Below are 115,343 nucleotides of genomic sequence, written 5' to 3' on the forward strand. Positions count from 1 at the left end.
TAGGCAACCAGCTGGGCGTTGGTTCCCAACTGCAAACCGCTGTCATCGTGGTCCTGGGCATACGCATCTTCTCCAACGTTTCCGCTATACGCAGGTTCATCTTCAAAGGCTGACGAAGCATGGCAGGCAAGAAATCACACAACATACTCAACCGCATGCATTTGCAGCATGCGCAAGACAAGGAAAACGACCGTACAAATACCGGTACTTTCCCTGTTGTACGAAAGAAACCAATCCGTCAAATCGGCGGGAGTATCTATTCGAGACTAATGACCAGCTTGCTAATCATGTTGTTATGTGCATTACTCGGTTTTGGCTACGCCATCCAGCTCAACAACAAAACCTCAAGTTATGAGACAATGAGCGAAGAAGAACTTACTCGACTCATCAGCGAAACCAGTACTCAGGTCCAGAATCTCCAACAGCGAAAAACGGAACTCACAGGTCAGCTCGATTCTTTGAAAGCCGCGGCAAACAAGCAGCAGGAAGCCCAGCGTATAGCAAAGGAAAATGAAGAAACCAGCGGTTTGTTGTCCGGTAGACTCCCTGCAAAGGGCAAGGGCGTCGTCATCACCATTTCACAAGGAGCCAAGGAGCCTATCGACGCGGCGACAATGTTCCAGCTTCTTGAGGAATTACGAAATGCCGGTGTTGAAGTCATGGCTCTCGATAACGTGAGAGTGGTGACCTCAACCTATGTTACCGATATCCCGAAGGGGCTGGAATGCGATGGAAAGACGCTCAAAGCTCCTTACGTGGTCAAGGCTATCGGTGATCCTCAAAACCTTCAGAATGCCGTTAATATCGCGGGTGGCGTAGGATCTCGTTTTAAGGTTAAATTCGGTGCCGATGTTACTGTAATGCCTTCGGATAGTGTAGATATCAGTGAAACTCGTGAAGTTGGACAATATAAGTACGCGAAACCGGTAGAATAGTATCATGACTAATCCGATTCCTAGTGCGGGCGAGACGACCATCATTGGACTGCCTGCTGTGAATATTCCTGTCACCTCCACAGGAAACCGTCCTCTTACACAGGAGGATCTCGACACCATTGCAAGGCTTTCACCAGGCTCTGCGCTGCTGATTTCCACCAGAGGAGCCGCTTCCGGTTCTCGTTATTTGCTTGACGAGAGTGAAGTCAGCGTTGGACGAGATCCCCATGCAGATATTCTGCTTGATGATTCCACTGTTTCACGTGCACATGCCGTGTTCCGGCGCCTTGGCGAGACATTCGAAGTTGATGATGCGGGCAGTCTTAACGGCACATATGTCAATCGTGAGCGCGTCGATCATGCCACGTTGAGTAATGGCGACGAAATCATGATTGGCAAGTTCCGTCTGGTATTTTTCGCACCTAAGGCTATATCTGCTAAATAGCACATCCGATAGCAGTTAAAGCAATTGGTATCAGCAGGGGAGGGAGTTTTGATGAATGTCCGAGAAAAGACCTTGTCTGTATCTCCCTCAGTGACTGACAGAGTCACCAGACTCAATCGTGTCGATAGTGAAAACACTAAGCCGGTCGACTTGGTGCAAGGCGAACTGTTTTCCATGTCAGTCGATAGTGAAGAAACAAAAGGATACCGGGGGACTGTGGCATCGAAAGTTGCCGGCATTACATACCGTCAGCTTGATTACTGGGCGCGCAAGCAGATTGTTGTCCCTTCCATTACGCGTTCACATGGTTCTGGTTCACGTCGACTTTACTCATTCAGGGATGTGCTCATTCTCTCGGTTTCCAAAAAGTTGCTGGATACAGGCGTTAATCTGCAGAATGTTACTTCGACTATCGGCTTTCTCAGTTTGCGTAGCTGCGCTGAACTTGAGCACCTGACCGTCATTTGTGACGGACAGGATGTCAAGGAATGCGAAAGCGGCGATCAAGTTCTTGAATTCCTCGATCGGGGGACTGCCGTTTTTGCAGTTTCCGTGGGAAAGCTGTGGAAACAGGTCGAAAAGGAACTGGAAAAAGAACCATATTTTGATGTTCATTTCTCAGGTTCTTCACCCTTGATAGCACGTTCGTCACCGATAGAAGATATCGCTGTTGCGAGGATGCGCGACAAGCTTGAGGCTCAGCGTGTCGAACGCTCAGCTCAACAGTAATGAAAGAAAAGTTAGACAACTGTTTTCATTGTTAGTCTAAGTAAGTGCAACGATCTAGCTAAGTCGTATTATTCTTTGGGAAACCTATTTATGAAAACCGGAAACATGATATTCAACATTTTGCCAGGTGCACTATGGGTTGCCGCATTATTTTGGTCATTGGGGATTTGTGCCATCTGCATCGCAAATGGAGCACTTCGTAAACGAACAGATTCTCGCAAGGTTCCGACAGTTCAATGGTCGGTTGTTATTATGCAGGTGGTCTCACTGGTATTGTGCTGCGTTCCCTATGGCATATATAAAATCTGTCATGCCAAAATCTCGAACCAAATACGATACCTTTATGCCAGCTCCGGCATACCGTCCGCAGTTTTGCTCGGAGTGTTCTTTATTGGTGAACTGGTGCTGATGTATCTTCAAGCCAGGCGTGCCCAGTATGACATCATCGATGATGTGTTGGCCAAACGACATCAACGTTCTTAATATACCTAACCATGATTCATAATAATTTCTTCAATCGTTTACTTGATGGATAGGGGAATATCCTGATTTCACACACATGAAAAGCCTGTTTAACTTTAATGTAGTGAACTAAGCAATGTCCGTAATCTGACATAACGTACATTATCGGATAACTGTGCTGCAGTCTATACATTAATAAGTATTCAACAAGACACACAGATTCTCAGACTAACATCATTTATTAATAACAAGACGGTTTTATCAGGTTTATAACGAACCCGATAAAACCGTCTTGAAGTTCTTAAGATTTTATTCGTAGTCTGGAAACCAGCCGTCACGATGCATTTGCAAACGCTTATCGAGCAGCTCTTTGAGCTCATCTTCGGTACGGCGCTCCATGAGCATGTCCCAATGGGTACGCGTCGGTTTCTTGGTTTCGTCAGGTTCCTCGGAATTAGCATCCTCAAGCTTGGCGATCTCACCGCAACGGCATTCCCATTCTGCAGGAATCTCGGCTCCTTCGGCAAACGGAAGAATGGTACGATGTCCTTTTGGACATACATATGCCACATCCATACGTTCAGCAAAATCAACGTTGTCGTCCGATTCCAGGGATTTTGCACCGATACTCATACCACGCAGACTGCGTTCCGCCATAAATTCTCCTTAACGATATCTACTTCCAACCTACTGAACAGTTTGGACGATTCTATTATTCCGCTTTCTTGCCATAAACGAATACTACTCGACACCTGAATAGGCAACGATTCCACGATTGATGAGTTTATCTGCTTTTCGAGCAGTTTGCGCAAGATGTGGATTGTTATTTTGATAATATTGCGACGCTGAAGATATCTGCTGCAGAATGTCGGAAAGTCGTTTGGCGTTGCGAACAAAATCACCGCCTGTCAACTCACTTCGTCGCAGAATCTGTGATAGTTCCTCTCCCCTTGCCCAGTCGTAAATCGCATCTACAAGGCCAAAATCAAGAGTCTCCAAATCATCGAGATCAGCGTCCTCACGCATCATTTCCACATCCGCAAACACTTCACGTAGCGACTGGCATGCAGCAGCAACTGGTCCATTAATGCCTCCAGGATAACGACGCGGTTCACTTTCACCACCTCGTCGAGACTGATAAACCAGCGACGACAGTGTAGCGCACAGTTCATCTGGTTCAAGCAAATCTAGGAATCCATCGGCAATGGATTCGGAAAGCACCAAATCGTACTCGCTGTATATCTGTCGAAGTAATTGACCGCGGACCGTCAATTGACGATCGTGGCCGGCACACCTGGACTGAGGGCCGTCACTGCTAACAGAAACTTGCTCAAGATAGCCTAACTCGGAAAGGATATCGCAGATTCGGTCAAATTGACGCGCCACAGAACCTGTACGCGATTCATACCGGTCTTTGACATGCTTCAGTTCCTTGGTTTCACGCAGCCAGCGATGACCCCATTTGAGATGGTTCTGGAAGTCTGGGCATGATCGACAAGGATGCTCGTTTTCCTCGATCTTGAGTTGAGCAATTTGCTTGTCCAATGCAAGGAAGGACTTGGTTCGCTCCTCGGCGTTGTGGAAGTTAGTTCGCTTAAGATGCCGACGCTCATCTTTTTGCAGGTAAGAAAGTCGTTGACGTAGGGTCATGAATACCTTGAAGTCACCCCGAGAACAATGGAACGCTTGTTCGTATCCTTGTGCTGCCTGTTCCAGGACTTGGATACGCGATTCTAGATCTTCGGCGGATTCGTTGGCTTCCCACTGTGCGAATGAATGGTCAAGTGTGTCACGAGCCGTGTCATAACTGCTGGAATTGAGCAGATTAACAGCCATGTTGAATGTCGGTTTGAAACTTGAATGGAGCGGATAAACACGCTTGCTTGAGAGCGAGGCTGCCGCTGCGGGGACGAAATCGCGGTGATCGACGATTACCGCATGGCCTATGGTATCAATGCCGCGGCGGCCAGCTCGACCGGTCAACTGAGTGTATTCTCCGGGCGTAAGCGGAACATGGTGGACCCCATTGAATTTTTCAAGCTTTTCGATGACAACACATCGTGCTGGCATGTTTATGCCAAGCGCCAACGTTTCCGTAGCGAAAACCATTTTCACCAGGCCTTCTTCGAAAAGACGCTCGACGATTTGACGGAACAAGGCAATCATTCCTGCATGATGTGGTGCGAAGCCTTCTTCGAGCGCGTAACGGAAACGTGCGAAGCCGAGCGCTTTGAGATCGTCGTAGTCAAGTTCGCCTTCGACCATCTCATTGACAATAGCTCTGATTCGCCCAACTTCATCCTTAGTAGTCAGTTCTAGCCCTGCATTCAGGCACTGCTCGACTGCTTCGTCACAACCTTTTCGGGAAAAAATGAAGTAGATGCCCGGCAGCATTCCCATGAAGTCGAGTTCATCGACCGTTGCCCATCTACGCGGCGTGTAGCGACGGGCCTTGCCTACTCTCCTTCTTTCGCGTCCTCCCCCGCGATTACGTCGTTTGCCTCCTGTTCGGGATTGCGCATACGCTTCACGGGCTGCCATACGGTCGATTTGATCGATTCGCTCGACCAACCTGGCATTTAGCCTATCTGTTTGCGTTCCATCCTGGTTATGACGATAGAGATCAAACAACTCAGGCTCATGTCGATCGTCGTACTGCACCATCACATGTTGTTCGAGAGGAACAGGACGCTTCTCCGAAACCACGAGTTTGGTCGAGCCCCGAACCGATTCAAGCCAAGCGCAAAAATCCTCGACATTGGAAACTGTTGCCGACAACGCAACGATTTTCGCCTGTTCAGGCAAGTGAATAATGACTTCTTCCCAGACTGGGCCACGGAATTTGTCCGCGAGATAGTGCACCTCATCGAGAATTACATACCGCAAAGTGTTCAATGTAGCTGCTTTTTCATAGATCATATTGCGAAGAACTTCGGTGGTCATTACCACGAGATTCGCTTCTGAATTGATGGAGGTGTCCCCCGTCAACAAACCGACTTGATCGACACCATAAAGATTAACCAAATCGTGGTACTTCTGATTACTGAGCGCTTTGATCGGAGTAGTATAAAACGCCTTGACATTGTTCGCCTGCGCCAGATACATCGCAAAGTCAGCGACGATGGTTTTCCCTGCACCCGTGGGGGCGGCCACCAACACATTATTGCCGGCTTCCAACGCTTTGTTGGCCTCGATTTGAAAATCATCCAGCTCAAATGACAATGCTCCCGCGAAGCGAGCTGCATCGGTTTTTTCATAACTGCTTCGTGTCTTGAAGGCTGCGTATCGCTGTGAAGGCGAAAGATTCCCGTCATCGTTCAAAGGCGTGACATCTACTCCGGTATCTTTTGACTCCACACAGCGCTTATAGCGCTTGTGATGATGTGGGTGACTCATAACTAGGAACTGTCGATTCATGTAAAGCCGGCAAAACCTATTACAAGTTCAACCAGCAAAACTGTTTAGGCTACAACGTTTCTGTTGCGGCCTTATGATTTATAGTTGTTGTTGCAGCTGGCAATAGCAATTGTTGATTTAATGAGATTGATCCGTCGTCATCCTGTTTTGCTGAATGAGTGACAGTCGTCTTTGTGTCTTGATTGAACGGTGTTTGTGTGAGGTTACGCTTTTTCCAGTTACTCCAGCGCTTAGCGTGCCTATTGTGCCTGGAAATCCGTCGTTCTTCAACAACGGTCTGTGCAAGACTGTAGCGATGTGCGGCAGTTGAAAGTGGCTGGGTAAACAGCGGCGGCTCAACCCCGCTTTCATCTTCCAACGGTTCCGACATGGCCGAAAGATAGCTCTGGACCTTTTCACCGGCTGCAGCCACGACACGAGTAGCACGAATGGCATGAATACCTGCATATACCAAACCGGCAATAAGGCTCAAAAGCATTAGGACTGCCAGTATGATCCAACCCCACCAATGCATCTCATCCCTCCCGGCCGTCGTTAATTCGTACAGCTATATTCAGTTTCGGTCTGTCATCTTTCGATGGCTGACTCACTCCTGCTCTTCATTGTTTTCTAGACTCAGTTCACGATGGGCACGAGCCAAAACCATCGTCAACAAAGGTTCTGGTGCAACAGCTGTGATATGTCGTGCGTGGGAAATCGCGAACGCCACAAACCACGAATCTGAGGAAACCATGAGGTGCACCTTCTCGCCATCACCGTACGGTTCAACGGTTGCGCCAGACAAGGTCTTAACAAATGGGAGATCGCGCTTGTCTGTGATAAACACCGTTGGGGTGCCGTTGTCGAAACTCCACTTACGCAACTCAGAAACTGGAACGTCCGGGATATCGAGTTGAACAAGAGGCTTGACCAGTTCCGCCTTTTCGATGCGTGAAAGGCGAAGAACCTGCCATATACGAGGCAAACCATTAGCCTTATTGATCGTCGTATCCTTGGAGACGAACTCTTTCTTTTCTTTCGGAGCGGCCTTGGATACATCTGTCCAAACAGCTACATAATACACGCCTTCATCAACAAAGATTTTGGAAGGCGCCACAAGCTTACGACGGGTCCGTCCAGTGCCATCCGTGTATTCCATATCCAACAGCGAATCAGTTGAGATGGCCCTCTTAACCACGTCGAAACTGCGAGGCTCTACCTCATATCCTGTCAGACTCAACCAAGGTGTTTCTCCCGGCTTGACGTGCTGTCGCAGCTTGAAGTACAGGGATTCGGCCTGCTCGCGCTGTTTAGCCGGCAACAACGACGAGTGAGCTAGATAACTGACAGAAGCGGTCAACATGCTCAGATACTGCTGCGAGATACCGGCCAAGCGTTCAAGGCCCAGCGAATTGGTGGCCGAGACGATGCCGTCGGCATCCAGCAATGACCAATCAATGTCGAAAAACTGACTGCCTGCCATTTCACCGTCATCTGAAACAGTGGTCAACGTATTGATGTCCTTGCGGATTACTGCCACGCCCTTCTTGCGTTCATCATCGTTTTTCGGTTCGCCGATAAAACGCTGCGCCAGTTCCTCAAGCGAATATTCTTCACCAAGATGTGCGGAAAGGAAAAGCATAAGCCGCAGTCTGCGATCAACTTCACTTCCGGTCTGGAATGACGAGCTGCGCTTCGAGTGCGACTTGGAAGCTTCTTGATTTACGTCTCCGTTGACCGTTTGCTTACTAATCGCAGGAGTGACAATACTTTCGCGGGCATCGCCCAGGCTTGCATCGGCTAGCGTAAATTTGGAGGCGGCCTCTAGACGACGATTCCAAGCGTCAACTGCTTCCTGGGGGGAAACGACAGAAGAACCGGGATGTTCGAGCATGAACATGGCCAAATCGTCTGAATCCGTGTAGGCCACATTCATGTGTCCACCGTCAACATCAATCGTGGCTGCGAAACGACGCTGATCAACAACCTTCATCAGATTATCCGGAATCGGCTGTGTTCCAAGCCCCGGAGCAATGGAATCAAGTCCGAGCCCGGGAGTTGGGGTCTGCGGCACACGCGGGGCGGTACGAGAAGCATGTTGATCGTCCTGCTTCAACGAAGAAGAGGAAACGGACATGGAACGCGCCAAATAATTCGCTGCGGCCAAGACAGGCAAGTCCTCCTGCTTAAAACGCAGGCGCACTCTGGGCTCATCACCCAACTGCAGGCGGTATGATGCAAAATCCTGACCTTCGGACTTAGAGGAATATTCGGGTTGGCGTGACTCGATCGCAATACCCATTGCTGCAAGTTTGGCGCGATCTCGCTGGAACTGCTTCGCGAACGCTGCTTTAGCAGCCTGGTCGGCCAGTTCGCCATACGAATCGGCATATGCCTTGACTCGCTGAGCTATCTGACGGGAAGTCAGCCATTGAGGGAACGCAGATGATAAAACGGCGAGCACATCCAACTCATGTTTACCCCATTTGTCGGAGAAACGACGCCTCCCGTTGCTTCCTTCTGCCATTGGTCCTCACGTATCGTTAATGTTCACATACAAGCGCGCGTCTTATTACGCACACCACTGTCTATATTAGATGCTTTTCCGCGGAATTGCGAATTTTCACAAATTTAATGTTTTTTCTCACGATTTTTTGGTCTTTACGGCAGTTTGAGATCATTCTCAACCTCAACAACTTGCTCGATTACGTCAAATCAAGGTTGAGAATGAAGCTTTTAGCCGTCTCCCTTCAAGATATCTTTTGGGTTCGTCCTACCACATCCAGTCATCTGGCTCTATTCCCTGCGGGCCAACAAATTCCCCGTTAGGCACGTAGCTTGGTTTACCCTCGTCTTCAAGCACTGCGTCACCATAGAAGACGACATTGTGTCCAAAAGTCCAATCACCGCGGATAGTAACGGAATTAGCAGCCGCCAAGGAAGGGATGGAATATGGGAAACGCTCATTGAAGTCTTCCATATTGTGGTAATAACGCGGATCCAGTCGGACGTCCGGGAACAGATAGTTACCGTCCTCCATCTCGTAGCTGTCGGTCAGGTGGAACCTGTCAGAGCGCATGATGAAAAGGTCGTCCGTTGTTTTCACTGGTAGGAAGCGCATACGGTCGACCTGCACACAGATCGCTCCATCGAAATGTCCAATCGCCGCACCCATAGCTGTCTCCAGCTGAATGACCTTGGTTGAATCCGGATCCGTGGGATCAACGGTTTTGTAATTCTGAATGACCGGCAGCGGCAACACACCGTCGTATCGTGCAAGCATGTCTTTCAACGCGTCAACCCGTACCCAAATACTGTTCGTGTTGAAATAAGGATGGCGGCTGATGTCTTGGGCTGCGTCCTGATCGTTTTCGTGAACCTGCGTCATTTCCCTGAGGACAAGACGACCGGTCTTTTTATCACGTACGAAATGTCCACCTTTTCGATCTGCTTCTGTTCGATTGGCTACCTCAACCATAAACGGCGCGCCGGTATCTTCGAAATATTGCGCCAAAGTACGGGACGGACGAGCGCCAAGGTTGTCGGAGTTTGAAATGAACAAGTACTCAAAACCGTTGTCTTGAAGAGCATCCAAGAGCCCTGATTCCCAAATGGTGGAAAACAGGTCGCCGTGTCCCGGAGGGCACCATTCAAGCGTCGGGTCACTCGGGAATTCAACGGGTTTACCCGTACTGAGGTCAATTTTAGGTTCCTGGTGTTGCACGATTTCCAGAGGAATATCGTCCTGACGGAAATTCTTCGTGTGCTTGATCACCTTCATGGTGTCTTGAGAAGTACGAAAAGAATTCATCAGGGTGAGCGGCAATGGAACGTTAAGGCGCTCGCGTGCGGTCATTACCTGTCCGATGATGATATCGATAAAGCGCATCCTACGCGCCTTGTGGCGACGCACCGGAAGCAACGATTTTGCGGTGTCAAGGCCCATGGATGTGCCAAGGCCACCGTTGAGTTTCAGAAACGCCGTTTTGGCGAATGCATGCACCGCCTGATCGTGATCGATGGTTTTGTAAACGTCATGGAAGCTCGGCACATCCTGCAATGGCTCAACATCGTCCTCACGAATCCAGCTACTGGCATCGTCATGCTGCCATTGAGTGTACAGTCTTTTGAATTGTGCGATGGAAACATCGCTCATCCCTTGTTCGCGCATTTTTTGCGCCGATGCCTCAAATGCGTCTTCCACGCCGCACCTCTTTCCTACCCAATTTCTATTGCTTCGGCTGCTGGCCTCTGACGAGGCTGAAACCTACATAGTTGGCTAATCTTACTCGTTTTTCCGAAAGCTTGCTTAAGCAGGCAGAAAACCGGTGTTTCGTGCCAGCACAAAAAACACTAGAAAACCGATCCTGAAGAAGATATCACAAGAGCTCAAGACGTGTGAAACCTGGCCAATCGGCAGAGAGTTTACACCCAGCGCAGGGATGCGCCGAGACCTTCGATCTGCATTGGGTAGATTACTCAAAGAGGAAAAAGCGAATCTCCTTTGCCTGCCGCCCATTCCAATATTTATTTGAATCGGATCTTGGAGACCTTGTCTAGGTACCTGTGACGGCGCTTAGGTGTAGAACCGGTGATGCCGCCGAAATTGACCCACCTGCGCCCCTTCATCCCGAGCTGTTTGAGAGTGCTGTCGATGAACACCCGTTTCACGCCGTTACCGGCCATAAGCCTCAGCCAGATAGTCGGCGAGGTGGAGGTCGTGAACACGTAGGTGTGGCGTATGTTGCCCAGCTCACCGTGGATTCCGGTGGAGGTGACGGTGTGGCTCAACCCCTCGCCCTCTTTCATGACCTTGTCGATGAAGCCTTTAAGCATTCCTGGTACGCTGTTCCACCAGATCGGCGTGACGAACACGATGCTGTCGGCTGAGCGAACCATGTCGAGGTATTTCTCGGTCAGGGGGTCATGGGTTCCTCCAGTATGGAAGAGTCGTAGTTCCTCCTTGTCATAGACAGGGTTGAATCCTTCGGCGTAAAGGTCGATGAGCCGCGTCGAATGTCCTTGGTTTTCCAACGCCTCGAGGACTCGGCCAAGAATGGCGTGGTTGAAGCTCTTCTCGTAGGGATGGCAGTACACGACGCCATAGTTACCCATATGCGTTCCTTCCAGTTTATTGTTCGTAGATGGCGTTCGTATTCGAAGAGGGTGGCGAAAATCATAATCCGAAACGGATTCAATGACGTCGGGCACCCAGAAAATCCTGCAGCGTAATCCTGAGTGATTGCTCGTCGTATGCGACGGTTCCATGACGTACCAGCAGGCTGTAGCCTTGTATAAACGACCAGACTTGGATGAGCAGAAGGTCCGGGTCGCGGGCGTTCACGTACTGGCTGCTGGATTGTTCGACGATCGCACGCAACCGGGAGAGGAACACCGGTGGTGTGCCGCCATATCCACTTTTTGCCGCATTGGCGTACAACGGCCCATAGAAGAAGAAATCGACTAGATTCGGGTTTGTCCGTGCCAACGAGAGCAGCTCCACACCGACATGCAGAAGAGCGTCGAACGCATCCGTGCAACCTCCGTCCTCCGGAATCACGCGTCGGGCAAGATCCTCCGAGACCACGTAGCCCGCCCGGACCAACAAATCCTCCTTGTCGGGGAAATGACGATACAGGGAGCCTGTGGTCAGCCCAGCAGACGAGGCGATGTCGCGCAGGGAAATATTCGTGTACCCGTGGCGCTCGATGGCCTTGACTGTCTCCGTCAACAAGCGCCGTTCCGAATCACTCCCTGAATGCGCCATATCCCCCCCCTAAAATGAAGATAACGCTGTTATCTTACCACAGAAGATAACAGCGTTATCAATTGAGTTTCACCCATTTCGTTTGACCGTTCACGCAAAGACCGGGCTATTTAACGCAAGACCACGGCATACACCAACTCGGTTCATCTACCCGACTTGTCGGTCGTCAAATCCACTCGACTTCTTCCTGCAAGGAAAGTCAACGCGTCCCATCACGACAAGAGCGGCACCGATGGACAAGGCAACCCCTATGACATTGCCAGCGGTGGACATCATCGAGACCAGCGAAAGCAAAGGCATCAACGGTAGCCACTGCACCTCCATACGCAAGAACCAGCGCGCCCTCCTCGACCGCAACGAACTCGAACGCCTCCCCACCAACACCTGCATCTACCTGCTACGAGGAGTACGACCATTCATATCAAAGAAAAGTCTTTAGTCGTATTCCTTTTTTGAGTTCATTCCTATCAAAAACCGGACCACTGCCGGGTTACGGTTCCCAATCCTTCTGACAGACGTTTCCCTGCAAGCGGAAACTGCACGTCCGGTACGGGTTTCCGGTTCTTCTATACCTGTTGTCTGACTTGATGTGACACATGTCCATACTGGGTATGTTGTGATTGCTGCTATCATTTCGTGTCATGGGTGGATCAGGAGCAACGAGACGGCATCGGCCAGCCGGACTGGCACGTCGACATGGACGCCATCAATTTACCGATCGAGTCAGGAACAACCCCGGCGAAGATCCCATGAAAGTCGAACAGGACCACTAGGGGTGCAAAGGCATAAGCGAAGCCGCCCGAGCACGCGAGTTCTGCGGCAACTAGACCTCGAAGGCGAGGGCGACCCACAGCGCGGCCTGCAGTTCATCCGAGAGCACGGCATGCAGATAACCACCGGTTCGCCAGGAGGCGACTTCCTTGAAAGCACACGTCATATGACGATCAGAAACAAAAGCTCGACGAGTTCACTAAACTCCTGCAACAGAAAATCGGCTGATGCGAAAATCAACATCAAATAAGCTAAGCTGTGCCTCGCTGCGCTGGCCGTCTTGTTGGTGGTCGTGTTCGCGTTCGTCGGCAAGTCGTAGAGGTCCTGCTACGAGTCGTTCCCCCAGGTCCACAAGCGAGGCGTCGACATCGTCACCCAGACCAACGCCCTTTTCGAGACCAAGGCATGGACCAACTGGCACGGCAGTCGCGTGCAAGATGCCGTCAAATGCAGCGGCAGGAAAGACATCCGAGTCGATATGGACAACGACTCCGGAGCGGAGGAAATGATCACTAAGATCTCTGTCATCAAAGGCGACCTACTCGTCTCCCATATCGCTGCCAGTCATGCTTTTGTCGCGCTCGTCGTCCCCAGACCTGCTGGTGGAGCGCAGGGCGGACCGGCCGTCACGAGGAAGACGGATTGACCGAACCGTCGGCGTGGAGAGAACAATAACGAAAAATCGTGTCTGAATCGTGTATTGGAATGATTCGGACACGACCTTTATATTTTCTTCACCATCGCAACCGTCACCATCGTCCACAAAATCGAAATATTGAATCCGGTGTCCCGCGCTGGCGCGTCCATCGCCGTGAATCCACGGCGCGACAGCAAAACTGTCAAGCTCGGGACTATCATCAGCAGTCCAGTATCTTGAATTCGTTGGGAAATAAGGTATTCGAAACTACATAGCCGTCAGGGAAAGCATGCATCCCGGTATCCGGAAGGTACCTGTCATTAGTGCCAAAAACGACGGAGGCCTGCAGTCATCGTGTCTAATCGTGTCTGGAATCAAAAAAGCTTGAATCCACTGTTTCGAAACATCGGATTCAAGCTCATCCCGTCGGGTCGGCGGGATTTGAACCCGCGACCCCTTGACCCCCAGTCAAGTGCGCTACCAAACTGCGCTACGACCCGAACTGTGCAAAAGCACCAGTCAGAAAGTCTAGCACACCTTTAAGAAACTGGCCATTCGGCGTGGCGCGGGTTACATCAGGGTTGCGTCAAATACCACAATCCCTTCGTTAAAACAACAACGGACTAACTGTTGATACATGGTTACGTAACCAGTGATATCGGCCGATACGCCCTACTTCCTCTTTGCCTTGCGTTCACGGATGTGCACCGAAATTTGAATGGGCGTGCCTTCGAAACCGAACTCCTCACGAAGCTGATGCTCGATGTACCGGCGGTAGCCATGCTCAAGGAATCCGCTGGCGAAGATCACGAATCGCGGAGGTCTGGTCGAGGCCTGTGTCGCGAAGAGAATACGAGGCTGTTTCCCGCCACGCAGCGGGTGCGGATGTGCAGCCTGAATGCGGCCGAGGAACGAGTTGAGTTTGCCTGTCGGCACACGCTGATCCCAAGACTCCAGTGCCGTGCTCATGGCGCTCAACAAGCGGTTGGTGTGCCAACCGGTCTTAGCAGAAAGGTTGACACGCTGTGCCCATGTAACGCGTTCGAACTCGGTTTTCCACAAACGTTCGAGGCGCTGCCGGTCGAAGTCGTCCATCAGATCCCATTTGTTGAACACCAGAACGATGGCACGCCCGGCATCCACGGCCTGGCTCATCACTTTGAGATCTTGGTCGGAAATCGGTTGCGAAGCATCAAAGAGGACCAAAGCAAGTTCGGAACGTTCGATTGCTGCTTGTGTGCGAAGCGAGGAATAGTATTCAGCCCCTGACAGCTTGTGCAATCTGCGCTTGATGCCGGCAGTGTCGATGAATAACCAGTCCTCGTCACCGATGGTGATGACTTCATCTACAGGATCGCGTGTGGTTCCGGCGAGATCATTGACAACGCTGCGCTGCTCATGTGCCAGCTCATTGAGCAGTGAGGACTTGCCTACATTCGGCTTGCCGATGAGAGCAACACGCCGCAGACCCGTTGGGGTAAGAAAGCCGGAAGTCTTCTTGGCTTTCGACAAGGTGTCCAAAACGACATCGAGCAAATCGCCAACACCTCGACCGTGCATGGCCGAAATGCCGTATGGCTCCCCTAGCCCGAGTTTCCAGAAATCGGCAGCCAAGTATTCACTGTTTGTATCGTCGATTTTGTTCACGGCGAGTATCACCGGTTTGCCACTTTCACGCAGCATTTTGACGATACGTTCATCAGTCGAAGTGATGCCGACCTGACCGTCAACAACCAGAACAACCGCATCCGAAAGCCCTACCGCTATCTGTGCCTGCGAGGCTATGGCCGATTCAATGCCTTCGACATCAGCTTCCCAGCCGCCAGTATCGATCAACTTGAAATCGGTGCCAGTCCATTCGGCGTCGTAGCTGACACGATCGCGAGTAACACCGGGGGTATCTTCGACCACAGCTGCACGACGGCCGAGAATACGATTGACCAGCGTTGATTTGCCAACATTCGGTCGACCGACGACGGCAAGTACTCCTACCGGTTTTTGGCTATAGGCATGGTTCTTGTCAAGTGTTTCGCCACCAAGCAATGCTTGGTCTTCGTCGTCGAGCTCATAGTCATCGAGGTTGGCCGCGTATTGTTTGTATGCCTGTTCCTCGACGGCCATGTCGACAAGCTCAATCAACTTGTCAAGCGTTTGTTCGAAGTTCAGGTCCGAATTGTCAACAGCAGTCACACCTGGTGCGGCCTCGACGAAACTGGTTGCTTTGGAGTCCGCCTTGTCTCGAGCGACGACGTTCTCGGGACCCATACCGGCGGTTTGCGTCGCTTGCCCCGACCTGCGCGCCTGACGAACTTCCGGACGTGCGGTCAACAAGACACGAACTTCCGCGTCTGGAGCAACGACAGTAGTGATATCTCGACCTTCAACAACGATTCCCGCACCCTTGGAGAAGGAATCCTGGGCAGCTTCACGATTGATGTATGCACGTTGAGCCGCAATCATCACATGCCGAACCGGAAGGATGTTGGACACCTTCGAAACGTGTGAAGAAACCGATGTGTCCCTAATCAACGAACTGATGTCTTCACCGTCGACCAAGACTTCGGGGTGCTCAGGATCTACCCCCATGTCGAAATGATCGCCGGTAAACCACTCACCCACCATCTCGGTGATTTCTTGCTCGTCAAGACTCTCTGCATCAAGATTGACGCCGTTATGCATGCACATCCATGCGGCAGCACGATACATGGCTCCGGTATCGAGGTAGGCATAACCAAAATATTTGGCTAATGCCTTAGAAGTAGAGGATTTACCGACTCCGGCAGGACCATCAATGGCTACTCGTATCACAGTCCGACCTCCTTGGAAAGCGAACGAACTTCGGTCTGCGAAAGTACACGGTACGACCCGGATTTCAAATCACCCAGCTTGATGGGGCCGATCTGCGTACGTACAAGTCTGCGCACCGGGAAGCCGATCGCACCAAAAATACGGCGGACGATACGGTTCTTGCCGGAGTGAAGCACCACCTTAACGATGGTCGAGTCACGCGAGGAATCGATAATTGCGCAATGATCGAGGCGAATAAGTCCATCGTCAAGATTGACACCTTGAGTAATGAGGCGACGGCAGATATTGCCACCAATGCGGCCGTCCAACGTGGCAATGTACGTTTTTTGGACCTGGTAACGCGGATGCATAACATGCTGGCTGAGCTCTCCGTCGTTGGTCATCAGAATCAGACCTTCGGTTTCATAGTCCAAACGGCCCATATGGAAAATATGCTCGTACTTGTCACCGATTATATCGCTGAGTGTGTAGCGCCCTTTCGGGTCATCCATGGTCGAGAGCACCTTTTTGGGCTTGTTTAACGCCAAGGTGACCAAGCGGTTGTCAAGCTTGATTCGAGATCCGTCAACACGTATCTGCTGACTGTTCGGGTCGACCCTGGTGCCAAGCTCGGTAACCAGCTCTCCGTCGACTTCCACTCGACCTTCGGTAATAATTTGCTCACATTTGCGTCGTGAGCCAAAACCGGCTTGCGCCAGCAATTTTTGAAGACGTGTTCCTTCGTCATAACTGTCTTGATGCGCTTTTTCGGCGCGCGAATATGCGTGTGGCATCGTTCTCCCAACGTGGCCATGCAGGAAAAGCTAAAAGCTTGCCCTACCGCTTTCCTTCTTATATATGCAAAATCCTGCAGGGCATGTCCTCTACAGGCAAGGTGCATGTCAAGTATACAGTACTTACCGCCCCGTTGCTATCATGTTGAATCGTAACGTACTATACCTGAAGGAAAAGTGATGTCACAACTAGAAGTACAACCTGTAGAAGAAACAAGCAAAACGAAAACATTGGCAGCGATTGGAAGCGAACTTATCGGAAGCTTCCTGATTTTTCTCACAATTTATCTCGTATCCTCGTTGAGCCCGTCGATGTATGGCGCAAGCGTACTGCTGATTGCTATAGCCACCGGCTTGGTCTACGCCGCGATGATTGCTGTCTTTGGACAGTTCTCCGGCGGGCAGTTCAATCCAGCAGTGACTTTGGTAGCTATATTAACCGGTAGAACCACAGTCTTAAACGGGATTTTCTACATTATCATGCAGCTTTGTGGGGCAATCGCAGCCGGATCACTTGTCCGGTTCATTCTGCCTACATCGCAGACCGCCACTGCAAAGATGTGGCTCTCCGCTGCTGTGAACGGATTTGATGAAGGTTCTGTTTCTGCAACGCAGCTGCAATCAGCGGGCTTAAGTTTTGGTGTGTTGCCTGCAGTTATCGTCGAGATTGCTGCGGCCATTATCATTATTGCTACGGCTGTTTACCTCATGAATCGAGATGACGTATCCAGCGTTCAGTCGGCCGCCTCCATGGGCATTGCTTACACCGTTGGTGTGATTTTGACTTATCCGATTACTGGTTCATCCCTTAACCCGGCGCGTTCCACCGGTATCGCCATTGCTGCACAAAATATCAAGCTCACGGTTAATCCGCTACATCAGCTGTTCATCTTCTGGATTTGCCCGATTCTCACTGCAGCAATTGTGAGCATCATCGTTATTACATGCAAAAACTTTGGGCAGAAAACTCCGGTTGAGGTCGTGGAAGTTGAAGAGAACGCTGAAATCAAGGAGGAAGACTTCGCTGATCCGACGAACCTTTCTGAAACGAATCCGTCGGGAGATGCAAACTTCGCCGATACTGATGCTGATGTTGAAAATGACTCCGCAACGGAAAAAATTTGATTAGCTATCGACCCGCTCAAATGAGAATTTGAATGCTGAAATAAACGACAAGTAATCCGATTCCGAGGCCGACACCGATAAAGGTATCAAAACCAACCGAGCGGATTTTCCAAGGGCTTCGATCCTTAAGCAACAAACGAATCAAACCAGTTACAATGGCCGTCGCAGCGAATATCGCTGTGGCGGCCATTGTATGCCCTAAGCCTGCAAGCACGGCACCGCCCAGAACGGCAAACAATACAATCCATTCAAAAATAGGCTTGCCTTCATGTGATTCTGAAACGTAAGGGCGCTTGTTGTTCATCATCGCTCCTTGTTGCTTCGATCGTTAATGTTGATAAACAGTCAGTCTAGCTGGACTGCCGTATTTCAATCAATTCGATGCGTTTTGTTTTATGATTAAACCGATGAATGGATCACCACAAAAGTTGCATCCAGCGTAAGGGAATCTTACGTCTAGTGCCGCTCCAATCAGCTCCACGTTACCAAATACTGCACGGTCTGGTTATGAATATTGTCAGAATCAGTGCATAAAATGTCTGGTACCAGTCAGGTACATCGTAACGTCACGTCGCCGTGCCGCTTCAATCACTTCGTCATCCCGAATCGATCCGCCGGGCTGCACGATGGCTTTCACTCCAGCATCAATAAGGACTTCCACTCCATCTGCAAATGGAAAGAAGGCATCCGATGCTGCAACGGAACCTTCACTGCGGTTGATACCGTCAGCTAACGTATTAGCTCGTTGGACAGCTAAATGACACGTATCAACGCGGTTGACCTGTCCCATTCCAATTCCAACGGTAGCCCGGTCGTGAGCCAACAGCACTGCATTCGACTTGACACAACGAATGGCTTTCCATGCAAAAGCCAAATCATTAAGCATACTTGCATCGACCGCTTTGCCAGAAACCAGTTTCCAATTTAACGGACCATCCCCTGGGGCATCAATCTTGTCAAGAGACTGCATGAGAACACCACCTTCAATTTGCCGCAACTGCAAATCGCCTTGAGGCATATGCGACACCTTCAGAATTCGCAGGTTTTTCTTACATGTTTTCAACAATTGAAGTGCCGCTGGTTTATAGTCGGGAGCCACGATAACCTCAGTAAAAATGGGACTAATATTTTCAGCCATTTCCAAAGTGATAGTTGAATTGGCCGCGATAACACCGCCGTAGGCACTCATTGGATCACAGGCATGTGCTTTAAGATGAGCTTCGGCGACTGTCTTGCCGATGGCAAGGCCGCATGGGTTGTTATGTTTGCATATAGCAACAGCGATCTCTGGCGCAAAATCCCAAACAGCACGCCACGCCGAATCGGCATCCACATAGTTGTTGTAACTCATGGGCTTGCCGCCTAGCTGCTCTGCATGCGCCAAACCTTCCTGATTCAGTGGATTCGTATATAGAGCAGCCCGCTGATGAGGATTCTCACCGTAACTCAGTTGTTGTGCAAAATCCCATGAGCTGGTCAGGCAAGGCGGGAATTGAACATCAGGTCTTTGTTTACCGTTGTGAGAATCTGCTATGGAAACATTAATATCTGTTGACATGTCACCGTGTGCAGTAGGTATGCCGACATCTACTGCTGGTCTGTTGGTGCCGTTCGGCGTAGATATGTGATCTTTTGCGTCAGATAGGTTGCCGCAAGTCACAAAAACACCGTCATTCGCTATGGACAAGTTGGCATTGACCGTATATCGGCTTTTACTGAGACTTATTGGTTCAAACCAATAAGTGTTTGTCCATTCAGCGATTCTTGCATCATATGCAGCAGTAGCGGCGAAAGCTTTGGCGGCCAACCAACGACGTTCTTCTAAAGAGAAACCAGTGCCACTGACCACTCTTTCTGCCACTAGGCTGTATTGCGACGGATCACTGATGACTGTTACGCATGCGCTGTTTTTGGCAGCCCCACGAATCATCGAAGGTCCACCAATATCGATTTTTTCAATCATCTCAGCTTCGGAGGCACCAGATCGAACCGTATCTGCGAAAGGGTAGAGATTGCCAACTACAAGATCGAAAGGCTCGATATCCAACGATTTCAACTGACGTGCCTGCTCCTCATCATTCATATCAGCCAAAATGCCTGCGTGAATGTGAGGATCCAGAGTTTTCACGCGCCCGTTCAAGGATTCAGGGAAACCTGTGATTTCCTCGACTTCGGTGACATTGACGCCTAGTTCAGACAGTCGTTTAGCTGTAGAACCAGTGGAGACCACGGTAGTACCAGCTGAGATAAATGCCTCAGCCAGTTCATTTATTCCACTTTTGTCGTATACCGACACCAATGCTCTCCGAATAGGACGGGTTGTATCTTTCATGATGCAGCTCCTTGCATGATGCCGATATATTCGTTTTATTTTTGGTTTGAGTCTAAATCTATATCGACTTTGTTCTCGGAGTCAACTGGAGCTGCGATAGTTGGCAACGTAGCCGGATCAGAAGATTTTTCCGTGCTGTCGCTATCTGTTTTCAGCTCTTCTATTGCGGCATTGTATGTATGAAGATGATTGAATGTAATGCGCACGCCAAACACCAGTGCAATAAGCACGATTGCTGCGAACCAACCGCCCAAAAACCCCACTGAGCTAGAAAGGCAGACCACACGCGATGAGGCAATCGGATCAACTCCAACATGAGCCAGTCTATGCTGTCCAAGCGAGCCTGATGAGAGAACAAAAAGTATATTTACCACAAGAGCCATCAGTGCGCTGGTCAAGAAGAAGGACAGTAAAGGATAGATGAACTGACCAATAATCTTACCAGGGTTGAACGGTTCGTCCGGTTTTCCGGCGCTAATCGCAAAACATTTCGGGAGAAACAACTCAATAATCGCCAAGAGCAATCCGGAAATCATTGGAATGGCTACAAGACAAAGACGAAGTGTGTCATTACTCAAAGCTTGAGGAAATATTGCGAACACCGGTACTGCAGGAAGATCTGCCGCATGGTCGCTCCATAGCGAGAAACTTGCTAAATCACCAACAACGAACGTGCCACCAAACAACCAAGAAAGCGCCCACAAGCAGAGGTTTGGCAACCATGCCAACGTACATATCGTTGTTATAATTCTTGACCCCATTCCCATATTGGTCATATGGAAAAGGCGCACCGCTGCACTTTGGTTAGCGATGATCCAGACCAGAACGGTTACCAGCCCGGCGACGATATAACCCAGAATCAAAATAACGGCGTTACTCAGGCCCAACTTCAAGCTACTAATCAACTTCGGCGGAAGGTTGTTATTCACCCATTCCCCCGCTCGTGATATAAGCCGTGCTTGAGGCAACGAACCCAATAAGAATGCTATGGTAAACACCGCTCCAGCCTTGGCCAGTACGGTCCATAACGAATCTTCAAGCACTACCACGATGTTCTGAGTAAAAAGCCAGTTGACCACCAACCAGACAAACAGGCCAGACAGATAGGATTTCGGACTACGTGACAACCTGCGTGTCAGTGATGCAAGCAACCAAACAAGCAAGACCGTAAGCAGCAACGGAATGATCGAGAGTGTAATGGAACCTGCGTGAAAGCCTGCACCTTGAGTAAGTAACATGAGGGCAAGCGTCAATGGTAACGAAAAACGGGAAAGCGTTTCTCCGCCTTCCTCCATTGAAACCACCAGCAAGGTGAGCGATACCAATAGGCCTAATACGACAGTAAATATCACGGCTCCGCCAAGAGCTATGATCATGCCTTTCATCCAAGGACGCTCACTTTTATTCATTGCTGAGCATTTCCACCATTCATGATTTCAATAAGCAATTGTGCTGCCTGTGCAGGGCTTTTTCCTACCGGAATACCTGCAGCTTCCAATGCCTCTTTCTTGCCTTGGGCCGTACCGCTGCCACCTGAAACAATGGCTCCCGCGTGACCCATCTGTTTTCCTTCCGGAGCGGTGAAACCTGCGATGTAGGCCACAACCGGCTTAGTCATGTGCTCGTTGGCCCATTTAGCGGCATCCTGTTCAGCTTGTCCCCCAATTTCACCAATCATCATGACCGCTTTAGTATCGTCATCGGCTTCAAATTGCTCAAGCGCCTCTACCAATGTCGTGCCAACGATTGGGTCACCGCCGACACCAATGCACGCAGTAAAGCCGATTTGCGAAAGTTCACCCATCAACTGATAGGTAAGAGTTCCGGATTTCGACACCAAGCCCAAAGGTCCGGAAGAAACAATGCCGTCAGGAATGATACCCAAATTGACACCTGCGGAGGAATCGTCACCTTGCTTCGGTAGTTTGAGCAACCCAGGGCAATTGGGACCTACAATTCGAACACCCTTCTTCAATGCCAGCTCGACACAGTAAGCGGTGTCTGCAACAGGAATGCCTTCGGTAATCACCACAATCAAATCAATATCGGCATCAATAGCTTCAAGCATGGCACTTTTAGCAAACCGTGGTGGTACAAAAATCACGCTGACCTTCGCACCTGTGGCTTTTTTTGCTTCTTTACACGTGGCATACACGGGGACGTCGATTTGCTGATTTGATTTCTCCAGTTTGAAACTGACGTTTCTTCCGGCTTTTTTCGGGTTAACCCCCCCAACGATGTTGGTTCCCGCATTCAACATGCGTTCTGTGTGATTCATTCCTTGATGCCCGGTGATGCCTTGAACCATAACCGGGGCGTTGTCTTCGATAAACAGTGTCATCTGACCGCCTCCTTACCGGGCTTTGCGAGTCTTGCTGCCTCTTGCGCAGCTTGTTCCATGGTGACGCACACATGAATATTGGGATTACCGGCTTCATGAAGAATCTTATGGCCCTCCTGTGCAGCATTGCCGTCAAATCTGACAACAATCGACTTCGATGCGTTCAGTTTATCAAGCGCAGAAAGAATACCTTTTGCTACCTCATCACAGGCAGTGATACCGCCATAGACATTGACGAACACGGATTCCACCTGCGGATCTGATAGCACTATTGAAAGGCTGTTACTCATGACTTCAGTGGATGCACCGCCTCCAATGTCGAGGAAATTGGCTGGTTTGACGCCGGTGCCCTGTTCCTCTCCTGCAGCAGAAACCGCATCGAGAGAGCTCATGACGAGTCCTGCACCGTTACCGATCACACCTACTTCGCCTTTGAGATGAACATAATGAAGTCCATGCTGCTTGGCACGCTCTTCAAAAAGATCCGTGTGAGTTGTATCCGCGAAACGTGCCCAATCATCATGTCTGAATGCAGCGTTGTCATCTAGAGAAATCTTGGCATCCAATGCGCAAAGTCGCTTCGTTGACTCATCATCAGGATTGCCGATCTTAGCTAAGGGGTTAATTTCAACCAACGTTGCATCGTTTTGCTTGAAACACTGCCACATCTTCAACAATACATCTGCGGCCTGATCGAGATCAGCATGATAAAAGCCTATCGACTCCGCCATTTTACGGGCAGCTTCAATATCAAAATCCTCAAGAGCGCTGATATGCAGACGCTTAACCGATTCCGGGCACTCCTTTGCAATCAGTTCTACCTCTGTACCCCCATTCGCCGTGGCAAGCACATCGTAGTCTCTTGATGAACGGTCCAAAGAAATGGATACATAATATTCATGCAACACATTCTTTGCCTCAGCAACCAGCACACCACTTACTTTGTGACCGCTTATGGTCATCGGGAGAATTTGTTCAGAAGAAAGAATGGCCTCATCTTGGTCTTTAGTAAGTTTGACTCCGCCAGCCTGTCCACGATGTCCAGTGCGCACCTGTGCCTTAATCACACAGGGATAACCAATCGTATCAGCCGCAATTGCGACCTCATGAGAGTTTTGAGCGAATATTCCCCGGGGAATATCAATGCCCTGTTCCTCCAGAAGCTTTCGTGCCTGATATTCATAGAGATCCATATAACCCTCTTACTTCTTGATCCGCTTCTTCCTCATCCAAGAACCGATACCTACCGTAGGTCAGGCAGGCATGGTAACCAGAGAGCTTATGGGTGAATCCTCGAAATCGCTACGTCCGGAGAGACCAATGAGCTCCATCACAAAGCTAAATCCTACGACTTCACCTCCAGCTTTTGAGATAAGGTCAGCAGAGGCTTTGGCTGTACCGCCCGTAGCCATCAAATCATCAACCACCAGAACCCTGTCACCTGGCTTAACGGCGTCCTTTTCAATTTCAACCGTCGCTTCGCCGTATTCCAACGAATAGCTTTGATTCAACGTCTCCGGAGGAAGTTTTCCCGCCTTACGCACAGCCAAGAATCCTTTACCCAACTGTGCGGCCAGCGGAACACCTATCAAGAAACCACGAGCTTCGAGGCCGGCAACGTAATCGAATGAATCAACGGATACAGGCAATGCGAGTTCAAGTGCCTTCATCATGATGGACAGACCTCTCTGATCTGCCAAAACAGGAATGAAGTCACGGAACATTACATCTTTCTTGGGAAACCCGGGAACAGTGCGAATAAGAGAAACAAGATATTGCGCATCCTCTTCGCCGACTTTTGCAAGGTCCGTAATGGTGATATCCGAATGAGTCATGAGTCAAGCCTTACTGCCGAATAATGATTGAATGATTGAGCGCTTGACGTGTGGCAACCCACCACACACCTCGCAAACGCCATACGAAGTTGAAAGTTATCGCTACTTATTTTCCTTTACTTCGGAATCTTCAGTAGCGTCCACTGAATCGTCCTGATTTAGCTGCTCGTTTTCAGATTGGCCTTGCGTATCGGAAGCGGTATCGCTCTTTGCGGACTCTTGGGAAACCTCGTCATCCTGGACAACAGGATTGCCTTCTTCATCCACTTCGTCATCATCAATGAAAGCCGGCCGTTCATAAGAACTGCTGATGGCAGGGAACGTGAAGCGCAGCTTCGAGCCCTCACTATCGATGACAATCTCTTCATACTTGGTGTCTACTGACACAACAGTACCGATAACGCCACCGATTGTTTTTACCAATTGACCGGGTTGAAGCGAGGAACGAAAATCCTTAACTTTGGCCTGTTGTTGCTTTGATTTGCGCGATGACCAGAACATCATGGCTACCATGAACATTATAAGTACGATAAAAATAAATGAATTACCACCGGACACTTGGGACTCCCATCGAACGATTTCTCCGCCTGAACCATCTCGATGGCCGGCTTTTGATATGTCTAACTACTGAATTTTAGGATAGCTTGTTGACATCAACAGGAGGAATAAGCCCCAGATGTTGCCATGCTTTTTCGGTTGCCACCCTACCCTTTGGAGTACGCACCAAGAATCCTTCACGCACCAAATATGGTTCACAAACCGTCTCTACCGTTTCTGACTCCTCACCGACCATTGCAGACAGGTTGTTCAGTCCTACCGGACCACCGTCGAAGTTTTTGACGATAGCGTTCAGAACAGCCAAATCAAGCCGGTCAAGACCTTCCGAATCAATTTGGTAGAGTGACAGGGCATCCTGCACATCCTTTGGTTCAATCTCATCAAAGTCATGAACAATCGCCCAATCACGCACACGGCGCAACAACCTGTTGGCGATACGAGGTGTGCCTCGGCTTCTCAGCGAAAGCTGCTGCGCGCTCCCCTTGCCCAAATTGATGCCGAGCACACCTGCGCTACGCTCAATTAGCCGTTCCAATTCCTCATGAGGATAGAAATCCAAATGTGCCGTGAAGCCAAAACGTGCACGTAACGGCGACGGCAGCATACCTTCACGTGTAGTGGCGCCGATAACCGTGAACCTTGGAAGCGTAAGCGGAATGGACGATGCGCCAGGTCCTTTGCCGACCATGACATCGACTCGGAAATCCTCCATAGCAATGTATAGCAGTTCTTCGGCGGGCCTCGGCAGACGGTGAATTTCGTCGATGAATAGAACTTCGCCCTCACCAAGCGAGCTCAAAATCGATGCCAGATCACCTGCGTGCTGAATTGCAGGACCTGAAGTGACACGAATGGGGACCTGTAATTCGTTGGCTACAATCATCGCCAAAGTTGTCTTTCCCAGTCCGGGAGGGCCCGCCATAAGGATATGGTCCGGAGGAACTGAACGCTTCCGAGCTGCATCCAAAAAAAGCTGCAATTGGGCTTTGAGTGTCGGCTGGCCGATGAAACCATCTAGTGCCTGAGGACGGAGTTCCTCGTCACTTACGGGTTCGTTTCCTAATGGTTCCGAGGAAATCATACGCAATGATTCCTCGTTGGCGCCGAAATTGGGTTGAGACTGTATAAGCTCAGACATGGCTCACCTCCCTCTGTCCAGAGAAGTCAAAGCAAGCTTGAGGACATGCGGAATCTCTGTATCTTCAAGAGGTGTGTTAATGCCATTGGCTTTACATACCTCAGAAACGGCATGAGCGGCATCGTTCTCGCGCCACCCTAATGAGATGAGCCCTTCGATTACTTGCCTGATGCCATTGTCGTAATCAGGTTTGGACGACGTATTCCCTTGCTCGATTTCATCTATATTGATAGAACCCCGGAGTTCAAGAATAATCTTCTGCGCACCTTTTTTACCCAAACCCGGTGCTTTTGCCAAAGCGGCCGCATCGCCATCCCTGACAGTCCTGGCCAGCTCATCAGGCGGTAATGTTGAAAGTAATGACAACGCAACGCGTGGACCGATGCCGCTTACTTTCTGCAATTGAAGAAACATTCGTTTCGACGAAGGTGAAAGGAACCCGTATAAAGCAATGGCATCCTGTGAAACAGCAAGAGAAGTAAACACTTTGACATTTTGCCCAGCATGCAACGCGGACATCTCCGCAGCAGGCATGCGTACCTCAAAGCCCACCCCGTTCACCTCTATGAGCGCAGCATCAGAACCCACGAAGTCAACAGTGCCGCTAAGCATTCCTATCATTGCCACTCCCGCACCACTTAACTTAGACTGCAAACATATGCTCCTAAGAACCTATCGAATATCGTTCATCGATTATGACGCTCTAACTCTTTGAGCAAAACGATACAATCGATTCGAACATCTGTTCGATACTCTACATGCCCCTATCGACGCCGTGACGTTTCTTTGTCTGGTTCTGGGCCTGTGCCCACTGACGCTGAGCCAACGTCAGGTGCTGTTCGCGTTCTCCACCTTCGAGTGCACCGGAGGGGCGCAAAGCGTGGCATATCGCCTGCGCCAAGGCATCGGCGGCATCAGCCGGTTGTGGAATCTCACTCAGGCTTAATATACGTGCAACCATACGTTCCACCTGAATTTTTTCAGCACGACCATTACCTGTCACCGCCATTTTGGCCTCAGTGGGTGTATGCAGCGCAACAGGAATGCCACGTTGCGCCGCGGCAAGCATGGCAAGGCCAGCAGCCTGTGCAGTACCCAGGACAGTACTTCGGTTTTCTTGAGCGAAAACACGTTCGACTGAAACAACATCAGGCGAAAAACGATCGATCTTGGAGGTCAATCCGTTGTAGATCGCCAACAGTCTCAGATCCTGCGAAATCCGAGGATCGCTTCTAACGACATCAACATGAACAAAAGAAAGCCGACGCGATGCGTCGGCTTCTATTACGCCGACCCCGCAACGGGTAAGCCCAGGATCGACACCCAAAATTATCACAGCAAACTACTCACTATTCGTTGGCAAGCTGTTCCATCACCTCGTCGGAGGCGGTCCAGTTGCTGTAAATGTTCTGCACATCGTCGAGGTCGTCAAGATTGTCGATGAGCTTCGACACCTTCTTTGCATCCTCAAGGCTGAGTTCAACCTCATTCTTGGGAAGCATGACCAAATCAGCCGAATCGTAATCGATGCTGTTCTTCTGCAACGCCTGGCGCACCTCGATCATCTGCTCTGGAGAAGTGATGACCACATATACTTCATCCTCATCCTTTACATCCTCAGCGCCCGCTTCCGCAGCAATCTCAAAAAGCTTGTCATAGTCGATTCCCTCAGACGGAACCTCAATCTGCCCCATACGCTCAAAGTTAAAACTCACGGAGCCGGAAGTAGCCAACGAACCGTTACCTTTGCTAAGCGTGGAACGCACGTCAGCAGCAGCACGGTTGCGGTTGTCAGTCAGGCACTCGATAATCAGGCCGACACCTGCTGGAGCATAACCTTCATACGTGATGTTCTCATAGTTGGCGCCGCCAGCTTCCTCACCGGATCCGCGCTTGATAGCGCGCTTGATGTTGTCGGCCGGCATCGAAGACTTCTTAGCCTTGACGATGGCATCATACAATGTCGGATTACCGTCGGGATCACCACCGCCGAGACGAGCCGCGATTTCGATGTTCTTGATGAGCTTGGCAAACAACTTGCCACGCTTTGAATCGATAGCGGCCTTCTTGTTCTTGGTGGTCGCCCATTTTGAATGCCCTGACATATTGCTCCTACGAGGTATACGAATACGTTAAACAAGTTAATTTTAAAGCTGTTTCACGACAATGCGCGTGCATAAACTTCAAGCACACGGTCAACCACGGTTGGCCAATCATACTGCTTGGAGCGTGTAAAACTCGCTTGTCGAATACGTTCCCTATATTCTGAATCATTCAGCAACGAGAGAACTTTGATGGCACAGTCCTTAACGTCACCGTTGGCAAACAAAGCGGCATCCTTCCCGGATTGCGTTACTGCACGGAAAGCCTCAAGATCGCTGGAAACTACAGCGCAGGAAGCTGCCATGGCTTCAACCAAAACAATCCCGAAACTTTCGCCGCCTGTCTGCGGCGCGACATAAATATCAATTGACTTATAGAAACGCGCCTTATCTGCATCGCTGATTCTGCCGAGAAACTCGAAGTGCCGCGCCAGCTCCCCACTGCCGTCTACTTTGTCGAGTATCTTTATGGCGTCTTTTTCTCCGGTTCCCGCACAAAGGAAACGCGCACCGGGGTATTGCTGCAAAATCTGGCTGGCGGCTTGCACAAAAATAGAGAATCCTTTTCGCGATTCATTCATTCGGCCCAGAAAACCAATGGTTGGCCTCTCGCTTGTTCCCCTCCAAGCGCGATTTGTCTGTGCAGAGGCGAAGAAATTGCAATCGATTCCGTTGGGAATGACATCGTACTCGATGTCTCGAGGAGCATAATGAACCACCGACTGCTTGGCAGCGTCTGAAACGCAAATCCCTGCCGAAAGCGGCGAGAGATATTTGCGGAGATAGCCTTGCGTGAAACGTAACGCGAGCGGATACGGATCGAATGCCCCATGGAATGTGCCAACAAACGGAGGATGATGTATCATCATCAGCGGCTTATGGCTCAACGACGGGCATTCAGGCTCATGAAGATGAACAATGTCGAAATGGCCTTGCTTCACCCATCGTCGTGTTCGAAATCCGACAAATCCGAAATAGCTCAACCTGGCCACGGACCCGTTGTACGGAATCGAGAACGATGAATCATTCGTGGTAACCCAAGACGGCATATCCTTGGTTCTGCGACCCGGAGCAAGAACCTCAACCTTATGCCCACGTCTCATCAGCTCATTTGAAAAATCTCGAATATGGAGCTGAACGCCGCCAGGAGTCTCGAATGAGTATGGTGAAATGATTCCCACATTGAGTTTCCTGCCGTGTAGCGGATCAGATTGCACGCGGTTTTCATAGGCTTGTTCGTTAGACATGATTCTTTATTGTGCCACAGCAGCAGTATTTCTGAGTTCTGCACGAAATGTAAACGATAAGAACAATCAGGGTCAACGAGTTGGTTATTGCACCTGCTTGATACGCTCGAGTTCGGACATCACTTCGTCGGGAACATCTTTAAGACGTGAGAAATCGAGATCGTCGATGAAAATTGGCTGGAGCATATGCCAATCCTCTGGGTATGCCAGAATACCATGAGCCCAGACATCCACCCATGCCTGACTGATGGCATGAATGGCCTCTTCCCGCGGCAAATCGCGAAACCGATCAATATCGACCGGTGCACTGATGTCAACCACATAACCATAGCGAACCCCGGCTTTGCGCCGCGCCTCACCGTGAAGTTGTTCACGAAACATATTGACCACGAACAACGGTTTGCCTGTATCAAACGCCAATGCGGCCGGTCCTCGTGCAACCCGAATTGTCGATCCAAAGGCTTTCACAAACTCACCGTGTCGACTCAAATCCCGATCAGCCAGCAAAGCAACGAGACCATGGGGCTCATCCAACACTTTCGTCAGTTTTTCAATCAAATTCGGCTGGCCAGTAAGCAAAACCGTGATATCAAGGCGCTTACGAATCTTGATAAATGTGTCGAGCAATGCCTTGTTGGCAAGCCGCTCGGCGGTTACAGTTGGCGGAGCAAGCACATTTGCCGCAAGGAACCCTTCATAATCCCAGTTTCCTTGATGGCTGATAGCCAAAGGAAGACTTCCCGGCTCATCGTGCACCAAACGTCGGCAAATGGGCAATCCCGGTCCTATGGCTCTGGCTCGCGCCAACAATCGTTCATTCGACTGCCCGCCGACGGTCATGGCCTCAGCGAAATATGTAAAGTATGAACGCATACCACGGTGACTTGCCTTGCGCACGTCTTTTCTGGTAACTGCGCCGTCCCGTGCCACCAAGACATGGTGCAGGTTTCGCTCGAGCTGACTAACACCTCCAAGGCTGAACAGCCAGCAAACGTCTGCAGCAAACAAGAAGATCACGCGCAGGAGCGGTTCTGGGACGAGTCTAGGATGGTTTGCTAAAAAAACCAAGAAATTGTCGAACATGATGGTTGGAACGGCTTTCAGACGGTTATAAAGATATCGCTTGTTGGTGCATATATATGGAAACCTGCTCCTCATTCCATCTCAGCGACGGGGAAGAAGGACGAGTTGTCATTGAGATCAATCAGATGTTGCCGTCGGTTTTCATCTGACGATGCACCTCAAAGATACGCTGGAAAACCGTGATTGTTCCAAGAACTGCGAGAATGACCATAAATACCATCACCCATCGCGAATTGTCGAAAATACCGCTGAAAAGCATCCCTACTAAGATGATGACTAAACGGTCACTTCTTGTGGCAATTCCGTTCTTTGCCTCGTATCCCAACGATTCTGCACGCGCACGGACATATGAGGTCACGAAGGAAGTCATCATTGCATACATCGCGGCTCCGATGCCAATCCAGCCGATGACATCGTTGGAATCGATGGCACCTGCTGCGATTGACATGTGTCCATGCAAAAGGAAATACAGTACAATCGAGAACAGAACCGCCCAGTCGGCAATTCGATCGAGCGTCGAATCCAAAAAAGCCCCGAATTTGGTCTCTCCGGTGCTTAAGGCTGCCACTGACCCATCAAGCGAATCGAAAGCAGCGAGAATCGCCATAAGAATTGACCCCGCTACCAGCCAGCCGGTAATTCCTGTGGCAATGGCGACAGCAATCATGCCGATGGCTCCAATTACAGTCACCATATTCGCCGTGAACCCCAATGACACCAAAAGCTTGGCGATCGGTGCAATCAGACGTTTAAACGGAGGTCTTAGTTTCTCAAGCATGCTTAAGCATTCCTCAATACGTTAGTTACTTTGTTGCAGCGGCAAAATCGCTGGCGTTGTATACCTGGACCCTGGATTTGATGACCTTGAGGATATCGGCCTTGGCCTCCTCAACCGGAACACCGTTCAATTGACTGCCATCGCGGAAGCGGAAGCTGACGGCGTTCTTATTAACGTCATCCTCACCTACAATCAGCGTGAACGGGACCTTAGACTTGGAAGCATTACGAATCTTCTTGCCAAAGCGATCATCGGAAACATCCATCTCACAGCGAACGGTTTCCTCGTTCAAAGAATCGATGAACTCGCGAAGATGCGGTTCAAATTCGTCAGCCACAGGAATACCCATGACCTGCACTGGAGCAAGCCATACTGGGAACGCCCCTGCATAGTGCTCAAGCAGAATCGCAAAGAAACGCTCGATCGAGCCGAAGAGCGCACGATGAATCATTACCGGACGTTGGTGTGTACCGTCCTTGGCAATGTATTCAAGCTCAAAACGCTCAGGAAGGTTGAAGTCGAGCTGAATCGTCGAAATCTGCCAAGTACGGCCGATGGCATCGCGCGCCTGAACGGAAATCTTCGGGCCGTAGAAAGCAGCCCCACCCGGATCGGCAACCAGTTCCAGTCCGGATTCCTCGGCAACTTGCTGCAAGGTATCAGTGGCTTCGGTCCAAATCTCGTCATTACCTACAAACTTCTTCTCGTCCTTGGTGGACAACTCAAGATAGAAATCATTGAGGCCGTAATCTTTCAGCACCTTCAGTACGAAGTTCAGAATCGACTTGAGTTCGTCTTTCATCTGCTCGCGTGTGCAGTAGATGTGCGAATCATCCTGAGTCAAGCCGCGAACACGTGTCAGACCATGCACTTCACCGCTCTTTTCATAGCGATAGACAGTTCCGAACTCGAAGAGACGCAGCGGAAGCTCTTTATAGGAACGCTGGCGCGACTTGAAGATGAGGTTGTGCATCGGACAGTTCATCGGCTTAAGATAGTAATCAAAGCCCTGCTTGGTGACGTTGCCGTTCGCGTTTTTTTCCTCATCAAGATGCATCGGCGGGAACATGCCGTCCTTGTACCACTGCAGGTGCCCACTGGTCTCGTAGAGGCCGCCTTTGGTGATGTGCGGCGTCTGCACAAAGCTGTAGCCGTTCTTACGATGCATTTCACGCGAATAATCTTCCATCGCGTTGATAATCGCTCCACCCTTTGGATGGAAGACGGTCAACCCAGGTCCGATGGCCTCAGGGAAGGAGAAAAGATCCATTTCTGCGCCAAGCTTACGGTGATCGCGCTTGGCGGCTTCTTCCATACGAGTCTGGTAGGCTTTCAGATCTTCTTTCGATGCCCAAGCCGTGCCATAAATGCGCTGCATAGAGGGATTATGCTCATCACCCAGCCAGTAGGCCGCAGCTGCACGTTCCAGCTTAAATGCCTTGATATAGCGTGTATTGGGCAAATGAGGGCCTTGACAAAGGTCTTTCCAAACAATTTCACCTTCTCGGTCAAGATTGTCATACATGGTGATCTCACCGAAGTTTGGCATTTCCGTACCGACGGTCTCGTCGATATCTTCCTTCTTTTTACCAATGAGTTCAAGCTTGTATGGCTGATTCGTCTCTTCCGCACGCGCTTCATCCTCGCTGACCACGCGGCGTCGGAATGACTGCGAAGACTTGATGATGCGCTTCATGTGCTGTTCGATTTCCTTGAGGTCTTCAGGCGTGAAGGGCTTGTCAACATCGAAGTCATAGTAGAAACCGTTTGTGATGACAGGTCCGATGCCCAGTTTGGCATCCGGTCGAATCTCTTGGACCGCCTGTGCCATAACGTGAGTCGCGGAATGACGCATAATCGCCAAGCCGTCCTCGCTGTCAAGGGCAATTGATTCGACATTGTCGCCCTCGTGAAGCGGAGTGTAAAGATCTCGCGGCTTTCCGTTCAAACGAACCGCGATGATATTTTTGTCCCCGGAGAAGAGATCGGTGCCGGTCTGTATGGCTTCCACCTCCTTTAATTCGCCGTTGAGTATGATGGAGATGGTTTGTTCAGCCATGCTAGTTTGTCCTTTTCTTTCAGGGCCCGCGTTACTAGGGGCAGGCCTGGACGATAAATTAACATGGACAAGAATATGGGTCGATAGCGACATGGACACGACCGACGGTCAATTGGGATTGATATGAAGAAAAAAGAGCGGACAACGGGACTCGAACCCGCGGTCTCGACCTTGGCAAGGTCGCGCTTTACCAACTAAGCTATGTCCGCAAAGACAACAGAGAATATACCCGATACTCTGAATTGAAGCAAATTCGGCGGGTCGCATTTTCGTATGGAAAGATAGAAACAAACGCCCATCAAACACTCAAGTTGTCGCAGACCATCGATTGCCCTATAACCATAGACTGGAAATAAATTACAGTGAACAAGGGAGCATTAAAACAAAAACTGTTAAAGGATTCCATAGAACCCCACCTGTGGGTGATGCTGGAATCGAACCAGCGACCCCTTCCGTGTGAAGGAAGTGCGCTAACCCCTGCGCCAATCACCCAATTTCAAGTTATGAAACAAAAACCGGAGTTTCCTCCGGTCCTTGTGGGCGATACAAGATTCGAACTTGTGACCCCTTCCGTGTCAGGGAAGTGCGCTAGCCACTGCGCCAACCGCCCAGGTTGTAGAATACGAACTTTCGTTCATCTTCCGAGGTGGGTACGAGAGTCGAACTCGTCTATACGGCTTTGCAGGCCGCTGCCTAACCGCTTGGCTAACCCACCGTAAGGTCATTGCAACTCTTCGGACCTCGAGCGGACAACGGGACTCGAACCCGCGGTCTCGACCTTGGCAAGGTCGCGCTTTACCAACTAAGCTATGTCCGCAATGCTCTCGACTGGAAACCACACCGAAGCACGAGAAATAACTATATATGCTATTCCGTTTTTTTACAAATCTTGCGTGTCGCCGCACGATATCAACGTTTCAATGCGCTCCTCAAAAAGTATGACCTAATACCGTTCTCTTGATTGCCACTGGAAAGCTTCACCCATGGCTAAAGAACTGGGACCCAACGTTCTATCACGCTAGATTAGAATCCATGACATCGGAAGTGAAAGCAGAAAAGCCTCTCATGATTTGTGCATTCGAGGGTTGGAATGACGCAAGCCAGGCGGCAACCAACGTGATTTGGCACCTGGTAGCACGATACGATTCTCGAGAAATTCGGCATATACGCACCGATAGTTACTACGATTTGCAAGTTGCACGTCCGATGGTCTGCCATGTAACCGGACAGCCTCGTATTATCTGGCCACAGACGACGTTCTATGAAATAAACATCAATCCGGAAACGCAGGTTTATGCACAGATCGCCCCCGAACCCAATTATCGTTGGCTTGACTACTGCCATACTAGCCTTTCGATTGCAGATGAGCTTGATATCGGTGAAATCGTCACTCTTGGATCGATGTATGCCGACTGCCCACACACCAGGCCACTGCCAATCGAGGAAGAAGCTTTACGTCGCGGTAAGTCCAGCATCAACGGCGGTGCTGAAGAAGACCATGGAAAACGGCCAAAAAACAGCAATCCTTACGATGGACCGGTAGGGATCCCCTCCGTGCTCAACATGATTGCAGAAGAAGATGGTTTTGACACCGATTCAATGTGGGTGTCGGTTCCGAAATATCTTTCTGGCGATGAGTGCCCGCAAGGAACATTGGAAATTCTCGAACGCCTTTCCGACCTACTGTGCGTGAAACTGGACACTGGAACGCTGCCGCAGCAGGCTACAACATGGAAGGCGCAGGCAACAGTGCTGTCGAATTGCAATGACGATCTCAAACACTACATCCGACAGCTTGAAGCGCAATATGATGTAGATCAACAGCTCGATGCGTTGGAAAGCCGAGCCAACAATCATGGCGAACAAATTGCACTCGAGGCCGAAGAATTCCTCTCCCATATCGACGATTGAGAGTTTATCACTTCGGCAGTTTTTCCGAAGCTTATCGTAAGCAGTCATTTCGCACGAAGATACGCTGGAATAGCATAAATGGTGCCCGCCGGCTCACACCGACAGGCACCATCTTACTAATTTTCGCAGCTAAATGCCACGGTATGACGTCACGACACTTTCTCAGTTAATCATTACAACGTTACTGATTGAACCACACCAGACAAGGCCTCTACTGTAGCAGGTGAAGACTGGAGGACACCTGCAATCAAGAGGAATGCAACCAGAACGGCAAGCACAATACGGTAAATCGCGAAAGCTTTGTACGAGAATGTCGAGACAAACTTCAGGAATGCAATAATAACAATATAGCCGACGATAAAACTAACCGTCGTAGCCGCTATTGTTGCTCCCCATCCTGGGAAATTGGCTTCTGATTTGTAGTCCCCTATGGCTTTTACCGCTTCGAGAATCCCAGAACCGAAAACGGCTGGGATGGCCATGATGAAACTGACACGCACTGCATCCTCACGTGTGTAGCCCATGGCACGACCGAAGGTGATAGTACCACCTGAGCGCGAAACACCTGGTATAAGCGCCAGCATTTGTCCGACACCAAAAAGAAGAGCCTCTTTCCAGTTCATCTCCTGAACTGTTTTGCGTTCCGGAAATCGGGCATCCACGACCCACAGCAGAATGCCGAAAAGGACGAGCACAGTGACGGTGATCCACATGTTGCGCAACGTGGTCTCGATGACATTCTGGAACAGGACGCCGGCAATCAGGATGGGCATGGTTCCTATAATGATGTACCAACCGAACGTTGCATCACGGTCTCCCTTGCCGAGACGTGATTGCAGATCACTACCATTATGACCGAAAAGGCACGAAAACCAGTGTGAAAGGATGGAAAAGATATCACGACGGAAGTAAAGAATCACCGCGAGTTCAGTTCCCAGTTGAATAATGGCCGTGAACGCAGACCCAGGGTCTGACTTGAGCATCAACTCCCCGACAATGCGAATGTGCGCACTCGAAGATACTGGTAGATATTCTGTGAGTGCCTGGACCAGTCCCAGGATTATGGCTTGGAAGAAATTCATGATCCCTCTTTAAACATTCCTTCATCGTCACGTTGGTGGGCAATCGCCGGCCCTTCTGCATTGCCGACGATGAAGGTTCGTGTCTGACTCACTCAGAGTACTCACTATACGCGAACTTTGCTCGAATATTGTCAGGATTGTCGCATATCACTCACACAATTGAAACATCGGACACATTGCTGCCTGGTCGTTACACAAGCGAAGAGCACTGTACATATTGTTCTATGGCAGAAGCGAAAGAAGGTAGATCGTGGCAAAATACCGAAAAAGTCGGGCTTACGCACCTAAAGGATTTTTCGAGTGCGAAGGAAAAGGCCTGCAATGGCTGGGAGAGACACAAAAGCAGGGTGGACCGCGCGTCGTGGATGTTTACGGGTGGTCTGATGACTGGCTCGACATCGAACAAGTAAATTCCTGCTCTCCTACACCATTGGCCGCCTACGACTTCGGTGCAGCTTTGGCGCGTATGCACGACTCTGGAGCACAGTATTTCGGTTCATCACCTGACGGATACGACGGAATTTGTTATTTCGGGCCATTGCAGGATCCCGTGCCCATGGCTACCGGCGAGTGGACAAACGCAGTGGATTACCTTGCCGAAGGACGCTTGCTACCTATGGCCAGACTGGGTAGGCAACGTGGCATGCTGGACGACGATGATCTGACTTTAACACAGGAAGTCATCAATGCGCTTCCAGATTTATTGGGCCCTGCGGTGTCGGATAAGCCGGCTCGTGTGCATGGAGACCTGTGGAGCGGAAACGTCATGTGGACCAATGATTCCGGCGAAGCTCAAGCTGTCCTGATTGATCCTGCGGCCCACGGCGGGCATCGCGAAGAGGATCTGGCCATGCTCAACTTGTTCGGCATGTCGTATCTGGACCAAATCTTGGAAGGATATGAATCTGTTCACCCACTTAAAAAGGGATTTGAGAAGCGTACCACAATCTGGCAGCTCTACCCCATTGCCGGCCATTGTGTATTCTTCGGGGGCGGTTATGTCAGCGAATACCGTTCGATGTGCCGCTCTTTGCTGTCTTAGATAGTACCGAGGTCATGTAGAAATAGAAGTGGAAATAGAAACCGACTACCAATCACGCACGACATATCACCGCGATCAACGATCAACGTTGAGCCGACGACCAATACATCTCTCGTTGCGTTCTGAATTGAAAATGATATCAAAGCACAAATGCCGGTGCGGCGCTCTGGTTTCCAGTGAAATCCGAACACCGCACTGTTAGAGGAGTCATTTAGCGAAGAGCATCCTTGATTTTGTCAAAGAACCCTTTGTGCGCCGTGGTCGGCCGTCCGCTCTGTTGTATCGCGTCGTTAGATGCGTCATGCATTTGGCTGAATTGCTCCATAAGCTTCCGCTCGTCGTCATTAAGTTTGGTGGGAATGTGCACGCCGACATGTGCGATAAGGTTTCCCCGCTCCTCTGGATGCTTCAGTTTCGCAACGCCGAGCCCCTCCAGAGATATGGTTTCTTCTGGCTGGCAACCTTGGGGAATGATGATGTCCTGCTTTCCGTCAAAGGTATCTATGGAAAGATCATGACCTAGGACAGCCCAGCTCATGGGAACCTGAATCCAACAATGTAAATCGTCCCCGTCGCGCGTGAATTGCTTATCCTGCTTCACCCGCACATCGATATAAAGGTCGCCTGCAGATCCTCCGCCTTCGCCCACCTCGCCCTGATTGGCCAGACGAAGGCGAGTGTTATCGGTGATTCCAGCGGGAATCGTGATGCCAACATCGCGTGAAGTTCGAACACGCCCATGACCCTGACACGTAGGGCAAGGGTGCTCGATGATGGTTCCATGCCCTTCGCAACGCTGGCAGGTCGATGTGGTCATCATCTGCCCCAGAATGGTGTTCTTGACTTGCTGGCGCGATCCCTGACCATTGCAATCCGGGCAGGTAACCGGTTTCTCGTTGTCTGCAGTACCGGCGCCACCACATGTTTGACACACGCCAAATGTATTGATTTTCACGTGGACCGCGCCACCGAACACAGCGGTTTTCAGCGGAATGGAGGCGCTGGACAACACATCTCGACCAGGCTGTGTACGAGGAGTGGGGCCTTGTGTCGATCCACCAAAGGCGTTGCCGAAGAACTGACCGAAAATATCACCCACGTCACCGAAACCGGCTGAAGCAAAACCACCACCATTAGGGTCATTGGGGTCGACACCGGCATCGTACATGCGGCGCTTGTCGGCATCGGAAAGCACTTCGTAAGCGTTGTTCACTTCCTTGAACTTGTCTTCGAATTGCGGACCTGCAATATCCGGATGATACTTTCGGCTTAATTTACGGTAAGCTTTTTTGATTTCCTCATCGCTCGCCGTTCGTTCGACGCCCAAAACCTTGTAGTAATCTGTTTCTGCCACTGAAATCCCTCGAGTAAATAATTAGCAAGCTGCTACATTTTGTCAGTTATTGTCCCACATACCTTGGAACACCTTTATACCGTCTCACCGTGCGATATCAGATCCGTCAAATATCGCGCAACAGCACGTACTGCGGTAATCGTAGCGGCATAATCCATGTGTGTGGGGCCAATTGAACCAACGAACGCGACAGGTTGAGAAAAAGCCTGCGCCGGCTCGACACGAACGATTCGTTCATTCTCATCGGCGCCTTCACTTTCCTCTTCGCTGCGACCGTAGCCCGAGGAGACCACAGAAGAATGCATAAGCCCGGGCGTTTTCGTTTCGGAACCAATCGCTACTCCCACATCCTCATTCTCTTCACTCAAATCGCTCATCAAATGCATAATGACAACCTGTTCCTCAAGCGCATCAAACAACGGGAGAAGGTCGACTTTGGACTGCTGATGGGCAAGCTGAGACGTGCCCGCCATATACATCTGCCCGGTTCCCTCATCGCGTGCGATCGATTCCAAGGTTTCAGCCAACTTCTGACCAAGTATCCGTACGGATTGATAGGCAGGGTCCTTGAGTGTGGAACGAATGCACTGGGCGGCCTGAACCAAAGGAACATCCATGTATTGTCCATTGACCAGCTCCAGGAACGTTCTGAGCGTTTCCGCACTGGGGGTTTCCTGTACAGCGAACGTATGTTGCGCCACTGAACCTGAATCTGTAATAACCACTGCCAACATAGTTACAGCATTGAGAGGGACAATTTCCACATGACGCAGTTTTGATTTGGAAAGCGCAGGTGCCGCAACGACCGCAACCTGTCCGGTGATACTGGCCAGAAGCCGTGCCGCTCGTTGTAATGTGTCTTCCAGACTTGCAGATCCAGAAAGAACCTTGGCGATAGCACGACGCTGGGCTTGTGAGAGGTTGACGACAGTAGTCAATCGGTCAACGAAATATCGATATCCCTGCTCGGTTGGAATTCGTCCCGCCGAGGTATGAGGTTGGATAAGATATCCTTCCTCTTCCAAAGCCGACATATCATTGCGAATCGTCGCAGAGCTCACACCTAAATCATGAGCTTTGGCGAGTGTCGTCGACCCCACAGGCGCCTGAAAACGAATATAATCTTCGACTACGGCTCTAAGCACCAGCATGCGTCTTGATTGTGTCATCCGGCTCCTCTTTCCGTCGTCACCATATTGGCATCGCACGAATGCCATATGTATATTTTTTAGCACTCTTAATGATCGAGTGCTAATAGTTCCACTCTGAGAAAATTCCAATGAAAACTAAATTTACCGAGATGTTACCGATAACGTAACAAAAGAAATCACAGATGTTCAAAAAGTAACTTTTCGTCTGCTCGTATCGTTAGAATTAAAGGGCAATGTGAGGGTGTCAAGCGTCGCGGAATAAGCCGCGTTAGCAACACCCAGAATATTGGAAGGAAAGTAGAACCTATGACCGATTTCACTTGGTCGGATTTGGACGAGCGCGCAGTAAAGATGGCAAAGGTGCTCTCCGCGGATGCAGTCGAAAAGGCCGGCAGCGGCCACCCCGGCTCCCCCATTTCCCTGGCACCTATCGCGTACACGCTTTATCAGCATTACATTAAGCACGATCCGAACGATCCCAACTGGGACGGACGCGACCGCTTCATTCTTTCTGGCGGACACGCATCGCTGACACAGTACGTTCAGCTTTACCTCTCCGGTTACGGCCTGACCATCGACGACCTCAAGTACTTCCGCGGTGGCGCAGATACTCGAACCCCGGGTCATCCTGAGGTTGGTCTTACCCCCGGAATCGAAATGACCACAGGCCCTCTTGGACAAGGCCTCGCTTCCGCTGTCGGCTTCGCCTACGGCCAGCGCTTCGAGCGCGGTCTGCTCGATCCTGACGCACCTGCCGGCACTTCGCCTTTCGACCACAAGATCTGGGTTATCTGCGGCGAAGGCGACGTTGAGGAAGGCGTCTCTTCCGAGGCAAGCTCCTTGGCAGGCAACCAGCAGCTCGGCAACCTCACGGTTATCTTTGATGCCAACCATATCCAAATCGAGGGAGACACCAAGCTGACGCTTTCTGAGGATATCCTCAAGCGCTATGAGTCCTACGGATGGTACACCGACGAGGTCAGCTTCATTCAGCCCGACGGCTCTTACAAGGAAGATACGGCCGCCTTGGCTGCTGCACTCGACAGGGCCGAGAAGGTCACCGATCGCCCGAAGTTCATCAAGGTCGACACCCTGATGGCTTGGCCTACGCCCGGTAAGACCAACAATGAATCGGCACACGGTTCCAAACTTGGTCCGGAAGCAGTCGCAGGTCTCAAGGAGGTTCTGGGCTACGATCCGTCCGTCGACTTCTTTGTTGACGAGGAGGCTTTGGCTCACTCCCGCAAGGTTGCTGACCGCGGTCTGGAAGCCCACAAGGAATGGGACGATAAACTCGAAGCTTGGCGCAAGGCCAATCCCGAGCAGTCCAAACTGTATGACCGTATCAAGGCCCACAAGCTCCCAGAAGGCTTTGATGAAGCCATCGACGAACTCGAGAAGAGCTTCGCTGCAGGCGATAAGGCCGCAACACGTAAGTCCTCCGGTCTTGTTCTCAACGCCATCGCAAAGGTCATGCCAGAGCTTTGGGGCGGATCTGCAGATCTCGGCGGTTCCAACATGACCGATATCGCCGGAGCCAAGACCTTTGGCCCAAAGGCAGACGAGACGCACACCTGGCCCGAGTCCAGCGAGTATGGTCGGCAGCTGCACTTCGGCGTTCGCGAGTTCGCCATGGGAACGATTACCAACGGCATCCTTCTGGGCAGCCACACCCGTCCATTCGGCGGAACATTCTTCCAATTCGCTGACTACGAGCGTCCTGCCGTTCGCCTCGCCGCTCTGATGCAGCTTCCAAACCTCTTTGTCTGGACCCACGATTCCGTGGCTCTTGGTGAAGATGGCCCGACACATCAGCCGGTTGAGCACTTGTCGACCTTCCGGGCGATGCCCGACATTGATGTTGTGCGTCCTGCAGATGAATTCGAAACTGCAGAGGCGTACCGCTACTTCTTTGAGAAGAAGAACACGCTGCCTACTGCAATGATCCTAACTCGTCAGGGTGTGCCAACATTCGCAGAAACCGCTGAAAAGGCGCGCGAAGGCGTGCGCAAGGGCGCTTATGTTGTTGTCGAAACTGAGGGCGAGCCTGACGTCATTATCATGGCCAGCGGCTCCGAACTCCAGTGGGCTATCGAAGGGGCCAAGACTCTTAAGGACAAGGGCATCAAAGCTCGCGTTGTGTCCATGCCTTCCATGGAATGGTTCGAGGAGCAGGATACCGAGTACAAGGAAGCCGTTCTTCCTTCCTCGGTTAAGGCTCGAGTATCGATCGAAGCTGGTGTGGCAATGCCTTGGTACAAGTACCTCGGCGCCTACGGCAAGGCGATTTCAATCGAGCAGTTCGGCATTCAGGGTGACGGCGCACAGAACATGATTGACCTTGGCATCACCGCCGAGCATGTCGTAGAAGCGGCACAGGCATCCATCCAAGAAGCCCAAGTCTGAGACATCATTCTCAACAATCAATAGGTGATGCGTCCATCCGCATCTTGTATAAGCTACGGATGGACGCATCACCAACAACAACATTCCGATACCCAAATCGGAATAAGGAGATAACAATATGACAGAAGCAACGCAGCGTACCAGTGATGCCGGAGTTTCGATCTGGCTTGACGACCTTGATCGAAACCGCATCACTTCAGGCAACCTGAAAGAGCTCATCGACACCAAGAACGTTGTCGGAGTTACCACCAACCCCTCCATCTTCCAGAAGGCTCTTGCTCAGGTCGGACCTTACGATGAACAACTCAAGGAACTCGGCAAAATCAACGTCGAAGACGCCGTGCGCGAGCTGACGACCACTGACGTGCGTGACGCCTGCGACATCTTCAGCGATATCGCTAAGAAGACCGATTATGTTGATGGTCGTGTCTCCATCGAAGTCGATCCTCGCTTGGCTCATGATACTGAAAACACCGAAAAGCAGGGCGAGCTGCTATGGAACATGGTCAATCGACCCAACGCTTTGATCAAGATTCCGGCGACCCTTGAAGGCCTGCCAGCAATTACCGCCACCCTGGCCAAGGGCATTTCCGTTAACGTGACCCTGATCTTCTCACTTGAACGTTATGAGCAGGTCATGGATGCATACATCGCAGGTATGGTGCAGGCTGCTGAAAATGGACACGACCTGTCCCGCATGGCTTCCGTGGCTTCGTTCTTCGTGTCCCGCGTGGACAACGCCGTCGATAAGCTGCTCGAAGAGAACGGTTCCGATGAAGCGAAGGCACTCGAAGGCAAGGCCGCTGTGGCCAACGCCCGTCTCGCCTATAAGCTGTGGCAGGATAAGTTTGATTCCGATCCTCGTTGGCCTGCGCTTGAGGCCAAGGGTGCCAAGAGGCAGCGTCCGCTGTGGGCTTCCACCGGCACCAAGAACCCGGCTTACTCCGACTGCAAGTATGTCGACGAGCTCATTGCTCCAGAAATCGTCAACACCATGCCTGAGAAGACACTCAACGCTCTTGCCGATCACGGCGTTGGCAAGCCCAGCATCGAAGGCACCTACGAGGAGAGCCAGGCTGTCATGGACAAGCTCGCCGAGCTGAATATCAACATCAAGGATGTCACCGACGAACTCGAAGCCGACGGGGTTGCGAAGTTCATCGCGTCCTGGGATTCGGTCCTAGCTGACACTCAGGCTGGCATCGACCGTGTGAACGCCTGATTTCAGCCTTATCCCAGGTCTAATACAGAGATAAGCTAGAGGGTTGCGAATGCGCGCTGTATATGCGCATTCGCAACCCTCTACTTACTATACGTGTCATAGAAAACACATAGGAAATCAAAACGCTGGACCAGACATCGCCTTTACCGTAAATACGCTAAAACTACCTTTGTGCAATCGACACAGACTGTCCATCACTTTGCAGATGCACTTCCAGAAACAGACACGATCATCATATACGAAATGATAATGCACCAAACTCTGTTCCTGTTCTTGAATCGCATGACATTCCAATAGCTATGCGGCAAAGAATCTCATAATTGCATTCGCAATGGCCTTTGGAGAAGCTCAGCTGGAGATCGTCATCAGGATGTTGTTGCTTGTTGATATCAAAGTCCTGTTACCAAAATAATCATTTCCCAATTTTTTCAGCCAATCGACATCATCCAGTGTTTTTGCTCTTGTGTATACTTGTTCGTACGCATGTACCGAAATTTCACCGATTGTAGCCGCCACTATCCCCGCTATAAGGCATTGACCGATGCGGCTACAAGATTCAGGCCAGGAATGGCTTTGACCGCATCAGCAACCTCCTTTGCCAACAAGCCTGCCGTTCCCATCTCAACTATAGTTTTTTTGAATTCTCCAGCAACAGCGTCATTTCCAATATCGTAAAGCTTGGCAATGGCTGCCACTTCTGCCGCCTCTGTACCCGACAAAATCACAGAATCTGGAATAGGAATCGGAATGGCACCGACAGTAGCCCCTGCAGCGGTTGCTGCTGCAACAATGCTGTGAGAGTGAGCACACGCTCGTTGTGTAGCTTAAAATCTTCGACACCTTTGTGAGAGGATTCGATTGCTTCTGGCATTGCGTTCATGGTGGCATCGACGAGATTGGTTATGCCGTACGGTGCTGCATAGAATTCATCATTCAAACGGAAAATTGAAGCAACAACCGGTATAACCGCTTTAACATGTTGCGTCATCTTTTGGTCAGCGAGTATCTGGTTCACCATATATAAATTTTCAGAGCGATCCGATTCGGAAAATGACTTGGTAATCACCACGATAACAGGAATTGAAGGCCAAGGCTTAATTGCTTCTGCGATGTTTTTAATCGTAACCGGCAACAACTTGCCTGCGGTTCCATCGACGCAGAACCACACTTCGTCGATTCGCCGCTTTTTGTCTTTGATACCCTTTCTGGTCCATTTCCTCACTGACTCGACAGCCCGATGCCGCATGAAATAGATGTTCGAACCCGACGCTGTCAATAAGCTTGAAAGGAAGTGCATCGGTTTCATAAATCTTCAGTTCCGTTGTGGTCCCATTACCACCAAAACCAGTCTCACTAAGTTCTTGTCCAAGAACCGCATTAATTAATGTCGTCTTGCCGACTCCATCATTGCCCAGTACCAGCACATTCCTTTTTCCATCACGAACTTCTTTGCGTCTATAGTGTTTTGAGCGTTATTCGTTTCTTGAGATTTTAGAGTGCACAGTCCTATGGTTACCACTTACAACACCGGCGAATTTCATTTATTGCAGGATTTGGTTTTCCGCTAAATTGAAGTTTTCAGCATTCATACAGTAAAAGCTTAAAGGTACTGATTACGACACAAATTATTTATCGAAGCAACGTTTCAGACCAAGTAGACAGAAGGGATTTGACAGTTTCCGGCTGATCGATATGAATGTTATGTCCAGCAGGATCAATGACTTCGAAAATACTGTTGGGATAGTGGGACAGCAGAGCTCGCTGATCTTCGTAACCGACGACTTGATCCTGTTTACCGGTCATGATAAGCGTCGGCCCTGCATAGGTTCCCAAGCGCTGTTCAGGATTACCGTCGAGCCAGTACCGTTTGCCAAGTTTCGTGTTTGCCTCAAGGTTGCAAAGTCTGGTACCAGGAAAGATATACCGCTGATAACGTCGCCACGCATCAAACGACTGATTGACCCCCATGGTCACAAAATCAGTCACTTTATCCTGTGGCAAATGATGTGTGAGTTCCGGGTTGGGCTGACTAATGATATGTTCGGCCAAATGACGATGCGCCATCACGGGATCAACGACGGGGGCCAACAATGCCAATCCGGCCACGCATTTGGGTTCGCGAGAAAGTGTATCGCGCACCAAAGCTCCGCCCATCGAATTGCCGAACAATGCAAAACGTTGACCCTCACCGACCAATTCATTCACCGTACTAGTAAACCATTCGGCCAATTCCGACAATCCGCCATCGCCAGACAGCGGCTCAGTCTGCCCATAACCAGGCAAATCGATATAGATGCGTCGTGTACCTAGCGCAAAGGCATCATCCAGCATCATCAATGAGCGATGATCGACACCCATCCCGTGGACGATGATGATCGGCAGACCTTCTCCCCTGACAACTGTATACGCTTCAGGATGCATATCTTTATCCCTTTAATTACTTACGCCGCAACAGTCACGCATGGTTATCACGTACATGCACTATCCAACAATCGGGCAGCCATTCTATAAAAATGCGCTTCACACAAACGTGTGAAACGCATGTAAAGCAAAACTCAGAGGTTAGAAAAGATTAAATTTCGTCATCAATCCCAACGCAATAATGATGGCGACCCACAACAACGCGATAATGATGGTCCAGCGGTTTAGATTCTTTTCCGCCACACCCGACGTACCAGCATTCTGAGTCAGACCACCGCCGAACATATCGGAAAGGCCGCCGCCCTTGCCCTTGTGCATGAGAATAAGCAGCGTCAACAGAATGCTGAAAATAACAAGGATAATTTGCAAAACCAGCTTGACGATAGCCATTGTCGACACAGTTGAACCTCCCGTTAAGAAATACTAACTCAAGATTGTACCCCAAGGTAAGGAACAAAAGGAACAGTAATATTATCGAACCGCCGTTACGGTTTTCAGTGTAAGTCGACAGATATTCGATAGTTCTTCCGGATCGAGCGAGGCACCACCAATAAGGAATCCGTCAACGTCGGGCTGGCTGATCAGCTCCACCGCATTTTTTGAAGTAACCGAACCACCGTAAAGGATTCTAGACACATCTGCGACTTTGGCGCCGAACGTCTCGTAAAGATCAGTTCGAATGGCCTTCGCGGCATCCTGCGCGCTCTCGGGTGTGGCGACAAGACCGGTGCCTATAGCCCAGACTGGTTCGTAGGCGATAATCAGCTTGGAAGCTTCCTCATCCGAAAGATCGCGGGTTACATCATGAACCTGGCCGACAGCGAAGTCGAGCTCTATGCCCTGTCTGCGTTCTTCCATACTTTCACCAACACAGAGAATGGGCTGCATCCCCGCAGTCAAAACCGCTCTGACCTGATCGACGATGTTGGCATCGTCCTCTGGATGATATTTGCGTCGTTCTGAATGTCCAACAATGACGTATTTGCATTTGAGCTGAGCCAGCATGTCCGCGGAAACATCACCGGTGAAAGCCCCTTGATTGGTGACCGAAACCGATTGTGCGCCATAGCCAATCTTAAGTCGATCAGCCTCCACAAGTACCTGGACATTGCGAATAGAAGTAAACGAGGGCATCAGGGCCACTTCGCATCGGTTATAGTCAAAATGAGCGTCCCGCAGAAGCCAAGCAAGCTTTTGCACGAAATATGTGGCCTCAAGATGATCAAAATTCATCTTCCAGTTACCGACCACCAACGGCATACGTGCAGAAGGCATTGCTTCCCTTTCCCTACCGATACAAACAGTACATCCAATGATTGACACCGAAACAACACCTTGAAGACACTGTTGCAACAGTAATCAAAACGCGGACATACCAGACGGCATGTCCGCGAACATTCCAATCACTAGTTTAGCGCACTTTGACTACACTCGGTACACCATACTGGAACGGACTACTCAAGCACCTTGAGACCAGGAAGAATCTTACCCTCAAGGAACTCGAGGGAAGCGCCGCCACCGGTGGAGATATGGGAGAAACCATCCTCTGGGAAGTGCAGGTTACGAACAGCAGAAGCGGAATCGCCACCACCGACAATCGTGAATGCGCCGTTGGCCGTGGCTTCCACCATGCCCTGGGCGACAGCCTTGGTGCCAGCCTCGAAACCGGGAACCTCGAACACGCCTGCGGGGCCGTTCCAAACAACAGTCTTCGAATCGACAATCTTGTCGTGGAAGATCTGCTGCGTCTTGGGGCCGATGTCAAGTCCCATCATGTCGGACGGAATTTTGTCAGCATCAACCACTTCGGGGTTAACAGGAGTGTCTCCAGCCGGGAAGCCCTTATTGACCACAACATCAACCGGGAGAACAAGTTCGACACCGTTTTTCTCGGCGGTCTTCATGTAGCCCTTAACCTTCTCGATCTGATCTTCTTCAAGCAGTGAGATACCAACCTGGTAACCTTTGGCAGCAAGGAAAGTAAAGACCATACCGCCGCCGATGAGCAGGCGGTCAGCCTTCTTCAGGAGATTCTCGATGACGCCGAGCTTGTCGGAAACCTTGGAACCTCCGAGCACAACCGTGAACGGACGCTCCGGATTTTCGGTGGCACGAGACAACGCCTTGACTTCCTTTTCAATGAGCTTACCCGCTGCACTCGGCAGATCGGAAGCCACATCGTAATCGGAGCCCTGCGCACGATGCACAACGCCGAAACCATCGGAAACAAACACATCACCAAGGGAGGCAATCTTCTTTGCATAAGCAGCACGCTCAGCATCGTCCTTGCTGGTCTCTTCAGGGTTAAAACGAACGTTTTGCAGCAGCACGACATCGCCATCGTTCATAGCGGCCACCTTTGCCTGCGCATCGGGACCATAGGTGTCTTCAGCAAGCTTCACATCAACGCCGAGCAATTCACCCAAACGCTTGGCCACTGGTGCCAGAGAAAGTTCCGGCACAACCTTACCCTTCGGACGTCCAAGGTGAGCCATGAGAATAACCTTGGCTCCATCTGCACGAAGTTCCTCAATTGTAGGCAAAGCAGCACGGATACGACCGTCGTCGGTGATAGTGGTTTCTTTCAGCGGCACGTTGAAATCAGCACGGACAAGAACCCTCTTGCCTTTTAGATCCCCTAAATCTTTCAGTGTCCTCATTGCTATCCTTTCTGTAAGATCACTCCGCCGACAGCAGTAGCTACCGACCGAGAACAAGCACAAGTCTTGTGACCTCTGTCACCGTCTATGGTACATTCCTCGCCAAACAAGAAACTGTGCAAGAAAACTCATTCGAGCATTCCGAAGGTCCACGTTGTTAACGTTCACATGAATATTTGACCTACCTATGCATGAGCATATAAACACATCTGCTTCTCCATATGTGGACCTGAGAGCGGACAAAACCCTATCAATCGGACTGTTGATCTGACTGGGTCCGTTCTACCTTGGCCGCAAGCTGCAACAATCTCCTTATGCGTCCTGCGATGGCATCCTTGGTAATAGGCGGATCAGCGAGACGCCCGAGCTCCTCAAGACTCGCATCGGTGTGCTCAAGACGCAGATCACCCGCCGCCTTGAGGTTCTCAGGAATATCATCACCGAGGATCTCGAACGCCTGCCTGACCTTTTGTGTGGCTTCGGCCGCGGCTTTCGCACTACGACGCATATTGGCATCGTCGAAGTTTGCCAAACGATTGGCTTTACCCCGCGCCTCACCATCCGTTCGCTTGCCGGTCCATTCGCGTGCGGAACGTGGGGCACCCATGAGCATCAGCATGCGCTCGATGGAATCGGAATCACGCAAGGTGATGCGTTCCGAGCTGCGAACCATACGTGCCTGTGCGGTTATACCCAACCTATGGGCCGCGGCCTGCAAAGCGATGACTGTTTCATGCGAAGGACAAATGATCTCAAGATAGCTGGCCTTGCCCGGATCTGAAATCATGCCCCGTGCGAGAAACGCACCGCGCCATGCAGCTTTGATTTGAGCGATATTACCATCGATGATGTCAGAAGGCAGACCTTTGACAATGTGCATGCGTCTATCAAGCAGACCGGTCTGAAGAGCCAAAGCGGTGGCTCCTCGATCAACCAAGAAATCGTAACGCTGAACGATGCCGTTGGGAGTTTGACGAGAAATTCTAGTTACTTTAGCTTCACGCTGGAAAAACTGGGAAACGATCTTGCGTAGCCATTCCGTTGCTTCCAGCGAATCGAATTGCGCACGGATTACCGCCTTGTTGTCCACTGGTCGCAACCCTCCGCCGAACCGCATCATTGTTGCGGCCTGCGCCATTTTTGCGGGCGACAAATCAGTTTCGATGCTTGCCAACTCGCTTTTGACCTCGTTCAGAAGAGCCAAAGCCCAACCTCCTACTTCCCATTCCTCAATTCAAGTGTAATTGGAACATTAAACACGATGATCTCGCACAGTGCCACGGCTATCTGTGATAGCGAACAACTTGGACAAGAATGGATCGTTTTACTCTCCATTGCCTATTTTTAGTCAATCAGTGGTTCAACGAAATAACTGGTATAATCGTCGGCTATTTGCGCATATGACGATGCAGTTCACGCGCTGACAACGTTACGCTCAGGCCGTGCCCACGAAGTCGTTGAGCCAAATTGCGGCTGATAGCGACCGAACGGTGCTGTCCACCGGTGCAACCGACAGCAATGGACACATAATGCTTGTCTTCCTGCGCGTAACCCTTAATTGCGACCATAATCGCCTTCTCATACGCGTCAAGAAACTCTTGGGCCCGTTCATTGGAGAGGACATAATCGCTGACAGATTTATCTTCGCCCGTAAGTTCACGAAGGCTGGGAACCCAATACGGATTGGGTAGAAAACGCACGTCTGCTACAAAATCCGCATCGAGAGGAATTCCGTATTTGAAACCAAAACTGAAGATGTGGACCGAAACCGTTTTCGCACCAGTTCCTATAAGGGCTTCATAGAGTTGCGTAGACAGCTCATGGATGCTCAGGTTCGACGTGTCGATGACGGTGTCTGCATGATCTTTTAGATGTGAAAGGAGGTCACGTTCCTCATGTATGCCGTCGATGAGTCGATTGCCATGCTGAAGAGGATGCGGCCGGCGCACTGATTCATAGCGCTGAACAAGAATCTGATCATTGGCATCGAGAAAAAGGACTCGAGTGCGGACACCGAGATCATCCAAATGACTGAGCACTGCCGAAAGATCGTCGAAATAGCTGCGAGAACGTACATCAATAACGGCTGCCAGACGATGGACCTTCGAACCGGAAGATGTCATCATGTCAACCAGAGGAATCAAAAGTTTGGGAGGCAAGTTGTCGATCACATACCAGCCCATATCCTCAACGCAATCAGCAGCATGTGAACGACCGGCACCACTCATGCCGGTGATCAACAAAACTTCAAATTCATCTGCAGGCTTCGGCACGCCTTCAAAGGACGCCGCTGCATGACCTGCATTTGCCGCCGATCCCGTGCCTTCAACCTCTACACCAGCGTCATGTTGTCCCTGCATCTCTGAACTCACAGTGCCTCCTGTAAGGCGCTTCGCATCGCCTGCTCAAAATCTGTCTTCTTTATTTTAAGCTCCCCTACCGTCATCAATCGCACCTGAGCTATTGCCTGATAAAGCAGCATCTCCTCACCACCTATGGCGATTCCTGAACCAGCTCGCCAAGCTTGCATCAGTGTTGTGGGACGAGGATCATAAACCACATCCAACAAGGTTTTTCCTAACAACAACTGACGTGTCTGCGTGGTTAGTTCTGTCAATTGCTCTGCTATGACATCTGCACCATGAGACGGTATTGTGTTGACAACGATATCCGCTTCAAGTAACTCTTCAGCGGCTCGCGCCAACCCCACCTGCCGGTATGTGAGACCGGCCTGCAATTTAGCTATTTGCTGTAAAGGATCCTTTTCATGGGGCCTGCGGGCACAAACCGTCAGTTGAGTTACTGAACCGGCATCTGGAACGCTGATTTCAGTGCAGGCCGCCACAGCGGCAAGGGCGGTATTACCATTGCCTAAAATAACTGCTTTCGCACCATTTTCCCGTGAGCAGTCAGCAGGAAGCGCATATTTTTCCCTTTGCGCGGTTCTGTTGAGCCGATTCGATTGCCAGCAATGATCGAACGCTTGCTCAATACCTTCAACGTCGGTGTTATACAAGGCGATATACGGCTGTGTCTTCGCCTTATACCAAGAAAGAACTGCGGTATTCGCCACGTTTAACACTTTGGACCAATAATCTGATGGCATACCGTATGGTTGGATGCTACGTTTTAACGGCATGGTAATGCTGAGACCGGCCCAAGAAGGGTCAAGACCTGAAAGGAACGCGTCAAGACCCCCCTCGTCGACCTCCGCACGTGTATACTCCCAATCATCCAAACCGAGAGTGCCGTATGCCGCATTATGCAGAACTGGGGAGAGGGAATGGGCAATAGGCTTGCCCAAAACCGCGCAATGATGTTTTATAATGTTAGGCATAAATAATCGTCCTCCCGTACTTCGCGCATCATATCAACCGTGCTGTTGCCGGACACGACTTGTCGTATTTTCTGAAGGTCGTTCCGATTCTTCGTCATTGATATGAAGCGCGCGATACACGGCCTGAGCCTTGGCCGAGCCAATTCCTTTGACACTCTCAAGCTCATCAACAGTGGCGTTGCGTATTCCTTTCACCGACCCGAAGGCATTCAATAATTTTTTCTGATAGCTTGCCCCGATACCGGGAATATCGTCAAGTGCGGAGCGAAGTGCTCCTTTGCGCCTCGAAGAACGGTGATAGGTAATCGCGAAACGATGTGATTCGTCACGCACCCGTTGCAACAGATACATACCTTCCGATTGGCGTTTGAGAATGAGCGGATAATCTTCCCCTGGTATCCAAATCTCCTCGAGCCTTTTCGCAAGACCACATACCGCGACGTCGCTGACACCGCAGTCATGTAATGCCTTGGCGGCGATTTCAACTTGCTGTTTGCCTCCATCGACAACGATGAGATTCGGTTTATAGGCAAAATGACGTGGATGTACATCCTGCTGAACCACGGCATCACTGCTGGTCAATGCATCGGGCGCGGAAGCGGGTTGTTTATCATTCAAGTCTTTTTGAAGATTATCGCTGGACTGTTCGGCCGATGCCAACTCAGACTTTGCCTCTTCTAAGAACGACACGGCATCATCGGCGCCACACTTGCCTGTCAGTTGCCCATCATTGACCTGTTCAACCGCCACCCGAGAGGTCACTATTGCTTGTTCGTCAGCACTGATGCCATCTGTGCCGCCTTGGCTTTGATGTTCACGCGGGCGTTCACACGTCGCTTGTTCGGCCTGTTTAATGCGTTGCTCGTTATCGACGCTTTCGCCGGTGTCGCCCGCGATATTGCCGTGTCGAAATCTGCGGGTAAGCGTTTCGTACAAGGCACTCAGATCGTCAATCGCACCTTTACCATCGTCGCCGCGAATCGCAAAACGTCTGTATTCGGACTTCTTGGCCGTGGCATCCTCAAACACTACCATCGATGCAACCTGATAGATACCCCCGATGGTATTCGAGATATCGTAGCCCTCAATACGCAACGGGGCATCATCCAATCCCAACGCTTTAGCCACGTCGTTCATGGCTTGTGTACGGGCACCGATATCACTGATACGACTCATCTTGCTCCGCTGCAATGCCTGCTTCGCATTGCTGTCGGCGCGATCCATCAGTACTTTTTTATCGCCCCTGCTGGGCACGCGAATGGTGACTGACGCACCACGAAGTCCGGCAAGCCATCCTTCGAGCTCCTCTTGGCGAGCTGGCACAACCGGCACAAGCACTTCACGCGGAATAGGTGAAATCGGCGCAAGCAAATCGCTACGACCCGTCTGCATCTGACGTTCGTGGCGCGTGTGGGTTGCCTGTGCCCTGGATGCGCTGTCGGTCGCAGTGAGATTTTGGGTCGCCCCCAACGCATCTCGACTTTTGACGATATTGACGCCTTTTGCTGCAGATGCAACGGTATGGACGAAGACCCCGTCTCCCTTTGGACCGTCATGCTCTTTGGATCCCTCTACACCTTCAGACTGTTTTTGCATCTCAGTGTCAGCTGCAGTTTCAAACTGATCTTGGGCTTTATCGACAGTTTGACCTCGGCTCGCGAAATCGTCATACGCGAAATTACCGTTGCGCTCCAACAATTTCTCGCCATTGCTGGGCAAATTGAGCGGGGTGCGCACTTGGTTCTCCGCCTCTCCCAACAAGTCGGAGTACACCTGCGTAATCAAATCGGCTATCAGATCGGGATCGTCGATGTCTTCGACTCGCTTAACACTCCAGTTGCGTTCGCCTCGGATTGAACCGGAACGAACGAAGAAGGCATGCACAGAAGCTTCCAGTTCGTCCGATTCCATACCGAAAACATCGACGTCTACATCCTGATCCAAAACGACGGCATTCTGCTCCGATACGGTTTTGAGCATGGAAATCTGGTCGCGAAGCCGTGCAGCTTTCTCGAATTCCATATCATCGCTGGCTTGCTTCATCTCCTGTGTCAGCCCAGCTATGAACGACGATCCATATCTACCGGTTAGAACACCAACAAGCCGCTCACACATACGACGGTGTTCTTTTTCATTGATACGACTGACACAGGGCGCCGAACATTTACCAATAGATGCAAGAAGACATGGCCTATCGGTCATTCTGGCACGATTGAACACGCTTTTGGTACAGGTTCGCACAGGAAATGCCTTCAACAGCTTGTCGAGACTCTGCCGAAGTTCCCATGCCTTTGCGTATGGCCCGAAATAACGGGTGTTTCGACTTTTGCGATTTCGGGTAATCCATACACGCGGATATTGTTCACCGAACGATGCCGCCAAATACGGGTATGTTTTATCATCGCGAAATACAACGTTAAACCTTGGGTCGAATTCCTTAATCCACGTGTATTCGAGCGTTAACGCTTCGAGCTCGGTACCGACCACCGTCCACTCAAGGCTACGCGCGGTGAGCACCATATTCTGAGTCCTGGGATGCAGTTCCTTCAGCGGTTGGAAATAAGAGGTAAGGCGATTGCGCAGATTCTTGGCTTTGCCGACGTAAATGACTCGTCCATTGCCATCACGCCACTTATAGACACCAGGATCCGTCGGTATGTCGCCGGTGGCAGGACGAAACAGATCACGGGTATCCCCCAGCTGACCTGTTGTCTTGCGCCAACCCGCTGCGTCACCGTTCTTCCAAGCATCCATCGTTACCGCGCTACCCACCTTTCATGTTTTGCTGCCGGTTACCGCCGTGTCCGATATACACCGAGACAGAATTTACAAAGAACCGCGAAATCTGCCCATAAACGAAGCGTCGTAATATTTCAACACATAAAGCGCAATAACGAAATCATTTGAGCATAGATGCCAGGTATCGGCCGGTCCAGCTTTGTTCGCACTTGGCCACATGCTCAGGTGTTCCCTCCGCGACAACCGTACCGCCACCGTCTCCGCCTTCAGGCCCAAGGTCAATGATCCAGTCAGCAGACTTAACGACGTCAAGATTATGTTCGATGACAATAACAGTGTTGCCTTTGTCTACCAATCCCTGTAGCACAAGCAACAACTTTCGTACATCTTCAAAATGCAGTCCAGTAGTGGGCTCATCAAGAATGTAGACGGTACGTCCCGTGGAACGTCGCTGCAGTTCGGTGGCGAGCTTGACACGCTGTGATTCACCTCCGGAAAGAGTGGTTGCCGGTTGCCCCAGGCGAATGTACCCAAGCCCTACATCAACCAACGTATCGAGATAACGCGAGATGCCTGTATATGCCTTGAAGAAATTGGCTGCTTCCGAAATGGGCATATCAAGCACATCGGCTACCGATTTGCCGTTATATTTTACTTCCAGCGTCTCGCGGTTGTAACGCTGACCCTGGCATTCCTCACATTGCACGTACACATCAGGAAGGAAGTTCATCTCGATTTTGATGGTCCCGTCACCGTGGCAGGCTTCACAGCGGCCGCCCTTGACATTGAATGAAAAGCGCCCAGGTCCATAACCACGAACCTGTGCTTCTGGCGTCTTGGCGAATAGCTGACGAATCTTGTCCCAAACGCCTGTGTATGTGGCAGGGTTACTGCGAGGAGTACGACCAATGGGGTTCTGGTCGACATGGATAACCTTATCGCATTGTTCGATGCCTTCGACCCGAGTATGCTTACCCGGTACGATTCGAGCCCCGTTGAGTTTGTCCGCTAGCGACGGATAGAGAATCGAATTGATCAATGTCGATTTACCTGACCCCGAAACGCCCGTGATGCAGGTCATAACGCCCAACGGGATTGAAACATCGATATTCTTGAGATTGTTTTCTCGGGCTCCGACGATCTTGAGCTGTTGTTTCTTATCGGTTTTACGTCGTTTGCCGGGCACTTCGATCTGCCGACGCCCGGCGATGTAATCGCCGGTAATCGAACGAGGTGCCTCGATGACATGAGCTGCGGGTCCCGAATAGACCACCTCGCCGCCCCGTTCTCCGGCACCAGGACCGATATCCACCAACCAGTCGGCCTTTTCGATGGTCTCTTGATCATGTTCGACCACAATCAACGTATTGCCCAAGTCTCGCAAGTGGTGAAGCGTCTTAATGAGACGGTCATTGTCGCGCTGATGCAAACCAATGGAAGGTTCATCCAGCACATACATCACACCGACAAGTCCGCTGCCTATCTGCGTGGCCAAGCGGATACGCTGGGCCTCTCCGCCAGAAAGCGTCTTCGCGGCACGCGACAGCGTCAGATAATTCAAACCGACATCGTTCATGAACCCAAGGCGCGCACGAATCTCCTTCAAGACCTCGCCCGCAATCAATGCAGCAGAACCTTCGAGATTCAAAGAACGGACCCATGCAAGACTCCGATCGACAGGCATATCACAGACATCGGCAATGGACTTGCCGTCAATGGTGACAGCAAGTACTTCCGGACGCAGACGCCGTCCCTGACACGTCTGGCATGGGACTTCACGCATATAGGACTCATAATACAGCTTCATCTGGTCGGAATCGGTCTCATCATGACGACGCATAAGCGTACGAACGACACCCTCGAAACCAGTGCTGTATTCGCGCAACCTACCCCAACGGTTGCGATACGATACCTTGACCTTAAAATCATGGCCGTACATGATGGCCTTCTGGACACCCTTCGGCAAATCCTTCCAGGGGGTATCAAGACTGAAGTTCATTTCCTCGGCTAGACCCTCAAGCACATGATGATAGTATTCACCGGTGCCTTTGGTCATGCCCCAAGGTTCGATTGCATTGTCATTGAGTGATTTGTCCGAATCTGGAATAACAAGCTCTGGGTCAATTTCCAGCTTATATCCGATACCGTCACAATCGGGGCATGCACCGTACGGTGCATTGAAAGAAAACGTTCGCGGCTCGATTTCATCCAGTTGAAGCTGATGTCCGTTCGGGCAGGAACGCTTCTCACTGAACGGCTCACGCCTGTTTGGATCTTTCTCGTCCAAATCAACATAATCGATAACCACAATGCCTTTTGCAAGCTTCAAAGCCGTTTCGATGGAATCGGTGAGACGTTGGCGAATGCCGTCTTTGATAACCAGTCGGTCGACCACTACCTCAATGGTGTGCTTCTTCTGTTTAGTCAGTTTGATGTCATCGGACAGTTGGGACACTTTACCGTCGATCAACGCTCGAGAATAGCCGTCGCCACGCAAGAGTTCCAGCAAATCCTCAAACTCACCTTTGCGGCCCCTGACAACGGGTGCAAGGATTTGGAAACGGGTTTTATCCGGCTTTTTCATCAGCATATCGACCATTTGCTGAGGGGTCTGCGCACTGACGACTTCACCACATACCGGGCAGTGTGGCACACCGGTACGAGAAAACAGCAAACGCAGATAATCGTAGATCTCGGTAATCGTACCGACGGTCGAACGCGGATTGCGATTTGTGGTTTTCTGATCGATGGAAACAGCTGGGCTCAGCCCCTCGATGAAATCGACATCTGGCTTGTCCATTTGGCCGAGGAATTGACGAGCGTAAGCACTAAGTGACTCAACATATCGCCTTTGCCCTTCGGCAAACAGGGTGTCAAACGCAAGCGAAGATTTTCCGGAACCCGAAAGGCCTGTAAATACCACCATTCGATTACGCGGAACCGCGAGATCGACATTTTTCAGGTTATGCTCACGAGCGCCTTGAATGGTGATTTTTAAGTCACTGGGAATGTGGGAGATGTCAGCAACTAAAGAATTGTTTTTTGCTCGAAGTGGAGCCTTGGAGATCTGCTGTGACAGGAATGAGTCACCGTCCATAAGCTTTTTCGCCACCACTTCCGCCGGCGACCCATCGGCTTCGCCGGAACTGCGCTTCATTGATGCTGTTGCCAATGCCTACCTCCGATTGATGGCGACTAATTTAGATTAGATTAACTCATCATACTCGACGTTTCGAACATGTGTTCGACAATTTCCGCTTAAACCATAAAAGCGGCAAGCATCATCAAGATGCTGAATCGCCATCCAGCACTTGCCTATGCCAACGCACTCGTTAATTTGCAGGCAGTCATCGTATACAAGTACATTCACAGTCACCTAAAGCAGACGTGTCGCTATGATGGCTTGTTGGTGTATTTGCTGGAATTCGCAACACAAACAGGACGGGTAACAAAGCATGGCTATTGAGGCGCAGAGACTGGAAATTCAGATCGGAGCGAGGACACTGCTCAATCCTACTGATTTTCATGTGAGCAAAGGCGATAAGATCGGTCTGGTCGGCCGTAATGGTGCCGGCAAGACGACGCTCACCCGCGTCATCACCGGCGATTTACTGCCCACGGGAGGAAAGGTTCGCATTTCCGGGAAACTCGGATATCTGCCTCAAGACACTCACGCGGATGATCCAGAGCAGACCGCTTTGGATCGAATGATGAGCGCCCGCGATATCGCCAGCATCATCAAGCGCATGCGCAACGCCGAAAAGGACATGACCAACGAGAACCCAAAGATCATGGAAAAGGGCATGGATAAATACGACAAGGCCATGCAGGCCTTCGACAAGGCCGGTGGGTACGCCGCGCAGGCTGAGGCCATCTCAATGGCGTCAAGCCTCGGGCTCCCCAATGAGGTCATGGAACAACCCATCGGCACGCTTTCCGGAGGGCAGCGCCGTCGTATCGAACTGGCACGCATTCTCTACTCGGACGCCGATACGCTGATTCTGGACGAACCCACCAACCACTTGGATGCGGATTCGATCGAATGGCTGCGTGGGTATCTCAAACATTTCGAAGGCGGCTTCCTGGTCATTTCCCACTCCACCGAACTTCTCGATGAAGTAGTCAACAAGGTATGGCATCTAGACGCGCAAAGCGGTCAGATCGACATGTATTCCCTGAGCTGGAAAGCCTATCTCAAGCAACGCGTGCTGGATGAGGAACGACGACGGCGCGAACGAGAAGTGGCAGAGAAAAAAGCGGCGCGACTGATGAAGCAGGGCATCCGCCTGCACGCGAAGGCGACCAAGGCCGTGGCCGCCCAGAACATGATGAGACGCGCAGAACGACTACTCAGCGAGACCAGTGAGGCGGAACAGCAGGAAAAGGTGGCCGACATCCGGTTCCCGGAACCTGCGGCATGCGGCAAAACACCGATTATGGCTAAAGGCATTTCCAAGGCTTTTGGATCGAACATCATTTTCAGCGGCATCAACCTTGCCATTGACAAGGGTTCCCGCGTGGTAATCCTCGGATACAACGGTGCCGGTAAAACCACCACATTGCGCATTCTTGCCGGCGAGGAGCAACCGGACACCGGCGAGGTCATTTACGGACACGGGTGCAAGATCGGTTATTTTGCACAGGAGCACGACACGTTGGAACTTGATGCCACTGTGCTTGAAAACCTGCAACATGTCGCCCCGGATCTCGACGATACCCAGGCCCGCTCGATCCTGGGCAGCTTCCTCTTCTCCGGTGATGATGCGTTTAAACCAGCCAAGGTGCTTTCCGGCGGCGAACAGACAAGACTTGCGCTCGCCACGTTGGTGACTTCACGCGCGAACGTACTGCTGCTTGACGAGCCTACAAACAACCTTGACCCTGCATCAAGGGACGAGATTCTTAAAGCCATCGCCAAGTATGAAGGCGCAATTATTCTGGTCACCCACGACGAGGGTGCCGTCAAAGCCCTGAATCCCGAACGTGTGTTGCTGATGCCCGATGGAGACGAGGATCTGTGGAGCGACACTTATCTCGATCTTGTAGCCGAGGAATAGTAGTTCAAGTCCGTGCATAACCCCGCAAAACTCGATGCGCTAGGATGGTTGCAAGACAGCGTGGCGATTCCCGAATCGGATATTGCCGGCGTCTGCGACGCGAGAGGCGGAAGGTACGCAATGGACGAAATGATGATGACTAAACAGATGCGTCGATCGGCGTTGCAACGAAACGCTTACGACGTCGAAACCGTTCGCGCGATGGAACGCCCGTTGCTGAACCGCGGAGTTCCACTGATGCGGATGGCAGCATCAGCTGCCGCCCAAGTAACCGACGAACTTCTTGATGAACATGACATTGACGTCGCCGATGCAAATATCGTATTGTTGGCCGGTGCCGGAGACAACGGTGGAGACGGCTTGTATGCAGCGGCGCAACTTGCCCGAGCCGGCGCGCAGGTTACGACCATAGCCGTTGGCGAATCCCTTCACATTCAAGGTCTGCTTGCTTTCACTCACAGCGGAGGACGACTGCTGGTGCTCAACCCCGAAGCCTCTATCCCCGGCGTCTCAAACGGTTTCGGCGCCGGGGAAGCAGGTGAACGGCTACAAGCGGCGATGGAATTGGTCCAGCATGCCGATGTGGTACTTGACGCGATGACCGGCATCGGGGTGCATGGCCCACTTCAAGGCCCTGCAGCAACAATGGCGCAGATGCTTCATCCGGCCGGTGAAAGCGCGAAAGGTTCGCACACCACACCCTGCACCAATGGCGAGAAACCCTTTGTTGTGGCCATAGACACACCTTCAGGCATCGGAGTGAATGACGGCACCTTACCCGGCAGCTACATTCCAGCCGACGTCACAGTGATGTTCGGAGCCATGAAGCCTTGCGCAATGCTTCCCCCGGCGACCTTTACCTGCGGACGCGTGGTTTTGATTGATTTCGGATTCGATATCACGCACATCGTACCGGCAGTCTCTTCTATCGACAACAAGGCCGGTACGATGCTGCGCCGGCCAAAACCCACCGATTCCAAATATTCGCGAGGTGTTGTCGGACTGATTACCGGTTCGGTGAAGTACCCCGGTGCGGCCGTCCTGAGCTCTACCGCGGCCAATCATTGCAACATCGGCATGGTCCGCTATCTCGGACCGGCCAACGCTGCCGACATGGTACTGCGCAACGCTCCGGAAATCGTAACCGGCAAGGGGCGTGTGCAAGCCTGGGCTGTCGGATCGGGTGTTCCGACAGCTGACGCCTTGTATGTCATTGAAGACCACACCTCCGGAAGACACAGCACACACACTCCCGATGCACAGCGGGAAGCCATCGCCGCGTTGCTTAACCATTACGCATTGTCCGATGAAAACACCGGCGAATCTGTCGGCAATGCAGGAATTGCTCCTAACCGTAGAGGATCAGACCTTGATTGCAGCAACGGGCCTTGGGCAATGCCACCGATTTGCGTTGACGCAGGAGCGCTGGACTTGTTGCCTAAACGAGTGCCGCAACATGTGGTGATAACGCCACATGCCGGTGAGCTGGCAGCACTACTTCGTCTTCACGGAGAGCAAGTGGACACCTCTGCCGTAACGGCCGAACCTTGGCGCTGGGCCAAACGAGCTCATGAACTTACCGGCGCGACGGTATTGCTCAAAGGCGCTGTGACCATCATCGTCGGAGATAGCGAAATGGCGGGCATGGCTCCGCAAGAGAACGACGACGAAACCGAACATCACATCGTCGCACACAAGGCGACCACAACCTACATTTCGGGAAGCGGACCGGCTTGGCTGGCAACAGCCGGAGCCGGTGACGTGTTGGCCGGAATAATGGCCGCAATGTTGGCCCAACAGAACGAAGGGCAAATACAGCAACATCCGTCCCTCAGTGCCACAACAGCCGCGAGTGCAAGCTATATTCACGGTTACGCAGCCGGTCTTGCCTCGCAAAGCAATGAGCAAGGCTGGGAGCCACCGGAAATTTTCGGCGCGAAAGGAATTCGCCAATCCGGCGAAAACCCGGGACATCCGATTGTGGCAGGAGACGTAGTCGCGGCACTCCCCCAAGCCATCGAGAATTTGCTCGGCAACAGTCACGAATTGACCCGATGAGAACCAGTGAAGGGACAGAAAATGACAATGGTCCGACAGGCAACGAACGATGTTGCCGGAACCAATGGAATACGTGATGTCGTATTTGACTTTTGCGGAGTGCTGCTCGAGTTGAACTATCGTGCATGTCTTGAAGGTCATTTTCCACAAGAAACCGTTGATACGCTGTGCGCTGACGAAAAGGACGTCTACGGTTTTTTCGCAGCCGAAGGTCGCATGGACGCCGGTGAGGATTTCACGGACGTCATAGAGGATTATCGAAACAGGTACGGTGACGACATGGCCGCGATGTTCAGCTTCTATATCGACCATTACGACGATGCGTTGCCGAAAATGGTTGACGGGATGGAACAGCTGCTTATCGACCTGCGTAAAGCCAGCTGCAGAGTGTGGGGTCTGACGAATTGGTCCGACGAGACGTTCCATTTCGCTTTCGAAAAGTTCCCGCAGCTCAAACGACTCCTGCAAGGAACCGTGGTTTCGGGCACTGAAAAGATGCACAAACCTAACGCCGACATCTTCAACCTCACATTGAATCGTTTCGGTCTCGAGGCGGAACACACGGCCTTCGTTGACGACACCCAGGCCAACGTTGACGGTGCAAGCAATGTCGGCATTACTGGCATTCGGTTCATCAGTGCGCCTGAGACACGAAACGAACTGCGGCGTTTGGGTGTACGTATCTGAACGGGCGGTTGTATCGTCAGCCGTCAAAGCCGTAAACTTGCGGGCCCATGATTATCGTGCTTCCGAAGGTTCCGACCTATCAGCTGTTGCACCGCGATAAGTCACACCTTACGGAGACAGGAAACCGGACCGGTGTAAAACAAAGTCGCATGTGCTCTGCTCAATCGAACCGATAGCCATGTCCACGATAAGTAAATGTTCATCCACTTGATATCAATGTTGTTATAGGCTTCAGATATGACTTTGCTTCAGCTAAAATATATCGTCAAAATCGTCGAGTGCGGTTCGATGAACGAAGCCTCTCATGAACTGTATATATCACAGCCGGCATTGAGTTCATCGGTAAAGGAACTCGAACGAGAGATGGGCATCGAGATTTTCACCCGCTCCTCGCAAGGTATCGCCCTGACGGTCGATGGGGCGGAATTCCTTACATACGCCCGACAGGTGCTCGATCAGGCAGAACTCATGGAAGAACGCTACAAACATGTGAAGCCACGCAAACAGCTCTGCTCTGTTTCCACCCAGCATTACATGTTCGCAGTCGAGGCATTCGTAGAAATGATTCATTCCAATGAATCGGATGAATACGAGTTCACGTTGCGCGAGACCAAAACGCGCGACATCATCGAATCGGTTGCAAACATGCGTTCCGAAATCGGCATTCTATATATGTCGGATTTCAACAAGGACGTTATCGGCAAGCTAATACGCAGCAAGCATCTTGAATTCCATCCGCTGTTTAGGGCCCCGTTGCACGTCTTTATTTCACGTGACAACCCGCTTGCAAACAGAAAAACAATCACGATGGATGATCTCAAACCCTATCCGTTCATCCAGTATGAGCAGGGGAAGGAAGGAAGCTTCTACTTCGCGGAGGAGGCCGTGTGGCCCAAGGACTCCCCCAAGCAGATCAACGTTACCGACCGCGCCACGATCCTCAACTTCATCATTGGTCTTAACGGCTACACGGTCTGCACCGGCATCGACAACGGCGAGATCAACAACGAGAAAATCGTTACTGTGCCGCTGGATATCGACGAAACCATGCTGGTTGGTTGGATCACCAATGAACGAGCCAACCTTTCCAATGCAGCGGAAAGTTACCTTGCCAAGCTCAAGTCCGTCATCGCCAGCCACGGATACGAACTTATTGAATAGTCTAAAATCGGTTTATGCCAGCCGACTTCTGCTGAACGTAAGCAAAATCCACAGAACAAAAAGCCAACCCGGCAACAACACGATTATATATCGGCGTTCGCCTTGCGTTTGTTCCGCAGACTTCGACGAGCGGAACAAACGCAATCAGTATGCGATTTAGGCACCGTAGTGGACCAGATAGTCGTCAGCCCTTTTACGTGTATCATCATCCAGCAACGAGGTGCCGTCGAGAGTGACCATGCGCGATGCAGCAGCAAATATCTGCCGGACGTTCACTATGGAGATAACGGGGAAACCGAATTCCTTTTGGATTGATTCGACGGCGGAAACGTCTGCATCCTTGGTTTTTTCCATACGATCGACGGAAAGCGCTAGACCAATAATCTCGATGTTTGCTTCTGCTTTGAGCTTTGGAACCACCTCACGGACAGCGGTGCCTGCTGTCATGACATCGTCGACCAACAGCACTTTCATGCCATCTTCAAGAGGGGTACCGACCAAGATGCCGCCGTCACCATGATCTTTTTTCTCCTTGCGATCGAAGGTATAGCCAATTTGCATGCCGTACATGCTCGTCAGCGCAATGGAAGTGGAAACCGCAAGCGGGATGCCTTTGTACGCCGGACCGAAAATTGTGGAGATGTCCTCGGGAAGGGTTCCGTTTGCGATGGCCGAAGTAATCTTTTCGGCATAGAAGGCGCCTAATGTGGCTATTTTGCGACCGTCGTTGAACGCCCCCGCGTTGATGAAATACGGCGAGCGCCGGCCAGATTTGAGGGTGAAATCGCCGAATTTTAAGGCTCCGGACTCCAGCAGGAATTCAGTGAAGCGCTCGTCAAGCGGGGTCATCGCGTTCTTGTTGGCGCTTGGAGCTTTCTGGTTCGGTGCACATTCTGACATATTCTGTTTTTCCTTTTCGTTTCAGCGATACACCACTGATGGAATGTATCGAAATCCATGGAGTGACGTTCCTTGACCTAAGAACGGGCTTGCGTGTCCGGTGTGGTCAGATTAAACCCGATTCTTCATTTACCATGTCTGACCGTTGGCGAGTTTCGCCGCCAAATCCGGACGGGAATCAAGCAAATCGTCCAACTCACGAGCCACCCGCACCGGTGCCGTCGGATCGATCAGCGATGCAGCACCTACCTCAACCGCATTGGCTCCGGCATACAGATATTCGAGCGCTTTCTCCCCTGAGTCAATACCACCGATGCCGATGATCGGAATGGTTGGCAGGGCTTGACGAACACGCCAGACGAAACCTAGTCCGATTGGGAAAATCGCAGGTCCGGACACACCTCCGGTCCGATTGGCGATGATTGGTTTGCCTGTTTCTATATCGAAACGCATACCGACGAGCGTATTGATCAGGCTCAGCGCATCGACACCTGCATCAACAGCGGCGTGCGCGATTTCAACGATATCGGTGACGTTCGGCGAAAGCTTGACAATCATGGGCTTGTCGGTCATCGCTCGCAGGTTCGCAATCAACCGGTGAAGGGCTTTGGGATCCGTCCCAACACTCATGCCACCATGCGACACGTTCGGGCAACTGACGTTGATCTCAAGCATGTCGGCCGAGGAATCAGCCAGTTTTTCAACAACTTGCGCATAGTCTTCGTCACTATGCCCGGCGACATTGGTGACGACGGTAGCTCCAAGTTTTTTCAATCTCGGCAACTCATCGACAAGATAATGATCGACCCCCGGGTTTTGAAGCCCCACTGCATTGACCATGCCCGCAGGTGATTCAGCGGTTCTCGGTGCAGGATTCCCTTCCCAAGGCACGGGCGAGACGCCTTTGGTACAGATCACACCCAACTGGCTTACATCGTAATAGTCACCGCACGCGTCCAGTTGGAAGGTTCCGGAGGCCGTACCGACGGGGTTTTTCCATTCAACACCCGCAACGATGGTCTTGTGTCGCCATTCGTGTGGTTCAAGCACATCCGTCTGGCCGTTCTGACCATTCATGACGAGTGACTCGCAGCTTTCTTCCTTCATGTGATTCACGCATCCCATCCGAGTTGTTCCGTGGTGAAAACAGGTCCGTCTTTACAGACTTTCAGCCTTCCCTGAGGGGTGTCTACCACGCAGGCCACGCAGGCACCGTAACCGCAGCCCATGCGGGATTCAAGGCTGAATTGCGCCGGAATGCCACGCTTGCTCGCCCAACCTGCGACAGCTTTCATCATTGGCGTGGGCCCGCAGGAAAGAATCACGTTGCGACTGTCTGACGCGGTAAGTTCCTGCTCGATGTCATTAAGCAGATCAATCACATTCCCTTCTGCGTTGACGATGCTGTAAACCTTGCTGGCATAGGGCTTCACCGTTTCGTCAGCGAACCGGTCATCGCGATAGCCGAAAACCGAGGTGACTTGGGTTTCATCCTCGCGACCACTGAGCGTCTGCGCGGCATACAGCAGCGGCGGCACACCCAGACCGCCTCCTACGAGAACATAGTTTGCAGGTGTATCCAGATCGAACGGTTTGCCCAATGGCCCGAGAACATCGATTCGGTCGCCGGCTCGCAGTCCGGAGAATTCTTCCGTTCCCGCCCCAACGACCTGATAGATCAGAGTGACATCATCACCTTCGACTTTGGCGATGCCGAAGGGGCGAGGCAACATCATCGCAGCGTTTGCCGAATAAAGATTGACGAACTGCGCAGGTCGTGCGGTTCTCGCGATGTACGGATCCCTGATCACTAACTGGTAAACACCCTGAGACATCAGTGATACGGAAATTACCTCGCCGGTGCGCCTGCCGGGTTTTCGACCGGCTTTGGACGCACGTTGTTCGATGATGTCGGTATTAACCGTTGACATGAAGACACTCATCCGTGCCTCCTCCTTTTCAAGCTTTACGGTACAGAAGTTCAATATTAGCGGAGCAAACCGCGGTATTCACTACATCCATCCGGCTGAAATCATTCATTTCAATGCACTTTTCAAATCGTCGCGCATGGCGATTGCCGCTGCGCGAGCGCTTCGCCCAACAAGATCGAGTGCCTCCTCGGCAATCATGTCGGACTTGTATTCTCCTGACTTTTTCCATGCCCCGATAATGCCACGCGACGAGTTGACGATCGCTCCACGTTTGTTGCCGTCGAACATCTGTGCTGCATCGTATGCCGTACCTCCTTGGGCGCCGTAGCCAGGTACAAGGAAAAATGTGTGAGGCATACGTTCACGCAGCGCTTTGCCTTGTTGAGGATGGGTGGCACCCACCACAGCACCCAGGCGCGAATAACCATACTTGCCGACACAATCGGCACCCCAGTCTTCGACCAGATCGGCCACGCGCTCATAAAGCTTGTCACCGTCAGCAAGTACGAGCTCCTGGACTTCCTTGCTGGATGGGTTGGAGGTACGCACCAGCGCGAACACATCCTTGTCGCATGCTTTGGCAGCGTCAGTGAACGGGGTTATGCCATCGGTGCCGAAGTAAGGATTGACCGTGATGCCGTCCTCATGCCACGGTTGGCCGTTGAAATCTTCTCCTCTAGAGTTGATGCCGGTCAGGTGCTTGGCATAGGCTGCGGCGGTCGAGCCTATGTCACCACGCTTGATGTCACCCAACACGTACAACCCCTGCTCCTGCGCGTATTGGCAAGTCAAGCGATAGATATCAAATCCAACGGAGCCATACGCCTCGTACATGGCGATTTGCGGCTTGACCGCCGGTACGACATCCTTGACGGCATCGATAATCGCTCGGTTGAACGCGTAGAATCCATCCACAATCCCGGCTCCCGGCACCATCTCGTCCATAGCACAGCTGGCCGCCTTCACTTTGGCCTCCGGACTGTCGGCCGCATTGATCAGATCCAGCAAACGTTCGTCCTGCGGATTGTTAAAGCCTTCCAATTGACGAACAAGCGTCGCCAAATCATCTTCGTCGAGTTCAATCGTTTCGCTGAACACTTGCGACGGGACAAGATCTTGCGTGGGGTCAAGCCCAACAACACTGGGATTGTCCTTGGCCTCAATTGTCTCGATAAGTCGATCCATTGTCCCGCCTCACTTTCTTCACTGTTCTACATCAAACCAAAACAGTGATTGTTGCTGTTATATTTTATTGTATATCAGTATTATTGTCCGAATTGTCCATTTATTCCGTGCCGGAAGTGCTCGAAAGACGGCTGAACACCAACTTCGCACCAATGATCGTCACCACAGGCCTGCCAGTGAGCTTCCATCCATCGAACGGCGTATTGCGGCCTTTTGAATGGAACTGGGATGAGTCCACAACCCATTCATTTTCGGTATCGATAACGACCAAGTCAACATTTTCGGGATGTTCGACCTGACTGAGATCCAACGTCCTTTTCGTTGCGCACGTGGACGAGGTGTTGAGAAGCGTCGCAATATCCGTAGCCGCATGCCCCATCAAACGCTCTGGAGCCACCGCCATGAGTTCGATCAGGCGTTCATCACCTATAGAACCGCTTTCGACGAGCATTTTCCGGCAGATGCCATAGGCGCATTCCAGTCCGATGATGCCGTTCGGGGCATCGGCCAACCCTGTTTGCTTCTCGATCCGTGTATGAGGAGCATGGTCTGTGGCGACCATGTCAATCGTACCGTCAACGACGGCCGCCACAGTGGCTTTCCGGTCCGCGTCGCTTCTCAACGGAGGGTTCATTTTCGCCATCGTGCCGTATTCAAGAACATCTTCATCGCACAATGCCAGATAATGCGGCGCCGTTTCGCAAGTGATGGGCAAAGCCTCGGACTTTGCCTGGCGTATGGCATCAAATGCCGCCGCGGTTGACACATGCTGAAAATGAACACGGACACCGGTTTGGCGTACGGCCTCAATGTCACGCTCGACCACAGCCAGCTCAGTCTGCGCACTGATACCTTCAACATCGAGTTTCCTGCTAACCATTCCCTCATTGATGCAACCGGAATCATGATGTTCACAATGTTCGAGAATCGGCAGGCCCGTCGTCTTGGCCTCTTGGAACACAGCGCCAAGAATACCATCGGTAATCGCCGATCCGTCATCGCTGATCGCACGCAAAGGATGCTCCACATTGGCCGAACACACAACCCCGCTCTTCGTCAAGACCGAATCGCCGCCTTGCCCCGATCGCGCTGCCGAATCCATGAAGCGTGCATAATCACGGGACCTCGTAGGTTGCCTGCCTGCCCGTCCGACTGACGCACAAACAGAAACATCGTAACGAACCGGCAATTTCACATCATGCAACCGTTCATAGTTCTGCACATATTCGAGCGCATTGCGAACGCCGTCCTTGTCATTCATGTCGGCATCGCATCCATCCATCGCCGGCAACGTGTTCGGCATGATCAACACACGCGTATACCCTCCGGCAGCAGCTGCCTGAGCCCCAGTGACCATCGTCTCCTTGTCCAGCTGTCCCGGATCGCGAAAATGCACATGAGGGTCTGCGAAACCAGGGGCGAGAATCATCGACGAACCATCGATCTCACCAGAAACGACCGAGTCGGATTCACTCAGCAGTCGTCGGCTGTCAATATCCGGTACGACAAGATCAATGCGCTCGCCGGTGTCCCACACCTTGATGTCGTGAATGATCAGCATCCGTTTTCCGTTCTATCCATAATTCGTTGCATTCCTTTCGTCGCCGCAGGGTTCATCCCACAATCAACCTCGAGTCCGATTCGAGCTGATCGACCAAACGACAAACAAACCATCACCTTCGCTACCGCTGAGCCTCTTCATCGCAATAATCGCAACGATATTCGCGACGGTCGGCGTCGGCCAGATGGAATCGCTGCTCCAACCCCGTCTCCGTTGTCGTTACACATCGAGGGTTTCTGCAGGCGATGACACCAATCAGATGCTCCGGCAGTTCCGGCTTCACCTTTTCAACGATTTGCCCTCCACGCACGATGTTGACCGTCGAGTGCGGTGCAATGAACTCGAGCGCATCCAAGTTCACATCCCCAACATTCTCAAGCTTGATGATATCCTTGGTCCCGAGCTCATGGCTGCTGGCATTCATGATCAGTGCCAATTGTGTTCTGGCCGGGTCAACCTTGAGATAGTGAAGCACCGTGAGCGCAGTGCCCGCATCCACATGGTCGATGATGATGCCGTTGGTAATGCTTGTTACTTCCATCAGACCAGAACCTCCTTGTTGGATTTAAAGCCTGGCAGCTCGTCGCCGAGCACCGAACTTTCCAGCGCCATCCTCATGAGCATGCCCCGCCGCACCTGCTCAAAGTATGCGGCGCGAGGATCGTCATCGACCTGTTTGGTTATTTCATTGACTCTCGGCAGCGGGTGCAAAACCGCCATCGAAGGTTTGGCAAGGTGCATCTTCGCTTCGTCGAGAATATAGGTGTCACGCAGACGCAGGTAGTCGTCTTCATTGAAGAAGCGCTCCTTTTGTACTCGTGTCATGTAGAGTACGTCAAGATCGCCGATTACTTGCGCAAGATCTTCGACTTCGACGTATGAGCATGTCGGGCTTTGATCGATGCGGTCAAGGACGTAACGCGGAGTTTTGAGCTCATTTGGGCTTATCAGCACAAAACGGATGTTTCCAAAGCGACACAATGTGGAAATCAGGGAATGAACGGTACGTCCGAATGTCAAATCGCCGCACAAGCCCACGGTAAGATCAGTGACCCGCCCCAACCGCGATTGAATGGTCGAAAGATCGGCAAGTGTTTGCGTGGGGTGCATATGACCACCGTCTCCGGCGTTGATAACCGGCACTTCCGAGGATTGAGCCGCAACCAGCGCAGCGCCTTCCTTCGGATGGCGCATGGCAATCAGGTCAGCATACTGCGAAACGACCTTCACTGTGTCATGTATGGTTTCGCCCTTGGTTGCGGATGACTGCTCAGCGCCCGCGAAGCCGATGACTTTGCCCCCGAGACGCAGCATCGCCGTCTCAAAGCTCAGTCTCGTGCGTGTACTTGGTTCATAAAACAAAGTGGCCAACACCCGACTATTGCAGGTGTTAGCCACTTCTTTACGATGTTCATCAATATATTGCGCTTTATCCAGCAATAACTGGACTTCCGGAATCGGTATGTCATCCAGCGTTACCACACTAGAGCCAACCAACGAAAACTGCTCAATCCCCTCACTGGGACTCCCTGTAGATTGCTGCGTTATCGGCATCGGCCCACCTTTCTTCAAGCAAGGTGGCCACATTCGCGTGACCATTGACAAGATACCCGCACACAACGACACGTCAGACCATCATCGTTCATAAAATCGTTGGAATACGCACGAACAAGGGAAACACAACACGAATCACAATCCATCCACGATCGATACGTGCATACCTGAATGCATCCAAGACACCCCCCTATTGACCATAGAACAGCCGTTCCGTCACTTCTCGGCAGCGACGCATCACCGCTTGAATATCGTTGCCGAAATACTGGCCTCGGTTGGCGTCGTAGCCTAGGAACGTGGCCACCCCTCCAAGACCATAAAAATCAGACGGCAACACATCGGCCTGTGCCAGTCTTGCACCCCACAAGTAGTTGCCGTTGCGGGCCGCAGTAAGCATGCTCCATGCCTTGCGCAGTGCATCGGCATCCTCGCATCCTATGCACCCAAGACGTTCAAGCTCGTCGAGGGCCTTCATCGTGGAATTCACCCTTAAGGTCTCATGCTGGCTTGCGTGTTCGAGTTGCAGCAATTGAACGGTCCATTCGACATCGGACAAACCTCCGGCACCAAGCTTGAGGTGCTGGTCGCGGCGCACGCCATGAGGAAGCCGTTCGGCCTCCATGCGCGCTTTGAGTTTACGAATTTTGCCAATCTCCTCCTCCGTCAGCTCGCGATCCATATATCGCAACGGGTCAGCCAACTGCGTGAGGAAATCCCGTGCCAGTTGAACGTCACCGGCAGCATAGCGAGCCCTCAGCAACGCCTGACGCTCCCAAGTGCTGTACCACTTGGTGTAGTAGTCACGGCAGGATTCATAGGATCGAATAAGCGGACCGTTCTTCCCTTCCGGTCTAAGCCCGAAATCAAGGTCAATCTTGGGTTCGAGGCTCACAGGGCCCTGCAAAACGTTGCGTAACTCGGTTACGACGTTTCGGGCGAATTGCCATGCCGTGTTTTGAAGATCTTCAGCGTGTTCATTACCGATCGGACGATAAAGCATGATGGCATCCGCATCTGAACAGAAATTTACTTCACGCCCGCCGTAACGGCCCATGGCAATAAGGCAGATGGCGGCAGGCGGAACATCAAGCTGCATTTCGCAGCATTGATGGTTGATCGACCATTGCAAGGCCGCTTCGATGACAGCGTCGTATACATCCGTCATGCCGGTCAACGCGTCCTCGTCGCTGCATACTTGTGAGGTCCAGCCGAGTCCGATGCGCTCGATTTCATGGCGCCTCATAGCTCGAAGCGAAGTCGCGAAATCGTTGACATTGTCGGCATAACGTGAAACCGTAGACTGGACGCGTATATCCAGACTTTCACGCGTTTGCGGCATGAGCAAGCCATCGTCACCGAGCCATGTGACCGATTCAATGGACTGATTCAACGCATCACTCAGGAGGCGCGAATTGGACAGGACATGGCACAGTCTGGTCAAGGCTTGCGGTGAGTCGCGTAGGAATCCGAGATACTGACTGCCCCCACCGAAATGTTCCTCGAGTTTGCGCCATTGAAGCAAGCCCATATCAGGATTCTGGCCTTGCGAAAGCCAATGAAGAATCGACGGCAGAAGAATACGGTTGATTTTGACCGCACGAGACACACCTTCGGTCAGTGCTTCCACGTGACGCATGGCTGCATCTGGGTCAGCAAAACCGATCGATTCGAACCGTTCCCGGGTGGCCCGATCGCTTAGCATGACCTGATCGTCATCAAGTTGCGCATTGATGGGCAGCATCGGGCGATAGTAGATATCCGTGTGAAGGCGGCGAACCTCACGGCGAACGCTTTCATATCGTTCGACCAGCTGCCTCGGCAACAAATCAAAGGCTCGGCCCAACCTCCGAAGCTCCGGGTTGTCGTCAACCGCCAAGGGATCGGCGTTCCTTACGATATCAACCGTGGCCTCGCGGGCTTTGCGCAAGTCCGGAAACAGATGTGTGCGTTTGAGCTCCCACATTTGCGCTCGGTGTTCAAGAACCCGCTCAAAACGATAGTCTTCATCCAGGCGAGCTGCCTGAGAACGGGCCACATATCCCCCGTCACATAACGCGTGCAACGCACCGAGTGTTGAACTGCTACGCAACGATTCATCGGAACGGCCATGAACCAGTTGCAGCATCTGTACGGTAAATTCAACGTCACGCAACCCGCCCTTGCCGAGTTTGATTTCCCTGTTTCTCAGTTCAGGAACGATGGTGTCTTCGACGCGCTTGCGCATCTTCTGGCAGTCGTAAACGAAATTGTCACGCTTGGACGCCGACCAGACAAGCGGCTGCGTCAGGTCGATGAATTCCTGCCCCAGATCCTGGTCACCGGCAACCAATCGAGCTTTAAGCAATGCCTGGAACTCCCAATTGCTGGCCCATTTATCGTAGTAGACACGACAGGAATCAATCGAACGAACCAAAGGTCCATCCTTGCCTTCCGGTCGCAATGCCGTATCGATCTGCCACAACGGGGGCAGGTCAACACCGGGCATAACCGACTGACAGATTTTTTGCAGCATCATGCCGATTTTTGTGCCGATTCGGGCCAATGCAGCCCCACCGATCGCCTCGTCACCACCTTCTTGCGAAACCGGACGAACAATATAAATCAGATCACAATCGGAGACGTAGTTTAATTCACGGGCTCCCAACTTGCCCATACCGATAACGGCGAATCCACACTGCCCGCTACAGTCAACCTGTGTTCTCGCAATATCGAGCGCCGTACCAATAGCAGCATCTGCCAAATCGGACAGTTTTTCGCTGATTACCGTCTGTATCGCCACCGGATCATCGGCTGAGGCATCTTCAGCCATGATTGCAACAAGCTGAAGATAATAATTTTCCCGCAGCGCCTCTACCGCTGCCTGCAGCTCGGACACCGGCCCGTTCATCAGTTCTGGAGTGGCTTCCTTCACCTCAACGCCCATGCAGGCAATGCGCTGCGAGCGCGAAAATGTAAGACTTCCGCACGAATCGTATGCGGCTGCCTGCACGAAATCAGGATGAGTGCACATGAGCCGACCCATGATTTCGGAGACTCCGAGAACACCGATAAGCCGACGTAGCGCCTTGCTGTCATGAACAAGTTCTTCCAATAACGGCAGTGACGAACCCGAAACAACAGCGTTCGCATCTGCAGCCGAACCTTCCGGTCTTCCCATTTGGTGCGACGCATGCAATGCAGAGCCTTCCGCATTCGAATCTGCGCCTTGAGCTGCCGAAAAAATCTCAACCAGGTAGGTCAACGCCATATCCGGGTCACAAGCCTTTTGAAACGCGGCAAGTATGTCATGCCGGTGCATCTGATCAAAACCGAAATCGCTCAGGCGCTCAAACAACTTACGGGCATCACTGAGATTCTGAAAGCCCGCATGAATGAGATCGTGGGTGCTGATAGTACTATCCGCCGAGTGTTCCATATCTCCAATCTACAACAAAACCAGCCTTCACAAAGATTATCGGTCGAAAACACTAATTCACCGCAAACAGAGACTCCACGTTGGCCCAGATACGACGGGCCAGAACAGGACGGTTCATGGTATAAAGATGGATTCCGTCAACACCATGCGCCACCAGGTCAACGATCTGCTCGGAAGCATAGACGATGCCCGCTTGCAGAAGACTTGAAGGGTCATCACCCCAGCGCTCGACGATGGCACGCACTTCCGGACTGATCTTGCAGCCGTTGCGCGCGGTCATTGAATTGATGGATTTCGCACTGCGTGCCGGCATAATACCCGCCTCTATCGGCACATCGATGCCCTTGGAACGAACAAGGTCCAAAAAGCGGTAAAAGTCATCGTTGTTGTAAAACAACTGAGTAATCAGGTGCGTAACGCCGGCATCGACTTTTTTTGCCAAATTATCAACATCGACTTCTAGACATGAGGCTTCCAAATGACATTCGGGATAACAAGCGCCGAAAATCTTCATCTTCGGGTCAACCTCATGGATATATGCCGCCAAATCGCTGGAATGCTCGAAGACACCGCATGGTGCATGTCCTTCAACAGGGTCTCCGCGCAAGACCAGCACACCGCTCACCCCTGCCTGATGAAACATCCCAAGCGCCTCATCGATGATTTTCTTGTCACTATAAAGAGCCGTAAGATGCGCGACCACCGGAATCTGGTAATCATGACGGATAGTGTTGGCAATACGTGCTGTCAGACTGCGATCCTGCAGCGCACCGTGTCCGTATGTAACCGAGATGAAATCTGGATCCACGCCACCCAAACCATCGAGTGTATCATAAATGGTACCTACGGGCGTATGGCTTTTGGGTGGGAAAACTTCAAGCGAGAAAATGGGCGAATGCATGTCTTGGCTCCTGCGTTGCATCGTGTGGTCGACCATCAATCAGCGTCGGCCACACGACAACTGTTTCGGTAAAGGTCAGTGTTGCGATTCACCCGCACGTTCGGAACGAACGATTTGAGCAGCCTCCACCATGTGTTGAAGACTTGGCCACGTTTCCTCGTCACCTCGTGTTTTCAAGCCGCAATCCGGGTTAATCCACACCCGGCTAGCATCAGCCTTCTTGAGAATCTCGTGGATACGTCCTACCAATTCCTTCGTCGAAGGGATGCGCGGTGAGTGGATGTCATAGACACCAGGGCCCACCTCGGTTTCAAACCGTGCGTCGTGGATGGCATCAAGTACAACAAGATCTCCTCGTGACGCCTCAAAAGAGATGACGTCCGCATCCATGTCGTCGATGTCCTTGATGATGTCGTTGAACTCCGAATAACACATGTGCGTATGGATCTGCGTGGTCGGTCGGACAGCGGAATGCACAAGACGGAAGGCTGGAATGGCCCAATCGAGATACTTCTTGTGCCAGTCCGAACGACGAAGTGGCAGCTTCTCACGCAATGCAGCCTCGTCGATCTGAATTACCCTGATACCGGCGGCTTCCAGATCAAGCACTTCATCACGAATCGCCAGCGCCAACTGCTGCGTCTGCAACTCGTTGCTGATATCTTCGCGAGGCCAAGACCAATTGAGAATGGTCACCGGACCTGTCAACATGCCCTTGACGACATGTCCAGTGCGGCTTTGAGCATATCGGCTCCAGCGAACGGTGATCGGTTCTGCACGAGAGACGTCACCCCAAACGATGGGCGGCTTGACACAACGGGTGCCATATGACTGAACCCACGCGTTCTCGGTAAACAAATAGCCATTGAGGTGCTGTCCGAAATACTCGACCATATCGTTGCGCTCGAATTCGCCGTGCACCAGAACATCGAGCCCGATTTGTTCCTGACAGGAGATGACCTGATCAATTTGAGCGGCAATGAACACATCGTAGGTTTTCTCGTCGATCTCACCTTTGCGAGCTTTCGCTCGTGTGGCACGAATTTCGGTGGTCTGTGGGAAAGAACCAATAGTTGTTGTTGGCAATTCCGGTAGCCCCAACGCTTCGCACTGAAGCTCTCGCCGCTGCGGACGTGCCGGGTGACGGACGAAATCATCGGCCGCCAATGCCGCCAATCGAGCACTGACAGAACGGTCGGGCCTTACACGGCTGCCGTCAAACAAAGCTTGGTTTTCTGCCAAAACCGACGAATGCTTGCGGCTGTTATCGTCCTCATCGGCAAGCGTTGCCACGTCAACCAGCTCCCCGACCTTTTCAACCGCAAAGGAAAAATGTTTGAGAATGTCAGGTTCAAGCCCGTTTTCACCTTCCGTGCTGAACGGAACATGCAATAGCGAGGAAGCCGTGGACACGGCGACATTGTCGGCTTTGATCTTCAATGCATCAACAAGACCGAGGCTCTGCGCATAGTTATTGCGCCAGATGTTACGGCCGTTGATAACGCCCGCAAAAATCGTTGTGTTTTTCGCCACACCGTACTTCTCGACAGCCGCAAGATTCTCGTTTCGCCCTTCGATAAGATCAAGGCCAATACCGTCGAACCCAAGCAGATTGACAGTCTCATAAATATCGGCGATGTTGCCGAAATAGGTGTTGAGCAACACCTTCACACGGCTTCCACCAGACGAATCGGTACGTGCCGACAGGATGGCCGAATACAACGACTTGAACAGCTCGACATCGCCCTCGTCCTTGTCAAGCACCAGATACGGCTCGTCAAGCTGCACCCACTGCGCTCCAAGCTTGGCGAACTCCTGAACGATCTGCGCGTACACATCGGCAACGGCGTTGATAAGAACACCGTCGATTTCCAGCTCCTCAGCCTGGGGGTTGCGTGCAAGTTCAAGGAAGGTATAGGGCCCGATCAATACCGGCTTGGTCACGATACCCTGAGCCTTGGCTTCCTTGAATTCATCGAAAGGCTTGGTTGAATTCAGCTTGATCTCGGCCGGAAGATCAATTTCCGGAACAAGGTAGTGGTAATTCGTCGTGAACCACTTTTTCATCGGCAACGCCGTAACGTCACCTTCAGCTCCCTGATAGCCGCGTGCCATCGCAAACAGTGTATCCTCTGTGTTGGCGAATGAAAGGCGGCGATAACGGTTGGGAATGGCATTCAACATGATTGCCGTATCCAGCACCTGGTCGTAATAGCTGAAGTCATTGCTTGCAACAAGGTCGACACCCGAATCAGCCTGCAACTTCCAATGTTCGGCACGCAGCTGCTTGGCAGTGGCACGTACCTGGTCAAGGCTAGACTTGCCCTTCCAATAGGCTTCGATTACTTTTTTCAATTCTCTGTCGCGACCGATGCGCGGGAAACCCGAAACCGACGTAAGAGCTGACATTTTTCCTCCAGTGATTGGCGAACGCTCACAAATGTTGACGAACTTGATGAAATCCTATCAAAAAACGTCATTCTAAGGTCATCAAACCACTTAGGGTGTCGTTATAAACTGGGGTTATATGCCAACGCTTAACCGTTAATCAGGCTCACGGAACATGGGTCCGGACCAATCAGATATCTGCGCACGGTTCAATCTGATGCAATTGACCGCCGAGATCTTGAAGAACCTTACGCAACTTGCGATCGCTGATGTCCCGCAATTCGAGATCGGCAAGACGCAATTCGCGCTCTTCATCAGTGAGGGAATCAATGTCGGTGACGGTATCTTTTGTAGCCCGGTCTCGTTTGTGCAACGCCGTAAAGCCTGGCGCCATGGCACGTGCGACAATCAGGAAACCGGTATGTCCGATCATCTGGTGATCAGGGCGAACCGCAAGTCCCTGCGCCTTCCACTCCCGTTCCAAGGTCTCCCGTATTTCCGGTTCCGTCCAGCATCCGGCTTGACGAAGCGCCTCGCAGAAGCGCGACATCTGCGTTGTCGTCGTGACATAGGCGATTATCACACCGCCGGAGACGATAACTCGATAGGCCTGATCCAAACGATTCCATGGATCAAGCATGTCAAGCACGATGCGGTCGAAGAAATGTTCCGGCAAAGAGGCCGCAACAGTATCGAAGTCTCCCGTGAGCAGATTCCACCAGTTCGGCTGTTCGCCATAGTAAAGTGTGGCGTTGGCCTGTGCTATCTTGGCAAATTCCGTTCGCATCTCGATGGTCGTGAGCTGACCGGCATCCCCCACTGCATCAAGCAGGTTAAGACTCATCGCACCGCTGCCCGCACCGGATTCAAGAACATTCATGCCCGCACGAATATCACCCAATTGAATGACCTGGGCAATGTCTTTCGGATACATAATCTGCGCACCTCGGGGCATGGAAAGCACATAATCCGCCAACCGGGGGCGCATAACCGCAAATTCCCAGCCACCGATGGCACGGGCCGCCTTCCAAGGCTTGGGCTTGTCATGACCCGGCACGCCGGCATTCACCTGAATCTCACGCTTGGAAGTGACGGTGACAACAATGATTCCCTCGGTCTTCCCGATGATGTCGTCATGCAGAACGATGCCATGATCGGTTTGCGTGCAACCTCCGACAACAAGCTGGTCCGTTATCTTCTTGCCCCTTCGATCAGTAAGCTGAACCCTTTCCCCAGCCTGCAACATCCCAGTTTTCGGCATTCCTCTTTCACTCTTTCACTCTACAATGATGGCCTCGAACTATGGTCTCACATCATCCCGATGAGGCGTATCATGCGGCATCACCTTCGACAACAAAAGCCGTCCAACGCCCATGATCCATGGTCACTTTCAGCGATAAACCAAAGATTTTACCCAGGCGTTCAGCGGTGAATCCGTGTTGAAGGTCGCCTGAATACAAGATAGTGCCGGACTGCGGATCGGCACCGGTCACATTATCGGCGTGGGCGTCAGCCTCGTTGCCTGCCATGAGGCCCATAATGGCAACATGGTCAAATTCTTGGGGAATTTCCTCAAGCCTATGGGTCACCAGGATTACCGTTCGCGCGATGTCATGTCGACCGATGCCACTCAATGTCCGCAACACCAATTCCCTGCCGCCTAAATCAAGACCAGTCGTGGGCTCGTCAAGAATGAGCAGGTCGGGATCGTCCATCAGCGCACGGCAGATTAGCACTCGAGTGCGCTCGCCTTCGGAAAGCATGAACATCTGCTTGCCTTCAAGATAATCGATACGGAACGTTGCCATCAATACACGAGCTTTGTCGTAATCATCTTTTTTGAATCGTTCATGCCAACGACCTGTGGTCGAACTCAAAGCGGTCAGAACAACGTTCAGCGGATCCTCGTCAACCGGAAACGATCGAGACAACTGCGCAGAGACGAGCCCTATACGGTTTCTGTAGGAAAATACATTGACCTTGTCGAGCCGGTTGCCGAGAATGTCCACGGTGCCAGACGATGGAAACACCCGAGTCGCTATCATGGCCACAAGACTCGATTGCCTATGCCATTGGGGCCGAACAGCACCCAATTCTCACCGCATTTGATGTCGAGCTTCACGTCTTGCAAAATGACACGACAGTTCCTGTGAAATTGCACATGCGACAGTCTCAACGCTGCGGCAGCTTCGTTTATCCCCACCATCTCATTCCCTTCGTCGCAAAACCGTGTCACCACCATTCAAAGAATAACGAGGCTGCTTCACCTGTACTCTCCAACGCTCACATATCGGCAAGCGAACAAGGACAAGAACACCGCAATGTCACCTCAGGTCAGAAAACTCGCGACCACTAGGATTGCCGCAAAAAAGAGAAGAATCGAGGAAAAAATGATTTTGAGACGGCGGAAAAATTTGTTGTCTGAAAAACCGGCAGAAGCAAACGACGCAACGGCAAGGACGAGAATGACAGCAATACATCCGTAGAGCACATATTGGAACATGAGCCCTCCTTTCGACTGCAATCAAAACTGACGATTTACATCACAATCTCAACATGGGCGGTCGCCTCAACCAGTGCATACCGTCTAAAGCCAATATAACAAAACCGGGCTCAGTGCATGGCCTTACGATAGACTTCCATCGTTTCGTCCGCAATGCTCTCCCAGCTGAATTGATCACGTGCTCGCCGATATCCTACCTGTCCCATCTGCTTTGCCTGTTCCGGATCAGACATGAGTCGATCGATGGCATCGGCCATATCGTGCACGAATTGCTCGGGATTTGTCGGTGTCCCTGTGCCGTCATGTTCTTGGTCTACAGGCACAAGATAACCGGTCACCCCATCGACGACAACCTCGGGAATGCCTCCTGTGGCACTGGCAACCACCGGCAGACCACAGGCCATGGCCTCCAGATTGACGATACCAAGCGGCTCATAGATGCTCGGGCACACGAACGCATCGCTGCCATGCTCCAAAGCACCTAATTGCGGACGCGGCAACATTCCTTCAATCCAAATTACATTGCCTCTCTCCTCTTCGAGTCTGGCAAAATCAGCCCTAACGGCATCGCCGAATTCTTTGGTGTCCGGCGCACCCGCGCACAAAACCACCTGAATGTCTTTGTCGATGAAACGAAGCGCCTGCAAAAGATAAGACAAACCCTTTTGTCTGGTGACACGCCCAACAAAGAGCAACGTCGGTTTACTTCGATCGATATGATATCGTTCGAACACATCCCAAGCAGAATCATCAGGCTCCGGCAAGAGGAAATCACTGAGAGTGATGCCGTTGTGCACCACATCAACGTTGTCGGCGTCAACAGTCGGATAGGCTCTGAGGATATCGTTTTTCATGCCTTCTGAAACGGCAATAAGACGATCGGCGTGGGTGAACGCCTCGGCCTCCGCCCATGAACTCAGGTTGTAACCGCCTCCCAACTGTTCACGTTTCCATGGCCTGAACGGCTCAAGACTGTGCGCCGTAACCACCAACGGAATCTCATGCAGTCTTCCTGAAAGTCTCCCCGCAAGGCAGGTATACCACGTATGTGCATGAACAATATCACCGGAGACATCGTTGGCCATTTCAAGATTGATGCCAAATGTCTGCAACACCGTATTGCTGCGTGACATTTCGACAGGAGTCGTGTAACCGATGACGCGTAGTTCGCCACCAACGACCCGAGGCACCTCATCGAGATGCCTCGGACCATCAAAAGCATGAACGGTCACATCTGCACGCGTCGCCAAAGCCCTGGAAAGGGCGTCTACATGTACTCCGGCACCACCATAGACATGCGGCGGATACTCACGAGTCAGTAAATCAATCTTCATGTGCGTTCATCAACCTTGTTACGCAAATCAGCGTCAGCGGCCAACAAACCGGCGGCGCGGGCTTCAATCAAACAGCGGTACCGTTGTCGTCGAGATTCGGGTTATGACGATAATCTCCAGCCGTGAAGAACAAGCTCAGTACACCGACCACAAAAGTGGCACAAACCGCAATGATGACCCACATCGGGCGCTTCGGAATCCACATTAGAACGGCGAAAGCGATAGCCGAAGCAACGATCAACAGCCATGTGAGCACACGGAACCATTGGCGCAACGAGTGCGGAGGTCGCATCTGCTTATCATCATCCTTCTCGACTATGACAGTTTCGGCTCTGGGTTTCCACTCGACGTCACCACTCTCCGCGAGTCGACGACTGCGCTCCTGCAACGAATACTCGTCAACCAATCCGCCGCGTCCACGGTTGTTTGGTTGATTCGGCTGCGGAACTCCATTACGGCTCTGTCTGGCCTGTGCCCTACGTTCAGCACGATTCGGCATCTACATTCCTTTCGGCGTCAATTACTGTCGATATATACCAATTTTAGTCTAGCCCCTGCCAAGTCGCTACAATCAGATTCTGGGAAGCGCCATCGGTCGCTGTGTTGCCATAATCGGAGCGGGAAGCTCGGTGGTGCCGTTGAAGAAACAATCAACGGCTGATGCGCAGCTTCGACCTTCGGCAATCGCCCAAACAACAAGACTTTGACCGCGACCGGCATCACCGCACACAAAAACACCGTCCTGACTGGTCTCGAATTTGCGCCCTCGTGCAACATTACCACGCCCGTCAAGCTCAACAGGGAGCTGATCAAGCAGAGTGTCCGTGTCGGGATGAAGGAAACCGGTGGAAATGAGTACCAGGTCGGCGTCAATGATTCGTTCCGTGCCCGAAACGCGCTGGCGCACGCCGGTTTCGTCTGGGTGCACGTCAACCACCCTGACGCCTGTGACATGCCCCGTGTCACCGGCGACGAAACCGCAGGCCAATCCTGTGTCATCCAGATTGAATCGACCGTTCGCATTCACTTCATCGAGTCCGACGAAGCCCACAGTATCAGTGTTGTACTCATAGGTTCCGCCCTCTTCCATAGAAGTGGTCTGCTGATACAATCGAGCGTACGTCGGCCACGGCTGGTTGTCGGGACGCGCCGAAGGTTCCTTCGGATTGATCTGTAGGACGGTAACGCTTGTAGCACCCTGACGGATTGCGGTACCCAAGCAGTCCGATCCGGTGTCGCCACCGCCGATGACAACGACCTTCTTGCCTCTGGCATCGATGCCGTGAATCGGATCCTTGCCCTCGCATCTACGGTTGGCGTCCGGCAGGTACTCCATGGCGAAATGAATACCGTCAAGATCTCGACCAGGAACGGGGACATCGCGCGGCACACCTGAACCGATTGCCACAACCACGGCATCGTAACGCGAGCGCAACTCATCCCATGCAATATCCTTGCCGATTTCGGTATTAGTGCGGAACACCGTTCCTTCAGCTTCCATTTGTTCTACTCGACGATCGATCAGATGCTTGTCAAGCTTGAACGAGGGGATGCCGTAGCGCATGAGTCCGCCTATTTCCTCATCCCGTTCGTAGACGACGACAGTATGTCCGGCCCTAGTCAGTTGCTGTGCGCATGCAAGTCCGGCAGGCCCGGATCCCACAATGGCCACCGTCATGTCCGTTAGGCGTTGTGGCGGCATCGGACGCACATAGCCGTATTGCCAAGCTTGCTCAATTATCGTTTGCTCGTCGGCCTTGATCATGGTTGCAGGCTGGTGAATACCCAACACGCATGCCTGTTCGCAAGGTGCAGGGCAGATCAAACCGGTGACTTCCGGGAAGTTATTGGTCATGGAAAGGCGCTGATAGGCTTCCTCCCACTTCCCTTGGCGAACCAGATCATTGAAGTCGGGAATGATGTTGCCCAGCGGGCACCCTGTCATACAGAAAGGGGTGCCGCAGTCCATGCAGCGTGCGGCCTGTTCCTTGGTCCATGGTTGGAAACCGGACTGGGCATGAACATCCTTCCAGTCACGGATACGTTCACCAGCGGGACGGTTTGACGCCTCGTGACGAGTGCGCACTTTCAAAAATCCTTTGGGATCGCTCATCAGTCTACTCCTTCCATCACATGCTCATAGACTTGATCCCAAACACCGACGGCGTTGAAATCGACATCGTTTTCCTCTGCCTGTGCCATGGCCTTTGTCATTGCAACAAACTGCTTGGGCACGATATGAGTAAAGCGAGAACGAGACTCTTCCCAGTTGTCCAGCAATGCCTGGGCGTAAGCCGATCCAGTTTCCTCGGCATGTGTACGAACCAGTTGCTGCACCCGTTGCGACTCGGACTCATTCAACGACTCGAAGATCAGTGAGCCGGATTTAAGTGCCGAGGGGTTGACCTTGCTCATATCAAGGTCGAGCACATAGGCATGTCCACCTGAGAAGCCCGCACCGAAGTTACGGCCGGTCGGCCCTAGAACCGCAACGGTCCCACCGGTCATGTACTCGCAGCCATGGTCTCCCACGCCTTCGACGACGAATGTAGCACCGCCGTTGCGCACGGCGAATCGTTCGCCAGCCCTTCCGCCAACGTACATTTCACCACTGGTGGCGCCAAAGCCAGTAACGTTGCCGGCGATTACGTTGGTGTGTGGGTCGAAGTTCAACTGGCCACCGAAAGGACGAACGATTACACGACCGCCAGAAAGTCCCTTCGCTGCGTAGTCGTTGACCTCGCCAACAATGCGCAGGGTTTCACCTCGCGGAATGAACGCACCAATGGACTGTCCGCCGGAACCGCGCAAGGTCATGTCGATGGTGTCGTCCGGCAGCCCTTCGGCCCCATATCGCTTGGTGATTTCATAGCCGACCATGGTTCCCACGGTACGGTTTACGTTGCGAATCCGCAGGTCAATACGTACAGGTTCGCGGGTATCAAGTGCCGGCTTGACTAGTTCGATCAGCTCGTTGTCAAGCGCGCTTTCAAGCTCGTGGTTCTGTTTCTCGGTCTGATGCAGGATCGTTCCCGGCGTCGGGCCAGGCTGTGCGAGAATGTTGGTCAAATCAACACCGTTGGCCTTCCAAGTCTTTACCGCTTCATCCTGGTTGAGGCATTCAACATGGCCGACGGCTTCGTCGATCGAACGGAAACCAAGCTGCGCCAGAATCTCGCGCACCTCGCGGGCAATGAACATGAAGAAGTTGATTACATACTCCGGCTTGCCGTTGAAGCGTGCACGCAACTCAGGGTCCTGGGTGGCGATGCCCTGCGGGCATGTATTGAGATGGCAGGCGCGCATCATGACGCAGCCTTCAGCCATCAGCGCCGTAGTGGCAAACCCAAACTCTTCCGCACCCAGCAACGCCGCGATGACCACATCCCTACCCGTTTTGAGCTCGCCGTCGCATTGCACGACGACACGCGAGCGCAGCCCATTGAGAATCAGTGTCTGCTGCGTTTCGGAAAGTCCGATCTCCCAAGGCGTTCCAGCATGCTCGATGGCATTGAGCGGAGCTGCACCAGTACCGCCGTCGCAACCTGAAATAAGCACGACATCGGCATGACATTTCGCCACACCGGCTGCCACGGTGCCTACACCGAACTCGGAAACGAGCTTGACGTGGATACGTGCTTTGGGGTTGGCCATCTTCGCATCGTAAATCAGCTGCTTAAGATCCTCGATCGAATAGATATCGTGGTGCGGCGGCGGCGAAATGAGCTCGACACCGGGCGTTGCATGACGTACGGCGGCAATCCATGGTGGCACCTTGGCACCGGGAAGATGACCTCCCTCACCGGGCTTGGCCCCCTGTGCCAACTTGATCTGCAAATCGGTAGCGCTTACCAGATAGTCGCTGGTGACACCAAAACGAGCCGAAGCAATCTGCTTGATGCGGCTGGAACGCATGGGGTCGTTGATGCGGTCGTCGGACTCGCCGCCCTCTCCTGAGTTGGAGCGAGCACATATGGAATTCATCGCGATGGCGAGCGTTTCATGAGCTTCCTGCGAAATGGATCCGTAGCTCATCGCACCGGTCGAGAAACGCTTGACGATCTCAGTCTCCGGCTCCACCTCTTGAATGGGTATCGGCTTACGGTTGCCGGTGAACTTCATCAGTCCGCGAAGGGTCATCAGCCTGTTGGATGTGTCGTTGACGTGTGCGGAGTACTGCTTGAACAAGTCGTAGTCGCCGCGTTGAGTGGCTTGCTGCAGCAAGAATATTGATTCCGGATCGTTGAGGTGGTCCTCGCCCGTTCTTCTCCACTTGTACTGACCGCCGACGCTCAACCTGCTATGAGGCGTCGCCGTCCATTGATTCGGATAGGCAACGCGGTGACGGGTGGCCACTTCCTCGGCGATTTCATCGAGACCGATGCCGCCCACACGCGAGGTGGTGCCGGTGAAGTATTTGTCGATGACGTTCTGGTTCAGACCCACAACCTCAAAAAGCTGCGAACCTCGATAGCTCATGATGGTCGAGACGCCCATCTTGCTCATAATCTTGAGTACACCGATTGAGAGCGCCTTGCGCAGATTCTCCACGCCTACGCTAGCTTCCACATCAAGGAATCCTTCATGAGCTAGGTTCTCGACCGATTCGAAGGCGAGGTACGGATTGACGCAGGCGGCACCGTATGCGATCAGCAGTGCAACATGGTGAACCTCACGAACATCGCCCGCCTCGACCGCCATCGAAACCTGCGTCCGCTTGTGAGTGCGAAGAAGATGATGCTGAACCGCACTGGTGAGCAGCAACGAAGGAATTGGACCCCACGTGTGGTTGGAATCACGGTCGGAAAGCACGATGAAGTTCTTGCCGTCGGCGATGGCATGGTCGACTTCGTCGAAAATCTCCTCAAGACGAGTCTCCAAAGCCTTGCCGCCTCCGGCGACTTGATAGAGACCATGAACGATGAACGGCTTGTAATAGCCGTCGAGCACCTTGGCACGGTCAAGACGTTTCAGCTGCGCCATCTCATCAGAATCAATGATCGGGTCGCGAATGACGACCTTTTTGGCGGACAGTTCGATATCTTCAAGCAGGTTGGGCTCCGGGCCGATCGTCGAGGTGAGCGAAGTGACGATTTCCTCGCGCTCCCAATCCAAAGGCGGGTTGGTGACCTGTGCGAACTTCTGGGTGAAGTAGTCGAACAACATGCGGCTGCGATGCGACAGCACGGACTGAGGCGCATCGTTGCCCATGGCGCCGAGCGGTTCCTTGCCGGTATTGGCCATCGGTGTCAGAAGAATCTTCAAATCTTCGAGCGTGTAGCCGAAAGCTCGCTGTCGACGGACGACAGAAACATTGGAATGGCGAACATGCTCGCGTGTCGGCAACTCGTTCAGGCTTACGGTGTTGCCCTCGATCCACTGACGGTAGGGATGCTGCGTCGCAAGTTGGTGTTTGATTTCCGTGTCTGGAACGATGCGACCGGCTGCGGTGTCGATGAGGAACATCTTGCCCGGTTCAAGCCTGCCTTTGGAGACGATGCGCTCCTGGGCGACTTCGGGCAGTACACCCGCTTCGCTCGCCAGAACAACATAGCCGTCGTCGGTAACCTGCCAGCGGCCCGGACGAAAACCGTTGCGGTCGAGCTGTGCGCCCACCAGGGTGCCGTCGGTGAACACGATGTCGGCAGGACCGTCCCAAGGCTCGATCAGCGAATTGTTGTACTCGTAGAAGGCTCGCACATCCGAATCCAGCGAATCGTCCTTCTCCCAAGCGGGCGGAAGCATCATGAGCACTGCATGTGGAAGGCTTCGACCCGCAAGGTGAAGTAGTTCCAGACATTCGTCAAAGGTACCCGAATCGGAGTATCCGGGGGTGGCTATAGGCAGCAGGGGCACAAGTTCACCAAGCAAATCACTGCTCAGCTTGCCTTCTCTAGCGGAAAGCCAGTTTCGGTTGCCTTGAATGGTGTTGATTTCGCCGTTGTGGGCGATAAGTCGGAACGGCTGGGCCAGCGGCCAGCTGGGGAACGTGTTGGTTGAGAAACGCGAGTGGACGATTGCCACCGTGGTCTTCATCTCAGGCGAGGTGAGGTCAGGGAAGAAACCGGTAAGCTGCATGGTGGTGAGCATGCCCTTGTAGGTGATGGTACGCGCTGAAAGCGATGCGAAATACACTCCTGCCTCATGCTCGGCACGTTTGCGAACTCGAAACACCTTACGGTCCAGTTCCAGCCCATTGATAGCATCCTGCGTCTCTGCGTCCGATGCGGCGATGACGAGCATTTCGAACGCCGGCATCGAGGCCAGTGCCTGAAGCCCTAGACCGTCTGGGTTGGTCGGCACGGTGCGCCATGCCAGAACGTCGAGACCTTCCTGAGCAACGATATCGGCGACCTGTCGCTTCTGTTCGCTGGTGACCGCCTGATCACGATCCAGGAATGCGATACCGGCGGCATACCCTCCAGCTTCAGGCAGTTGCGCGTCGATAACGCTTCGCATGAACTCGTCAGGCATCGCCATCAGGATTCCGGCTCCGTCACCAGTGTTTTCCTCGGATCCCACGGCACCACGATGGTTGAGATTGATGAGCGTCTCGATGGCGTCATCGACAATCTTGCGTTCCGGCTTTCTGTTCAACGTGGTGACCATGCCTACACCGCACGCATCATGTTCGGACGCGGGGTCATACAACCCCTGAGCCGAATGAATCGTCAAATCGAGCGGACTTTTATGCGCCACCACAATCACCTCTAGCTTCCAAGTACCGATAACCTTAGCTGCAAATGCTCTCATAGAGTAGCGGCATGTGATGTCGGGAATGTATCAAGATTCGATTTCGGGTAAAAATTTCCACATAGTGGACATAAATTATTGGGATGTTGAGTTGACAGGATAAGTTTTCGATCTTTTCCGATTACCAACCGCAGATTCGAAGGACCTGTTCAATGACCGTATCATTAAGCAAACGCCCCCGCAACGTTGGAACAATACGGTCACCGTCCCTGATTTCGATCAGGCCCGAGAGTTCCATTTCATGAAGTTTCGCGCGGTCAACCGTATGCCCGGAAGCCTGTTCGATTCGCGAAACATCAATCCCTTCGCGAACGCGCAATCCAAGCATAACCGTCTCTTCGAGATTCTCTGCATGCGTGACGGCCTCGCTACCCTGCCACGGCATGTCGCCCGCATGTATCGACTCGGCCCATTTGCGAGGATGTGCGATATCCCAGGACCGCACCCCAAATTGCCCGGCGTCACGCTCATCGGCATCAACTGCGTTCGGCTTTGGCCCCCGATTGATCTCAGAACCATCGGTTTTACGGAATCCGTCATCATCAATACCGCAAGTTTCAGCGTCGACATGATCATGCCACGCACCGACGTTTGAGGTCCGATAATGCGAATGTGCTCCCGGACCTATACCGGCCCAATCGACGTTGCGCCAGTATCCAAGATTATGACGGCTTTCATAACCGGGACGCGCCCAATTCGAAATCTCATACCATTGCAGACCTGCCCGCATGAACAGCTTATCGGCAATTTCATATTTTGTTGCTTCATCGTCGTCATCCGGTTTAGCGATGACGCCAGTCTTGATTTGCCGTCCCATTTTTGTGGTCGGTTCAACGGTCAGCGCGTATGCCGAAATGTGATTGACATCCAATTCGATCGCGGTTTCAACGGATGTGCGCCAGTCGTCAACGCTTTCGCCCGGTGCACCGTAAATCAGATCGACACTGGAACGCAGACCCACGTTGTTCGCAGCCTCCACGCCTGCGGTGACATTGGCAGGCGTATGCGTGCGGTCGAGCGTTTTGAGCACATGTGGCACAGCGGATTGCATACCGAATGAAATACGCGTAAAACCGGCATCCGCCAAGGTCTGCAAGTATTGCTCGTCGACCGTATCGGGATTGGCTTCGGTTGTGATCTCCGCTCCATCCTCTATACCCCAAATTTCCTTGACAGCATGCAGGATTCGTCCGAGATCGTCAGCGGACAGCAACGTCGGAGTGCCTCCCCCGAAAAACACCGTAGAGGCGGCGGGCTCACTGATTCCATGCCGTTCCTGCCAGTTCCTCGCCAAACACATCTCATTAATGGCGAGGTTGGCATAATTGCCGCGCGATGCGCCACCGCCCAAATCACTCGCCGTATAGGTGTTGAAATCGCAATATCCGCACCGACGGTAGCAGAACGGCACATGGACATAAACCTCGAACATAGCCCACAACCCTACCGGCAACCCATGCCAGCCGAAATCAGGATCTGTTTGACACGGCACCTCTTTTGAGCACAGTGACATTCAATCCAACACAGACGAGGGTAATTGCAAACAATGCAACGATACCAGCGGATATGCCCCCGCCTCCGAGATTCAACGAACTATCGGCATAGGTACCGATGCTCATGGCTCGATCGACGGCGTCCACATACCATCGGCCGCAGAGCATCTTGCCGATGGTCGCGACAGGACCGGTCATCACCGAAGCGCCAAAAGACCAAGCTCCTGAGGTAAACGCTATGACCAGAACCACAACGTTGTCGATGCCATTGACCGTGCTTGAGGACACGGCGAGGCGACCGGGATAAACCCTATGGAAATCGCGAAGGACACGTAGGCCGCGAGCGAACCTGTCGCCAACAGCACCGGTCTCAACGTAAGGTCGGCCAATGAATATTACGCGACGTTGCCAGAAAATCTAAGTGCCATACTCCGGCAGCGGGCTTATGGTCACACGGCCTTCGATTTCCATTTTAGTCAGCAAATCGGTACGTCTATCGGCTTCGGGCACATCCTGAGCATATCTGGAGATGACGTTTCTGATGCTTTCGTTGAGCGAAGACCGAACCGAATCCTCGTGTTCTCCTCTCGTGTACAGAAATTCCAGAGTTACCGAGCCGTCGTACAAGTTGACAGAATCGAAAATCGTTTTGAAGTACATGTAATCCGTATCCCCATGCCATGTACGAATATCCAGATGAGACCAAGCGGCTTCCCGTCTCCCGGGGTCAAGAATATCGTGGTATGACATAGGCTCACGCTATTCGAGCTCGCGGAAGCTCTTGGTAAGGGATATCGCTCGTCACGAATGGGATCGGCGTATGCCGTATTTACACCTTCACCGCCTTCACCCATCTGTGCACGGCTGATAAGGTTGATTCCCAGAATCGGAGCGTCGCGTGTTCCATGAATGTTGCGCATTTCAGAGACATTCAACGCGGCCAAATCAAATGGTTGCATGTAATTGTGAAAGAAAGAATGCTACGCTCTCAAGACACTGCGCTTCCAAGGAATCAGCATCTCCGAGCATCGCAGCACCGTAGTAGGCTGCACGCTTACGTTATTCCGGATCACTTTGCTTTTCAGCAAGATAATTTCCGAAAACACGCTCGAACATATAGAGCTCGTTCTTCAGTATCTGCCGAACCTGAGTAAAAGTTGCATGTCCGACGAACGGGTCCGGCAGTTCTTTCTCGCAATTGTCGAACAAGCCTGGAAGCCCTCTTGTACTGAGCGAAACGGTTCGGCCACCTGGGTCCGCATCTCAGAAGGTGTCCGTTTTCCCGATCCAACTTCGTAGCGCCATACTACAGGATGATCGACATACGAATAACATAAATCAGTAACGACCATACCGATAAACGTTTCGATGTCGCACCAAGGAACCGACCGATCCCTGCGTTCGACCCACGCTACACCGTGCCCGCGCAGGTTCCCGCGACAAACATGATCAGCGAGAAACACCAGATCCCAGATGGTCAGACCCTTTAGCCCTCGGGCCATATCGGCCGCTTGCCATCAGTTTTACTTTACATCCGACGTTTCGGAATAACGCCTCCTGAAAAAAACGTCATACTGCGAGCTGAGCCCGCACGCCAGATCGAACCTATTATCTAACACCACTAACTGCCCGCTCATTGTGCTCCCTTAGACATCAAATCCACGCCATTTTCACGTCATTCCAGTCGCCTTGAACATGCCAGGCACCACTCACCTCAAGCCCAACCAAAACCAGCTTCGGGACCTGCGCCTATTTCAAAATGGTATTTGGCGATACCTAAATCGGTATAACCGCAGGTACTGGGGCCGGGCTTGGCTTCAACCGTGCGGCCATCCGATTGCAGAACAAAAGTGAAGCTTTGCTGCCCCAAAGAAGTCGGTGCCAATAAAGCAACTTCCACACCGTTCCGGAACCAGTCCGGAGCACTCATCCCTTCCGGCACAGACGCGACCTGATCGTAATCTCTGGAGCGATGCGGGTGTCCATGGCCTACGCCGTAGCCCAGAACTATGGCGAACCTCAACGGTTCGTCGCTTTCCGACTCGCCCTTGGCAAGCGGCTGATCAACTTGACGGATCCAAGCGGTATCAAGTCCCAGCTGGGTCGCCTTCAACAAAACCTGCGCCCCGTAATAACCACAACGCTCATCGGTGTCCGGAGTGCCATCCGAAACGATGATGACCAGATTACGAGCGTTCTTGTATACGCCGTATGCCGTGGAATAGTCGTCGAATGCTGCAGGATCATTGAGCTTCAGCTCCATGTGCAGACCGCCGTCTGTGTTGCATTGGAGGATGATTTCTTCAAGCTCATCGGCAACATTCTGCGCAATCGGTTCTTCCGTATAACGCCTCACCGCATGTCGTACACGAGTCGCCTCACTGAGTTTCATGGATCCAATTCCTTCAATCTCCGCTTACGTTACAGCACTTTTCGACACCTTACACATTGCAGATGTCTTATGAAGACCAAAGCACCATCCCGCGAATCGCATGAAGTGAACCATCTACTTGACGGCTTTTTCCGCGGCGCGAATCTTGTTTTTGGTGTCAATGTCTATCGAAGCGTTGGGACCGGCTTCTCCAGTGGAGAGCGCAGCAACGAAGGCCTCCTGCGGCACCTCGACATGGCCAAGCATCTTCATACGCTTCTTTCCGGCTTTCTGCTTCTCGAGCAGCTTGCGTTTACGGGTGATGTCACCTCCGTAGCACTTGGCGAGCACATCCTTGCGCAGCGCACGGATGGTCTCACGCGCGATGACACGGGAACCGATGGCCGCCTGAATCGGGATCTCGAACTGCTGTCGAGGAATGAGCTTCTGCAGCTTCTTGGTCATCATTACGCCGTAGCCGTATGACTTGTCACGGTGAACGATTGCACTGAACGCATCGACTTTCTCTCCCTGGATGAGGATGTCGACCTTCACCAGATCGGCGCTCTGTTCGCCGTCTTCGTGATAGTCAAGTGATGCGTAGCCTTTGGTGCGGCTCTTGAGCTGGTCGAAGAAGTCAAAGACGATTTCGGCCAACGGTATGCGATAGTGCATCTCAACGCGCTCGGTGCTCAGGTATTCCATGGTGCCCATCTCACCGCGATGGTCCTGGCACAGTTCCATAACCGAACCGATGAATTCCTTGGGGGCGATGATGTCTGCGGCAACCATCGGCTCCACAATCTGCTTGATTTTTCCATCGGGAAACTCACTCGGGTTGGTGACCTCATGCAGGGTGCCGTCCTCGGACGTCACCTTATAAGTAACGTTCGGAGCAGTGGAAATAAGGTCGAGACCGAATTCACGGCTGAGTCGCTCGACTACAATCTCCATGTGCAGAAGCCCGAGGAACCCGCACCGGAAGCCGAAACCCAAAGCCACTGAGGTCTCCGGTTCGTAGGTAAGTGCAGCGTCGTTGAGCTTGAGTTTGTCAAGAGCATCGCGCAGTTCCGGGAACTGGGCGTTGTCGATAGGGAAAATACCCGCATAGACCATCGGATGCGGGTCGCGGTAGCCAGGCAACGGTTCCTTCGCCGGATGAGCCGCGGCGGTGATGGTGTCGCCCACCTTGGACTGGCTCACGTCTTTTGCACCGGTAATGATGTAACCGACCTCACCGGCACCGAGCGCTTTGGTCGGAACCATATCGGGGCTGATCACACCTATCTCGATGGGCTCATGCGTCATACCTATGCCCATCATGTGTACCTTTTCACGACGGTTCAGTTCGCCGTCAACCATACGGATGTAAGTAACGATGCCGCGATAGGAGTCATAGACGGAATCGAAGATCAGCGCTCGCGCAGGAGCTTCCTTCTTTCCTGTTGGTGCTGGAATCTCAAGGACGATCTGATCGAGCAGGTCTTTGACACCCTCACCCGTTTTGCCAGACACACGCAGCACGTCCGAAGGCTTGCAACCCAACAGATTGGCGATTTCGTCGGCATGCTTGCCCGGTTCTGCGCTGGGTAGGTCGATTTTGTTCAGTACAGGAATGATGGTCAGATCGTTGTCAATCGCCATGTAAAGGTTCGAAAGGGTCTGCGCCTCAATCCCCTGTGTGGCATCAACCAGAAGAACAGCACCCTCACATGCGGCCAAGGCACGAGAGACCTCGTAGGTGAAATCGACATGGCCCGGTGTATCAATCATACCGAGCGTGTATTCACGACCTTCGAAAGTCCACGGCACTCGCACAGCCTGCGATTTGATGGTGATGCCCCGTTCCTGCTCGATGTCCATGCGATCGAGGAAGCGATCGCGCATCTCACGCTGCGGAACAATGCTGGAAAGTTGAAGAATACGGTCAGCGACGGTCGACTTGCCGTGATCGATATGCGCAATGATGCAGAAATTACGAATCAGCGATTGATCGGTGAATCCCGGTTTGTTGTTCGCCTCAGTCACTGAACGTCACTCCTTACACGCAAGCATTCCTGTAACACGGACCAATCGTCCGCATACTTTCTCCGAATACCCCTTATTCTACCGACCGAGGTGGGCAAGTAGTAAATATCGTCGTTAAGTGCTATTCTTACTCTTTGTATGTCCTTATAGAAAACGTTGTTTGGAGAAATTGTGGCAAACATTAAGTCGCAGAAGAAGCGCGTGCTGACCAATGAAAAGGCGCACAAGCGTAACGTGTCGGTGAAGTCCAGTCTCAAGACTGCGATTCGCAAGACTCGTGAAGCCATCGAGTCCGGTGACAAGGCTGCAGCAGAGGCAGCCTACAAGATCGCCGGTCAGAAGCTCGACAAGGCTGCAAGCGCAGGCGTGATTCACAAGAATCAGGCCGCGAACCGCAAGTCCAACCTCGCAGTTGCCATCAACAAGATGTGAGAACGGCTTGAAGGCCAACAGCCTTTAGTTAGTAAGTCCGGTGGTTGCAAACAGATGCTACGTTTGCAACCACCGGACTTTTCTTATTGCTCAGACAGTTCCGGCGAACCACTACGATTAGAGGATGCCAATCCCACTACATCAATAGACAGGCTTGCGCGATTAACTTCGCAAGACCGGAGCCCAGCAGCATCTCAACCTGCCTGCCAACACCAACAGATTTAACGGAAAACAGCACAGAAACTCATTGTTCTTCGGAGTTCTTCTTGCCACTGGGCAACAATACCCGATCGCGCCGTACCGCACCGGGAACCTGCCAATTGAAATGCACGGAAAGCACACGCAAAGCCACAACACAAACCACGATAAGGACCTCGAATCCAACTTCCCACTGAAACGAGATACGGCCAGATTGAAAGGCTCGGGTAACAAAAACAGTCAACACGCTGCCAAAAATGGCCGGAAGAACATACCAACGGCGATCATTAATAACGGCAGGCACCTCATTAAGCAGCATGTCTCGGATGAGGCCTCCACCGATGGCCGTAATCAACCCCATGAACACGGCAGTCATCCCAGAAGTGTTGTAGATAAGGGCTTTCTGCGTGCCGTTGACCGAATACAGACCAAGCGCCAAGGCATCAAGGATGATCATGGACCAACCCAGACGATCGACTTCTGGATAAATCACAGCCACGGTGGCACTCGCCAGCAGTGTTGTGATGACAAGACCTTTGTCCGACACGCCCACCGGTGGGAAGATACCCAAGAACACATCACGAATGATACCGCCTCCCAGACCAGTGAGCCAGACGGTAATCATGATGGCGATGAAATCATACTTCTTCTTGACGGCACAAAGGCCTCCCAGCAATCCGCAGCAGAACGTCGCAACATATTCAATAGCCCAGAAAAAGATATTGCTTTCCAATGCCAGTCGCATTCCGTACATCCTTCAAGATATTGCATAAACCGTAAGCGAATATACCAGAGATGAAGCCTCTCAAAGCACGTGACAAGCAAAACGGATTGTGAATCGACGTTCCAGACAACAGAACCGACAAATGCGGTTGCCTAATGTATCGAACGTGGACGGATAAGAAAATAATCCGCGCGCCCAATCACCAATAAAACGGTTTGCACCGAACCAAATCCAGGCACGGCACATACCGATTTTCCCATCCCGTAACGGATGGGTTCAGACCATCAGTAGTTAGCAGACCTTCCACATCCATTCGTGCGGGTCGGCAACTTCACCCATCTGAATGCCAAGCAACTCCTCACGCAGCTTCAAGGTCAGTTCGCCGGACCGTCCGTCGTTGACTTCGACGTCGAATTTCTCCGATTTGAAGCGTCCGATAGGTGTGATGATCGCAGCAGTACCACAAGCGAACACCTCAGTAACCTCGCCGGACTTAATATCCTCAAGCAGATCATCAAGCTTGATCATGGTTTCAACCACATTTCGGCCGTGGTCCTCCGCCAACTGAATAAGCGAACGACGGGTGACACCCGGCAGGATGTTGCCCGTAAGAGACGGTGTTTCCAGATGTCCATCCTTATGGACAGCAAACACATTCATGCCGCCGAGTTCCTCGAGATAGGTCTTCGTGGCTGCATCGACGAAGCATACCTGTTCGCAGCCCTTCTCAGCACCGCGGTACTCCCCCAGAATTGATGCCGCGTAGTTGCCGCCACATTTGGCGAAACCTGTGCCGCCAGGACCAGTACGGAACCACTTGTCCTCAACCCATATGCTCACCGGCTTTATGCCGCCCGGGAAATACGGACCAGAGGGTGAAGCGATGACGCAATAATCGACGGTTTTCGGAGCGCGCACACCCAAGAAAGCCTCAGAAGCAAACATGAACGGTCGCAAGTAAAGCGTGTATTCGCGACGACTCGGTACCCAATTTACGTCACGCTTGGCCAACGCGGCAACCGATCCCAGGAAATCCTCTTTCGACAGTTCCGGCAAATACATACGCTTGGCAGAATTAGCGAAACGTTCCGCGTTCGCATCTGGGCGGAACAGCCACGTGCTGCCGTCGGCGTGGCGATACGCTTTAAGTCCTTCGAAGCATTCCTGAGCATAGTGCAGAACGGAAGCACCCGGATTCATCATAAGCGGACCGAAAGGCTCAATGCGTCGCTCACCCCATCCGCTTCCTTTTTGCCATACCATGTGGGCCATGTTATCGCTGAACACTTGGCCGAAAGCAGGCTTGTCAATCATTTTCACACGCTCTTGCTCTGAAGCGGGATGCGGGTTGTCAAGAACCGGGAACGATTGCGTCAATTGTGACAATACTTCTGAATCATGATGGGATTGTTCTGTCATAACATTCTTCTTAATTTTTCCGTCGTTGCAGCGGCGGAAATCGCGGATTGTCCTGTGCTTGAAGCGCTTGTGGCGCCCGATATCACGCAACTCTTTCACACAAGAGGACAAATGGAGCGAAATCGTTCACAATATGAAAAGCATCGGCAGCCACTTGCCCAGAGCAAGAACAAAAAGCCTGCATTGCCATGAATATATGGAAACGCAGGCTTTGAACTTCCGTCAATACGAAAGAACGCTCATATTCTTGTCAGGATACGAGTCACTTCTTTTCGGCATCGGCCGCAGGAGCTTCGCCTTCAGCATCGGGAGCATCAGCGCCTTCAGCGCCTTCAGCATCGGAGGACACTGCGGTGGTCGCGGTGGCATCTGCAGGAACCTCAACAGAAACAACGGATTCGTCCACGTCGGTGTTGACAAACTCGACACCTTCGGGCAGATCCAGATCCTTGGCGAAGACCTTGTCGCCGTCCTGAAGACCATCGATATTGACATCGATACGCTCTGGGAGCTGATCGACACTGGCACGCACGCGCAGCTGCTGGATATCGACGAACGCAACAGCGGCGCCCTTCGGGGTACCCACGGTGAAGACCGGAACATCGACCTCGATCTTCTCGCCGGCCTTGACTTCGTAGAAATCGATGTGCTCTACGATGCGCTTAACGGGGTTACGCTGGACGTCCTTGACAACGGCCATCTTAGATTCCTTGCCGTAATTGATGGTGAACAGGGCGTTCTTGCGGCGCAGGCCAAGCGTGGTCTCACGCATGGGCAGCGTCACGAAAACGGGATCGTTGCCACCGGCGTAGATGGTTGCAGGAATCTGCTGGGCAACGCGCAGACGGCGTGCAACGCCCTTGCCGAACTCGGTGCGGACTTCACCCTCGAGAGTGATGGTATTTGTCATTATGATCTCCTTGAACAATCAACCTGTCATATTTACTGCGTTGTTTCGGTGCACCGACGCGCCGAAAAATCGCAGTCTCCAAAGAGACTTAAAATATTCAGCCCAGTCGATAACGGGAATTGCTTCCCCTCGCCAAAGCGCGATAAACCGTATGATTTATCAAAACAACGTGTTCATGTTAAACCGTCAAGCAGACATTGCAATCTAATCCACGCAAACATCACAAGTTCATCGGAAACAACCAGCATTCATTGCCTGCTCCTACAATTCGGCTTTGTGAACCTCACCATTTATCATGGAACCAGGATTCGCGAACAACGGAAGGACCATCTCATGGCTCACGGTAGAGGAGAAACAACTGTCGTTCGCAATCTTCTTTACGCAAGCACCGTCTGCGCAGGTGCGCTCTACATCGCAGCAGACTATTTCTTCCGTTTCGCCCTTGAGCCGAACTGGCCTCATTCGTTGATCCACAGCGGGCTGCAAGAGCACATATCAATAACCAGTCAACCATCCCTTGACGAGCAGGAAGAGAACGAAGCACTTGGATGGTTCGAGGAAGCCAGACGCGAGGCGGTCATCACGGCTGCGGATGGCGTTCGCTTGCATTCCTGGATACTTGACCCCGATTGCTCAAACTCACCGGAACACCTTTATGTGTTCTGCTGCCACGGTTATTCCGGCGCTCCGGCGGAAATGTCCAAATATGCCCACAGATTTTCCAAGCTTGGCTTTACAGTAATCACCCCTGCAAGCCGCTGCCACGAGTTGAGTGGCGGGAAATATATCGGTATGGGCGCTTTGGAACAGCAAGATCTGTTGCAGTGGATCGAAGCCGTTACAAAAAAGGATCCCAAGGCAAAAATATTGCTGGATGGCATCTCAATGGGCGCCTCCACGGTGATGCTCGCCGCCGGCGCACCGGACCTTCCCCCAAATGTCGTGGCCGTCATAGCCGATTGCGGATACGATACGCTGGAAAACCAGTTCTTGTACAGTGCGCGCCATTTTTACCATATCCCAAAGTTCGCCGCCAAACCAGTAATTGCCTGCATAAGCGCCATCTCGCACCATAGGGCAGGCTACCGCTTTTCGGATGCTTCATGCGTTGACGCATTGCATCGTGCTTCGATCCCAATACTGTTCATTCATGGGTCAGCCGACAGCTTCATCAGCCCCGTGAGCCTGGAACGCAACTTCCGCGCATGCGCGAGTCCAGTGAAGCAAAAGCTCATGATTTCGGGAGCAGCTCACACCATGTCGGCAAGCACGCAACCAGAACTGTATTGGCGTGCCGTGACACAGTTCGTCAAAACCGCATTCGGCCTGGCATAAACGTAACTCCTGTCCCAACACTTCAACTCCGAGCACTTCCGCTGAACGCGCTCATGCTTGTTGCGACAAGCCCGTATCGATATGGACCGATTCCACAAGTACGGCCCCACCGGCAATGCCCATTATCCCTTGATACACATCTGTATTCCTACGCTACCGTAAGGTGACGAAACCTAAAAAAACCGATAGAATCGGCTTCATCATCATATTATTGCGCCGCTATTGAAAGTCGAGGAGACAACACGTGTCAGTCATGAGCTCACTGAAGAAAGAAACCCTGAAGCTGAGTCAGAAGGCTTTTCATTTGGGAAGCGGCTTTGAGCACCCGGTTAACACTGAAGATCCGGACATGCCGGATTTCAACGATACCAAGGAATTGACATTCGTCAAGCCAGTGAACTTCTCCACCTTGCCTCATAGCAGCGAATGGGGTCCGGGTTATCCCACAAAGCTTTTCGTTGACGACCAAACGGGTTTCCTCACCTTGTCGACCGCGGGCAACGCCCCCATCGACGACGACATGTCCATTTACGATCTGTATGCACAACGTGCACAGCGCATGGGTGACGATCCGCTTTACACTTTCAAGGTCGATCATCAATGGGTCACGAAAACAGCCAATGAGTTTCTTGAGGACGTGCGGAACACGGCCAAGGGTTTGATGCATTACGGAATCGACAAGGGCGACACCGTTTCGTTCATGTGCCACACATCCTACGAATGGGATGTGGTGGACGCTGCGGTCACTGCTATCGGCGGTGTACTGGCAACAATCTACGACACCGACTCAGCTGAACAAATACGCAATATCGTCAACAATTCCGACTCCCGCCTCCTCATCGTGGAGAGCAAGGCCATGCAAGAAAAGGCTGATGGGGCCGTTGAGGAATGCCCGACCCTGGAGAAAATCTACACGCTTGAGAGCGGAGCTCTTGAGGAATTGTGCGACTACGGCCATTCGGTCACCGACGAGACACTCGACGCACGTATTGACTCCATCAAGAAGACAGATCTATGCTCCATCGTTTACACTTCGGGATCCACCGCCGCACCCAAGGGTGTGGAGATGACACACGAGCATTATTGCACCACTGCCTTGAACCTACGCGACTACATGCCGGATCTACTTTTACAAAAAGGCAAGTCCGTGCTACTTTTCCTGCCACAGGCACACACATTTGCACGAGCTGTCAATTACATCGTGGTGGCCAGCGACCTGAGGATCTATATTGCAGGCGGCATCAAGACGCTGACTAGCGATTTGCAGGCATCCAAACCCATTGTCACCATTCTCGTGCCGCGTGTACTTGAGAAAGTTTATAACGCCGCTTCCCAGAAGGCAGGACACGGAGCCAAGGGAGTCGCATTTGCAGCGGCCGTGGTCGCGGCACAGCAATACGAGAAAGAGATCAGCGAAAACGGCAAGGCGAGTTTCACTACTCGTGCACGAAGAGCTGCATTTGACCCAGTCGTGTACAGGTCATTGCGCGAGGTTCTTGGAGACCATGCCGAATGGTTCGTCGCAGGAGGGGCACCGCTCGACCCCGAACTCCTCTCCTTTTTCCGAGGCGCAAGCGTACCTGTTTATGAGGGTTACGGGTTGACCGAAACCACGGCACCCTGTGCATTCAACCCAAGGGGAATTCCCTACCATCAGGGTTCCGTTGGTGTCCCTTACCCAGGCTTCTCGATTCGCTTGGCCGAAGATGATGAGATACAGGTAAAGGGAACTTGCGTTTTCCATCGCTACCATAAGAACGACGAAGCCACCGAGCTAGCGTTCACGGACGACGGCTGGTATGCGACCGGCGATCTCGGACGAATTAGCGATGAAGGCTTCCTGTATATCACCGGACGCAAGAAGGATCTCATCATCACCGCAGGCGGCAAGAACGTAGCCCCCGGGCCCATTGAAGAGATCATTCAACGTTGCGCATTCGTTTCTCAGGCGCTGGTCCTCGGAGACAAACGCCCCTTCATTTCCGCACTCATCACGCTTGAAGAGCAATCGTTGCGCGCTTGGCTCGATGCTACCGGACTTGATCGCGACATGCCTCTGGAAGAAGCCTGCAACAACGCCGTGGTACGTGCCGAGGTGCAGAAATGGGTAGACAAGGCGAACGCTGGCGTATCGCGTGCCGAATCTGTGCGAAAGTTCATCCTTCTTCCTGAGGAGTTCTCGCAGGAGAACGGCTTGCTGACCGCATCAATGAAAGTAAAGCGCCCTGCAGTTCTCAGGCACTACTCGAATTTGCTCAACACCCAGATATACACAAAGAAAAAGTAGCCGCTCGTTTTATTCGCGACGCCAAACTTATCCCGGTTATTCTACAACCTTGAAAACCTACGTCGACAAGAGATTACGCATTAGTCGGAATATTTCATGGTAAAACGAATTGCGAATCATGTTTCGACAAACCATTTGGCACAACAGCAGTCCCCCTAATCATGGGATTTCTAGCTGCGAAACCTTATGTTGATAACAACCTATCAGGTATACGTATGACACAAACCGTGCGCCTTCACCGATACCAAGTTACTATTGGTTACGTGCCGCATTCTGGACACACCCAGATTGACTGACACCGACAGGCTAGCAGGCAAATCAGCATACATCACGAGGCAGGAGAGCACATGGATTGGAATTTCATCTTCCATAATGCCCACTACTTCGTAGACGCCGGTTACATGACCATTTTCATTTCGTTGTTCGGCGTCATCTTCAGCATTGTGCTCGGCGTGTTTTGCGCAGCCATTGAAGTGGCGCGAATTCCGCTTTTGCGACAAATCGTTCGCATTTACATCGAACTTTCCCGCAACACCCCCCTGTTGGTTCAGCTGTATTTCCTGTATTTCGGTCTGCCGAAACTCAACATCTCGTGGTCGGCGCAAACGTGCGCGATTGTAGGCCTCACATTCCTCGGCGGATCATATATGGCGGAGGCTATTCGCGCAGGATTTGAGGCCGTGCCGCAGATTCAACGTGAGTCGGCACGTGTGCTTAGCTTCAACGCCTTGCAAATGCTTGTTCATGTTACGTTGCCGCAAGCCCTTTCCACTGCCATTCCCGGTGTGGTCGCCAACATCATCTTCCTTGTCAAGGAGTCATCGGTGGTGTCTGCCATTGCTCTGGCCGACGTCATGTACGTTACCAAAGATTTGATAGGACAGACCTACAACACATACGAATCGTTGGCGTTGTTAATCGTCTCTTACTTGATCATTCTTTTGCCAATCTCAATCCTCGGCACGATTTTGGAGCGGAGGTTCGACTATGCACGGCGCTGAAATACTGATACAGGCAGGCGTCTTCCCCCGTTTATTGCAAGGGCTGTGGGTCACCATCTGGATAGCCGGGGTTTCCGTGATCTTCTCTTTGCCGATGGGGCTCATCGTCGGTTGGCTGATGACGCTGCACAACCCCTTCATCAGATTGGTGATGAGAATCTATCTTGAGTTCGTGCGCGTCATGCCGCAACTGGCATTGCTGTTCATAACCTTTTACGGTTTTTCACGAGCCTTCGACTGGAACCTGGATGCCACCAGCGCATGCGTGCTTGTGTTTGTCCTTTGGGGCGGCGCCGAGCTCGGAGATCTCGTGCGTGGCGCTTTGGAATCAATACCTCGCACCCAGTATGAATCAGCTCAAGTACTTGGGCTTAATTCTTGGCAGACGTTCAGCAGGGTGATTCTTCCCCAAGCTCTACGTCGTCTGCTTCCTGCAGGAGTAAACCTTGCCACACGAATCGTCAAAACCACCTCATTGGCGGCATTGCTTGGCGTGATCGAAGTAATCAAGGTTGGACAGCAGATCATCGACGCAAACCGCTTCCTATATCCGAATGCGGCACTCTGGATCTATGGCGTAATTTTCTTCATGTATTTCCTGATATGTTGGCCGCTCTCGATCGTGGCCAGGCAACTCGAAAAGAGGTGGACTCATGACTGAGGCACTCAACACAGTCGACACGGATTCACAAGACAATGCTCTCCATCTGCGGCATGTGACCAAACTATACGAGAAAGCCGACAAACCGGTGTTGAACGACATCTCCTTTGATGTTCTGGCCGGACAGGTGCTTGTCATTCTCGGTCCCTCCGGTTCCGGCAAGTCCACTCTATTGCGAACCATTGCCGGTCTGGAACCCATTCAGGGTGGCGATATCTCCATCGGCCGCGACGTTCTTCGCGCTTCGGACAAGGGACACACGAGCCAATCGAAACCTTCTGACAATTCGCTTTCGAAACCCCTTAGTAGCAATGCACACGACATAAAGGTCGGAATGGTTTTTCAAAGCTATGACCTGTTCCCCAACAAAACGGTGATCGGCAATATTATGCTCGCACCGGTCTTGGTTCAGAAGCGAAAAAAGCAAGAAGCTAAGGCCGAAGCCATACAATTGCTTGAACGCGTGGGTTTGGCGGACCGTCAAGACGCTTGGCCGCATGAGCTTTCCGGAGGGCAACGTCAGAGAGTCGCCATCTGCAGGGCCCTGATCGAACATCCGCAGATCATGCTTTTCGACGAAGTCACCGCCGCACTCGATCCGGAGATGGTACGTGAAGTTCTTGACGTGATCGTAGAGCTCGCAGACAGCGGTCAGACCATGCTGATCGTCACCCATGAAATGGCCTTCGCACGAGCTATCGCCGACCGGATCATCCTACTTGAGAACGGCAGCATCGTCGAAGAATCAAACAACGCCGAAGCATTCTTCACCAATCCCCAATCACCGCGAGCCAAGCGTTTCCTAAGCACATTCACGTACAGCCGAGAACGGCAGAATTGATTCTGCTTTAACCAACAACCAGCAAAGGGAGGTCGAAACAATGAATCGAAACACACCAACAATGTGCAGGGCAACACGAATGCACGGCAAAACGAACACAAATCGATGCCAGACCATGGCCTCGTTGGCCCACTGACATATTTCATCCGCTCCAACGCCAAAGTCGCCAGAAGGTCATTAGCACCTCTTCGACAATCGGCACATTGACGGAACACCTCATTCCGGTTTTCCTGGATCTTCGTGCTTCCGATAACAACAAAACCCTGCACCCTCAATAATTTTGTAAATAAAAGGAAGAACAATCATGGCAACAAACGTATTTAAACGTACAGCGCAAGCAACGATTTCAGCCGTGGCAACAGTCACCATGCTCGCCGGCTTTGCCGCCTGCGGCCCTTCCGGCGCGACTCCGAGCAATGACACCAGTGGCAAGTCCGACTCTGACTCCAGCAAACAGCAAACCGCACGCACCCTCGAACAAATCAAGAGGTCCGGCAAACTCAAGGTCGCAGTCTTCTCAGATAAGGCGCCGTTCGGTTATGTCGACAAGGACGGCAAGAATCAAGGCTATGATGTGGTCTTCGCAAAGCGTCTGGCCAAAGATCTCGGCGTGAAGCCTGAATACACCACCGTCGATCCCGCTGCTCGTGTCGATGTACTTGCCAGCAACAAGGTTGACGTAACGCTGGCCAATTTCACGGTTACGTCTGAGCGTAAAGAAAAAGTCGATTTCGCCAAGCCATACATGAAAGTGGCGCTCGGTGTGGTCTCCCCTAAATCCAAGCCGATTACCAGTGTCGATGAACTCAAAGGCAAGACACTGATCATTGCCAAAGGCACTACGGCCGAGCCTTACTTCGCCAAGTATCCGGATATCAAGCTACAAAAATACGATCAGTACGCGGATGCCTACAACGCGTTGCTTGACGGCCGCGGAGATGCCCTGAGCACCGACAACACCGAAGTGCTCGCATGGGCCAAGTCTAACAAAGGATTCACCGTCGGCATCACCAAACTCGGCGATGAAGAGCCTATTGCTCCCGCCGTGCAAAAAGGCAATAAGGAACTCCTCGACTTCATCAACGATGAGATCGTCAAACTTGGTCAGGAACAGTTCTTCCATAAGGATTACGATGAAACGCTCAAACCGGTGTACGGCGATTCCTCCAACCCCGATGACATCGTTGTAGAGGGCGGCAAGATCTAGGCGTAACGCATTGACTTGTACGCTCTGATACAGAGCAGCAACTCAAGACTGCGCCCGCCGGCTATCATGGTGGCCGGCGGGCGCAGTCTCTTACACATTTTATGCAACCTACCGCGTAAACAGCAACGAACAGACATCTGATGCATATAGTTTCACAGCACCCGCAATGAGAAATCCTTGCCAATGTTCAATGCCATTGGTAATGGATTTCTCATTATCCGTCAACAGTTCGCAACCGATCTAGAAACCCAGCCGTTCCAGCTTCTTGGGATCGGACTGCCAACCCTTGGCAACCTTAACATGAAGGTCAAGCTTGGACTTTTGACCGACGATACGATTGACTGCGGTACGCAGACGCTTCTTAACCTGAACGAGATGTTCGGCACGGTGACCGAGGATGATGGGCTTCTGGGAATCACGCTCAACATAGACCGAAACCATCACATGCGCTTTCCCGTCCTCGGTCAGAGGGTTGTCGGACTCGCCCGGCAGGTCGATTGAATCGACAACCACCGCCAGGGAATGCGGCAGTTCATCGTCCAATTCTTCAAGGAACGCACCACGCACCAGTTCGCCGATGGTATCCTCAGGCTTTTCTTCGGTTACCTGATCATCAGGGTACATTTGTGGGCCTTCAGGCAAGTTGTCGATTAGTACCTGCTTGACCTCGGCAACGTTGTCGTGTTCCAAAGCACTGACCGGCACCAGATCAGTAAAATCGGCAAATTGGCTAATTTCAGTAAGCTTGGCCATCAGCTCATGACGGTTGAGTTCATCAATTTTGGTAACAACAGCAATCAGCGGGACCTTCCAGATAAATGCACCGCTCTTCTCGTCCTTGCGTGCGAATTCACTGCGAAGACGGCTTAAGATACGCTTGTCACCCGGTCCGATCTCTTGATCTGCTGGCAGAAGAAAAGTGATTTCGTCGACATCACTCAGCGACTCGTCGACCACATCATTAAGTCGCTGTCCAAGCAGTGTTCGCGGACGGTGAATGCCAGGGGTATCAACCAGTACCATCTGAGCGTTCTCGGTCGTCAGAATTCCACGAATAGCCTTACGCGTGGTCTCAGGTCGCGAAGAGGCGATGGCAACCTGAGTGCCGATCAACGCATTGATCAGTGTGGACTTGCCGACGTTCGGCCTTCCAACCACCGCCACAAATCCGGAACGGTAAAGTGCTTTGCCTGGTTCAGTGTTCAAATTGCTATTATCAGTCATCTTGTTCGTTTTCCTTTTCATCCTGCTTCACGCCTTCATCGGTTTCACCACTGCCGTCATTGCCATCTTCAAGTGGAACGGGCTCCACCACAATCGTCGACACCTTTTTGCGTCGTCCGGCCGAATCGACTGCGGTCAGACGCAAACCTCGCGTAACCGCACTCATACCGACGATCGGTACACGGCCAAGCAACTTGGTCAACAAACCATAAACCGTATCCACATCGTCCTCATCAATGTCCACTTCGAAAAGTTCCTCAAGATCAGCAATCGAGGTGCGTGCGGGCATCTGCCACTTGTTCGGCCCTATCTTTTCAGGTTCCGCATGCTGGATGCGATCATGTTCATCATCCAACTCTCCGACAATCTGCTCGATGGCATCCTCAATGGTCACCAATCCGGCAATTCCGCCGTATTCATCAACAACCACGGCAACATGCTGACGAGTACGCTGCATTTCATGGAAAAGATCATCAACAGGTTTGGATTCTGGCACGAGCATAGGGACTCGGCTGATGGATTTGACTTCCCTTTCCCGTGCTCCCAAATTGAAGGCCGTGGCACGTACTGCGTCCTTCAAATAAGCCATACCGACCAAGTCATCAACGTCATCGCCGATAATCGGGATACGCGAGAACCCGGATCTCGAACACATCTGCAAGAAATCCTGCAAGGACGCATCTGACTCAACGCAAATCATGTCGGTGCGCGGCACCATGATTTCACGAGTCAGCGTATCTGAAAGCATAAGCACATTACGCATCATTTCAGCAACTTCTGGATCGAAATCGTCGGTTTCCACCAATCGATCGATGGTCGCACGACCTTGCTCACGCTGAATCTTCTCCAAAGCCTCATCGTCGGACAGTTCGTTTTCTTTGTCATGACGCCGTTGTTCCTTGTTTTCGCGCGACTTGGCAAATGGCGTGAGCTTTACCGCGAGGGAAATAATCGAAGAGTAACGCATCATCAAATCAAGCGGCTGTGAGGTACCGGCCGAACTCGGACGAAGTAAAATTGAAACCACAGCCACCATCAAGGCAAAAACCGCACCAACAGTCACTGCAACCCACAGCGGCTGATTGATCAGCATGACGATAACGGAAACCAGCACACCGTCAAACACATTGCAAAATATACGGAAGAAAGCGCAGGAACCTGCCGTGGCATAACGGTCTACAATCAACTTCTGAACTTTGTGCACCTTTCGAATCTGCCGATCCTGCACTAATTTGCCGAGTTCCTGATCCTCGGTTTGAATTCTGATAATCCGATTGTTCAGAATGGCTTTAGTAACGCGCGAAACCGCTGATTCGCCCAATGCCATCAGCCACGACAGCCAGACCAGCAAAGCCGCCACGATGACAAGCAAGATCACTGTCGTGATGGTCAAAGTATCCATATACTGTGCACCTCCCTACATTCCAAATTCATAATCGATACAACGTTGCCGTATTGTTCACATTCATCTCTACCAAATCCAATGGCGACAACAACAGGCCCTTCGCCTTAATCGGATACATACATATATCCTGCATCACAGCCGTCTCACTGTTCCTCATTGTCGTTACGACCTGTACTATGCCCGGCATCCCATTGCGCCAACAAATCAACAGAGCCCGAAGGCAACACAGCCTGTGGAACCTGCCCTTCCCTCACCGCAAGGAACGTAAGCAACAACTGCCGTTGAAGGCCGAACATCTGCTGTTCCTGCTCGACATCGACATGATCATAACCCAGCAGATGCAAAATGCCGTGAATGGTCAGAAGCATCATCTCGTCCATAGCGGAATGTCCGGCCGCCGCCGCCTGCTGCTGCGCAACCCAGGGACAGATGACAATGTCGCCTAGAACACCTTCCATCATCTTTCCGTCCTCTCCAGGGCGCAACTCGTCCATTGGGAAGCTCATCACGTCCGTTGGCCCCTCCAACTGCATCCAGTGCATATGCAGCTGAGCGATTGGATCAGGATCGACAAAGAGTACGGTTAAATCGGAATTCGTGCTCACCTGCATGCGCCCCATAACCCACAAGCCCAAGTCAGAGAAGATTTTCGGATCAATCTGCCAAATCGTCTCGTTGGTCACTTCGACGCTCAATGACGTTCCTTTCCGTTAGTTCTCCAACCTGCTGTTTTATTCGAATATGCATCATACGCCTGGACGATTCTGCCGACCAACTCATGTCGCACAACATCTTTCGATCCTAGGTGCGCGAAAGTGACGCCGTCGATCGTTCCCAAGATAGATTCGATGGATTTAAGCCCCGAATGAGGCACCATCAAATCGATCTGGGTGACGTCGCCGGTGATGACCATCTTGGTGTTGAATCCAAGACGCGTTAGGAACATCTTCATCTGCTGTTCGGTAGTGTTCTGCGCCTCATCAAGGATGACGAACGCGTCGTTGAGCGTACGACCTCGCATATATGCCAACGGAGCCACTTCGATAGTGCCATCCGTCATGTAGCGATGCATCTGACCTGCACCGAGCATATCAGAAAGTGCATCGTACAGGGGACGCAGGTAGGGATCAACTTTGTCGTTCAGCGTGCCTGGCAAGTACCCGAGGCTTTCACCGGCTTCAACAGCCGGACGCGTAAGGATGATGCGACTGACTCTACCGTCCTCGAACGCACGAACCGCCTTGGCTACCGCCAGATAGGTCTTACCAGTTCCTGCAGGGCCGACAGCAAAAGTGATGGTGTTCGAGTCGATAGCACGAACATAAGCAACCTGGCCAGCGGTTTTCGCACGAACGGGCTCACCATTGGCGAAAGCAATGACATTAGGAACATGGCGATTCCGGCGCGCCGCCCGATTGCCGTCATGGTCCGAATCATGATGGGTCGCCGGATATCGACGATCGCCCGAACCTGCGAAACCGCGGGTATATGAGCGTTGCGCATATCCATCCCCACGTCCGCCATCACCCAGCAATCCGGATTTTTTGCCAACTTGGCGCGCTTCAAGCATGCGACGCACATTTAATGAGTCGGCTGGGGCACTGTAGGCGGAATCTATGACATTGCCCAGCACATCGGCAACCTTGTCCGCCTCGATGTCATCGCGCTTGGAATATGCGGAAATCTCAACGCGGTTGCCCCTCACGAAAACATTGACTTCTGGGAACGCATGCCGAACCTCGGCAAGCACTTCGTCGCCCGGCCCCAACACAGCAACCGGATCAAGTTCCTCGGGGATAATGATGACTCGTTTAGCGCTGGCCACCGTTCTCCTACTCTTCCATCATTTCGCCGGTTAGTACGTGTGCATGAACATGAAATACCGACTGCCCGGCATCCTCGCCGGTGTTGAAGACCAAGCGATAAGAACCGTTGAATTCCTTATCGGCGATGGACTGTGCAACTTTGACAATATGAGCAAGCTCAGCCGGATCGGCTTCAGCAAGCTCAGAAACCTTGGTATAATGCTGCTTCGGAACAAGCAAAACATGAACTTTTGCCTTGGGGCTGATGTCCATGAACCCATACGTGGTATCATCCTCATACGCCTTGGTGCTTGGAACCTCACCCGCAATAATCTTGCAGAACAGGCAATCGTTGGCCATACATGCTCCTTGCTGAAAACATTCGGACGCAATCACGCCCTTTCTCCATGCTATTCGTCCGCAAGGATATTGGCGTAATATTTTCGAATACTCGTCACGCACACTCTCACAAAACAATGGACGGGTCAGGAAGCACGAATGCTCACTTCATGCAATCTTCGTATTAAACACTGATTGCACCTCCTTTGGCACACGCGAGCACAGGTTTGCAGACGGGTGACCATTGCCGAAAAAGACCGAATCAAGCAGAGCGCGCAACTTCTCAGGCGAATCGCCCCAATGCGCGAGCCAACAGAGACAAAGCCACTGGTCCCGCAGTTGACGCACGCATGATGTTCGCACCCAATACGCACACATCTGCACCTGCCGATGTAAACTGATCCACCTCGTCGTCACTGATGCCGCCCTCTGGGCCAACGACCACATAAACCGTACGCGGCTTCCCATCATCAAGGCACCGCTGTGCAAGGTGAGATACGTTGGACTCGACAACATCCCAAGTCGCGGTTGCATCCTGATGTAGAACAATCACCAAATCATGATGAACACAGGCTCGCCGGCACATCTGAACAACCTGTTTGCTTGACACGCATTCGCAGAGGACCGGCTTCCATGACCGACGGGACTGCTCTGTCGCCGCCACTAGTGTCTGATCCCATTTGCGATCGGTGCGCCCGGCCTTCCACTTAGAAATCGAGCGGTTGGCCTGCCACGGCACCACCTCATCAACACCGATCTGTGTCGCCATATCGATCGCCTGTTCGTCGTGTCCCGTTTTCGCGAGCGCCTGCACCAAAGCAAGCCTGGTAACCGGACGCTCTTCCTTGACGAATTGTGAAACTTCAACCAAGCCGTTCTGCGTATCGCAAACCGTGGCATCAATTCGCAAGCCCCGTCCATCGGAAAGCTGAAGCGCCTCTCCTTCCTGTAGACGCATCGCACCTATCGCATGGCGCTTGATTGCCGTCGGCAATGTGATGGTCCATCCTGTGTGCAGCTCGTCGCAATTGACAGGTACGTCATCATGTGCAGCATCAAATACAAAAAGCGGACTTGTCATAGTTCAAGGCTACCGAAGGTACGGACGAATCAAGGGAAATCGCCACATTATACCTTCACTGGTCCGCTCAACATCGCAAACCGTCTCGGGTAATCGCTGCATCGATCACATGCGTAGGATGTCGTCACGAGAATAGTACACGGCTCCGGCCCTCGGATATTCTTCCGTCAGTTCGGGAATAGTTACGAAACGATAACCTTGCTTGCGTAATTTTGCAATAATTTCAGGAACCGCTTCGACGGTATGCGGGTGAATATCGTGCATGAGGACAATGGAACCCGGCTCGATTTGTGTCATGATCTTTCGGGTTAATGAGGCCGACGTGGCACCTTGCGACCAATCATAAGAATCCACTCCGTACATCGCGATTGCCGCGCCCTCCTTTCGCCCTATGTAGGTGCGACTGGCTTCATCGACAGCACCGTGAGGAGGTCGAACGAAATTCACGGGAACATTGATTGCCGAAGCAATGAGTGCAGCGGTATCATCAAGCTGTTGCCCCTCATGATGGTTCTGGATGATAGCCGGTAAATCCTCATGACTCCATGTGTGGCTGCCAATCGGGAATCCCGCCTGCGCCAACCGTCGCGTAAGCGATCCCCCATCGGCCTGCACCTTTTGTCCCATCTCGAAAAAGGTCACGGAAATCTCCTCGGTTTGCAGATACGAAACCAGTTGCGGAGTCAATTCGAAATCGGGACCGTCATCGAACGTGAGCGCCACACAACGTTGAGTTGCACAATCGATGCCTTTTGCTTTATTGCCAGCTTTCACAACTTTGTCAGCGGCACGATAAAGCATTTCCTGGTCGTCATTGCACCGCGAATACGGCGCCGAGTTCGCCACATCTGCATTGGCTTTTTGTATGGCATGCTCCAACGTTTGCAACGTTTTCGAATCGACAGTGTGCTTTTGCAATCTTGCAAAAGCAGCCACGCCATCGGTCACTGCCTCCAGCTCTTTCCTGGCAGACTGCCCCACCCCAGAATCCAAAGCGTAGAGAACAAGCAGTGGCTTGAAAGCTGCATTCAAGTCGCCGATCAGTTTTTCCAACTCGCCGGTCCACTGTCGTTCAAGCCTCGTTTCATCGTTGAGTTTCGGTGTCAACTCTTTGGTCGAACAAGACATCATCGGATTGGCGCTTTCTTGCGACGCAATCTCCTTACGTCGTCTTTGAGCCGATTCCAACGTAGCCTGTGCGGTGTTGACCTGATCGGCAGAAAGCGTTTCGAGGGTACCATCTTGACGGTTTTGGGCACTCTTGACCAACACAGCATCCTGCGCAATAAGTGTATCTACATGCGCAGCAGCAAGCTTGTACGAATTACCCCACTGCACACACCGGCTCATACCTTTGCGATAGTAAGAATACATAGTATTGGATGAAACAACTCCGGCAACAGCCAACACCAATACCACCACCATGGCAACACAAATTCCGCGCCTTCTATTCTTTGAGTTTCGTTTCAGTTCCATTGTGCCCCAATTCCGGTCAATTCACGGATAAAACCTCATTCTACGCCCTTGCTACGGTTTTATCTCGACATAAACAACAGGAAATCATGCGCCCACAACCATCCTTTCGCGTTGACAGCACGAGGATTCTTTTTTTCGACACACCGACCTACCAATTACCGCGCAATGGTGTATAGTACTATCTGTTGCTTGAACGCACCTGCCCAGGTGGCGGAATGGTAGACGCGCTAGCTTGAGGTGCTAGTTCCTAACTTTTCAGGAGTACGGGTTCAACTCCCGTCCTGGGCACGATAATTAAGATTGAAGACCCCTTGCCAGTCAAGGGGTCTTCGTGTATCCAGACAAGACTCAGTAGAGCTCGAGTCTCCAGTCAAAAGGTGTCCACCGGCTAAGAAAATCAGCTGCGCAAAACGGAAAGGACAGACAGTCATGCAAATCATTAACATTACGACCATCGACGACGAGCGAGTGGCCGCTTATACCCACCTTACCGAAGTGCAGCTGCGCAACCGGCTGGAGCCCGAGCAAGGGATCTTCATCGCGGAATCCCCCAAGGTCATCGAACGCGCACTGGCCGCTGGACGAGAACCAGTTTCATTGCTCGTCGAAGAAGCTTGGCTTGACGACATGAAGGAGATGTTCAAGCAAATCAATGCACGCTGGGGCGATCAAATCCCGGTTTATGTCGCTTCATCCGAACAACTAAAGAAACTGACTGGTTATCGGCTTCACCGTGGAGCTCTGGCAGCGATGCACCGCTGGAAGCTGCCGACAGTCGCACAAGTTTGTAAGAATGCCAGACGTGTTGCGGTCATGGAAAACATCGTCGATCACACCAACGTCGGAGCTCTGATGCGTTCAGCCGCCGCACTGGAGGTCGATGCCGTTCTCGTTACACCGTCTTGTGGCGATCCGCTGTATCGCCGTGCCGCACGCGTCTCAATGGGCACGGTTTTTCAAGTGCTATGGACTAGAATCGATTCTCAAACACTAAACGTAACCGAACACGCCGGCGACAACGACGGCAATGGTACTAATGCCGCTTTGAACCATGCAGGCGATTCGGGCAACCGCCGCACCAAAGAGCAAGACAACAAATTGTGGCCAATCCAAGGACTGCGGGAATTGAACGATCTCGGCTTCACAACCGCATCAATGGCATTGACCGACGATTCCATTAGTCTTGATGAACTAACCAGGCGACTCAACAATGCTTCAAGCGAGTCCGATCACATTGAAAAAATCGCACTCATATTCGGTACGGAAGGCGACGGATTGACCCACCGAACCATTGCGAACACGGATCTCACCGTCAAGATTCCGATGAGCAACGGGGTCGACAGTCTCAACGTCGCCGCTTCCAGCGCTGTCGCCTTCTATGCGACAAGATATGAACACCGCTAAGTAGCCACCTGCCATCCAACTTTTTCACGTCGGCTCAATCCGGTAAAATGATGATATCATTGTGATCATCTTGTTACCGAATACATTGTGCAAGCGAGAGTTCGCAACGACCTGTATTGTGACTTGATCAGCCAGCCGAATTCGGCTTCAAAGGGAGCATGAAATGGCAAAAAGCCCGAAGGTACTCGCGATCGTATTGGCGGGCGGCGAAGGCACACGCCTTATGCCGTTGACGCGCGACAGGGCAAAGCCGGCCGTGCCTTTTGGCGGAGTCTATCGCCTTGTCGATTTTCCGTTGAGCAACCTCGTCAATTCCGGTTATTCGCAGATAGTGGTACTCACACAATACAAATCACATTCCCTGGATCGTCACATATCCAAGGTCTGGCGTTTCTCTCCCCTGCTTGATGCCTACGTCTCTCCTGTTCCAGCGCAGCAGCGACTTGGCAAGCATTGGTATCTCGGCTCTGCAGATGCCGTCTATCAGACCATTAACATCATTGAAGACACCGAACCGGATTACGTCGTCATTGTCGGCGCAGATCATGTGTATCGTATGGATTTCAACCAGATGCTCCAACAGCATATCAAATCAGGTGCGAGCTTCACTGTTGCCGGCATCCGTCAGCCAGTGGAATCTTCGAATCAGTTTGGCGTCATCGATGTCGACCCCAACCATCCCCACATGATTCGTGGATTCAAGGAAAAGCCACAAGCGACCCAAGGAATACCGGGATCACCCAACGAAATCTTGGCTTCCATGGGCAATTACATTGCCAATACTGATGCCTTGTTCAACGCTCTTGCCGAGGATGAGAAAGCCGAAAACACCAAGCACGACATGGGCGGAGACATCGCTCCCTACTTCTCGCAACGTCATGAGGCGGGAGTCTATGATTTTGGCGAGAACGAAATACCTGGCGTAACTGAATACGATCACGCATATTGGCGCGATGTAGGTACCATCAGGCAATTTTACGACGCTCACATGGATCTCATTGAATACCGGCCGCCGTTTAATCTTTATAACCAGGATTGGCCAATTTACACGCTTTCCGGCAATTTGCCGCCTGCCAAGTTCGTTCATTCGGAAAATGACCGAATCGGCAGGGCTACAGATTCCATCATCTCCCCTGGTGTCATCGTCTCGGGCGGTGACGTGCAGCATTCGGTGCTCTCAACCAACGTCCGCATCAATTCATGGTCACATGTTGTTGATTCCATTCTCTTTGACGGTGTTATCGTTGGCCGTCGCGCACGGGTATGCAAGGCCATCCTCGACAAGAACGTCATTTTGGAAGAGAATGCGACAGTCGGCATCGACCATGAACACGACCTCGAGAGAGGATTCACCATCAAAGATGGCATTACCGTCGTCCCCAAGCGCACGGTTGTCAGGGACTGAATCTCGGCACCGCCAATCTCGCGACTGCAAACACCCTCTCGGCCGCACTGTCTTCACATGATTGAAACATCAGATGGGTGGTGCAACGAAGCGCCGTATCATGCAAACAGGCACTTGACGATATTGTTGAACCCGGTTATTGCATAAGTACAGTAACTGGGTTCAACAATAAAACAAAACAACCGCATGAGAAAACCCTCACAAGCGGCATGACAACTGCGGCACGCTGACTTCAACCGCAAAGTATGTATCAGTACTTCGGC

The 115,343-nt window shown here is 52.0% G+C and carries 96 protein-coding genes, 7 tRNA genes and 1 pseudogene (2 of these 104 running past the window's edge); 26 read left to right on the top strand and 78 right to left on the bottom strand.

Annotation, left to right across the window (positions count from 1 at the left end; all coding sequences use genetic code 11):
* From GA0061077_RS02170 to GA0061077_RS02185, 4 genes are all read left to right on the top strand, one after another.
* A protein-coding gene (locus GA0061077_RS02170; protein ID WP_091847608.1) for a small basic family protein crosses the window boundary here: on the top strand, window positions 1-113 show its end. It extends 220 nt beyond the left edge of the window; the window shows 113 of its 333 coding nt (coding positions 221-333); its start codon lies beyond the left edge, outside the window; the stop codon is at window positions 111-113.
* 6 nt (window positions 114-119) lie between these two features.
* Window positions 120-935: a DUF881 domain-containing protein gene (locus tag GA0061077_RS02175; protein WP_091847270.1), complete on the top strand. Its 816-nt coding sequence runs from the start codon at window positions 120-122 to the stop codon at window positions 933-935.
* A 4-nt stretch (window positions 936-939) separates the two neighbouring features.
* Window positions 940-1,380 (top strand): FHA domain-containing protein, encoded by a 441-nt coding sequence (locus GA0061077_RS02180; RefSeq protein WP_091847271.1) that lies wholly within the window; start codon window positions 940-942, stop codon window positions 1,378-1,380.
* Between the two features lie 174 nt (window positions 1,381-1,554).
* On the top strand, window positions 1,555-2,109 hold the full coding sequence (locus GA0061077_RS02185) for a MerR family transcriptional regulator (protein ID WP_234696466.1): 555 nt from the start codon (window positions 1,555-1,557) through the stop codon (window positions 2,107-2,109).
* A gap of 771 nt (window positions 2,110-2,880) precedes the next feature.
* Here the strand turns inward: GA0061077_RS02185 and GA0061077_RS02195 are convergent.
* The 7 genes from GA0061077_RS02195 to GA0061077_RS02225 form a co-directional block, all read right to left on the bottom strand.
* A complete protein-coding gene (locus GA0061077_RS02195) occupies window positions 2,881-3,228 on the bottom strand; it encodes an RNA polymerase-binding protein RbpA (RefSeq protein WP_091847274.1) in 348 nt (115 codons plus the stop codon).
* 84 nt (window positions 3,229-3,312) lie between these two features.
* The gene (locus tag GA0061077_RS02200; RefSeq protein ID WP_091847275.1) at window positions 3,313-5,967 is read right to left on the bottom strand and encodes a DEAD/DEAH box helicase; all 2,655 of its coding nucleotides are present in this window, start codon (window positions 5,965-5,967) and stop codon (window positions 3,313-3,315) included.
* 70 nt (window positions 5,968-6,037) lie between these two features.
* Complete coding sequence (locus GA0061077_RS02205) at window positions 6,038-6,460, bottom strand: hypothetical protein (RefSeq protein ID WP_143249582.1); 423 nt, start codon at window positions 6,458-6,460, stop codon at window positions 6,038-6,040.
* A 114-nt stretch (window positions 6,461-6,574) separates the two neighbouring features.
* Complete coding sequence (locus GA0061077_RS02210; RefSeq protein WP_091847277.1) at window positions 6,575-8,494, bottom strand: helix-turn-helix transcriptional regulator; 1,920 nt, start codon at window positions 8,492-8,494, stop codon at window positions 6,575-6,577.
* Window positions 8,495-8,740: 246 nt separating this feature from the next.
* Window positions 8,741-10,138: a UTP--glucose-1-phosphate uridylyltransferase gene (locus GA0061077_RS02215; protein ID WP_091847609.1), complete on the bottom strand. Its 1,398-nt coding sequence runs from the start codon at window positions 10,136-10,138 to the stop codon at window positions 8,741-8,743.
* Between the two features lie 356 nt (window positions 10,139-10,494).
* A complete protein-coding gene (locus GA0061077_RS02220; RefSeq protein WP_091847278.1) occupies window positions 10,495-11,082 on the bottom strand; it encodes an NAD(P)H-dependent oxidoreductase in 588 nt (195 codons plus the stop codon).
* A gap of 79 nt (window positions 11,083-11,161) precedes the next feature.
* Window positions 11,162-11,734 carry a TetR/AcrR family transcriptional regulator gene (locus tag GA0061077_RS02225; protein WP_091847279.1) on the bottom strand — a complete coding sequence of 191 codons (573 nt, stop codon included), beginning with the start codon at window positions 11,732-11,734 and terminating at the stop codon, window positions 11,162-11,164.
* A gap of 250 nt (window positions 11,735-11,984) precedes the next feature.
* Between GA0061077_RS02225 and GA0061077_RS02230 the strand changes: the two genes are divergently transcribed.
* Both GA0061077_RS02230 and GA0061077_RS06850 read left to right on the top strand, forming a co-directional pair.
* Window positions 11,985-12,173, top strand: a complete 189-nt coding sequence (locus GA0061077_RS02230; protein ID WP_143249583.1) for a hypothetical protein — start codon at window positions 11,985-11,987, stop codon at window positions 12,171-12,173.
* Between the two features lie 837 nt (window positions 12,174-13,010).
* Window positions 13,011-13,151: a hypothetical protein gene (locus GA0061077_RS06850; RefSeq protein ID WP_159426900.1), complete on the top strand. Its 141-nt coding sequence runs from the start codon at window positions 13,011-13,013 to the stop codon at window positions 13,149-13,151.
* A 417-nt stretch (window positions 13,152-13,568) separates the two neighbouring features.
* On the opposite strand, the gene GA0061077_RS02235 is transcribed toward GA0061077_RS06850, so the two are convergent.
* The 3 genes from GA0061077_RS02235 to GA0061077_RS02245 all read right to left on the bottom strand — a co-directional run bounded on the left by GA0061077_RS02235 (window position 13,569) and on the right by GA0061077_RS02245 (window position 16,723).
* Window positions 13,569-13,642: transfer RNA gene (locus GA0061077_RS02235), tRNA-Pro, on the bottom strand.
* 172 nt (window positions 13,643-13,814) lie between these two features.
* Window positions 13,815-15,950 (bottom strand): bifunctional cytidylate kinase/GTPase Der, encoded by a 2,136-nt coding sequence (der, locus tag GA0061077_RS02240; RefSeq protein WP_091847281.1) that lies wholly within the window; start codon window positions 15,948-15,950, stop codon window positions 13,815-13,817.
* On the bottom strand, window positions 15,947-16,723 hold the full coding sequence (locus tag GA0061077_RS02245; RefSeq protein WP_091847282.1) for a pseudouridine synthase: 777 nt from the start codon (window positions 16,721-16,723) through the stop codon (window positions 15,947-15,949). Before GA0061077_RS02245 ends, der begins: the two co-directional genes overlap by 4 nt.
* 180 nt (window positions 16,724-16,903) lie before the next feature.
* Here GA0061077_RS02245 and GA0061077_RS02250 point away from each other — a divergent pair, with 180 nt between their 5' ends.
* Window positions 16,904-17,848, top strand: a complete 945-nt coding sequence (locus tag GA0061077_RS02250) for an MIP/aquaporin family protein (protein WP_091847283.1) — start codon at window positions 16,904-16,906, stop codon at window positions 17,846-17,848.
* A gap of 16 nt (window positions 17,849-17,864) precedes the next feature.
* Here GA0061077_RS02250 and GA0061077_RS02255 read toward each other — a convergent pair whose 3' ends face one another.
* The 20 genes from GA0061077_RS02255 to GA0061077_RS02350 all read right to left on the bottom strand — a co-directional run bounded on the left by GA0061077_RS02255 (window position 17,865) and on the right by GA0061077_RS02350 (window position 34,138).
* On the bottom strand, window positions 17,865-18,152 hold the full coding sequence (locus GA0061077_RS02255) for a DUF3017 domain-containing protein (protein ID WP_091847284.1): 288 nt from the start codon (window positions 18,150-18,152) through the stop codon (window positions 17,865-17,867).
* A 219-nt stretch (window positions 18,153-18,371) separates the two neighbouring features.
* A complete protein-coding gene (gene purH / locus GA0061077_RS02260) occupies window positions 18,372-20,180 on the bottom strand; it encodes a bifunctional phosphoribosylaminoimidazolecarboxamide formyltransferase/IMP cyclohydrolase (RefSeq protein WP_091847285.1) in 1,809 nt (602 codons plus the stop codon).
* Between the two features lie 35 nt (window positions 20,181-20,215).
* The gene (locus tag GA0061077_RS02265; RefSeq protein WP_091847286.1) at window positions 20,216-21,589 is read right to left on the bottom strand and encodes a cell division protein PerM; all 1,374 of its coding nucleotides are present in this window, start codon (window positions 21,587-21,589) and stop codon (window positions 20,216-20,218) included.
* A complete protein-coding gene (sucD, locus tag GA0061077_RS02270; protein ID WP_091847287.1) occupies window positions 21,586-22,521 on the bottom strand; it encodes a succinate--CoA ligase subunit alpha in 936 nt (311 codons plus the stop codon). Before sucD ends, GA0061077_RS02265 begins: the two co-directional genes overlap by 4 nt.
* Window positions 22,518-23,714 carry an ADP-forming succinate--CoA ligase subunit beta gene (gene sucC, locus GA0061077_RS02275; protein WP_091847288.1) on the bottom strand — a complete coding sequence of 399 codons (1,197 nt, stop codon included), beginning with the start codon at window positions 23,712-23,714 and terminating at the stop codon, window positions 22,518-22,520. The genes sucD and sucC overlap by 4 nt, the downstream gene beginning before the upstream one ends.
* A gap of 60 nt (window positions 23,715-23,774) precedes the next feature.
* Window positions 23,775-24,356, bottom strand: coding sequence for an adenine phosphoribosyltransferase (locus tag GA0061077_RS02280; protein ID WP_091847289.1), 582 nt, complete (start codon window positions 24,354-24,356; stop codon window positions 23,775-23,777).
* Window positions 24,357-24,458: 102 nt separating this feature from the next.
* Window positions 24,459-24,875 (bottom strand): preprotein translocase subunit YajC, encoded by a 417-nt coding sequence (locus GA0061077_RS02285; protein ID WP_091847610.1) that lies wholly within the window; start codon window positions 24,873-24,875, stop codon window positions 24,459-24,461.
* A 115-nt stretch (window positions 24,876-24,990) separates the two neighbouring features.
* Window positions 24,991-26,052: a Holliday junction branch migration DNA helicase RuvB gene (gene ruvB, locus GA0061077_RS02290; protein ID WP_091847290.1), complete on the bottom strand. Its 1,062-nt coding sequence runs from the start codon at window positions 26,050-26,052 to the stop codon at window positions 24,991-24,993.
* Between the two features lie 3 nt (window positions 26,053-26,055).
* Window positions 26,056-26,673: a Holliday junction branch migration protein RuvA gene (gene ruvA / locus GA0061077_RS02295; protein WP_091847611.1), complete on the bottom strand. Its 618-nt coding sequence runs from the start codon at window positions 26,671-26,673 to the stop codon at window positions 26,056-26,058.
* 133 nt (window positions 26,674-26,806) lie between these two features.
* Complete coding sequence (gene ruvC / locus GA0061077_RS02300) at window positions 26,807-27,388, bottom strand: crossover junction endodeoxyribonuclease RuvC (RefSeq protein WP_091847291.1); 582 nt, start codon at window positions 27,386-27,388, stop codon at window positions 26,807-26,809.
* A gap of 13 nt (window positions 27,389-27,401) precedes the next feature.
* The gene (locus GA0061077_RS02305) at window positions 27,402-28,157 is read right to left on the bottom strand and encodes a YebC/PmpR family DNA-binding transcriptional regulator (protein WP_091847292.1); all 756 of its coding nucleotides are present in this window, start codon (window positions 28,155-28,157) and stop codon (window positions 27,402-27,404) included.
* Window positions 28,158-28,210: 53 nt separating this feature from the next.
* A complete protein-coding gene (locus GA0061077_RS02310; protein ID WP_091847293.1) occupies window positions 28,211-29,401 on the bottom strand; it encodes a glycosyltransferase family 4 protein in 1,191 nt (396 codons plus the stop codon).
* A gap of 84 nt (window positions 29,402-29,485) precedes the next feature.
* Window positions 29,486-30,484, bottom strand: coding sequence for a phosphatidylinositol mannoside acyltransferase (locus GA0061077_RS02315; protein WP_091847612.1), 999 nt, complete (start codon window positions 30,482-30,484; stop codon window positions 29,486-29,488).
* Between the two features lie 121 nt (window positions 30,485-30,605).
* Window positions 30,606-31,262 (bottom strand): phosphatidylinositol phosphate synthase, encoded by a 657-nt coding sequence (pgsA, locus tag GA0061077_RS02320; RefSeq protein ID WP_091847294.1) that lies wholly within the window; start codon window positions 31,260-31,262, stop codon window positions 30,606-30,608.
* 25 nt (window positions 31,263-31,287) lie between these two features.
* The gene (gene thrS / locus GA0061077_RS02325) at window positions 31,288-33,321 is read right to left on the bottom strand and encodes a threonine--tRNA ligase (protein WP_091847295.1); all 2,034 of its coding nucleotides are present in this window, start codon (window positions 33,319-33,321) and stop codon (window positions 31,288-31,290) included.
* A 136-nt stretch (window positions 33,322-33,457) separates the two neighbouring features.
* Window positions 33,458-33,530: transfer RNA gene (locus GA0061077_RS02330), tRNA-Gly, on the bottom strand.
* 210 nt (window positions 33,531-33,740) lie between these two features.
* Window positions 33,741-33,813 (bottom strand) — tRNA-Val (locus tag GA0061077_RS02335).
* A gap of 45 nt (window positions 33,814-33,858) precedes the next feature.
* A tRNA-Val gene (locus tag GA0061077_RS02340) sits at window positions 33,859-33,931 on the bottom strand.
* Window positions 33,932-33,965: 34 nt separating this feature from the next.
* Window positions 33,966-34,036 (bottom strand) — tRNA-Cys (locus GA0061077_RS02345).
* A gap of 29 nt (window positions 34,037-34,065) precedes the next feature.
* Window positions 34,066-34,138 (bottom strand) — tRNA-Gly (locus tag GA0061077_RS02350).
* 215 nt (window positions 34,139-34,353) lie between these two features.
* Here GA0061077_RS02350 and GA0061077_RS02355 point away from each other — a divergent pair.
* Window positions 34,354-35,232, top strand: a complete 879-nt coding sequence (locus tag GA0061077_RS02355; RefSeq protein WP_183193104.1) for a PAC2 family protein — start codon at window positions 34,354-34,356, stop codon at window positions 35,230-35,232.
* Window positions 35,233-35,405: 173 nt separating this feature from the next.
* Here GA0061077_RS02355 and uppP read toward each other — a convergent pair whose 3' ends face one another.
* Window positions 35,406-36,314 (bottom strand): undecaprenyl-diphosphatase UppP, encoded by a 909-nt coding sequence (gene uppP, locus GA0061077_RS02360; protein ID WP_091847297.1) that lies wholly within the window; start codon window positions 36,312-36,314, stop codon window positions 35,406-35,408.
* A 250-nt stretch (window positions 36,315-36,564) separates the two neighbouring features.
* Between uppP and GA0061077_RS02365 the strand changes: the two genes are divergently transcribed.
* Entirely contained in the window at window positions 36,565-37,356 is a 792-nt protein-coding gene (locus tag GA0061077_RS02365) for a fructosamine kinase family protein (RefSeq protein WP_091847298.1), read from the top strand.
* 211 nt (window positions 37,357-37,567) lie between these two features.
* Here GA0061077_RS02365 and dnaJ read toward each other — a convergent pair whose 3' ends face one another.
* Both dnaJ and hrcA read right to left on the bottom strand, forming a co-directional pair.
* The gene (gene dnaJ, locus GA0061077_RS02370) at window positions 37,568-38,710 is read right to left on the bottom strand and encodes a molecular chaperone DnaJ (protein WP_091847299.1); all 1,143 of its coding nucleotides are present in this window, start codon (window positions 38,708-38,710) and stop codon (window positions 37,568-37,570) included.
* Window positions 38,711-38,784: 74 nt separating this feature from the next.
* Window positions 38,785-39,879: a heat-inducible transcriptional repressor HrcA gene (gene hrcA, locus GA0061077_RS02375; protein ID WP_091847300.1), complete on the bottom strand. Its 1,095-nt coding sequence runs from the start codon at window positions 39,877-39,879 to the stop codon at window positions 38,785-38,787.
* Between the two features lie 288 nt (window positions 39,880-40,167).
* Between hrcA and tkt the strand changes: the two genes are divergently transcribed.
* Together tkt and tal are read left to right on the top strand one after the other, a co-directional pair.
* Window positions 40,168-42,267, top strand: a complete 2,100-nt coding sequence (gene tkt, locus GA0061077_RS02380) for a transketolase (protein WP_091847301.1) — start codon at window positions 40,168-40,170, stop codon at window positions 42,265-42,267.
* Window positions 42,268-42,385: 118 nt separating this feature from the next.
* Window positions 42,386-43,489: a transaldolase gene (gene tal, locus GA0061077_RS02385; RefSeq protein ID WP_091847302.1), complete on the top strand. Its 1,104-nt coding sequence runs from the start codon at window positions 42,386-42,388 to the stop codon at window positions 43,487-43,489.
* Window positions 43,490-44,013: 524 nt separating this feature from the next.
* On the opposite strand, the gene GA0061077_RS06855 is transcribed toward tal, so the two are convergent.
* The 12 genes from GA0061077_RS06855 to uvrA form a co-directional block, all read right to left on the bottom strand.
* Window positions 44,014-44,184, bottom strand: a complete 171-nt coding sequence (locus GA0061077_RS06855) for a hypothetical protein (protein WP_159426901.1) — start codon at window positions 44,182-44,184, stop codon at window positions 44,014-44,016.
* Window positions 44,185-44,210: 26 nt separating this feature from the next.
* Window positions 44,211-44,621, bottom strand: a complete 411-nt coding sequence (locus tag GA0061077_RS02395) for a hypothetical protein (protein WP_143249584.1) — start codon at window positions 44,619-44,621, stop codon at window positions 44,211-44,213.
* Window positions 44,605-44,913, bottom strand: a complete 309-nt coding sequence (locus tag GA0061077_RS02400; protein WP_091847305.1) for a GTPase domain-containing protein — start codon at window positions 44,911-44,913, stop codon at window positions 44,605-44,607. Before GA0061077_RS02400 ends, GA0061077_RS02395 begins: the two co-directional genes overlap by 17 nt.
* A gap of 205 nt (window positions 44,914-45,118) precedes the next feature.
* Window positions 45,119-45,910 carry an alpha/beta fold hydrolase gene (locus GA0061077_RS02405; RefSeq protein ID WP_091847306.1) on the bottom strand — a complete coding sequence of 264 codons (792 nt, stop codon included), beginning with the start codon at window positions 45,908-45,910 and terminating at the stop codon, window positions 45,119-45,121.
* Between the two features lie 141 nt (window positions 45,911-46,051).
* Window positions 46,052-46,300 carry a preprotein translocase subunit SecG gene (secG, locus tag GA0061077_RS02410; RefSeq protein WP_091847307.1) on the bottom strand — a complete coding sequence of 83 codons (249 nt, stop codon included), beginning with the start codon at window positions 46,298-46,300 and terminating at the stop codon, window positions 46,052-46,054.
* An 81-nt stretch (window positions 46,301-46,381) separates the two neighbouring features.
* A complete protein-coding gene (tpiA, locus tag GA0061077_RS02415; RefSeq protein ID WP_091847308.1) occupies window positions 46,382-47,185 on the bottom strand; it encodes a triose-phosphate isomerase in 804 nt (267 codons plus the stop codon).
* A gap of 179 nt (window positions 47,186-47,364) precedes the next feature.
* Window positions 47,365-48,570 (bottom strand): phosphoglycerate kinase, encoded by a 1,206-nt coding sequence (locus tag GA0061077_RS02420; RefSeq protein ID WP_091847309.1) that lies wholly within the window; start codon window positions 48,568-48,570, stop codon window positions 47,365-47,367.
* 250 nt (window positions 48,571-48,820) lie between these two features.
* The gene (whiA, locus tag GA0061077_RS02425) at window positions 48,821-49,774 is read right to left on the bottom strand and encodes a DNA-binding protein WhiA (protein ID WP_091847310.1); all 954 of its coding nucleotides are present in this window, start codon (window positions 49,772-49,774) and stop codon (window positions 48,821-48,823) included.
* A gap of 184 nt (window positions 49,775-49,958) precedes the next feature.
* Window positions 49,959-50,930, bottom strand: coding sequence for an RNase adapter RapZ (rapZ, locus tag GA0061077_RS02430; protein ID WP_091847311.1), 972 nt, complete (start codon window positions 50,928-50,930; stop codon window positions 49,959-49,961).
* Window positions 50,931-50,938: 8 nt separating this feature from the next.
* Complete coding sequence (locus tag GA0061077_RS02435) at window positions 50,939-51,907, bottom strand: shikimate dehydrogenase family protein (protein WP_091847312.1); 969 nt, start codon at window positions 51,905-51,907, stop codon at window positions 50,939-50,941.
* A gap of 33 nt (window positions 51,908-51,940) precedes the next feature.
* Complete coding sequence (gene uvrC / locus GA0061077_RS02440; protein ID WP_091847313.1) at window positions 51,941-54,661, bottom strand: excinuclease ABC subunit UvrC; 2,721 nt, start codon at window positions 54,659-54,661, stop codon at window positions 51,941-51,943.
* 145 nt (window positions 54,662-54,806) lie between these two features.
* Window positions 54,807-57,743: an excinuclease ABC subunit UvrA gene (uvrA, locus tag GA0061077_RS02445; protein WP_375773976.1), complete on the bottom strand. Its 2,937-nt coding sequence runs from the start codon at window positions 57,741-57,743 to the stop codon at window positions 54,807-54,809.
* A gap of 358 nt (window positions 57,744-58,101) precedes the next feature.
* On the opposite strand from uvrA, the gene GA0061077_RS02450 reads away from it, so the two are divergent.
* From GA0061077_RS02450 to GA0061077_RS02465, 4 genes are all read left to right on the top strand, one after another.
* Complete coding sequence (locus tag GA0061077_RS02450; protein WP_091847315.1) at window positions 58,102-59,703, top strand: ABC-F family ATP-binding cassette domain-containing protein; 1,602 nt, start codon at window positions 58,102-58,104, stop codon at window positions 59,701-59,703.
* Window positions 59,704-59,823: 120 nt separating this feature from the next.
* Window positions 59,824-61,761, top strand: coding sequence for a bifunctional ADP-dependent NAD(P)H-hydrate dehydratase/NAD(P)H-hydrate epimerase (locus GA0061077_RS02455; RefSeq protein ID WP_234696468.1), 1,938 nt, complete (start codon window positions 59,824-59,826; stop codon window positions 61,759-61,761).
* Between the two features lie 21 nt (window positions 61,762-61,782).
* On the top strand, window positions 61,783-62,448 hold the full coding sequence (locus GA0061077_RS02460; RefSeq protein WP_234696469.1) for an HAD family hydrolase: 666 nt from the start codon (window positions 61,783-61,785) through the stop codon (window positions 62,446-62,448).
* Window positions 62,449-62,685: 237 nt separating this feature from the next.
* Entirely contained in the window at window positions 62,686-63,609 is a 924-nt protein-coding gene (locus tag GA0061077_RS02465) for a LysR family transcriptional regulator (RefSeq protein WP_091847316.1), read from the top strand.
* A 156-nt stretch (window positions 63,610-63,765) separates the two neighbouring features.
* On the opposite strand, the gene pyrE is transcribed toward GA0061077_RS02465, so the two are convergent.
* The 22 genes and pseudogenes from pyrE to lepA form a co-directional block, all read right to left on the bottom strand.
* Window positions 63,766-64,458, bottom strand: coding sequence for an orotate phosphoribosyltransferase (gene pyrE / locus GA0061077_RS02470; RefSeq protein WP_091847615.1), 693 nt, complete (start codon window positions 64,456-64,458; stop codon window positions 63,766-63,768).
* Window positions 64,459-64,638: 180 nt separating this feature from the next.
* Window positions 64,639-65,586 carry a dihydroorotate dehydrogenase gene (locus GA0061077_RS02475; RefSeq protein WP_091847616.1) on the bottom strand — a complete coding sequence of 316 codons (948 nt, stop codon included), beginning with the start codon at window positions 65,584-65,586 and terminating at the stop codon, window positions 64,639-64,641.
* 35 nt (window positions 65,587-65,621) lie between these two features.
* Entirely contained in the window at window positions 65,622-66,452 is an 831-nt protein-coding gene (locus GA0061077_RS02480; protein WP_091847317.1) for a dihydroorotate dehydrogenase electron transfer subunit, read from the bottom strand.
* Between the two features lie 93 nt (window positions 66,453-66,545).
* Entirely contained in the window at window positions 66,546-67,625 is a 1,080-nt protein-coding gene (pyrF, locus tag GA0061077_RS02485; RefSeq protein WP_091847318.1) for an orotidine-5'-phosphate decarboxylase, read from the bottom strand.
* Between the two features lie 100 nt (window positions 67,626-67,725).
* On the bottom strand, window positions 67,726-69,186 hold the full coding sequence (locus GA0061077_RS02490; RefSeq protein ID WP_091847319.1) for a dihydroorotase: 1,461 nt from the start codon (window positions 69,184-69,186) through the stop codon (window positions 67,726-67,728).
* 121 nt (window positions 69,187-69,307) lie between these two features.
* On the bottom strand, window positions 69,308-69,727 hold the full coding sequence (locus tag GA0061077_RS02495) for an aspartate carbamoyltransferase regulatory subunit (protein ID WP_091847320.1): 420 nt from the start codon (window positions 69,725-69,727) through the stop codon (window positions 69,308-69,310).
* Window positions 69,727-70,683, bottom strand: coding sequence for an aspartate carbamoyltransferase (gene pyrB / locus GA0061077_RS02500; RefSeq protein ID WP_183193122.1), 957 nt, complete (start codon window positions 70,681-70,683; stop codon window positions 69,727-69,729). Before pyrB ends, GA0061077_RS02495 begins: the two co-directional genes overlap by 1 nt.
* Window positions 70,684-70,930: 247 nt before the next feature.
* Window positions 70,931-74,155, bottom strand: coding sequence for a bifunctional [glutamine synthetase] adenylyltransferase/[glutamine synthetase]-adenylyl-L-tyrosine phosphorylase (locus tag GA0061077_RS02505; RefSeq protein WP_091847322.1), 3,225 nt, complete (start codon window positions 74,153-74,155; stop codon window positions 70,931-70,933).
* A 52-nt stretch (window positions 74,156-74,207) separates the two neighbouring features.
* Window positions 74,208-75,056, bottom strand: coding sequence for a methylenetetrahydrofolate reductase (locus tag GA0061077_RS02510; protein ID WP_091847617.1), 849 nt, complete (start codon window positions 75,054-75,056; stop codon window positions 74,208-74,210).
* A gap of 75 nt (window positions 75,057-75,131) precedes the next feature.
* A complete protein-coding gene (gene metE / locus GA0061077_RS02515) occupies window positions 75,132-77,465 on the bottom strand; it encodes a 5-methyltetrahydropteroyltriglutamate--homocysteine S-methyltransferase (RefSeq protein WP_091847323.1) in 2,334 nt (777 codons plus the stop codon).
* A gap of 169 nt (window positions 77,466-77,634) precedes the next feature.
* Window positions 77,635-78,705 carry a tRNA (adenine-N1)-methyltransferase gene (locus tag GA0061077_RS02520; protein WP_091847324.1) on the bottom strand — a complete coding sequence of 357 codons (1,071 nt, stop codon included), beginning with the start codon at window positions 78,703-78,705 and terminating at the stop codon, window positions 77,635-77,637.
* A gap of 70 nt (window positions 78,706-78,775) precedes the next feature.
* A pseudogene (locus tag GA0061077_RS02525) lies at window positions 78,776-79,650 on the bottom strand (ABC transporter ATP-binding protein).
* Between the two features lie 123 nt (window positions 79,651-79,773).
* Window positions 79,774-79,947 carry a hypothetical protein gene (locus GA0061077_RS06860; protein WP_159426902.1) on the bottom strand — a complete coding sequence of 58 codons (174 nt, stop codon included), beginning with the start codon at window positions 79,945-79,947 and terminating at the stop codon, window positions 79,774-79,776.
* A gap of 110 nt (window positions 79,948-80,057) precedes the next feature.
* A complete protein-coding gene (gene glgA / locus GA0061077_RS02530) occupies window positions 80,058-81,281 on the bottom strand; it encodes a glycogen synthase (protein ID WP_091847325.1) in 1,224 nt (407 codons plus the stop codon).
* 67 nt (window positions 81,282-81,348) lie between these two features.
* Complete coding sequence (locus GA0061077_RS02535; protein WP_091847326.1) at window positions 81,349-81,780, bottom strand: hypothetical protein; 432 nt, start codon at window positions 81,778-81,780, stop codon at window positions 81,349-81,351.
* 72 nt (window positions 81,781-81,852) lie between these two features.
* Complete coding sequence (locus GA0061077_RS02540; protein ID WP_091847327.1) at window positions 81,853-83,394, bottom strand: glutamate synthase subunit beta; 1,542 nt, start codon at window positions 83,392-83,394, stop codon at window positions 81,853-81,855.
* Window positions 83,394-87,980, bottom strand: a complete 4,587-nt coding sequence (gene gltB / locus GA0061077_RS02545; protein WP_091847618.1) for a glutamate synthase large subunit — start codon at window positions 87,978-87,980, stop codon at window positions 83,394-83,396. Before gltB ends, GA0061077_RS02540 begins: the two co-directional genes overlap by 1 nt.
* Before the next feature lie 175 nt (window positions 87,981-88,155).
* Window positions 88,156-89,466 (bottom strand): radical SAM family heme chaperone HemW, encoded by a 1,311-nt coding sequence (gene hemW, locus GA0061077_RS02550; RefSeq protein ID WP_091847328.1) that lies wholly within the window; start codon window positions 89,464-89,466, stop codon window positions 88,156-88,158.
* Between the two features lie 37 nt (window positions 89,467-89,503).
* The gene (locus GA0061077_RS02555; protein ID WP_091847329.1) at window positions 89,504-89,815 is read right to left on the bottom strand and encodes a hypothetical protein; all 312 of its coding nucleotides are present in this window, start codon (window positions 89,813-89,815) and stop codon (window positions 89,504-89,506) included.
* A gap of 129 nt (window positions 89,816-89,944) precedes the next feature.
* Window positions 89,945-90,277 carry a hypothetical protein gene (locus GA0061077_RS02560; RefSeq protein WP_091847330.1) on the bottom strand — a complete coding sequence of 111 codons (333 nt, stop codon included), beginning with the start codon at window positions 90,275-90,277 and terminating at the stop codon, window positions 89,945-89,947.
* Between the two features lie 964 nt (window positions 90,278-91,241).
* Window positions 91,242-91,919 (bottom strand): nitroreductase family protein, encoded by a 678-nt coding sequence (locus GA0061077_RS02565; RefSeq protein ID WP_091847331.1) that lies wholly within the window; start codon window positions 91,917-91,919, stop codon window positions 91,242-91,244.
* A 114-nt stretch (window positions 91,920-92,033) separates the two neighbouring features.
* Complete coding sequence (gene lepA, locus GA0061077_RS02570) at window positions 92,034-93,926, bottom strand: translation elongation factor 4 (RefSeq protein ID WP_091847332.1); 1,893 nt, start codon at window positions 93,924-93,926, stop codon at window positions 92,034-92,036.
* A gap of 171 nt (window positions 93,927-94,097) precedes the next feature.
* On the opposite strand from lepA, the gene rpsT reads away from it, so the two are divergent.
* Window positions 94,098-94,358 carry a 30S ribosomal protein S20 gene (gene rpsT, locus GA0061077_RS02575; RefSeq protein WP_091847333.1) on the top strand — a complete coding sequence of 87 codons (261 nt, stop codon included), beginning with the start codon at window positions 94,098-94,100 and terminating at the stop codon, window positions 94,356-94,358.
* Between the two features lie 244 nt (window positions 94,359-94,602).
* Here the strand turns inward: rpsT and GA0061077_RS02580 are convergent, their stop codons facing one another.
* Window positions 94,603-95,301, bottom strand: coding sequence for a trimeric intracellular cation channel family protein (locus GA0061077_RS02580; RefSeq protein ID WP_091847334.1), 699 nt, complete (start codon window positions 95,299-95,301; stop codon window positions 94,603-94,605).
* 270 nt (window positions 95,302-95,571) lie between these two features.
* Window positions 95,572-96,699, bottom strand: a complete 1,128-nt coding sequence (locus tag GA0061077_RS02585; protein ID WP_091847619.1) for a branched-chain amino acid aminotransferase — start codon at window positions 96,697-96,699, stop codon at window positions 95,572-95,574.
* On the opposite strand from GA0061077_RS02585, the gene GA0061077_RS06720 reads away from it, so the two are divergent.
* The gene (locus GA0061077_RS06720; protein ID WP_143249585.1) at window positions 96,679-96,891 is read left to right on the top strand and encodes a hypothetical protein; all 213 of its coding nucleotides are present in this window, start codon (window positions 96,679-96,681) and stop codon (window positions 96,889-96,891) included. The genes GA0061077_RS02585 and GA0061077_RS06720 overlap by 21 nt on opposite strands.
* 70 nt (window positions 96,892-96,961) lie before the next feature.
* Here GA0061077_RS06720 and GA0061077_RS02590 read toward each other — a convergent pair whose 3' ends face one another.
* Window positions 96,962-97,609, bottom strand: coding sequence for a 50S ribosomal protein L25/general stress protein Ctc (locus GA0061077_RS02590; protein ID WP_091847335.1), 648 nt, complete (start codon window positions 97,607-97,609; stop codon window positions 96,962-96,964).
* Window positions 97,610-97,942: 333 nt separating this feature from the next.
* On the opposite strand from GA0061077_RS02590, the gene GA0061077_RS02595 reads away from it, so the two are divergent.
* The 6 genes from GA0061077_RS02595 to GA0061077_RS02620 all read left to right on the top strand — a co-directional run bounded on the left by GA0061077_RS02595 (window position 97,943) and on the right by GA0061077_RS02620 (window position 104,941).
* Window positions 97,943-98,944, top strand: a complete 1,002-nt coding sequence (locus GA0061077_RS02595; RefSeq protein WP_091847336.1) for an alpha/beta hydrolase — start codon at window positions 97,943-97,945, stop codon at window positions 98,942-98,944.
* A 244-nt stretch (window positions 98,945-99,188) separates the two neighbouring features.
* On the top strand, window positions 99,189-101,231 hold the full coding sequence (locus GA0061077_RS02600; RefSeq protein WP_091847337.1) for an AMP-dependent synthetase/ligase: 2,043 nt from the start codon (window positions 99,189-99,191) through the stop codon (window positions 101,229-101,231).
* A gap of 347 nt (window positions 101,232-101,578) precedes the next feature.
* Window positions 101,579-102,232: an amino acid ABC transporter permease gene (locus GA0061077_RS02605; protein WP_091847338.1), complete on the top strand. Its 654-nt coding sequence runs from the start codon at window positions 101,579-101,581 to the stop codon at window positions 102,230-102,232.
* A complete protein-coding gene (locus GA0061077_RS02610) occupies window positions 102,219-102,893 on the top strand; it encodes an amino acid ABC transporter permease (RefSeq protein WP_091847339.1) in 675 nt (224 codons plus the stop codon). The genes GA0061077_RS02605 and GA0061077_RS02610 overlap by 14 nt, the downstream gene beginning before the upstream one ends.
* Entirely contained in the window at window positions 102,886-103,734 is an 849-nt protein-coding gene (locus GA0061077_RS02615) for an amino acid ABC transporter ATP-binding protein (RefSeq protein ID WP_091847340.1), read from the top strand. The genes GA0061077_RS02610 and GA0061077_RS02615 overlap by 8 nt, the downstream gene beginning before the upstream one ends.
* Window positions 103,735-104,038: 304 nt before the next feature.
* Entirely contained in the window at window positions 104,039-104,941 is a 903-nt protein-coding gene (locus GA0061077_RS02620) for a cysteine ABC transporter substrate-binding protein (protein WP_091847341.1), read from the top strand.
* Between the two features lie 240 nt (window positions 104,942-105,181).
* Here GA0061077_RS02620 and era read toward each other — a convergent pair whose 3' ends face one another.
* The 7 genes from era to GA0061077_RS02655 all read right to left on the bottom strand — a co-directional run bounded on the left by era (window position 105,182) and on the right by GA0061077_RS02655 (window position 112,220).
* Window positions 105,182-106,165: a GTPase Era gene (gene era / locus GA0061077_RS02625; RefSeq protein ID WP_234696470.1), complete on the bottom strand. Its 984-nt coding sequence runs from the start codon at window positions 106,163-106,165 to the stop codon at window positions 105,182-105,184.
* Window positions 106,158-107,567, bottom strand: coding sequence for a hemolysin family protein (locus tag GA0061077_RS02630; RefSeq protein ID WP_091847343.1), 1,410 nt, complete (start codon window positions 107,565-107,567; stop codon window positions 106,158-106,160). Before GA0061077_RS02630 ends, era begins: the two co-directional genes overlap by 8 nt.
* A 146-nt stretch (window positions 107,568-107,713) precedes the next feature.
* Window positions 107,714-108,265, bottom strand: coding sequence for an rRNA maturation RNase YbeY (gene ybeY, locus GA0061077_RS02635; RefSeq protein WP_091847344.1), 552 nt, complete (start codon window positions 108,263-108,265; stop codon window positions 107,714-107,716).
* Window positions 108,262-109,395 (bottom strand): PhoH family protein, encoded by a 1,134-nt coding sequence (locus GA0061077_RS02640; protein WP_091847345.1) that lies wholly within the window; start codon window positions 109,393-109,395, stop codon window positions 108,262-108,264. The genes ybeY and GA0061077_RS02640 overlap by 4 nt, the downstream gene beginning before the upstream one ends.
* A 7-nt stretch (window positions 109,396-109,402) precedes the next feature.
* On the bottom strand, window positions 109,403-109,735 hold the full coding sequence (locus GA0061077_RS02645) for a histidine triad nucleotide-binding protein (protein ID WP_091847346.1): 333 nt from the start codon (window positions 109,733-109,735) through the stop codon (window positions 109,403-109,405).
* Between the two features lie 262 nt (window positions 109,736-109,997).
* Complete coding sequence (locus GA0061077_RS02650; protein WP_091847347.1) at window positions 109,998-110,795, bottom strand: 16S rRNA (uracil(1498)-N(3))-methyltransferase; 798 nt, start codon at window positions 110,793-110,795, stop codon at window positions 109,998-110,000.
* A 105-nt stretch (window positions 110,796-110,900) separates the two neighbouring features.
* Entirely contained in the window at window positions 110,901-112,220 is a 1,320-nt protein-coding gene (locus GA0061077_RS02655) for a polysaccharide deacetylase family protein (protein WP_159426903.1), read from the bottom strand.
* Between the two features lie 252 nt (window positions 112,221-112,472).
* On the opposite strand from GA0061077_RS02655, the gene GA0061077_RS02660 reads away from it, so the two are divergent.
* From GA0061077_RS02660 to glgC, 3 genes are all read left to right on the top strand, one after another.
* A tRNA-Leu gene (locus GA0061077_RS02660) sits at window positions 112,473-112,559 on the top strand.
* A gap of 141 nt (window positions 112,560-112,700) precedes the next feature.
* Window positions 112,701-113,675 (top strand): TrmH family RNA methyltransferase, encoded by a 975-nt coding sequence (locus GA0061077_RS02665; protein ID WP_091847349.1) that lies wholly within the window; start codon window positions 112,701-112,703, stop codon window positions 113,673-113,675.
* A 163-nt stretch (window positions 113,676-113,838) separates the two neighbouring features.
* Entirely contained in the window at window positions 113,839-115,080 is a 1,242-nt protein-coding gene (glgC, locus tag GA0061077_RS02670; RefSeq protein WP_091847350.1) for a glucose-1-phosphate adenylyltransferase, read from the top strand.
* Between the two features lie 250 nt (window positions 115,081-115,330).
* On the opposite strand, the gene GA0061077_RS02675 is transcribed toward glgC, so the two are convergent.
* Window positions 115,331-115,343: the final stretch of a metal-sulfur cluster assembly factor gene (locus GA0061077_RS02675; protein ID WP_091847620.1), read on the bottom strand. It continues 569 nt past the right edge of the window; 13 of the gene's 582 nt are visible here — the last part of the coding sequence; its start codon lies beyond the right edge, outside the window; it ends in the stop codon at window positions 115,331-115,333.

Origin of the sequence: Bifidobacterium commune, assembly GCF_900094885.1 — a bacterium.
GTDB classification, from domain to species: domain Bacteria; phylum Actinomycetota; class Actinomycetes; order Actinomycetales; family Bifidobacteriaceae; genus Bifidobacterium; species Bifidobacterium commune.

Excerpts from the sequence above, each read along its gene's own strand:
- GA0061077_RS02175 (WP_091847270.1), top strand. The coding sequence starts at position 120 with ATGGCAGGCAAGAAATCACACAACATACTCAACCGCATGCATTTGCAG.
- GA0061077_RS02180 (WP_091847271.1), top strand. The coding sequence starts at position 940 with ATGACTAATCCGATTCCTAGTGCGGGCGAGACGACCATCATTGGACTG.
- GA0061077_RS02185 (WP_234696466.1), top strand. The coding sequence starts at position 1,555 with ATGTCAGTCGATAGTGAAGAAACAAAAGGATACCGGGGGACTGTGGCA.
- GA0061077_RS02195 (WP_091847274.1), bottom strand. The coding sequence starts at position 3,228 with ATGGCGGAACGCAGTCTGCGTGGTATGAGTATCGGTGCAAAATCCCTG.
- GA0061077_RS02200 (WP_091847275.1), bottom strand. The coding sequence starts at position 5,967 with ATGAGTCACCCACATCATCACAAGCGCTATAAGCGCTGTGTGGAGTCA.
- GA0061077_RS02210 (WP_091847277.1), bottom strand. The coding sequence starts at position 8,494 with ATGGCAGAAGGAAGCAACGGGAGGCGTCGTTTCTCCGACAAATGGGGT.
- GA0061077_RS02215 (WP_091847609.1), bottom strand. The coding sequence starts at position 10,138 with ATGCGCGAACAAGGGATGAGCGATGTTTCCATCGCACAATTCAAAAGA.
- GA0061077_RS02220 (WP_091847278.1), bottom strand. The coding sequence starts at position 11,082 with ATGGGTAACTATGGCGTCGTGTACTGCCATCCCTACGAGAAGAGCTTC.
- GA0061077_RS02225 (WP_091847279.1), bottom strand. The coding sequence starts at position 11,734 with ATGGCGCATTCAGGGAGTGATTCGGAACGGCGCTTGTTGACGGAGACA.
- GA0061077_RS02230 (WP_143249583.1), top strand. The coding sequence starts at position 11,985 with ATGACATTGCCAGCGGTGGACATCATCGAGACCAGCGAAAGCAAAGGC.
- GA0061077_RS06850 (WP_159426900.1), top strand. The coding sequence starts at position 13,011 with ATGATCACTAAGATCTCTGTCATCAAAGGCGACCTACTCGTCTCCCAT.
- GA0061077_RS02245 (WP_091847282.1), bottom strand. The coding sequence starts at position 16,723 with ATGCCACACGCATATTCGCGCGCCGAAAAAGCGCATCAAGACAGTTAT.
- GA0061077_RS02250 (WP_091847283.1), top strand. The coding sequence starts at position 16,904 with ATGTCACAACTAGAAGTACAACCTGTAGAAGAAACAAGCAAAACGAAA.
- GA0061077_RS02255 (WP_091847284.1), bottom strand. The coding sequence starts at position 18,152 with ATGAACAACAAGCGCCCTTACGTTTCAGAATCACATGAAGGCAAGCCT.
- purH (WP_091847285.1), bottom strand. The coding sequence starts at position 20,180 with ATGAAAGATACAACCCGTCCTATTCGGAGAGCATTGGTGTCGGTATAC.
- GA0061077_RS02265 (WP_091847286.1), bottom strand. The coding sequence starts at position 21,589 with ATGAATAAAAGTGAGCGTCCTTGGATGAAAGGCATGATCATAGCTCTT.
- sucD (WP_091847287.1), bottom strand. The coding sequence starts at position 22,521 with ATGACACTGTTTATCGAAGACAACGCCCCGGTTATGGTTCAAGGCATC.
- sucC (WP_091847288.1), bottom strand. The coding sequence starts at position 23,714 with ATGGATCTCTATGAATATCAGGCACGAAAGCTTCTGGAGGAACAGGGC.
- GA0061077_RS02280 (WP_091847289.1), bottom strand. The coding sequence starts at position 24,356 with ATGACTCATTCGGATATCACCATTACGGACCTTGCAAAAGTCGGCGAA.
- GA0061077_RS02285 (WP_091847610.1), bottom strand. The coding sequence starts at position 24,875 with ATGTTCATGGTAGCCATGATGTTCTGGTCATCGCGCAAATCAAAGCAA.
- ruvB (WP_091847290.1), bottom strand. The coding sequence starts at position 26,052 with ATGTCTGAGCTTATACAGTCTCAACCCAATTTCGGCGCCAACGAGGAA.
- ruvA (WP_091847611.1), bottom strand. The coding sequence starts at position 26,673 with ATGATAGGAATGCTTAGCGGCACTGTTGACTTCGTGGGTTCTGATGCT.
- GA0061077_RS02305 (WP_091847292.1), bottom strand. The coding sequence starts at position 28,157 with ATGTCAGGGCATTCAAAATGGGCGACCACCAAGAACAAGAAGGCCGCT.
- GA0061077_RS02310 (WP_091847293.1), bottom strand. The coding sequence starts at position 29,401 with ATGTCTAACGAACAAGCCTATGAAAACCGCGTGCAATCTGATCCGCTA.
- GA0061077_RS02315 (WP_091847612.1), bottom strand. The coding sequence starts at position 30,484 with ATGTTCGACAATTTCTTGGTTTTTTTAGCAAACCATCCTAGACTCGTC.
- pgsA (WP_091847294.1), bottom strand. The coding sequence starts at position 31,262 with ATGCTTGAGAAACTAAGACCTCCGTTTAAACGTCTGATTGCACCGATC.
- thrS (WP_091847295.1), bottom strand. The coding sequence starts at position 33,321 with ATGGCTGAACAAACCATCTCCATCATACTCAACGGCGAATTAAAGGAG.
- GA0061077_RS02355 (WP_183193104.1), top strand. The coding sequence starts at position 34,354 with ATGACATCGGAAGTGAAAGCAGAAAAGCCTCTCATGATTTGTGCATTC.
- uppP (WP_091847297.1), bottom strand. The coding sequence starts at position 36,314 with ATGAATTTCTTCCAAGCCATAATCCTGGGACTGGTCCAGGCACTCACA.
- hrcA (WP_091847300.1), bottom strand. The coding sequence starts at position 39,879 with ATGACACAATCAAGACGCATGCTGGTGCTTAGAGCCGTAGTCGAAGAT.
- tkt (WP_091847301.1), top strand. The coding sequence starts at position 40,168 with ATGACCGATTTCACTTGGTCGGATTTGGACGAGCGCGCAGTAAAGATG.
- tal (WP_091847302.1), top strand. The coding sequence starts at position 42,386 with ATGACAGAAGCAACGCAGCGTACCAGTGATGCCGGAGTTTCGATCTGG.
- GA0061077_RS02405 (WP_091847306.1), bottom strand. The coding sequence starts at position 45,910 with ATGCATCCTGAAGCGTATACAGTTGTCAGGGGAGAAGGTCTGCCGATC.
- secG (WP_091847307.1), bottom strand. The coding sequence starts at position 46,300 with ATGGCTATCGTCAAGCTGGTTTTGCAAATTATCCTTGTTATTTTCAGC.
- tpiA (WP_091847308.1), bottom strand. The coding sequence starts at position 47,185 with ATGCCTTCTGCACGTATGCCGTTGGTGGTCGGTAACTGGAAGATGAAT.
- GA0061077_RS02420 (WP_091847309.1), bottom strand. The coding sequence starts at position 48,570 with ATGAGGACACTGAAAGATTTAGGGGATCTAAAAGGCAAGAGGGTTCTT.
- rapZ (WP_091847311.1), bottom strand. The coding sequence starts at position 50,930 with ATGCAGGGACAACATGACGCTGGTGTAGAGGTTGAAGGCACGGGATCG.
- GA0061077_RS02435 (WP_091847312.1), bottom strand. The coding sequence starts at position 51,907 with ATGCCTAACATTATAAAACATCATTGCGCGGTTTTGGGCAAGCCTATT.
- uvrC (WP_091847313.1), bottom strand. The coding sequence starts at position 54,661 with ATGGATGCTTGGAAGAACGGTGACGCAGCGGGTTGGCGCAAGACAACA.
- uvrA (WP_375773976.1), bottom strand. The coding sequence starts at position 57,743 with ATGGACGGTGACTCATTCCTGTCACAGCAGATCTCCAAGGCTCCACTT.
- GA0061077_RS02450 (WP_091847315.1), top strand. The coding sequence starts at position 58,102 with ATGGCTATTGAGGCGCAGAGACTGGAAATTCAGATCGGAGCGAGGACA.
- GA0061077_RS02455 (WP_234696468.1), top strand. The coding sequence starts at position 59,824 with ATGGACGAAATGATGATGACTAAACAGATGCGTCGATCGGCGTTGCAA.
- GA0061077_RS02460 (WP_234696469.1), top strand. The coding sequence starts at position 61,783 with ATGACAATGGTCCGACAGGCAACGAACGATGTTGCCGGAACCAATGGA.
- GA0061077_RS02465 (WP_091847316.1), top strand. The coding sequence starts at position 62,686 with ATGACTTTGCTTCAGCTAAAATATATCGTCAAAATCGTCGAGTGCGGT.
- pyrE (WP_091847615.1), bottom strand. The coding sequence starts at position 64,458 with ATGACCCCGCTTGACGAGCGCTTCACTGAATTCCTGCTGGAGTCCGGA.
- GA0061077_RS02475 (WP_091847616.1), bottom strand. The coding sequence starts at position 65,586 with ATGAATGGTCAGAACGGCCAGACGGATGTGCTTGAACCACACGAATGG.
- GA0061077_RS02480 (WP_091847317.1), bottom strand. The coding sequence starts at position 66,452 with ATGAGTGTCTTCATGTCAACGGTTAATACCGACATCATCGAACAACGT.
- pyrF (WP_091847318.1), bottom strand. The coding sequence starts at position 67,625 with ATGGATCGACTTATCGAGACAATTGAGGCCAAGGACAATCCCAGTGTT.
- GA0061077_RS02490 (WP_091847319.1), bottom strand. The coding sequence starts at position 69,186 with ATGCTGATCATTCACGACATCAAGGTGTGGGACACCGGCGAGCGCATT.
- GA0061077_RS02495 (WP_091847320.1), bottom strand. The coding sequence starts at position 69,727 with ATGGAAGTAACAAGCATTACCAACGGCATCATCATCGACCATGTGGAT.
- GA0061077_RS02505 (WP_091847322.1), bottom strand. The coding sequence starts at position 74,155 with ATGGAACACTCGGCGGATAGTACTATCAGCACCCACGATCTCATTCAT.
- GA0061077_RS02510 (WP_091847617.1), bottom strand. The coding sequence starts at position 75,056 with ATGCATTCGCCCATTTTCTCGCTTGAAGTTTTCCCACCCAAAAGCCAT.
- metE (WP_091847323.1), bottom strand. The coding sequence starts at position 77,465 with ATGTCAGCTCTTACGTCGGTTTCGGGTTTCCCGCGCATCGGTCGCGAC.
- GA0061077_RS02520 (WP_091847324.1), bottom strand. The coding sequence starts at position 78,705 with ATGCCGAAAACTGGGATGTTGCAGGCTGGGGAAAGGGTTCAGCTTACT.
- GA0061077_RS06860 (WP_159426902.1), bottom strand. The coding sequence starts at position 79,947 with ATGTTCCAATATGTGCTCTACGGATGTATTGCTGTCATTCTCGTCCTT.
- glgA (WP_091847325.1), bottom strand. The coding sequence starts at position 81,281 with ATGAAGATTGATTTACTGACTCGTGAGTATCCGCCGCATGTCTATGGT.
- GA0061077_RS02535 (WP_091847326.1), bottom strand. The coding sequence starts at position 81,780 with ATGCCGAATCGTGCTGAACGTAGGGCACAGGCCAGACAGAGCCGTAAT.
- GA0061077_RS02540 (WP_091847327.1), bottom strand. The coding sequence starts at position 83,394 with ATGAGCGATCCCAAAGGATTTTTGAAAGTGCGCACTCGTCACGAGGCG.
- hemW (WP_091847328.1), bottom strand. The coding sequence starts at position 89,466 with ATGTTCGAGGTTTATGTCCATGTGCCGTTCTGCTACCGTCGGTGCGGA.
- GA0061077_RS02560 (WP_091847330.1), bottom strand. The coding sequence starts at position 90,277 with ATGTCATACCACGATATTCTTGACCCCGGGAGACGGGAAGCCGCTTGG.
- GA0061077_RS02565 (WP_091847331.1), bottom strand. The coding sequence starts at position 91,919 with ATGAAACTCAGTGAGGCGACTCGTGTACGACATGCGGTGAGGCGTTAT.
- GA0061077_RS02580 (WP_091847334.1), bottom strand. The coding sequence starts at position 95,301 with ATGCGACTGGCATTGGAAAGCAATATCTTTTTCTGGGCTATTGAATAT.
- GA0061077_RS06720 (WP_143249585.1), top strand. The coding sequence starts at position 96,679 with ATGATGGGATTGTTCTGTCATAACATTCTTCTTAATTTTTCCGTCGTT.
- GA0061077_RS02585 (WP_091847619.1), bottom strand. The coding sequence starts at position 96,699 with ATGACAGAACAATCCCATCATGATTCAGAAGTATTGTCACAATTGACG.
- GA0061077_RS02590 (WP_091847335.1), bottom strand. The coding sequence starts at position 97,609 with ATGACAAATACCATCACTCTCGAGGGTGAAGTCCGCACCGAGTTCGGC.
- GA0061077_RS02595 (WP_091847336.1), top strand. The coding sequence starts at position 97,943 with ATGGCTCACGGTAGAGGAGAAACAACTGTCGTTCGCAATCTTCTTTAC.
- GA0061077_RS02605 (WP_091847338.1), top strand. The coding sequence starts at position 101,579 with ATGGATTGGAATTTCATCTTCCATAATGCCCACTACTTCGTAGACGCC.
- GA0061077_RS02610 (WP_091847339.1), top strand. The coding sequence starts at position 102,219 with ATGCACGGCGCTGAAATACTGATACAGGCAGGCGTCTTCCCCCGTTTA.
- GA0061077_RS02615 (WP_091847340.1), top strand. The coding sequence starts at position 102,886 with ATGACTGAGGCACTCAACACAGTCGACACGGATTCACAAGACAATGCT.
- GA0061077_RS02620 (WP_091847341.1), top strand. The coding sequence starts at position 104,039 with ATGGCAACAAACGTATTTAAACGTACAGCGCAAGCAACGATTTCAGCC.
- era (WP_234696470.1), bottom strand. The coding sequence starts at position 106,165 with ATGACTGATAATAGCAATTTGAACACTGAACCAGGCAAAGCACTTTAC.
- GA0061077_RS02630 (WP_091847343.1), bottom strand. The coding sequence starts at position 107,567 with ATGGATACTTTGACCATCACGACAGTGATCTTGCTTGTCATCGTGGCG.
- GA0061077_RS02645 (WP_091847346.1), bottom strand. The coding sequence starts at position 109,735 with ATGGCCAACGATTGCCTGTTCTGCAAGATTATTGCGGGTGAGGTTCCA.
- GA0061077_RS02650 (WP_091847347.1), bottom strand. The coding sequence starts at position 110,795 with ATGACAAGTCCGCTTTTTGTATTTGATGCTGCACATGATGACGTACCT.
- GA0061077_RS02655 (WP_159426903.1), bottom strand. The coding sequence starts at position 112,220 with ATGGTGGTGGTATTGGTGTTGGCTGTTGCCGGAGTTGTTTCATCCAAT.
- GA0061077_RS02665 (WP_091847349.1), top strand. The coding sequence starts at position 112,701 with ATGCAAATCATTAACATTACGACCATCGACGACGAGCGAGTGGCCGCT.
- glgC (WP_091847350.1), top strand. The coding sequence starts at position 113,839 with ATGGCAAAAAGCCCGAAGGTACTCGCGATCGTATTGGCGGGCGGCGAA.